The organism is Thiohalophilus thiocyanatoxydans (assembly GCF_004366735.1).
Lineage (GTDB): Bacteria > Pseudomonadota > Gammaproteobacteria > UBA6429 > Thiohalophilaceae > Thiohalophilus > Thiohalophilus thiocyanatoxydans.
This window is the reverse complement of sequence record NZ_SOQX01000001.1, coordinates 1-115,343: the sequence shown is the minus strand read 5'-3', so window position 1 is coordinate 115,343 and position 115,343 is coordinate 1. Positions and strand designations below refer to the sequence as shown.

Below are 115,343 nucleotides of genomic sequence, written 5' to 3'. Positions count from 1 at the left end.
ATAGTGAACCGTGCCCTGGTTGTCGGGCATGATTTGTTGCTCTCTCATCAACCAGCGATCGTCCCCGGTCTCTTGATTCGGCAGATGCAGGGGCGTGGTCAGGTTGAACAGGGCGCCCAGGGGTTCGGGGAGTTCGTCGACCTGTTGGTTGAGCAGTTGGTTCTGGCGTGTCGGGCCCAGCATGTCGGCCAGGGTATCGTTGATCCAGCTGATTCGTCCGCTGTTATCTTGTAACAGGACACCGACGGGACAGGCACGGATAATGTCCTGCAAGTGGGGAATGTCGAGTTTGTCCAGCATGATCGGTAATCCCTTAGCCGTGCCGTGTTAACCGGAAACATACGCTACCGCCACCGCGGTCGATGTGCAAGTCGCGGCCGGTCAATAATGTGCGGTCCAGGCCACATTTGTTAACACGGTGCCGGGCGGCTGATATTTCGATGGATCATGAGCCTGGATACTGTTGCCGGGATTAGCCACGAACCAGCGTCAACAGCCGGGCACTTCGGCTGACGGCATTGTCCGGGACCGGGGGCTGGTACACGCCGGAGCGGCCGGCGCAACGGACGTGCGGCTATTCGTTGTCGTTGCGCATGTCGGCAAGCATGGCCTGCAGATCGGCGGTCCAGTTCTCCAGCACACTGTTGAGTTCGGGCTCATCCGTCTCCATCAGTTGCAGGGGGCTGAAAGAGACCATCAGCGTGTCTTCCTCTTCGGCGAAGATCGCAATCTTCAACGGCAGATACGGTATCAGCTGTGGATACTCGCTGCTCATGCGCCGGATCTCTTCCGCCTTGCCAAAGAAAACCACCCGGTACTTGTCAGTTTCATAACCGAACTGGGTCAGACCGATATCGACCCGTTGAACCCGGCTGACGGTATAGCCGTGTTTTTTGATGGTCTCCTGCAGCTTTAACATGGCCTCGGGAAAGGCCTGTTCGGTACGCGCCATCAACAGGCGGTCGACGCTGTAGGCCGGTGTCAGCAGCATTAACAGGCTGAATAGTAGAGTGAGTCGTTTCATCATCAGAATGTCGCTTCGTCGATAATTGCATTGTAGGTTTGAGCCATTTCCTCGCAAAGACGGTTCAACTCGGCATTGTTAAACAGATAGGCCAGGCGTTTGGGATTGATGGCCGTGACTTCGACCTTGCCTTCGTGCTTCGCGACCGTGACCCGGCAGGGTAAAAACAGTCCAACCCGCGGATCGATGGCCAGAGCCCGGTTGAGGAAATCGAAATTACAGAAATGGACGATCACCTGATCGGGGTTTTGCTCTGCCTCCGGGAAAAAGCCGTCCTCGAGTGTCTGGGTCCGGATAATACGAAAGTTTCTGCCCACGGCGGCCCGCTTGACGGCTGCAACGGTCTCCTCGACGGAGTGGGGCGATTCGCGGCTGATGGTCAGCGGCTCATCGTCGGCGCTGCCCACGGCAGTGGGGTCCGGCTGTTGTTCGAAGCTGCGGACATAACTGACGATATCGTCGATCTGTTGTTCACTGAGTCCCTGTTTGCGGAACGACGGCATCGGGGTGCCTTCGCGGCCGTTCATCAGCGCGGCCTTGATCAATTTGTCCGAGGCGGCAGCCAGAAAGCCGCTGTTGTTGAGCGCCGGGGCGATAATAGGCAGATCGCGGGGCCGGGAGAATGTCACGCCGGTGCCTTCGCCGCCCTCGCCCTGCGCGCCGTGGCAACTGACACAATGTTTATCATAGAGCGCTTTGCCCCGGCGGGGATCGCCCTCGATGGTTTCATCGGTCGGGGTAAGCGGTTGGCCCGGCGCCCAGGTGCGCAGATGTCTGACCAGGGCGTCGACTTCGGCGTCACTGAGTGTGGGGAACGCCGGCATGACCCGCCCCGGGCGGCCATGACGAATCGTCTCTTTTAAAAACCGATCACTGACCCCATATTGAAAATCGGGCAGATTCAGGGGGACGCCTACCCCGCCGTCACCCTCGTCACCATGACAGGCGGCACAGTGCTGCGTGTACAGCCTGGCGCCGTCGGGTCGCGCCGCCGCCTTGTCAGCCGACGCAGGACCTTCCTGGCAACCGGCCAGAACGGCTGCCAGCAGGCCAAATAACAACACGATGCGCATGCCAACTCCCATATCGCTTGATGATCCGGTAATTAATATAATACTAATATAAATAGCCAGTATTGATACATATCAAATATTGATGCATATCCAACGCACCGCAAGTGCCCAACCAAAATGAGTCCTGTCTGATGAAACCTTTTGCCGAAGCCTGTGAGGAGAACAAGTGGCCGATCCTGGCGGTATTGCAACAACAGTTTGCCGACTGCCGAACGATTCTGGAAATCGGCAGCGGCACCGGCCAGCATGCGGTGTTTTTTGCCGAGCAGCTGCCGCACCTGCACTGGCAGCCCAGCGACGTGGCGGAAAACCTGCCGGGCATCCGCCTCTGGCAGGGGGAATCGCAACGCGACGACCTGGCGGCACCTTTTGTGCTGGATCTGCGTAAACCCGCCTGGCCCCGGGACACCTACGACGGCATCTTCAGCGCCAACACGGTGCATATCATGGGCTGGCCCGCCGTGGAGATCCTGTTCGAGGGGGTGGCGCGCGTGCTGGCGCCCGGCGGTCGCTTCTGTCTTTACGGGCCGTTCAAGTATGACGGGGTCCACACCAGTGAAAACAATGCGCGCTTTGATACGGGGTTGCGCCAACGGGATCCCGTCAGTGGGGTGCGCGACGTGACCGACCTGCAACGGCTCGCCGGGGCGGCGGGTCTCTCTCTGGTGGAAGATATCGAAATGCCGGTCAACAACCGCACGCTGGTGTGGCAGAAAAACCCCGGGGCTTAATTGTCGGAAATGGTTTGTCGATGACCGAACGGTTTCCAGGCCGGGGAGATGACGTTCGGCATGTCGGCGCGGTTCAGTAATCGTGCCGGGGCCAGGGTGAATTCCCCGTAGCGCTGGTTGACGGCGTCCATTACCTGATTACTGGCCCGTTGCTGGACGGGTTCGGCCTCGAACAGCTGCAGTTGCCGTTCGCCATTGCGGGGATCCAGCGCGGTAATCTGGACCTGATGGATGCCTTCACCCTGCCAGTGATCACGCAACACCTGGCGGGACAACTGGTAGATCGCCCCGCCGTCGTCGGTTGGCAGGCGGGTCGGGGCGCGGGTGCCGAGCCAGCCCCGGGCGCAACGCAGACCGATGAAAAAATGCTGCGCCTGCAGATGATGCCGACGCAGCCGCTCCCCCACTTTTTCGCTCATGTGCAACAGGAAGGTCAGCAGCGTGCCCCGATCACGGGTATCCGGCGGAACCACCTTGCCGTGGCCGATGGTTTTGGGCGGGGCCACATTGACGTGGACCGGATCGGGATCGGCCCCCCGGGCCATGTACCAGATGCGCCGCCCGGGATTGCCGAAGCGTTGCGCCAGCGCGCCGATGGGCAGGCCGGCCATGTCGGCGCAGCGATGTACGCCGCGGGCGGCCAGAAATTCGCCGATGCCGCGGTTGATGCCGCACAGTTCGGTGACCGGCACATCGGCCAGCGTCTGTCTGGCCTCCTCCGGCGGGATCACCGTCAGGCCGTCGGGTTTGTTGAGCTTGGCGGCATACTTGGCGGTGGTCTTGTCGCCGCTGAGCCCCACCGAACAGCGCAACCCCGAAACCTCGAAGACGATCTGTTTGGCGCGTTGCGCGATATCAGCGGGATGGCCGAGCAGCTTCTGACAACGGGTGATGTCGAGAAACGCCTCGTCGACGGAGAATATCTCCATATCGGGACTGATCGTCTCCTGCAGCGCGGCCATGATCGTCGTGGAGACGGCGGCGTAACGTTGCGGCCGGGCCGGGATCCGAATCAGATCGGGACATAACTGCCCGGCCTCTTTGAGGCGCATGCCGGTGTGCACACCATGATGGCGCGCCTCGTAGGAGCAGGTGATGATGCAGGTGCCCTGTTCGCCGTTGGTAATGGCCACCGGCCGATCGCGCAGCTCGGGCCGCTCAAGCTGCTCCACCGAGGCGAAGAAGGCGTTCATGTCCACCAGCAGGATGGCCCGCGACCAGAGTTTGGAGACAGGCGCGGCGGCAGACGGAGAGGGGGATCGATCCGGCATGATCCACCGGGGCGCTTATTGGTAAGTACGCAGCTGGCCGACCAGGATCCCCTGGATGCGGACCCGGCGCGGATCGAAGACCATGGGCTGCAGATCCGGGTTCTCCGGACTCAGTTCCACGCGGCCGTCGGCATAGCGTTTGTAGCGTTTGAGCGTGGCTTCCTGTTCGTCGATCAGCGCGACCACGATATCGCCGTACTCGGCGCGATCCCGGGGTTCGATGATCACCAGATCGCCATCGAGAATGCCGACCCCGATCATGGAGTCGCCCTTGATCTGCAGGGCGTAGCGATCGCGCCCCACAAACATGTCGCTGAGATTCAGTTCTTCCTGGCCGGGAATGGCCTCGATAGGGTGGCCTGCGGCAATCCGACCCACCAGCGGGAGGGTTGTGGATCGAGTGGGAGTGGGACTGGCAAGTCGAATGCCGCGCCATCCACGTTGAACATGTTCCAGCTCGCCCTTCTCGATCAGCGACTGCACATACCGATGCACCGTGCCCTTGGAGCTGATCTCCAGGGATTGGCCGATCTCGCTCAGGGTCGGTGCGTGCTCATGGTCACCGATATAGTCCCGAATGAAATCGAGTATGCGCTGTTCGAGTTGCGTGAGCATATGTTCTCCTAACGTTCTCTAACTGTAGAGAACTTTCGGAGAACGATCAAGCCCGCCGGAGAAAAAATTTTCCGGCCAGTTAAGTTGATGAAAAATGGCTAAAATGATGCCCGCCCGACCCGGGCCGCCGAGGTGCCACCACAAAGAGAACCGCGATGAATCCGGTTTACAGCAAGCTCTCCGAGAAAATCAGCGATTGATTCTGGCGGTGATCGCTCAGGGCCTGCTGGTGGCCTCCGTCGAGTATGTTCAGTTTCTAACCGATTATCCGGGGACGGTGTCTAACCCGGAGTTCTGAAAACACCTGGCACTGACCCTGCTGGTGATCATCTTCACCGCCTACAAGTTCATCGCCTGTTCGGCCTGTTTCTGCACGGCGGGTAACGACTCCGCGCTGGCCAGTCTGGGACCGTGGCGCATTATCCTGATGTTTCTGTGCGACCTGACCCAGGTGACCCTGGTGGTCTGGCTGTATGCGATTTTGTTGATCGGCCATCTGACCTCGGCCGGGGACAGCAGCACCAACGATGTCACTCTGGGGACGAACGTGATGTTCTCTGTTCGCCTTCATGGCGTTGTGGCCTTTGGCGGTATGGATCTGGTATGTGCTGGCGCGGGGGCAGGGGCGAAACAAAACGATTCATGGCGGTTTCGTGCTGGTTTATGCCCTGGCCGTGGCGATGCGGTGATGATTATGTATCGACTGGATGATCAGGCGGCGCAATCGGCGTCGCGTTCGGCGCGGTTTTATCCGGTGGGAGAGGACGGGTTTTTCGCGGTGCGCAAGGGTCCGGATCGCGGGCCGCTCCCCCCGACAAGGAGGCGGCCCGGGCCGAATTTACATCTGCGATTGCAGGTAGTTCTGCAGGCTGACCTTGTCGATCAATTCCAGCTGGGTCTCCAGCCAGTCGATATGCTCTTCCTCGCTTTCGAGGATCGATTCGAACAGTTCACGGCTGACGTAATCCTGCTTGGATTCACAATAGGCAATGGCCTCGCGCAGCAGCGGCACGGCCTCCTGCTCGATGGTGAGGTCGCCCTTGAGCATTTCGGTGACGTTCTCGCCGATGTGCAGCTTGCCGATGTCCTGCAGGTTGGGCAGCCCCTCTAAAAACAGGATCCGCTCGATGAGCTGATCGGCATGCTTCATCTCATCGATGGATTCTTCATATTCCTTCTCGTTGAGCTTTTCCAGGCCCCAGTTTTTGTACATGCGGGCGTGCAGAAAATACTGGTTAATGGCGGTCAGCTCGTTTTTCAGGGCTTTGTTGAGATACTCGATGACTTTGTTGTCGCCTTGCATAAGAGTCCGGCCTCTTGTCGGGTTATTGTATGGCGCCGCCTGGGGCGTGAAAGTAAAAAAAAGATAGTGGCGGGGGTCGCGGCTTGCAACCCGGCAAAGTGTGGGGCAATCAGGCCACCTGGCAGGCGTCGTCGAGGCAGGCTATCTCTTGCTTTGTTTGCTTGATGACCTGGCGGGCGCACTTGGCGCAACAGCCGCAGTTGCTGGCCACGCCGAGATCCCGGCGCACGTCGGCAAGGGAGTCGGCGCCGTCGATGACCGCGTCGCGGATCTGGGTGTCGGTAACGCCTTTGCAGAGACAAACGTACATCGTGCGATTCCTGTGTGGGTGGTGAGTCTTGTGTATTACTATATCTAAATGAGAATCATTGTCAATACTATTTTTTGTCTGGGGTTGGCCAGGTGCGCTGCAGCGAATGTTGGCGCATTTCCCGCCAGCGGCGTACAATGGCGCCCCTTGTTAATAAGGCCCCAAGCACATGTTTTATCAGGATAAATTCGAAGTGATTGTGGTCGGTGGCGGGCACGCCGGCACCGAGGCGGCCCTGGCGGCGGCCCGGCCCGGCGTGCGCACCCTGCTGCTGACCCACAACATCGAGACCCTGGGCCAGATGAGCTGTAACCCGGCCATCGGCGGCATCGGCAAGGGCCATCTGGTCAAGGAAGTGGACGCGCTGGGCGGGTTGATGGCCCGCGCCACGGATCGGGCCGGGATCCAGTTTCGTATTCTCAACGCCAGCAAGGGGCCGGCGGTGCGCGCCACCCGCGCCCAGGCCGACCGTGCGCTGTACAAGCAGGCGGTCCGCCTGGAACTGGAGAACACCCCCAACCTGACGTTGTTCCAGCAGGCGGTGGAGGATCTGATCGTCGAGGGCGATCGGGTGGTCGGGGTCGAGACCCAGATGGGCTTGAAATTCGCCGCCCGGGCGGTGGTACTGACCGTGGGCACCTTCCTGGGCGGGCGCATTCATATCGGCGAGTCCAATTACGAAGGCGGCCGCGCCGGTGATCCACCGGCCAACGCCCTGTCCCGGCGCCTGCGTGAGCGGCCGTTCACCGTCGATCGGCTCAAGACCGGCACCCCGCCGCGGCTCGACGGCAAGAGCATCGATTTTTCCCAACTGGAAGCCCAGCATGGCGACGATCCGCTGCCGGTCTTCTCGTATATGGGGAATGCCGCAGAGCATCCGGCGCAGGTGCCCTGCCATATCACCTACACCAGTGAACGGACTCACGCGATCATTCGCGGCGGGCTGGATCGCTCGCCCATGTACAGCGGCGAGATCGAAGGGGTCGGGCCGCGCTACTGTCCGTCGATCGAGGACAAGGTGGTACGCTTCGCCGACAAAAACGCCCACCAGATCTTTGTCGAGCCCGAAGGGCTGAGTACCCACGAGGTGTATCCCAACGGTATCTCCACAAGCCTGCCCTTCGATGTGCAGCTGGCGCTGGTGCGTTCGATTAAAGGTTTTGAACACGCCCACATTACCCGTCCCGGTTACGCCATCGAATACGACTATTTCGATCCGCGCGATCTCAAGGCCTCGTTGGAAACCAAATATATGCCGGGACTGTTCTTCGCCGGCCAGATCAACGGCACCACCGGTTACGAAGAGGCCGCCGCCCAGGGCTTGCTGGCGGGGGTCAACGCCGCCCTGCAGGTGCAGGACAAAGCGCCCTGGTGTCCGGCGCGCGACGAGGCCTATCTCGGGGTGCTGGTGGACGATCTGATCACCGCCGGCACCCAGGAGCCCTATCGCATGTTCACCAGCCGCGCCGAATACCGCCTGATGCTGCGCGAGGACAACGCCGATCTGCGCCTGACCGAAACAGGCCGCGAGCTGGGGCTGATCGATGACGCGCGCTGGGCCGCGTTCGAACAAAAACGCGAGGCGGTCGAACAGGAGCTGCAGCGACTGCGTTCGACCTGGGTCCATCCGGAGAAGATCCCGACGGCTAAACAGGAACAGTTACTGGGCAAGAAACTGTCGCGCGAGGCGACCCTGCACGATCTGCTGCGCCGGCCCGAGGTGGGGTATGCCGATCTGGGGTTATTGATGGACGTTGATGAGTGCGTTGCGGATCCGGTGGTGGCCGAGCAGGTCGAGATCCAGGCCAAGTACGCCGGCTATATTGAACGCCAGAAGGACGAGATCGCCCGGCAGCGTCGTCATGAAGAAACCGCTCTGCCCGAGGATATCGATTATCATGCGGTCAAGGGGCTGTCGGCCGAGGTGTGCGAAAAGCTCAACCGTATTCGTCCCGCGACCCTGGGCCAGGCCGCGCGCATCGCCGGGATGACGCCGGCGGGGGTCTCGCTGCTGCTGGTGTACCTGAAAAAGCGAAACACCAGCGCTGACATCAAGCAGAGCGCGGGTTAAACGAGGGCCTCAGTCCAGCGCTTCCAGCACCAGCGTCTTCAGCTCGTCCGGGTCGACCGGTTTGTTCAGAAATCCCGACGCGCCCTGGCGTATTGCCCAGATGTTGTCGGACACCTGCTCTTTGGTGGTGACGATCAAGATCGGAATATGCGCGGTTTTATCCGCCTGGACGATTTCCCGGGTGGCGCGAAATCCGTTCATTCCGGGCATCACCACATCCATCAGGATCAGATCCGGCACTAACTCTGCCGCCTTCTGGACCCCTTCGGCGCCATCGGTGGCAACGCTGATGTCAAACTCACCAATCTGATCGAGCAATGCGGTTAGTGCCTGCACATCGGTGGGCGAGTCATCCACAATAAGAATATGTTGATTGGCCATAATGTACCTCGCTTGGCGTTTGGCAGTGACGTTTTACCCGCCTCGCGCCCCTGACTGCTGTTACACACATCGTGCCTGAATCGGCCAGGGTGAAATGGGTTGTCTGTTGTCGGGGCGGTGCGTCACCGGGTTACAGGGGTATCGGCCGGTTCACGTAAACTTTAAGGGGGAATTAACACGACAAGCGTCAAAACAGCGCAGACGCGTCGCCGGGTGTCGCGGCGACCCGCGATGGGAATTGCCGGCCAGGATCATTACAATGAGTGGACAGACTAGGAGAGAGTCTGCGGCGAAGCCGGGAACCTTGCAGTGGCATTCCCGTCACATTCGCTTCGCCATAACAACAATCCATCTGGAGGAGGAAGCCCAATGAAACGTTTGTCGATCTTTATTCTGAGTCTTTGTTTGCTGCCGGCCGCCTGGGCCAGTGATGTGCCCGGACTGGTGGTCAAGCAGAGCCCGCACAGCACCAGTGAAACCCTGGATCGCCTGGAGAATGTCCTGAAGAAAAAAGGCATCAGCATCGTCACCCGCTGGAATCATGCCGAAAAGGCCGCCGGGGTCGATATTCCGTTGCGCGATACCGAGCTGTTGCTGTTTGGCAATCCCGCGCTGGGCAGCCATATGTTTACCAGTGAACAGACCTCGGGCATCGACCTGCCGATGAAGGCACTGGCCTGGGAGGACGCCGACGGCCAGGTCTGGCTCGGCTATAACGATCCGCAATATATTGCCGATCGGCACGGCATCGATGATCGCGGCGACGTGATCAAGAAGATGCAGGGCGCGCTCGACAAGCTGAGCGATGTGGCCGTAGGCCAAAAGTGAGCGGCATGACGTACAGTGAGTAGCGCGCTGGCGGATCAGCTGCGGCGGCGGACGGGGGAACTCCCCTTTGCCCTGCCGCCGCAGGCTGAACAAACGCTGCTGGATTTCATCGCCTTGCTGGAGAAGTGGAACCACGCCTACAACCTGACGGCGGTGCGTCAGCCGGCGCAGATGATCTCCCGCCACCTGATGGATTCACTGGTGGTCGCGCCCTATCTGCACGGCCAGCGTATCCTCGATGTGGGCAGCGGTGCCGGTCTGCCCGGTATTCCCCTGGCGCTGGCCTGCCCCGGGCGGCAATTTACCCTGCTCGACAGTAACGGCAAAAAGGTTCGTTTTATGCGCCAGGCCGCGGCGGAGCTGGGGCTGGAAAATGTTTCTGTGGTACATTCGCGGGTGGAGCAGTTCCAATCCTCACCGGGCTTCGATACTATCATTGCCCGCGCGTATGCGACCCTGGGGGAACTGATCCGGGGGGCGCGCCATGTGTGTCGGCCGGACGGGCGGTTTCTTGTTATGAAGGGCACTTATCCGGTAGCGGAGTTCGACGATCTGCCCGATACTTTCGAACTGGAAGCGAGCCATCGACTGGCGGTGCCCGGGCTGGAAGCGGAGCGCCATCTGTTAGTGGTCCGGCACATCGCCGACCGGCAATAACGCCGGATACAGGGGAATCAGATCATGGGCAGAACGATCGCCATTGCCAATCAGAAGGGCGGGGTCGGCAAGACCACCACCTGCATCAACCTGGCGGCGTCCCTGGCGGCCACCAAACGCCGGGTTTTGCTGGTGGACCTGGATCCCCAGGGCAATGCCACCATGGGCAGCGGTGTCGACAAAAACGATCTGCCGCTGACCACCTGTGATCTGTTGCTGGGTGAGGCGGATGTCGGACAGATTTTGCAGCGTCCCGAGGGCATTAACTACGAGGTGCTGCCGGCCAATAGCGATCTGACGGCCGCCGAGATCGCCTTGATGAACAGCAGCGAACGTGAGCATAAGTTGCGCGATTGTCTGCAAGACGTGCGCGATCAGTACGATTACATTCTGATCGACTGCCCCCCTTCACTGAACATGTTGACGCTCAATGCCCTGGTGGCGGCGCAGTCGGTGATGATTCCCATGCAGTGTGAATATTATGCCCTGGAGGGGCTCTCGGCCCTGCTCAATACGATCGAGCGGATCCGCGGCAGCGTTAATCCGGAGCTCAAGGTCGAAGGCCTGCTGCGCACCATGTTCGATCCGCGCAACAACCTGGCCAATGATGTCTCCGGGCAATTGATCGTGCACTTCCCGCAGCAGGTTTATCGCACGGTGATCCCGCGTAACGTGCGCCTGGCCGAGGCGCCAAGCCACGGTCTGCCGGTGATCACTTACGACAAGACCTCGCGCGGGGCACTGGCCTATCTGGCGCTGGCCGGGGAGATCCTGCGCAAGGATCACGGCGCCCAGGGGGCGAAAGAGGCTAATATACTGGGCGCTGGCGTCTGAGACAGGTGAGTACAATGGCAGGTAAAAAACGCGGACTGGGTCGGGGGCTGGATGCCTTGCTGGGGGCGGCCGCCTCGCCGCCGGTACAGACTACCACCTCGGAGACGGGCGAAGTGGCGCTGCCCGAGCCCGAACAACATCCCCAGGGCGATCATCTGCGCATGCTGCCGGTGGATGTGATCCATAAAAGCCGTTATCAGCCGCGCCACGATTTTCCCGAGGAGAGTCTGCAGGAGCTGGCCGACTCGATCAAAGCCCAGGGCGTGGTCCAGCCCATCGTGGTGCGCCCGCATACGCAGGCCGGTCACTTCGAGCTGATCGCCGGCGAGCGTCGCTGGCGCGCGGCGCAACTGGCCGGGCTGCACGAGATCCCGGCGGTGGTGCGCGATGTGCCGGATCAGGCCGCCATGGCCATGGGGCTGATCGAGAACATCCAGCGCGAGGAGCTCAACCCGGTTGAAGAGGCGATGGCCCTGCAGCGGCTGATCGAGGAGTTCGGCCTGACCCACCAGGAGGCCGCCGATGCGGTGGGCCGCTCGCGCGCCGCGGTCTCCAATCTGTTGCGTCTGCTGAGCCTGGAGCCGGCGGTCAAGGAGCTGCTGGAAGCGGAACAGATGGAGATGGGCCACGCCCGGGCGCTGCTGGCGCTGCAGGGCGGCGCGCAGATCGAGGCGGCCCGGCAGGTGGCCCGGCGCGGTCTGTCGGTTCGCGAAACCGAGAACCTGGTGCGCAAACTGGCCCAGCCGGCCAAACCGAAATCCAGCGCGCAGAACAAGGATCCCGATGTGCGTCGCTTCGAGGCGGATCTGTCGGAAAAGCTGGGCGCGAAAGTGCAGATCCAGACCGATAACCGGGGCAGGGGCAAGCTGGTGATCCAGTACAACAGCCTGGACGAGCTGGACGGCATTCTTGCCCATATTAAATAGTGATAATAGCCATACTGTTTTAGCTATACACCTTCGCAAACCCTGATGGTTGCAGGCTTTCGCTGAAATGCAGATAAATTTCAGTGATACGCCCATCATTGACCATGTCGGGTCGACCCCATATACTACGCGCCCTTGAACGCTGAGGTCCCCTCGGAGGGCAGGCAGTAGTGAACGATTTCGGCATGCCCAATGCGGCGAACATTGCCTTCCGACGCACACTCTTGAGGTTGATCCTGATTCAGGTCGGGCTGACCACAGCCGCCGCAATAGTGATTTTTCTGAATAAGGGGACGGATTTTGGCCTGGCGACGCTGTATGGCGGCGCCGTGGGTATCGCCGGCGCCCTGGCGGGTGCCTGGCGAATCAGTCTGGCGACAGAGAGCGCTGACGCCGCGACGGATAATAATGTATTGCGCATGGCCGAGTTCTACAAGGCCACGCTGTTCCGCCTGATTACCATCATCGCCTTGCTGGCGCTGGGCATGATGATTCTGAAGATTGAGGCCGCGGGGATATTGATCGGCTTTATCGCTGCCCAGCTCGGCTACTTTTTTGCCCGCCCGTTACGCGCCCGTTAGGCGCGGCGGCGGAGAACGGTTTCTCGTAATAAAAATTTGGGTTTGACACAACCATGGCAAGCGAAACGACAACTTCAAAAGAGTATATACAGCACCACTTGCAAAACTGGACCTATGGTCAGCATCCCGACGGAAGCTGGGGATTTGCCCATACTGCAATGGAAGCCAAAGAGATGGGCTTCTGGGCGATCCATGTGGATACCATGCTCTGGTCGATTGTACTGGGTGCGCTGTTTTTATGGCTGTTTCGCAAGGCGGCCAAAACCGCCAGCGCCGACACCCCGAGCGGCTGGCAGAACTTTGTCGAATGGATTGCCGAATTTATCGACACCAGCGTACGGGGCTCCTTTCACGGTAAGGATAAACTCGTCGCCCCGCTGGCACTGACTATCTTCATCTGGATCTTCCTGATGAACCTGATGGATCTGGTACCGGTCGACTGGCTGCCCTCGCTGGCCGGCTGGGTCGGTTCCACGGTATTCGGCGCCGATCCCCATCATGTCTATTTCAAGGTGGTCTCCACCACCGATCCGAACGCCACCTTCGGTATGGCTTTCGCGGTGTTCTATCTGATTTTGCATTACAGCATCAAGAACAAGGGTGTGGGCGGTTTCATGGGCGAGCTGACCATGATGCCGTTCCAGGCCAAGAATCCGGTGGTGCAGGCGTTGTTTATACCGGTCAACTTTATTCTGGAATTCGTATCACTGATTTCCAAGCCGATTTCACTGGCCCTGCGACTGTTCGGCAACATGTACGCGGGTGAGATGATCTTTATCCTGATCGCGCTGATGTACAGCGGCGGTCTGGCGATGGGCATTTTTGGCGGCTTCCTGCAACTGGGTTGGGCCATTTTCCATATCCTGATTATTACGCTGCAGGCGTTCATCTTCATGACCCTGACCATCGTATATCTGGATATGGCGCAGTCGGAACACTGACGTAAACAGTTTTTATTTTTTGTTATTTAACGTTTAAAGCTACAGGAGAAAACAATGGAACAAGCTCTGTTATATATCGCAGGTTCTCTGATGTTGGGTCTGGGTGCACTGGGTGCCGCGGTTGGTATCGGCGTCCTGGGCGGCCGTTTCCTTGAAGGCGCTGCACGTCAGCCGGAACTGATTCCGATGCTGCGTACCCAGTTCTTCATCGTAATGGGTCTGACCGACGCGGTTCCGATGATTGCCGTGGGTATCGCCCTGTATATTCTGTTCGCCGTTGCGGCCTAAGTTCAGGAATAGTCGAGTAAGCGAAACAGACATTCGAACTAATCAACCAAGGTTCTGGCGATGAATATCAACTTAACCCTCATAGGCCAAACGCTTACGTTCATCGTATTCGTGTGGTTCTGCATGAAATTCGTGTGGCCGCCGATTATGAACGCGCTGAACGAGCGCAAGAAGAAGATAGCTGATGGTCTTGCCGCAGCCGAGCGCGGCGCGCATGAGAAAGAGCTGGCTGAAAAGAAAGCAGCGGAAGTTCTGCATGAAGCCAAGCAGCAGGCTCAGGACATTATCAACCAGGCTCAGAAGCGTGCTTCGGAGATTGTTGAAGAGTCCAAGGAAACCGCGCGCTCTGAAGGCGAACGTATTATTGCAACGGCCAATGCCGAAATCGAACAGGAAGTGAACCGGGCGCGGGAAGAACTGCGCGGTCAGGTCGCCTCCCTGGCGGTTGCCGGCGCCGGCAAGATTCTCAAGCGCGAGATCGATGCCAAGGCCAACGAAGATCTGCTCAAGGATCTGGTGGCGCAAATTTAGGGGTCTGAACTATGGCAGAGAAAAGCACCATTGCACGTCCCTATGCGCAGGCCGCCTTTGATCTGGCGCAGCAGCAGGGCAAATTAAAAGAGTGGTCCGAAATGCTGCAGTGGCTGGCTGCTGTCGCGGCGGATGATGCCGCGATGGATCTGGTCGGTAATCCGGAGATCAGTCAGGAGGCCAAGATCAAACTGTTCACTGATGTTTGCGCCGACAAGCTCAACGAGCAGGGCAAGAGCATGCTCACGGTTCTGGCTGAGAACAGACGCCTGACGGTACTGCCCGAAATTGCCCAGCAGTTCGAAGAACAGCGCGCAGAAGCAGAAAAGACAGTCGAAGCAGAAGTGACGACGCCGTATCCCCTCTCCGATGAGCAACAGCAGGCCATGATCGCCGCGTTGAAAAATCGTCTGGGACGTGAAGTGACACTGGTCAACACGACCGATGAATCACTGATAGGTGGTGCGATCATCCGAGCCGGAGACCTGGTCATTGATGCTTCTGTCACAGGTCAGTTAGAGCGGCTGACTAATACACTGATGCATTAAGGTTTTAACAAGGATATCAATCATGCAACTGAATCCATCTGAAATCAGCGACCTGATCAAGAAGCGCATCGAAGGTTTCGAAGCCGCTTCCGAGGCTCGCAATGAAGGCACCATCGTCGCCCTGGCGGATGGCGTGGTCCGCATTCACGGTCTTGATGACGTCATGGCGGGCGAGATGATCGAATTTCCCGGCAACACCTTCGGTATGGCGCTCAACCTCGAACGCGATTCCGTCGGTGCGGTTATTCTGGGTGACTACGAACACCTCACCGAAGGCGACAAGGTCAAATGTACCGGCCGCATCCTCGAAGTGCCGACCGGTGAAGCCCTGCTGGGCCGCGTGGTCGACGCCCTGGGTAATCCCATTGACGGCAAGGGCCCGATTGAAAACGCCGTGCCCGCCCCGGTCGAAAAAGTGGCGCCGGGTGTGTACTGGCGTAAGTCAGTTGACCAGCCGGTACAGACCGGCCTGAAGGCCATCGACGCGATGGTGCCGGTCGGCCGCGGTCAGCGTGAGTTGATCATCGGCGACCGTCAGACCGGTAAAACCGCCGTCGCGGTCGATGCCATCATCAACCAGAAAGGCACCGGCGTGAAATGTATCTACGTCGCTGTCGGACAGAAGCAGTCTTCCGTGGCCGGTGTGGTCCGCAAGCTGGAAGAGCACGGTGCCATGGAACACACTATCGTGGTTGCCGCCGGCGCTTCCGAATCGGCGGCCATGCAGTTTCTGGCCCCGTATGCCGGTTGCTCCATGGGTGAATACTTCCGCGATCGCGGTGAAGACGCCCTGATCATCTACGACGATCTGACCAAGCAGGCCTGGGGTTATCGCCAGGTGTCCCTGCTGCTGCGTCGTCCGCCGGGTCGTGAAGCCTATCCCGGTGACGTCTTCTATCTGCACTCTCGTCTGCTGGAACGTGCCGCGCGGGTTAACGAGGAATATGTCGAGAAGGCCTCCAACGGCGAGGTGAAAGGCAAGACCGGTTCACTGACCGCGCTGCCGATCATCGAAACCCAGGCCGGTGACGTTTCCGCGTTCGTCCCGACCAACGTGATCTCCATCACCGACGGTCAGATCTTCCTCGAATCGGATCTGTTTAACGCGGGTATCCGCCCGGCCATCAACGCCGGTCTGTCGGTTTCCCGTGTCGGCGGTGCCGCCCAGACCAAGATCGTCAAGAAGCTCGGCGGCGGTGTGCGCCTGATGCTGGCCCAGTATCGCGAGCTGGCGGCCTTCGCCCAGTTTGCTTCGGATCTGGACGAGTCCACCCGCAAGCAGATCGAACGGGGTCAGCGCGTGACCGAGCTGATGAAGCAGAAGCAGTATGCGCCGATGAGTGTCGCCGAACAGGCGTTCTCCCTGTACGCCGCCAGCGAAGGCTTCCTGGATGACGTGGATGTCAAAAAAGTGGTCGACTTCGAACAGGCCATGCTGGCCTATCTGCGGTCGAACCAGTCGGATCTGCTCAAGCAAATCAACGACAGCGGCGACTACAACGACGAGATTGCAGCGACCATGAAAGCGGCAATCGAGAAATTCAAAGCCAGCAGTACCTGGTAAGCGGGGTTTATCGCGATGGCGAGCGGCAAAGAAATACGCACTCAGATCAACAGCGTTAAAAATACGCAGAAGATCACCAGCGCCATGGAGATGGTGGCGGCGAGCAAGATGCGCAAGGCGCAGGATCGGATGTCCAGCTCACGTCCCTACGCGGACAAGATGCGGGGCGTGATTGATCATCTGGCCTTTGCCCATCCCGAGTATCACCATGCGTATCTGCAGGAGCGCGAGGTCAAGCGGGTCGGCTACATCATCATCTCGTCCGACCGCGGTCTGTGCGGCGGCCTGAACAACAACATGTTCAAGGTCGTGCTCAACGACATGAAGCAATGGCAGGATCAGAATGTCGAGATGGACTTCTGCACCGTCGGCCAGAAGGCGCTGGGTTTTTTCAAGCGGCTGACCGGCAACATCAAGGCGCAGACGACCCATCTGGGTGACGCGCCGTCGCTGACTGATGTCATCGGTACCGTCAAGGTCATGCTGGATGCCTACGACAACGGCGAGATCGATCGCCTGTTCGTGGTCTATAACCGCTTCGTCAACACCATGACCCAGCAGCCGACGATCGAACAGTTGCTGCCGGTGGCCTCCGCCGAGAAAGATGAACAGCTCGAATACCACTGGGACTACATTTACGAACCGGATGCCAAGGAAGTACTCGACGGCCTGCTGGTGCGCTATATCGAGTCCCAGGTTTACCAGGGCGTGGTAGAGAACGTCGCCTGTGAAATGGCAGCCCGGATGGTGGCAATGAAGGCCGCTTCCGACAATGCCGGCAACCTGATTGATGACCTGCAGCTGGCCTACAACAAGGCCCGCCAGGCCGCCATCACCCAGGAGCTGTCCGAGATCGTATCGGGCGCCGCGGCGGTATAACAGATTTCAAGCAAAGTTACAGGGGAACTGACAATGAGTTCTGGAAAAATCGTACAAATCATCGGTGCGGTCATCGACGTGGAATTCCCGCGTGACCGGATGCCGAAAGTGTATGACGCACTGACAGTCGAGGAAACCGGCCTGACGCTGGAAGTTCAGCAGCAGCTGGGCGACGGCGTGGTACGGACTATCGCCATGGGCAGCTCGGAAGGGATCAAGCGTGAAACCGCGGTGACCAACACCGGCGCGCCGATCACCGTGCCGGTGGGTACCAAGACCCTCGGCCGGATCATGGACGTGCTGGGTAACCCGGTGGACGAACAGGGTCCCATCGGTGCCGACGACGCCATGCCGATTCACCGCAAGCCGCCGACCTATGCGGAGCAGGCCACCGGGATCGAGATTTTCGAAACCGGGATCAAGGTTATCGACCTGGTCATGCCCATCGCCAAGGGTGGCAAGATCGGGTTGTTCGGGGGTGCCGGTGTCGGCAAGACCGTAACCCTGATGGAGCTGATTCGTAACATCGCCATGGAGCACAGTGGTTACTCCGTGTTCGCGGGTGTGGGCGAACGAACTCGTGAAGGTAACGACTTCTATCACGAAATGACCGAATCGGGCGTACTCGATAAAGTGGCGCTGGTTTACGGCCAGATGAACGAACCGCCGGGTAACCGTCTGCGTGTCGCCCTGACCGGTCTGACCATGGCCGAGTACTTCCGTGACGAAGGCCGTGACGTTCTGATGTTTATCGATAACATCTACCGTTACACCCTGGCCGGGACCGAAGTGTCGGCCCTGCTGGGCCGTATGCCTTCCGCGGTGGGTTATCAGCCGACCCTGGCCGAGGAGATGGGTGTCCTGCAGGAACGCATCACCTCCACCAAGACCGGTTCCATCACCTCATTCCAGGCCGTTTACGTGCCCGCGGACGATTTGACCGACCCGTCGCCGGCGACCACCTTCTCGCATCTGGATGCGACCCTGGTACTCTCCCGTCAGATCGCCGAGCTGGGGATCTACCCGGCGGTGGATCCGCTGGATTCCACCTCCCGCCAGCTGGATCCGCTGGTCATCGGTGACGAGCACTACGACGTGGCCCGTGCGGTACAGGGGACCCTGCAGCGCTATAAAGAGCTGAAGGACATCATCGCCATCCTCGGGATGGATGAGCTCTCCGAAGAGGACAAGCTGGCCGTATCCCGCGCGCGCAAGATTCAGCGCTATCTCTCCCAGCCGTTCTTCGTGGCGGAAGTGTTTACCGGTGCGCAGGGGAAATATGTCTCCCTGAAAGACACCATTCGCGGCTTCAAGGGGATTGTCGAGGGTGAATACGACAACATCCCGGAACAGGCCTTCTACATGGTGGGTACCATCGAAGAAGCCCTGGAAAAAGCCAAGTCCCTTTGAGCGGGCGAGGAGTGAAACATGGCCATGACCATGCATCTTGATATCGTAAGCGCCGAAGCGGAGATCTTCTCCGGCACGGCGGAAGTCGTGGTGGCGCCGGCCAGCACGGGCGAGGTGGGGATCTATCCCCGCCACACCCAGCTGCTGTCGCCGCTCAAGCCCGGGGAAGTCCGCGTCACCCTGCCGGGTGGCGAGGAAGAGAGCTTCTATGTCTCCGGCGGGATTCTCGAAGTGCAGCCGCACCACGTGACCGTCCTGTCGGATACCGCGGTACGTGCCCACGATCTCGACGAGGCCGCCGCGCTGGAGGCCAAACAGGCCGCCGAGCAGGAACTCAAGGACCGGACCGGCGAAATGGAGCTGGCCGAAGCCCAGGCCCAACTGGCCGAGGCGGTGGCCCAGCTGCAGACGATCCAGAAGATGCGCAAGAAACGCTGATCGTCTCCCGGCAATTAATGGATGTGTCAGAGCAAAGGGGCAGTTGTTATACTGCCCCTTTGTCGTTTGGGGGAACCGCCAATCAAGTCATTCCGCGGATGCCGGAATCCGGTCATTGATTGGTGGACCCCGGTTTTGACGGGGCGAGACGCCGGTCAGGTTGCACGCAGCGCTACCTGACATTGCGCTGCTGGCGTCGCCGCAGTCGCCCATGCAATTATGATCAAGAGAAGATGTCATGGCTGAAGAACGGGTGGAAAAGAACAGGATCGTCACCTTTGTCTACACGATTACCGACGAAAGCGGCGAAGTCCTCGAGCAGTCGGATATCCCCCACGATTACGTGCACGATCAGGATGAGCGAATGTTTCCCAAGGTGATCCGGGCGCTGGAGGGCCACCAGGTGGGGGATGTGGTGAAAGTGACCCTGACCCCGGAAGAGGGGTTTGGTCAGTATGATCCGGGTCTGACTTTTTCCGATGCGCTGAAGAACGTCCCCCGCGAGTACCAGCGGCTCGGCGCCGAAGCCACGTTCCAGGACGCCGCCGGCGAGAGTGTGACCATGCGCGTGAGCCGAATCGAGGACGGGCGCATCGAGTTTGACGGGAACCCGCCGTTTGTCGGCAAGACGGTGGTCTTTATCATCAACATCATCGGCATTCGCGATGCCTCCGGGCAGGGGAGCGGCACGGGTCAACCGGTCGGCGATCCCGCACAAAAGCGCACGCTGAATTAATTCGTCTGACGCGCTACAATCGCCGCATGGGCAAACCGCAACTGAATATCGTCATCCTCGCCGCCGGCCAGGGCACCCGCATGCGTTCCACCCTGCCCAAGGTACTGCACCCGCTGGCCGGCAAGCCCATGTTGCAACACACCATCGACACTGCCCGCGAACTGCTGCCGACCAGGCTGAGCGTGGTCTACGGGCACGGCGGCGAGCAGGTGCCGCAACAGATTGCCGATCCCGCCATCAACTGGGTTCTGCAGGCGGAACAACTGGGCACGGGGCACGCCGTAATGCAGGCGGTGCCCGGGGTGGCGGATGAGGACATCGTCCTGGTGCTCTACGGCGATGTCCCGTTACTGTCGGCCGAGACCCTGGCCCTGCTGAGCGAATACGCCGATCGCGAACTCTGTTTGCTGACTGTCCATCTGGACGATCCGAGCGGTTACGGGCGCATCGTGCGTGATGAACACGGGCAGGTGACGGCCATTGTCGAACACAAGGATGCCGATGAGAATCAGCGGCGCATCAGCGAGGTGAATACCGGCATCCTGGCCGTCAATGGCGGCAAATTGAAGACCTGGCTCGGACGCCTGGAGAATAACAACGCCCAGGGCGAATACTACCTGACCGACATTATCGCCATGGCGGTGAATGACGGGGTTGGCGTACGGGTGAGCCATCCCGCCGATCCCTTTGAAGTGCTGGGCGTCAACAGCCGCCAGCAACTGGCGCAGCTGGAGCGCATCTATCAGCAGCAGCAGGCCGAACGCCTGATGCAGCAGGGCGTCACGCTGGCCGATCCGCAGCGCCTCGATATTCGCGGCAAGCTCACCAGCGGCCAGGATGTCACCCTGGATATCAACGTCATCATCGAGGGACACGTCACACTGGCTGATAACGTGTCAGTGGGTGCCAACTGTGTGCTGAAGGATTGCGAACTGGCCGAGGGCGTGCAGGTGCTGCCTATGAGCGTGATCGAAAATACCCGCATCGGCGCGGGCAGCCGCATCGGCCCCTTTGCCCGGATTCGCCCCGGCACCGAACTGGCAGCGCAGACCCACATCGGCAATTTTGTCGAGCTGAAAAACAGCCAGGTCGGCGCCGGCAGCAAGATCAATCACCTGAGTTATGTCGGCGATACCACGATTGGCGAGCGCAGCAACATCGGCGCCGGCGTGATCACCTGCAATTACGACGGCGCCAACAAGCATCGCACCGAAATCGGTGATGACACCTTCATCGGTTCCGACTGCCAGCTGGTGGCCCCGGTGAAGATCGGCGATGGCGCCACCATCGGCGCCGGCACCACGCTGACCAGTGACGCCCCTGAAAACGCCCTGACCCTGAGCCGAACCAAACAGAAAACCGTCACGGGCTGGAAGCGACCGACGAAAGAAAAGGGACGAGGGACGAGGGACGAGTGACGAGGAAAAGAGAAAGTATGTTTTTGAATATTTCGCGGCAAGGTAATGTTTGTGATGGAGGAGTTATGGTCGCCAATAGTACAGTATTAAATAGAAAGTCCTCGTCCCTCGGCCCTCGTCCCTCGGCCCTGTAATTATGTGTGGAATCGTTGGTGGCATTGCAAACCGGGACATCACCCCGGTACTGGTCGACGGACTGAAGCGGCTGGAGTATCGCGGTTATGATTCGGCCGGCGTGGCGGTGCTGGATGAGCAGGCCTGTCTGACCCGGGTGCGCACGGTCGGCAAGATCGCCAATCTGCAACAGGAGCTGACAAAGTTACCGATCAACGGCAAGATCGGTATCGGCCATACCCGCTGGGCCACCCACGGCGAGCCGGCCACCCGTAACGCCCATCCCCATGTGTGCAAGCAATCCGTCGCACTGGTGCATAACGGGATTATCGAGAATTTCGAGGGCCTCAAGCATACCCAGCAGGCCGAAGAATACCTGTTTACCTCCGATACCGACTCCGAGGTCATCGTCCATCAGCTGCACAAGCATCTCAATCAGGGCAAGGAGCTGCTGCTGGCCGTGCAGGATACGGTCGATGATCTGGAAGGCGCCTATGCGCTGGGGGTCGTCTATAACGCCGAGCCGGACAAGCTGGTGGCGGCGCGACGCGGTTCGCCACTGGTGATTGGCATTGGCGAGGAGGAAAACTTCATCGCCTCCGACATGGCCGCGCTGTTACCGGTGACTAACCGGTTTTACATCCTCGAAGAAGGGGATGTGGCGGTACTGGCGCGTGACGGGGTCAAAATTTACGATCTGAACCGGCAACCGGTGACACGCCCCGTCCACGAGAGCAAACTCAGCAGTGATGCGGTCGAGCGCGGTGAATACGCACACTACATGCTCAAGGAAATTTACGAGCAGCCGCAGGCGATCGCCGAAACCCTGGAAGGGCGTCTGACCGAAGACACCGTGCTGGAAGCCAGTTTCGGACCCAAAGCGGCGAGCATATTCAAACAGGTCCGCAATATTCAGATCGTCGCCTGCGGCACCAGTTACCACGCCGGGATGATCGCCAAATACGGTTTCGAGTCAGTCACCCGTCTGCCCTGCAATGTCGAGGTGGCCAGCGAGTTTCGTTATCGGCGGCAAGTCGTGCAGCCGAATACGCTGTTTGTCACCATTTCCCAGTCCGGTGAGACCGCCGATACCCTCGCCGCCCTGCGCCTGGCCAAGGAAGTCGGCTATGCGCATACCCTGGCGATCTGTAACGTGCCGGAAAGCTCACTGGTCCGCGAGTCGGAACTGTCACTGATGACCCGTGCCGGCCCGGAGATCGGCGTCGCCTCGACCAAGGCCTTCACCACCCAGCTGGTGGCGATATTGCTGTTGCTGATTGTTCTGGCGCGGCGTAACGGTCTGCCCAGGGACATGGAAGCCAAGGTCGTCGAGCAATTACGTCAGTTGCCCGGCATGATCGAGGACGTGCTCAAGCTGGACAGCAAGATTGAAAAACTGGCCGAAAATTTTGCCGACAAACATCACGCCCTGTTCCTGGGACGCGGCATGATGTACCCGGTGGCGCTGGAAGGCGCACTCAAGTTAAAAGAGATCTCCTACATCCATGCCGAAGGCTATCCCGCCGGTGAGCTCAAGCACGGCCCGCTGGCCCTGGTCGATGCCGACGTGCCGATCGTCGCCGTGGCCCCCAATGACAAATTGCTGGACAAGCTCAAGTCCAACCTGCAGGAAGTGCGCGCGCGCGGCGGCAAGCTGTATGTGTTTGCCGATCAGCACGCCGGAATGAGCGCCGGCGAAGGGGTGACAATCCTGGAAATCGCCCCGGTCGATATCGCCATCTCCCCCATCATCTACAGCGTGCCGCTGCAACTGCTGGCCTATCACGTCGCTTTGCTCAAGGGGACCGATGTGGATCAGCCGCGTAATCTTGCCAAATCGGTGACAGTGGAATAATCAGAACTAACAGTTCAGAGTAAGTAGCAGGTAGCTGTAGAACTCTTGCTAAAGATTGTATTTAGTATTGTGATGAGTCAGCCGGACGGCATTGTCAGAAGCTTCGTACACGGGAGTTTCCTATGGGGAACGATGATTGTGATTATTATCTGGAACCTGATTTTGCTATTAATTTCAAACCCGATGGGGTGATACGATAAGTCTGGCGAGACATCTCCAGTGGCAATCTTGTAGTCGTGCGCTTTTCGATCAATCCTAATGATAATAAACGTTGTATTATGGATCCGGAACAGGGGACAACAGAATCAGAGGCTTGAGCCGAAATTCTCCTTAAACAATCCATTTCATATTGATCGAGATCTGGCATAGTAACCTGCTATTAAAAGAAAGTGATTGCGACCTGGAATAACCTTTCCACATCCTGTACGTGCGATTTGTCCACTAAAAACAGTACTACATGGTCTTCCGGCTCGATTACTACATGCTTATCTGGAAACAGCAATTTGTCACCACGCGCTATAACGCCGATTGTTGTCCCTTCAGGGAGGGATAATTCGCCAATTTCTCTACCCACGACATGTGATGTTTCACGGTCACCATGGGCTATCACTTCTATAGCCTCTGCAGCACCTCTGCGCAAAGAATGGACCCTGACGATGTCGCCGCGACGGATATAGGCTAATAATGCGCCAATGGTGATTTGTGCGGGGGAGACGGCGATATCTACAGGTCCGCCCTGTGCCAGATCCACATAGCCTGGTCGGTTGATTATCGATAGAACCTTGCGTGCACCGAGGCGTTTAGCCAGCATGGCTGAGAGGATATTGACTTCATCATCATTGGTTACGGCGCAATACATATCAATATTCTCGATATCCTCCTCTCGTAACAGGTGTTCATCAGCCGCGTCACCGTTTAATACAACAGTCTTGCCGAGTGATTCGACAAGGTAACGACCTCTTGCTCGGTTATTCTCAATAATCTTGACATGATAGATTGACTCCAGCTGCTTGGCTAAGGCCATGCCAATATTTCCGCCACCCGCGATTATGATCTTTCTATTGGATTTATCCGTATGGCGAAATGCTGTAATTACCTTGCGTATATGTTGTTTGCCGGCAAGGAAAAAGACTTCATCATCGGACTCGATGACGGTTCGCGCGGTCGGAATAATCGCCCGTTTTCGACGATAAATGGCCACAATCCTGGCATCGATTTTTGGAAGTAACTCATTGATATGACGTAACTCTTTGCCAACCAGGCCACCGCCATAGTGGGCACGAACCGCCACCAGTTGTGCTCGACCCTCGGCAAAGTCCAGGATCTGAAGTGCGCCCGGAAATTCGATCAGATTTTCGATAAACCGGGTCACTAATTGTTCCGGACTAATAATGAAATCTATCGGTATCGCTTCAGGAGTGAAAAGCTCGGGATGGGTCAGGTATCCAGCTGAACGAACACGGGCCAGTCGCGTCGGTGTATGAAAAAGCGAATGGGCAATTTGGCAGGCAACCATGTTTGTTTCATCACTGTTGGTGACAGCAAGGACCAGATCCGCATCTTCAATTCGGGCTTTTTCAAGAACATCCGGGTGCGAGGCATGTCCTGTTACAGTACGTATATCATATCGGTCCTGAATATGCTTTAGCAGTTCCGGCTGTGTGTCAACGACAGTGACATCATTATCTTCGGTCGATAGCCTCTCCGCCATCGTGCGGCCAACCTGGCCTGCTCCCAGGATAATAATTCTCATCTTTATCCCCGTACGTTAACCATTTGAGTTTTTAATGCCGCCAGTAGGCTGGAAGGAACAGAATCAACAGGGTGAAGACTTCCAGCCGGCCTACCAGCATACCGAAAACGCCCAGCCATTTGATTACGGCATTGACTCCGGAAAAATTACTCGCAACATCACCCAGGCCGGGACCTAATAGATTGATTGTTGCAACAACAGCCCCAAATGCGGATTCAAGGTCCAGGCCGGCGGCCATCATGGCAACGGTTAACAGCAGTGCTGTGACAATATACAGCACATAAAAGCCCCATACCGAATAAAGAACTTCTTCAGATATTGCCTTTCCTCCCAGCTTGACGACGGAGATGGCTTGTGGGTGAGCAAGCTGAAATAATTGTCGTAATCCCAGTTTGGCTAACAGGATGATACGGATGATTTTTATTCCGCCTGCGGTTGATCCGGCACAGCTACCCGTGAAGGACAAGATCACCAGTACCAATGGAATATGCAAAGGCCAGAGTGAAAAATCCGCAGTAGTAAAGCCGGTGCTGGTAAGGATCGAGGTCACCTGAAAGGCGGCATAACGCAGGGAACTCGAGGCGCCGGTGTATTCCCCTGCCAGGTACAAACTCAGGGTAATAATCAATAGCCCGAGCATAAATATGTATCCGTAACTTCGGACTTCCGGATCATTTACATAAGGCCGCAATGTCATACGGCGCCAGGCGACAAAATGAATGGCGAAATTAACACCACCGGCCAGCATGAAGACAATGGCTATGATTTCAATGGCGATGCTGTTGAAGTGTGCAATGCTGGCATCATGGGTGGAAAAGCCACCGGTCGCGACGGTAGTGAAGGCGTGGCCGACCGCATCAAACAGATTCATGCCGGCTATCCAGTATGCAATGGCACAGGCCAGTGTCAGTACCAGGTAAATAATCCAGAGCGCACGGGCAGTCTCGGCGATTCTTGGAGTGATTTTTTCCTGTTTTGCGACGCCTGAAGCTTCGGCGCGGTACAACTGCATTCCGCCAACACCGAGCAGAGGCAGTATCGCGACGGCCAGAACAATGACACCCATGCCACCAAGCCATTGAATCTGTTGACGATGGTATAAAATAGAGGGCGGTAGCTGATCCAGTCCTGCAATGACAGTGGCCCCGGTGGTGGTAAACCCGGATATAGACTCGAATACCGCATCCGTTATACTGAGATGGAGACCCAGGATAAAGGGCAGCGCCCCCACCATACCGAGTATTGCCCAGAATAGTGTTACAACCAGAAAGCCGTCACGTACGGATAGTTCAGCGCGCTGACGGATGTTTGGAAACCAGAGAAACAAACCGCCGACGAAGGTAATCAAGAGCGACAAGCCGAAAATAATAGCCTGGCCATCGTCATACAGAATGGCAATGCCAACTGAAGGCAGGAAACTCAGGCTATACAGCATCATCAAAATGCCGAATAACCGGGTTATTGCACGCCAATGCATATACTCGAATCACCTACAAACGAGCCAGGAAATCGCAGTTCTGAGCTACTTTGTCCCACAAGATTAATAATGCAGTGATAAAGTTGTGCAAAACAGTCAAGTATTTGCGAGAGAAAGGCGACTTGCGAATTACTTATCTGAAATAGAGCTTATTTGCGGCAGAGTATCGAATTCTCAGTGGATAAAGTCATATAAAAATAATATAAAAATTTTACGGTTTTTTTATATTTTTCAGGCATTCTGTCTGGGACATTAAATTTCTGATATCGTGATTGGAACTCAGGTTCGATGGGAAAAATGAAGCCTCTTTTCTCAACCAATACCGACAAGAAGAAGTATCTTTTTGCAGGAATGGTGGTTGTTGCCACTATAAGCCTAGCATTTCTTGTTAATCGGCTGATGCCTCACGCATCATTGTCGCTTTTATTCCTCACAGGTGTGCTGGTTGTCTCTGCCCGAACAGGACTGGGGCCGTCATTGCTCTCAAGCATCGTGAGCTTTTTGGCGTATAATTTTTTCTTTACTCCCCCCTACTATACCTTTGAGGTTGCTGATGACGGTGATGTGGCCACCTTGCTTTTTTTCCTCATTATTGCCGCAATCACAGGGAATCTGGCCGCCCGTATGCATCTGGAGATTGCGAAACGCCGGACATCTCTTCAGCGCATATCGAATCTGTATGAATTTAGTCGACGCATGTCCTCAGCGGCAAGCGAATCTACAGTTTTGGAATCCCTGGCGGACCATCTGGCCAAATCATTGGAAAGACCTGTCCAGGTATTTACAATGGCCACTGGCGAAGATGAAGAACCCGAACAGCGGGCTACAGCAAACAACCCGATACCAATTGCATCGGATAGGTTAAAACTTGTCTGGAATCAGGGGTTAGTGAATAGCGAAGCAGCGCCAGAGTTGCATGCGATCAGGCTGGCAACGCGCACTGGCGTAGTAGGTATGGTTGTGATAGATGGTATTCTGGATGATGAGCAACTTGAGCTGACCAAGAGTTTGTGTGATCAGGCGACTATTGCGCTGGATCGGACACAGTTGGTCGAGGATCTTGAGCAAGCCAAACTGGTTACAGAAACAGAGCAATTGCGTTCTGCATTACTTTCCTCAATTTCACACGATCTGAGGACGCCGCTTGCCTCTATTATCGGTTCCACAACAAGCCTTATGGAATACGGAGATTCATTCAGTACAACTGACAGAAAAGACTTATTATCTACCGTAACCACGGAAGCTCAGCGGCTTGATCGTCATATCCAGAATTTGCTGGATATGACCCGTCTTGGGCAAGGAAAGCTGAAGCTTCAGCGAGAATGGGTAGACCTGCACGATATAATATCCAGTGCAATTAATCGCGCGAGCGTATTTAAGGATAAAGTTACGATTAATACTTCTGTGACAAACGACGTGCCAGTGATCTGGGTTCATGGGGTGTTGATAGAACAAGCGGTCGTCAATCTTATGGATAATGCTATTCGCTTCACGCCTGAAGATGGTGTTGTTACGATCACGGCCATTGACTCTGGAGGGAATTTAAAAATCAATGTCTGTGATGAAGGGCCCGGTATACCAGAAAAAGAAAGAGAGAAGGTGTTTGATATGTTTTACACCATACGTCAAGGCGATCGTGGCCAATTACAGGGTACGGGTCTCGGGCTGGCAATTTGCCGAGGAATGATAGCGGCACATGGAGGTACCGTTACTGCAAAGGATGGGTTGCAAGGGACAGGAACCTGTATGCAAATAATTATTCCGATTGAAATACCAGAAAATTGAATATGTCGTCTGAATCAGCAATAAAAATACTCGTCGTTGAAGATGAGTCGCAAATCAGAAAATTTCTTAGAATTAGTCTGGAGGCACATAATTACATAGTGTATGAAGCTCGTCTTGGCGAGGAAGGACTAATGCTTGTAACTTCACTCAATCCGGATCTTGTTATACTTGATTTGGGGCTGCCGGATCTGGATGGCCAGAACTTTATAGAGCAACTTCGAGAATGGTCGCAAATACCTGTTCTGGTATTGTCAGTGCGTGCCTCCGAAACTGATAAAGTTCAGGCGTTGGATGCAGGTGCGAACGATTATGTAACAAAGCCGTTTGGTATTGGTGAATTGATGGCCAGAGTTCGAGCTATTTTACGTAGCTCTGATGACTCATCGAATTCAGCGACAGTTTTTGAGTCCCAGGGACTCCATGTTGACTTCACTACGCGCGAAGTCACTGTTGACGGCACGGCCGTTCATCTTTCAAAAAAGGAATATACACTGCTTCGTTTACTGGTTTCCTCACATGGGCAGGTATTAACGCATCAGCAAATTATCCGGGAAATATGGGATAGTACTCACCAGGACGATGTTCACTATTTACGCGTATTGGTTGGGCAATTACGACAAAAACTGGGAGACAATCCGGCGCAACCACGATTTATCATGACGGTTCAGGGTGTGGGGTACCGGTTTTCAATACTGTAGCTTTAATTAAGGTTGATGCACTCAGACCTCAGATCCTTTAACCAGAGAGCTCTTTTGAATATATACTTGTAATTATTATGTGAAATAATTGTGAGGTATGTTCCTGACATGTACGACAGTAACTTGTGTTTTTATCGGCATCAGCATCAGTAGTCTGTTCAGCCTGGAAGCTGGATTAAATTTAAACAGATTTTATTGCTCAGCCTGTTTTAGCAGGCGCTTGAGAAACACCCGCATCTCCTTGGCCGCCTGCATATCGCCTTTCTTTTCCGCGACCTCGATACCCTTTTCATAGGTGGCGATGGCCTGCTGCTGATCGCCGCTGTCGGCATGAGCCTGACCGAGCAGCTTCCAGGCGGCGGAGTATTCGCCGTCGAATTGCAGGGCGCGTTGCAGATGGGCGATGGCGTTGTCGTAATGCCCTTCCTTGTAATAGGCCTGTCCCAGGCCGAAGCGCAGCAGCAGGCTGTCCTGGCCGTCGGCGAGCATTTTTTCGAGGTTGTTGATCATGGACATGCCACAAGGATAAGGGCTGCGAGGCTGAAAAACAATAAAAGCCATTAGCACAGAGGTCGCAAAGAAATATTGTTTATGAGTCTTCAACGAGCCACTTCTGTGTAAGCTGAAGTGGCTTAATTGCCTCGTACCCAGTACCTCGTCCCTCGTCACTGCCCGAAGGGCGGGCGTCTCTGCGGTAAGTAGATTTTGATAGAAAAGCTAGCGGCGCCAGAAGGCCGGGGTCAACAGCACCAGCAGGGTGAAGATCTCGAGGCGGCCGAGCAGCATGGAGAAGCAGAGGATCCATTTGGCGGTATTGGTCAGGGAGGCGTAGTTGTCACCGACCTCACCGAGCCCCGGGCCCAGGTTGTTGATGGTGGCGGCCACCGCGGAGAAGGCGGTGATCTGATCCAGTCCGGTCATCATCAGGATCAGCAGCATGATGGCAAAGACCGCGACATAGGCGGAGAAAAAGCCCCAGATAGCATCGATAATTCGCGGCGAGACCGGTTTCCCGCCGAGTTTGATCGGAATTACCGCATGGGGATGAACAATGCGGGTGATCTCGCGTATTCCCTGCTTGAGCAACAATAAAAATCGAATGACTTTCATCCCGCCGCCGGTAGACCAGGCGCAGGCGCCGATGAAACTGACAAACAGCAGCAGGACCGGTAAAAAGCCGGGCCACAGGTGGTACTGGTGAGTGGTGAAGCCGGTTGTGGTGCCGATCGACACCGTTTGAAATACACCGTGCAGTAGCGCCCGATCGAATCCGGGGAAGACATTCTCGTTATGCAGGTAAAATACGGTTATCAGGGCAACGAGTATAAGAATAATCACATAAGCCCGGAATTCGGAATCGAGCAGGTAATACGCCAGCGAACGATGCCGCCAGGCGGTGAAGTGCAGCGCAAAGTTAATGCCCGAGAGAAACATGAAAATAATCGCCACGACCTCGATCATGGGCTTGTCAATAAAGTACCCCATGCTGGCATCATGGGTCGAAAAACCGCCGATCGCCACGGTCGAAAAGCTGTGCCCGATGGCGTCAAACAGGCTCATGCCGCCCAGCCAGTAACCCAGAGCACAGAGTACGGTCAGGCTCAGGTAGATATACCATAATGCCTTGGCCGTCTCGGTGATGCGAGGGGTGATCTTGGTGTCCTTGACCGGGCCTGGGGTTTCGGCGCGATACAGCTGCATGCCGCCGATGCCGAGCATGGGTATGATGGCCACCGCCAGTACGATAATCCCCATGCCGCCCAGCCACTGCAGTTGCTGGCGATAGAACTGGATCGATTCGGGGAGGTCATCGATGCCGGTGAGGACCGTGGAACCGGTCGTGGTCAGCCCGGAGAAGGACTCGAAAATCGCATCGGTGATAGAAACCGCCGGATCGGGCGAGAGAATGAAAGGGATGGCGCCGAACAGACTCAAAATGGTCCAGAACAGCGCGACGACCAGAAATCCGTCCCGGATCCGAAGTTCCTGCTTCTGCTTCTTGACCGGCAACCACAGGATAATGCCGCTGATCAGAATGATCGCGAAACTGTAAAAGAATGCGTCAAATGTAATATTAAGATAAAGGAAGGAGACAAACAGCGGCGGCAGCATCGCCAGGCTGAAGATCATCAGCAGAATGCCCAGGATGCGTTGAATAACCAGCAAATGCATGATTAAGAACAGGGCCGAGTGACGAGTGACGAGGGACGAGGACAAGATTGCAGGTGGATCCGCTGCGCTTGATCCACCCTACACGAGGGGCTCAGGTATTTGGTGCTCTGGTTTAGACTGATGAAATGCACAGAAGCCATACTCCTCGTCACTCGTCCCTCGTTACTCATACCTTGTTATTTATATGAAAGTGATGCTGACCTGGAATAGCCGCTCGACATCGGGGATGCGCGCCTTGTCGACCAGGAACATAATGACGTGGTCGTCTGATTCGATCAGGGTGTCATGGTGAGCGATGATGACCTCGTTATCGCGGACGATCGCGCCGATGGTGGTGCCCGGCGGCAGTTTGAGATCCTCGACTTTGCGGCCAACGACCCGGGAGGTGTTGATATCGCCGTGGGCGATGGCCTCGATGGCTTCGGCCGCGCCGCGGCGCAGGGAATGGACCTTGACCACGTCGCCGCGGCGCACATGGGCGAGCAGACTGCCGATGGTGGATTGTTGCGGGGAGAGGGCGATGTCGATCTCCCCGCTCTGGATCAGATCCACATAGGCGGCGCGGTTGATCAGGGTAATCGCCTTGCGGGCGCCGAGTCGCTTGGCCAGCATCGAGGAGAGGATGTTGGCTTCATCGTCATTGGTCAGGGCGCAGAAGACATCGATCTTGTCGATATTCTCTTCCAGCAGCAGCTCTTCGTCAGCGGCGTCGCCACACAGCACCATGGTCCTGGAGAGTTCATTGGATATAGCGCGGGTCCGCTCGAGGTTATGGTCAATGAGCTTGACCTGGTACTTGCGTTCCAGTGACTGGGCAACCCGCTTGCCGATATTGCCGCCGCCGACAATCATGATGCGCTTGTAGGGTTTGTCCAGGCGCCGCAGTTCGCTCATGACCTTGCGGATATTCTTGCTGGCGGCGATGAAGAAGACTTCGTCGTCGGCTTCTATCACGGTGTGGCCTTCGGGGATGATGGGCCGGCCGCGTCGGTAGATGGCCGCCACCCGCGCCTCGATGCCGGGCATGTGCTTGCGCAGGGTACGCAGCTCGTGGCCGACCAGCGGCCCGCCGTAATAGGCGCGTACACCGACCAGTTGCACCAGTCCGTCGGCAAAGTCGAGTACCTGCAGGGCGCCGGGATGATTGATCAGGCTTTGTACATAATTGGTGATCAACTGTTCGGGGCTGATCAGTACATCGATGGGCAGGGCCGTCGGACTGAACAGATTGTTATGTTTGAGGTATTCGAGCGAGCGGACCCGGGCGATTTTGGTCGGGGTATGAAAGACCGTATAGGCGACCTGGCAGGCGACCATGTTGGTCTCGTCACTGTCGGTCACGGCAATCAGCATGTCGGCGTCGTCCGCGCCGGCACGCTGCAGGACTTCGGGATAGGAGGCATGGCCGATCACGGTGCGCAGGTCCAGGCGATCCTGCAGGCCCTGCAGCACCTCTTCGCGCTGGTCAATCAGGGTGATGTCGTTGGCTTCACTGGCGAGATTCTCCGCCAGTGAGCTGCCGACCTGACCGGCCCCGAGAATGATGATTTTCATAAAAATCCAGTGTTGTACTTTTTATAAAGTAAATTATAAAACGTTTGTCTTCGGATTACCCGTCGTGGCTGATGTTCTTCGGATCAATCCCCAGGGCGCGCAGCTTGCGATACAGATGGGTCCGCTCCAGGCCGACCGCCTGGGCCACTTTGCCGACGCTGCCCCGTGCCTTGCGCAGCTGGTATTCAAGATAGTCACGTTCGAACTGTTCGCGCGCCTCGCGCAAGGGGAGATCGTAATTGACCTGGACCTCGCGCTTGCTGCTCGTCGTGTCGCTTTCGCCCAGCGCAGCGTCAATTTCGTCTATATCGATCTCGTGCCCCGAGCCGACGATGAGAAGTCGCTGTATGAGGTTGGTCAGCTCGCGAAGGTTACCGGGCCAGTCATAGTTACGCAATCGGTTCTGTGCCGCCATGGTGAACTTTCTATAGGGCAGCTTCTCCAGGTCGACCAGTTGATTGGTGAAAAAATTGAGCAGCTCCGGGACATCCTCGCGATGTTCGCGCAGGGCCGGGACCCGTACCGGTACCACATTCAACAGATAGAACAGGTCCTTGCGGAACAGGCCGTCGGCCACCCGCTGCTCCAGATCGTGATGGCTGGCGGCGATAATGCGTGCCCGCAATTCGACGGGCTGGGTACCGCCGGTCCGGTAAAAACTCTGCGCATCGAGGGCGGAATAGAGCCTGGCCTGGGTCGCCGTATCCATATCGGCAATGTCATACAACAACAGGGTCCCGCCACTGGCCTGTTCCAGCAAGCCGTAATAAATCGGGCCGGTTTTTTCGGAACCGAACAGTTCATGCGCGGCATTGTCGGAGTTCAGGCCGGAGACATTGACATCGATAAAGGGGCGGTCGCGCCGGGTGCTGGCATCATGCAGGTAGTGGGCGGCGATGTGAATACCGCAGCCCGGCTCGCCATGCATTAATACCCAGCTGTCATGTTCCGCGATGCGCCGTAGTTGATCCCGCAGGTTCTGCATGACAGCGCTTTTGCCGATCGGCTCGTGCACCTCCAGGCTGTGGCGGCGCAGCCCCTGGTTTTCGCGCTGCAGTTTGTCGGTTTCCAGGGCGTGTTCGATGGTCAGCAGCAGCTTGGCCAGGGAGATCGGCTTTTCGATAAAGTCATAAGCCCCCAGGCGGGTGGCCTCGACCGCGGTTTCGACGGTACCGTGGCCCGACATCATGATCACCGGCGTGCCGAGTTGTTCATCGTCCTTCCACTCCTTGAGCAGGGTGATACCGTCGATGTCCGGCATCCAGATATCCAGCAGAATCAGATCGGGCCGGCGCTGGCGGTGCAGCTGGCGTGCCGTCTCGCCATCTTCTGCCACGGCGATTTCGTAACCCTCGTCCTCGAGGATCTCCTGCAGCAGCTGGCGAATATCCGGCTCGTCATCGACCACCAGAATATAGGGCGTGGCGGCCGAGGTATCGGACTGTTGCGGAGGCGCGGGAGCGGCGGATTCAGGCGGCTGCATCATCATCGCGGTTAATCGTTTGTTCGGAGTCCGGCTCCATTGTATCGCTTATTTCACCGCCGGAGGAAACCACCGGCAGGCGGATAATCACCGTGGCGCCACCGGCGGCGCTGTTCTCCGCCCAGAGCATGCCGCCGTGTTCCTCGACGATCTTTTTCACAATGGCCAGACCCAGGCCGCTGCCGCGGGGCTTGGTGGTAACGTAGGGGTCGAACAACTGGTCAAACAGCTGCTCGGGAATGCCCGGGCCGCTGTCCTCGATTTTCAGCTCCACATAGCGGCAATTCTGCTGCCGGGCGCACCGGGTGGTGACCCGAAGCTTTGAGCCCCGGGCATAGTCCATCGCTTCCAGCGCGTTCTTGAACAGGTTGTGCAGCACCTGACGCAGGCGGCCGGCATCGGCCTCGATTTGCGGCATGCTGGGATCCAGCTTCAGGGTAAAGCGGATCTGGTTGTTACTGGTGCGATAGAGATCGAGGACCTCGTCGATGATCGTGTTCAGATCCAGCGTTTCCAGTTGCAACTCCGGCATACGGGCGTAGTCGGAGAACGCCTTGACCATCTCCTTGAGCGTCTCGACCTGCTGGACGATGGTGTGGGTGGAGCGGTCCAGCACGTTGGCATCGTCTTGCGGCATGGTTTTCAGGTATTTGTGACGCAGGCGCTCGGCGGCCAGCTGAATGGGGGTCAGCGGGTTTTTGATTTCGTGGGCCAGACGGCGGGCCACTTCGCCCCAGGCGGCGTTGCGCTGGGCCTGGATCAGCGCGGTAATGTCGTCGAAGACGATAATACTGCCGCTTTCGCGATCACTGCTGTGGGGCAGCGGGGTCCCGCGACACATCAACACCTTGCGGCCGTTGGGACCGAACAGGGTCACCTGCTCCTGCCACTCCTGTTCGCCGGCATCGAGATACTGGGTGATCGCGTTGACCAGTTGTCGGGTGGCGGGTTCGGCGTCGGCCAGCGTATCCAGTCGCGCACCCTGATAGCGGCTCAGATCGAGATTGAGGATCTGGCTGGCGGCCAGGTTGTGGGTATTCAGCGTGTGCCGGTTATCCAGGGTCAGCACGCCCGAGGAGAGATTGGCGAGCACCGCCTCCAGATAGGCGTGCTGGGTCTCCAGTTGTTGCTGACTCTGCTGGGCCTGTTGCTGGGCAATGGCGATCTTGTGGGTCATCTCGTTGAACGAGCGAACCAGAAAGCCAAGCTCATCCTTGCCCGGCAGGGGTAGCCGTTTGTCGTAGTTGCCGGCGGCCACCTCGCGGGTCCCCTCCACCAGATCGTAGATGGGCTGCACCATGCGTCGCGCCGCGTAAAACGCGGCCCAGATCGCCACCAGAATACTCAGCAACAACACCAGCGAGAGGGTGAGAATAAAGCTGTATTTCAGCGGCGTACGCAGATAAGCCACTTCCCGGTACTGGCTGAACGCCGACTGCACACTGTCGGCCAGGGTGTTGATGCGTTCGTTCACGGGAAACAGGGCCTGCAGGATACGCGGTTCGGTCACAGCATCCGGGCCGGGCAGGATTACCGCGGCGCGAAAGTGCAGGCCGCTGTCCCTGATCGGGACCAGACCGATATCGTCATTGCCCTGACGCAGCATATGCAGGCTGGTGTCATCCAGCCGGGCCGGCAGCAACTGGGTCGACTCCAGGTTACTGGAGGCGATGATACGGCCGTTGCGCGAGAACAGGGTCAGTTCGGAGGCGTCGGTCTCCTGATGGAGTTCGTTCAGTTTCAGGGCGCTGAGATTATCGGGGGTATTGGCCAGCTCGCGACTCAGGCTCTGGGTTTCGCGCAGCAACTCACGCATGCGCACGCCCAGTGATGCCTGACTCAGTTCCAGTGCATCGTTCAGGGCGTTTTCGACGCGCACATCGAACCAGCTGTCGATCCCGCGCTTGATAAAATCGAGTGAAAAGTAATAGACCACCGACACCGGCGTGACCGAGAGAATGACAAACATCACCACCAGGCGGGCGGTAAGCCGGGTCCCCGTGTCCTTCCGGCGGTATTGCTGTATCAGTTGCCACAGGCTTTTGCCGATCAGAACCAGCAACAGGAAGATTGCCAGAATATTGACCCCGAGCATCAGCGAGTAGAGCTCGCCGAACAGCGCCGAGTTGTGCGTGGCGCCACTCATCAGGTAGAGCGAGGTCAGCAGCAGGACGAACAGAATAATGATCGGCGCGCTGCCGGAGAAGAGTTTGCGAATCAGCGAGCCAATGACCATGAGTACCAGTCGCTTTGCAGTTGCCAGTCACTTGAAATATAGGCCAGGGGTCGCATGGGTGCCGGCAGGGATTCGATATCCAGTCGGGCACGCAGCTCAATGCCGTATTCGGCGCCCGGCTTCAGCAGGTTGGCGTCTATCAGGGGCAGGCCATCGATTCGGCCGAGCGACCAGAGAGCGGTATCCAGGTTGGCGTAATTTTCCTGAATACCGCTGTTGAGATTGTGAATCACGTATTTTTCGGTCAGCGCGTGATAGAGCAGCAGGTAGTTCTGGGTCAGGGTGGCCAGCTCCTTGTCCAGCCACCAGCGGCGCTTGCGATCCACCCGGATATCGATGGCGATAATCAGGGGCACCCCGTTTTTGACCGCATCGACGGCTTCCTGCGACAGGCGGTAGTTGATGCGCGCATCCAGGTGATAGACCGTCCCGTGCAGGCTCAGCTGGGCCGAGCGGATGACAAAGCCGTTATCGGCGAAGACGGTATTCGACGTGCCGAGGGCGCTCGCGAGCAGCAGATAGCGCAACCAGCGGACGGGCCCCGGGGTTGCGCTCTCAGCTTGTCTTGACCAGACGTGCGTAATAAAAGCCATCCATATCATCCTCGCCGGGCAGGATCTGTTGCCCTGCCGACTGGGCGTGCCCCCAGCCTGTCGGCAGGGCAACGTGCCGGGCATTGTCCACGGCGGCCAGAAAATGTTCCACCTGTTGCCGGTTCTCCTCCGGCAGGATCGAACAGGTGGCGTACAGCAGGGTACCGCCCGGTTTAAGCAGGTTCCACAGCGCCAACAGCATAGCATGTTGTGTGGCGCACAGCGCCGGGATATCGCGCTGGCGGCGATGCAGCTTGATATCGGGATGGCGGCGAATGACGCCGGTGGCGCTGCATGGCGCGTCGAGCAGGATGCGATCGAACAGTTGGCCGTCCCACCAGTCGTCCGGCCGGGCGGCGTCACCCACCAGCCGGGTTGCCTGCAGATTCAGCCGACTCAGATTTTGCGCGATGCGCTCCAGGCGCCGGGAATCGATATCCAGGGCGACCAGTTCCTGCACTGCCGGCTGCTGTTCGAGCAGATGGGCGGTCTTGCCGCCGGGGGCGGCACAGGCATCGAGGATCCGGTCGCCGGGTTGAGGATCCAGCAGCGGTGCCGCCAGCTGGGCGGCGACGTCCTGGACCGCGATCTGCCCCTCGGCAAAGCCGGGCAGCCGGTCCACCGGGCAGGGCTCGGCGAGAATCACGCCGCTGTCGCCGTGGGCGGCGGCGCGGGCCTCGAGTCCGGCCGCGGCCAGACGCTTTATATAGTCGTCGCGCGTGCCCAGGCGCCGGTTGACCCGCAGGCTCATCGGCGCCTGGGTGTTGTTGGCCTCGACGATCGCTTCCCACTGGTCGGGCCAGGCCTGCTGCAGGTGGGTCAGCAGCCAGGCGGGATGGGCCGTGCGGGCCGGGGCGTCCTGTTCCAGTTTGATATCGAGTTCGGCCTGTTGACGCTGATAGTTGCGCAATACCGCATTGACCATGCCGCGCGCCCACGCCTTGTTGAGGCTCTGGGTCACGGCGACGGTTTCGCCCACCGCCGCGTGGGCCGGGATCCGGCTGAAGCGTAACTGATACAGCCCCAGCAGCAGTAACAGACGCAGATCGGCGTCTTTTTTCTTCAGCGGCTTGTGCAGCAGTTGCCCGAGCAGAAAGTCGAGTTGCGGATACCAGCGTATCACTCCGTAGCACAGATGCTGCAACAGCGCCTGATCGCGGACCTGATCGAGCTGCGGCAGGATCCCGTCCAGGGCGTTATCCAGATTCTGGCCCTGCTGGACAATCTGCTGCAGCACCCGCAGGCAGGCGAGACGGACGTTCATCAGGACGCTTCGCCGCCATCGTCACCCAGCCGCATGCCCACCTGCAGCCGGCCGGGGCGGCCGTTGAGAAAGGCGGCGGCGCTCATGGCTTTGCTGCCGGCCGGCTGGATCTGTTGCAGTCGTAACAGGCCCTGCCCACAGGCCACGTCGATCCCGTCAGAGTCAGTGCTTACTACGGTGCCAGGTACCTGATCTGAATCATCCCCGGACATTTCCTGTGCCTCGGCCTGCCAGATTCGCAGCGGCTCACCCTCGAGCCGGGTGTGACTCACCGGCCAGGGGTTGAAGGCGTGCACTTCGCGGGCCAGCCGGGCGGCCGGTTTGTGCCAGTCGATCCGGGCCTCGGCCTTGTCCAGCTTGCGGGCGTAGGTCGCCTGAGCATCGTCCTGGGGCTCGGGCCGGAGCTGTTCGAGGTTAGCCAGCGCCTGCACAATGGCTTTGCCGCCCAGAACGGCCAGCTTGTCGTGCAGGCTGCCGCCGGTCTCATCCGGGGCAATCGGACAGGGCAATTTGAGCAGCATGTCACCGGTATCCAGCCCGGCGTCCATCTGCATGATGGTGACGCCGGTCTCGCGGTCACCGGCCAGGATGGCCCGCTGGATCGGTGCCGCGCCGCGCCAGCGCGGCAGCAGCGAGGCGTGGATGTTCAGGCAGCCGTGTGCCGGAATGTCGAGGACCTGTTGCGGCAGCAGCAGCCCGTAGGCGGCGACGATCATCCGATCCGCCTGCCAGGCGGCCAGTTCGGCCAGGGCGGCGTCGGACTTGAAATGTTCCGGCTGGCAGACCGGGATCCCGTGTTCCAGCGCCAGCTGCTTGACCGGCCCCGGCTGCAGCCTGCGCCCCCGCCCCGCCGGGCGATCCGGCTGGGTGTAGACGGCCACGATCGCGTGCCCCGCTTCGATCAGGGCCCGCAGGGCGGTGGCGGCGAACTCGGGGGTGCCGGCGAAGACTAGACGTTGTTGAGAGGGCATCGACTTCCTGGGTGCGTTGCGACTTGTTAGACGCCGCCAAGGTGCTAGGGGCTAGGTTCTAGGACCTAGAAACTAGCACCTAGCAACTGTCGGATTTATCCGGCCTGCCGTTGCTGTTTTTCCAGCTTTTTGCGGATGCGCTGGCGCTTGAGTTCGGAGAGGTAGTCGACGAACAGCTTGCCCTCCAGATGATCCATCTCGTGCTGGATACAGACCGCCAGCAGCCCTTCGGCTTCCATCTCCAGCGGATTGCCGTCGCGATCCTGCGTCTTGAGGCGAATATGTTCGGCCCGCTCCACCGGTTCATAGACGCCCGGTACGGAGAGGCAGCCTTCGTCGATCTGCTGGATGCCGTCCTTCTCGGTGATCTCGGGATTGATCAGTACCAGCGGCTGACTCCTGTCCTCGGAGACGTCGATGACGATCAGCCGCTGATGGAAATCCACCTGGGTGGCGGCCAGGCCGATGCCGGGCGCGGCGTACATGGTCTCGAACATGTCGTCGATCTGCCGGTGCAGGCGGGCGTCAAACTCGGTCACCGGCTTCGCCTTGATGCGCAGCCGATCATCGGGATAATTCAAAATATTCAACATTGCCATATGATTTCGTGACGTTTCTCTAGTACGGGTGTAGAAAAAGCTGCTAACATTATGATAGTACTGTGATACTACTCGCTATGGGCCTGTCTGACAGGGGTTTCTTGTTCCCGGTGCCAGGTCAATTAAACTCGAATAACAAGTGGCCTCTGACAGGGGATCCTTCATGGTAGATAATAAACCGACTGGCCCGATTTTGACACGTTTCCTGTCCATTGTTTTGCTCGGCATGGGCCTGGCGGCCTGTGGGTCGGCCCCGCCGGAGCGCGAACCGGCCTCGGCGCCTGAATCGACCTCGTACACAATCGACGAAGCGCCCGACGCCGAACCGCAAAAACCGGTGTTCAAGCCGGATTACCCGGAGCGTTATGTGGTCAAACGGGGGGATACCCTGTGGGATATCGCCGGACGCTTTCTCAAGGATCCCTGGTTATGGCCAAAGGTCTGGCATATCAACCCCGAGATTCGCAATCCGCACCTGATTTACCCTGGGGATGTGATTGTGCTCTATCATGGAGCTGACGGCGAGCCCTATCTGACCCTGGAAGGCAGCGGTGGCGTTACCGAACCGCGTGACAGGGAGGCCACCCGGTTGTCCCCGCGGGAACGCTACGAGCCGATCGATAAAGCCATTCCGACCATTCCCCGATCGGTGATTGCGCCCTTTTTGCAGCGCCCGCGGGTGATCGGCAAAGATGAGCTGGATGACGCCCCCTATATTGTCTCCAGCTATGAAGGCCATCTGATCAGCAGTAACGACAACACGATCTATGTCCGGGATATCGAGGATGAGGCGATCGGCCGCTATGAGGTGGTTCGGCCCGGCCGGGTCTACAAGGATCCGGAGACGGGCGAAACCCTCGGCTACGAAGTCCTCCGTCTGGCGGAAGCCCGGGTGACCCGCGGCAAGACCGGCGTGGACGACGTGACGACCCTGAATATCGAACGGGCCAGGCAGGAGGTGCTCAACGGCGATCATTTGCTGCCGGCAGAGGAAGAGACGCTCGAATTTAATTTCTTCCCGCGGCCGCCCGAGGAGGAAGTGAATGGCCATATTATCGCTGTGCATAATGGCCTCTCGCAGATTGGCCAGCATAATGTGGTCATTCTGAGCCGGGGCGCCCGCGATGGTCTGGAGTCCGGCCATGTGCTGGCAATCTATCAGGACGGCGGCACCGCCCGCGATCCCGTCAACCGGGGATCGGTGGAGCTTCCCGACGAGCGGGCCGGGCTCCTGATGGTGTTCCGGACCTACGAGAAGGTCAGCTATGCCCTGGTCATGGAGGCCAATCGCGCCCTGCACGTCAAAGACCGGGTCACCAGCCCCTGAGGCATGTGAACGGCGACGGCGGGGCTGTGCAAATCCCCGCCGGGTGATACAATCCGGCCGAGGCAACCGAAGCGGTGCTGAATGGCCGCTTGCGGGGACCAAACGGAACTTGGTCGGGACACTTCTTATATGGCTGACGAACAGGAATCATTACGCCCCTGGCTGGTGCTTCATCGGGCCCCGCATATCGGCCCCGCGACCTTTTACTCCCTGATAGAGCGTTTTGGCAGCCCCGGGAAGGTTCTCGGCGCCGGATCGGCGGCGTTGCGCGCGGCGGGCCTGCGGGAGGAGACGGTGGCGGCATTAAACGCTCCGGATGAGGCCGCGATCGAGGCCGATCTGGCCTGGGCGACGCAGCCCGGGGCCCATATTCTGACGCTGGCGGACACCCGTTATCCGGCCCGGTTGCGGACACTGGCCGATCCCCCGCCGCTGCTGTACGTCTATGGCGATCCCGATTGCCTGGAGCTGCCGCAACTGGCCATGGTCGGCAGCCGCAATCCGACCCCGGCCGGTCGCGAAACGGCGCAGGAGTTTGCCCGCCACCTGGGCGGCCGGGGCTTGACCATCACCAGCGGCCTGGCGCTGGGTATCGATGCCGCCAGCCACCAGGGCGCCCTGGCGGGCGGCGGCTACAGTGTGGCGGTGGTCGGCACCGGCCTGGATCGGGTCTACCCGGCCCGCCATCGTGAGCTGGCCCACGAGATCGCCCGGCACGGTGCGCTGGTCTCGGAATTCTCCCCCGGCACGCCGCCGCTGGCGGGGAATTTCCCGCGGCGCAACCGCATTATCAGCGGCCTGGCGGTAGGGGTGCTGGTGGTGGAAGCCGCGCGGCAAAGCGGGTCATTGATTACCGCCCGGCTGGCGCTGGAGCAGGGGCGCGAAGTCTTCGCCGTGCCCGGCTCGATCCATAATCCCCAGGCCCGGGGCTGCCACCAGCTGCTGCGCCAGGGAGCCAAGCTGGTCGAAACGGCGCAGGATGTGCTCGAAGAGCTGGGCGAACTGGTGGGGTATCAAGTCACAGCGGATGCCTCCTCTGGTGAACCGAGTACGGCGGATCCGAAGGCTGAACTCGACGCCGAGTATCAAAAAGTGCTGGAGTGTATCGGTCACGAGCCGACATCCGTAGATACGGTAGTAGAACGCAGTGGATTGACGGCCGATGCCGTTTGTTCCATGCTCTTGGTGCTGGAATTGCAAGGCTTTGTTGCCGCCACCAATGGCGGCCATTATTGCCAGACCTGTTAGAGGGGTAAAAAGATGAAAGAGAGTGTACTCGACGTATTGATGTATCTGTTTGAAAACTATATGAATGATGAAATAGAATTCGATACGGACGAGGAAACACTGCGCGTGGAACTGCAAGAAGCGGGTTTCCGCCAGGTGGAAATCACCCGCGCCTTTGAATGGCTGGAAGGCTTGGTGGCGATGCAGGATGACCCCTCGATCTACAGTGGCAAAACCACCGGATCGATTCGCATCTATACCGCCGAAGAGTGTGAAAAGCTGGATATTGAAGCCCGCGGCTTTTTGCTGTTTCTGGAGCAGACCGGCGTACTGGATCACTACACTCGTGAAATGGTTGTCGACCGGGTCATGGCCCTGGGTGAAGATGAAATCGACCTGGAACAGCTCAAATGGGTCGTCCTGATGGTACTGTTTAATCAACCGGGCAGGGAAGCGGCATTCGCCTGGATGGAAGATCTGGTGTTCGACGAAATGCCCGGTATTCTGCATTGAGTTGGCAAAACAAGCAGATTTAAACATAGTGCCCGCTAAACGCGGGCATTTGCTTTTATAAGAGTAATTTAAACTTATGGCAAAAAGTCTGGTCATCGTTGAGTCGCCCGCAAAGGCCAAAACGATCAAAAAATATCTCGGCAAGGACTATGAGGTCCTGGCTTCCTATGGTCATGTGCGTGATCTGTTGCCCAAGGAGGGGGCGGTCGATCCCGAACATGACTTTGCCATGAAGTACCAGCTGATCGAAAAAAACGAAAAGCATATCGATGCGATTATCAAATCCCTGAAAAAAGCCGACAACCTGTATCTTGCCACTGACCCGGATCGCGAGGGTGAAGCGATTGCCTGGCATCTGTATGAGATCCTCAAGGACCGGGACGTGCTCAACGACAAACATGTCGGTCGCGTGGCGTTCAACGAAATTACCAAGAGCGCGGTCAATGATGCGGTTTCGCACCCGCGTGAACTATCCGACGACCTGATCCACGCCCAGCTGGCGCGCCGCGCGCTGGACTATCTGGTGGGCTTCAATCTCTCGCCGTTGTTATGGAAAAAAATCCGTCGCGGTCTGTCCGCCGGCCGGGTACAGAGTCCGGCGCTGCGTTTGATCGTCGAGCGCGAGATCGAGATTGAAAATTTCAAGCCCAAAGAATACTGGAGCATGGATGCCGAAGTGGAACAGGACAAGCAGGCATTTACCGCCAAGCTGACCTATCTTCAGGGCAAGAAAGTCAGCCAGTTTACGATTAATAACGAGAAAAAGGCCAAAGAGGCCGAACAGACATTAAGCGGTGCCGCCAACGGCAAGCTCACGGTCCACAAGGTCGAAAAGAAACAGCGCAAGCGTAACCCGGCCGCGCCGTTTACCACCTCGACCGTGCAACAGGAAGCCTCGCGCAAACTCGGCTTTACCGCACGCAAGACCATGAGCGTCGCCCAGCAGTTGTATGAAGGGATCGATCTTGGCGGTGAAACCGTGGGTCTGATCACCTACATGCGTACCGACTCGGTCAATCTGGCCGACGAAGCCCTGACCGAGATCCGCCAGTTTATTCAGGACAAGTACGGCGCCGATAACCTGCCCAAGGAGCCGCGCCAGTTCAAGACCAAATCCAAGAACGCCCAGGAAGCGCACGAGGCGATTCGCCCGACCTCGGTATTGCACGAGCCGGCGCAGATTAAAAAGCACCTGAGCAAGGATCAGTTTCGTCTGTATGAGCTGATCTGGAAACGTACCGTCGCCTGTCAGATGATCCATGCCACCATGGATACCGTGGCCGTGGATCTGGCCGCCGGCAGTCCGGACAACCTGTTTCGCGCCAACGGCTCGACCGTGGTCAAGCCCGGTTTCATGGCGCTGTACCTGGAAAGCGAGGATGACAGCAAGAAGGACAAGGATGACAAAGACCGCATTCTGCCGCCGATGAAGGAAGGCGATGTGGTCGAGCTGCTCAAGATCCTCCCCGAGCAGCACTTCACCGAACCGCCGCCGCGCTATTCGGAAGCCAGCCTGGTCAAGGCGCTGGAAGAGTACGGCATCGGCCGACCTTCGACTTATGCCTCGATCATCTCCACCTTGCAACAGCGTGAATACGTGGAGATGGACAAGAAGCGCTTCATTCCCACCGACGTGGGACGTATCGTCAACAAGTTCCTCACCGAACATTTCCCCCAGTACGTGGACTACGAGTTCACCGCGCACATGGAAGACGATCTGGATGCCATCGCCCGCGGTGAGAAAGACTGGGTGCCGATGATGAAGGATTTCTGGAAACCTTTCCACGAACTGGTCGAAGAGAAGGACAAGAGTGTGGATCGCAAGGACGTGACCCACGAGCAGATCGATGAGAAGTGTCCCAAGTGCGGCGGCAGTCTGGCCATCCGACTGGGCCGGCGCGGTCGCTTTATCGGCTGTAACAACTATCCCGAGTGCGATTACACCCGCAACGTCAACGAGGACGCCAACGCCGAACCGGAAGTGATTGAAGGGCGCAAGTGTCCCGACTGCGAATCGGACCTGATTATCCGTCACGGGCGTTACGGCAAGTTCATCGGCTGCAGCGGTTATCCCGATTGTCGCTATATCGAACCGCTGGAGAAACCGGAGAACACCGGTGTCCAGTGTCCCGAGTGCAAACAGGGCAGCATGCTCAAGCGTAAGGCGCGTAGCGGCAAGATCTTCTTCTCCTGCGAACGCTATCCCGACTGCAAATACGCCGTCTGGAATCAGCCGCTCAACGAAGCCTGTCCCCAGTGCGGCTGGCCGATGCTGACCCTCAAGACCACCAAGCGCCGCGGCACCGAAAAGGTCTGCCCGCAAAAAGAGTGTAATTACAGCGAACAGGTGGAAACCGAAGAAGAGGCGGAGCAGGAATAAGGGCGCAGTTAGCAGACGGCAGTTGGCAGTTTGCAGTCGGAAGTCGTGAATCGTTAATCGTGGACGAATTGACTTGCTGAGCCTTGGCCCGGTGCAGGTGCGGCTGCGCCGCAGTACGATCTGGAATAATCCGCGAATGCACGCGAATAAACGCCAATAAAATTATTTATTAAGGCAATTCGTACTCACCGGGACAATATCGTTTAGTGCGTGAACCTGGCTGTTAGATTTTTCTGATGAATTTGCTTGTGAAGTATAAAGGCTTTTCATTAGCGTTAATTAGCGTGCATTTGCGGATTAACAATATTGCGATACAAGAGTGGGGTGCGCGTGTCTTCATCAATCCAGCGAGCAGTCCAGGTATTACATGATGGCGGGGTGATTGCCTATCCCACCGAGGCGGTCTATGGTCTCGGTTGTGACCCGGACGATCAGGCGGCCATCGAAAAGATTCTTGCGCTCAAGCAACGGGAACGGAGCAAGGGACTGATCCTGATCGCCAGCAGTGTCGATCAGGTGCAACCTTATCTGGAAGAATTGCCGCAGGAAGCGCGGCACCGGGTTCTGGCCAGCTGGCCGGGACCATTTACCTGGTTGTGGCCGGCCAAAGCGGACACGAGTGAGTGGTTGCGAGGCGACTTTGCCACGCTGGCGGTCCGCGTCACCGCCCATCCGCTGGCGCGGGAACTGTGCCAGGCCTTCGGCAAGCCGCTGGTTTCGACCAGCGCCAACCTCAGCGGCCGGCCACCGGCGCGTACGGCTGCGGAAGTGCGTGAACAGTTCGGTGAGCAGGTAGATTTCGTGCTAGAGGGTGAAGTCGGCCCGCACAGCAGCCCGACCGAAATCCGCGATGCACTCAGTGGTGAGCTGATCCGGGGATAAAAAAACTCACCGCAGAGACGCAAGCCCTTCGGGCAGGTACGAGGTGCCAGGAGCTAGTAACGTAGGTCACGCTGGCGATAGCCTGCGTGATAGCTGATGTTTATAAAACCTCACCACGAAGACGCGAAGATACGAAGGAAAATTAATCTACTTCGAGACTTCGTGTCTTCGTGGTAAAAAGTAGTCCGATATATGGAAGGTCAGGCAGCGCTGCCCACGACCTGACCTTGTGGCTCGGAATAATGGGGCCGTATGAAATTTTAGTCCGCAAATGAACGCTAATAAACGCAAATTTTTATTTTTATATTCGCGGTAATTTGTGTGTTATGCGGATCAGTGCATTAAGCAGAATGATTCAAAATAAAAAATCAGAGTTGAAATAGTCATGAGTGAAGTCAATCCCGAAGCGGTCAAAACCTATCTGCTGAATCTGCAGGATGAAATCTGTCATGCCCTGGCCGAGGAGGATGGCGGCGACGGGTTTGTCGAGGACAGCTGGGAACGTGAGGAAGGCGGTGGCGGCCGATCCCGCGTACTGGAAGAAGGCAAGGTGTTCGAAAAAGCGGGCATCAACTTCTCGCACGTATACGGCCCCGGTCTGCCGGCGTCGGCCACCGCGCACCGTCCCGAACTGGCCGGACGCAGTTTTCAGGCCATGGGGGTGTCGCTGGTCATTCATCCGCGCAATCCCTATGTGCCCACCTCGCACGCCAATGTGCGGTTCTTTGTTGCCGAAAAAGAGGGCGCCGATCCGGTCTGGTGGTTCGGCGGCGGGTTCGATCTGACGCCGTTCTATCCGTTTCGCGAGGATGTCATTCACTGGCATAGCGTAGCAAAACAGGCCTGTGATCCGTTCGGCGAGGAGGTCTATGCCCGCTATAAAAAATGGTGTGACGACTATTTCTATATCAAACACCGTGACGAGACCCGCGGCGTCGGGGGGCTGTTTTTCGATGATCTGAATGAATGGGGCTTCGACAAGAGCTTCGCGTTCATGCAGAGCGTCGGCGATCATTTTATTCCGGCCTATCGTCCGATTGTGACCCAACGCAAGGATCACGAGTACGGCGAGCGCGAACGGGACTTCCAGCTGTATCGCCGCGGGCGCTATGTGGAATTCAACCTGGTCTACGATCGCGGCACCCTGTTCGGCCTGCAGACCGGCGGACGCACCGAATCGATCCTTATGTCCCTGCCGCCGCTGACCCAATGGCGCTACAACTGGCAGCCCGAGCCGGGAACGCCCGAAGCCGAACTCTACAACCACTACCTGCAACCGCAGGATTGGCTGGCATAGACAAGAGCATTAACGCAGAGGCGCCGGCCCTTCGGGCAGGTACTAGGTGCTAGTGCGTAGGTCACGCTGGCGATAGCCTGCGTGACACCGCTCGAATGGGGTGTCAGGTAGCGCTATCGCGCAACCTGACCTACGACTTATGGACGACAGTACCGAAACGGCAAGACAGAAGAACATATTGTAGAGTCGTCTTGGAATTGACATCATGGTTATTATCAAGTGACAGGACGCGAGTTCGACACTCTTTCAACATAATCCGGAAATCGAATCGATGCCACAATCTGAATACGACCTGGTAATCATTGGCAGCGGCCTGGCCGGCTACACCCTGGCCCGGGAATTCCGCAAGCTGGATACGACGGCGCGGCTGTTGATCATCAGCCGGGATGACGGGGTGTTTTATTCCAAACCGATGCTCTCCAATGCGCTGGCGGGTAACAAGACACCCGATCAGCTGGTGATGAAACCGGTCGAGAAAATGCGCGAGGAGCTGGCGGCCGATATCTGGCTGGAGACTGATATTACGTCAATCGACTCGCAGGCACATCAGCTTGTAAGCAGCCAGGGTGAGGTGAAGTACGGCCAGCTGGTACTGGGGCTTGGTGCCGCGCCGCGACAGTTGCCTTTGCAGGGGGAGGCCGCCGATCAGGTGATCAGTGTCAACGATCTCACTGCCTATCGCACGTTCCGTCAGCAGCTGGAGGGCAAGCAGCAGATCACGGTGATCGGTCCGGGGCTGGTGGGGTGTGAATTCGCCAATGATCTGTTGCGCAGCGGCCACCAGGTACAGGTGGTCGGGCCGGATTCCTATCCGTTGAGTCTGTTGTTGCCCGAAGCGATCGGCCAGCGTATGCAAAAGGTACTGGCGGAGAAAGGTTTTGAGTGGTATCTGGCGCGCACGGTGGATCGAATCGATCGGCAGGATGGGGGACTGAAACTGACCCTCTCCGACGCCACCGAACTGCAGAGCGATTTTGTTCTGTCCGCCGCCGGGCTGGTGCCCAATATTGAACTGGCCCAGGCCGCGGGATTAAAGGTCAATCGTGGGATAGAAGTGGATCGCCGGCTGGCCACCAGCGCCCCGGATATCTATGCTCTGGGCGATTGTGCCGAGGTGGACGGTTTGTGGTTGCCGTATGTGATGCCGATCATGAACGCCGCGCGGGCGCTGGCCAAAACCCTGGCCAGCGAGCCGACCGATCTGGTGTATCCGCCCATGCCGGTGGTGGTTAAAACCCCGGACTTTCCGCTGGTCATCTCGCCACCGCCCAAAGCGGCGGGCGACGGTCAATGGCAAATCGAGAGTGATGACAGTGGCCTGCGAGCCCTGTTTGTCGGTACCGATGAGCGGTTGCTGGGATTTGTCTTGACCGAAGAGAAGGTCAAGGAGAAGCAAAGCCTTACCAAACAACTGCCCAACGTACTGGATAGCGCACCTAGTCCCTAGTCCCTGATTTCGTCGGCGGCCTGCTCGGCCTGTTCTGTCAGTTGCCGCAGGTGGTGGTCGATCTGTTGCGACAGCGTGGCATCCAGCGACTGCTCCTGCTCGATCACGGCCCGCAGCAGCTGTTCGATCGCCCGGCAATGTTCGGTCACCCGGGCAAAGCCGTAGCTGGTCCCGGTGCCGGCCAGCGTGTGGCATTGACGCATTAGCTGCTCCAGGCCGTCGGGCGTCATGTTCTCCCCCAGCGCCTGCCAGTCACGCTGGATCGCCGCGATCTTCGCCGGTAGCTGGCGGGCGTATTTCCGTTGCAGCTGCGCGAGACGGCCCTGAATGTTGTTCGGTTTGTTATGCATTGTTAGCCGGATTGTCGGGTCATGGGCCGGGATGAACGGGGTTATTGGCCAGTAACACTCCACCAAGTATGGTTGAAAAAGCGGGAAGAGGGAAACTTTGCCGGGACGGATACCCCGTAGCGGGAGCCAGTTTGGTAAACTGGGTCCATGGATATCTCCCAGATTCTCGATCCCCTTAATGATGCCCAGCGCCAGGCGGTGTGTGCCCCGGCCGGTAATGTCCGGGTGCTGGCCGGCGCCGGCAGCGGCAAGACCCGGGTACTGGTGCATCGCATCGCCTGGTTGCTGCAGGCCGAAAATGTCTCGCCTTACGGCATCCTCGCGGTCACCTTTACCAACAAGGCGGCCGGCGAGATGCGCAGCCGGATCGAGCAACTACTCGGGATCCCGGCGGCCGGGTTATGGGTCGGCACCTTTCACGGCATTGCCCATCGCCTGTTGCGCGCGCACTGGAAGGATGTCGATCTGCCGCAAACCTTCCAGATCATGGACAGCGAGGATCAGTTCCGCGCCGTGAAGCGGGTGGTGCGGGAGATGGGCCTGGACGAGGAGCACTGGTCGCCGCGCGAGGCGCAATGGTTTATCAACGCGCGCAAGGACGAAGGCCTGCGTCCGCAACATCTCGAACATCACGGCGATCCCCGCCAGCGCCACATGATCGCCATTTATGAAAATTACGAAGCCGCCTGCCGGCGCGCCGGGCTGGTCGATTTTGCCGAGCTGTTGCTGCGGGCCCACGAGCTGTGGCTCAAACATCCCGACATTCTGGGCCATTATCAGCAGCGTTTTCGCCACATTCTGGTGGACGAGTTTCAGGACACCAATACCATCCAGTATGCCTTCGTGCGATTGCTGGCCGGACAGAGCGGCCAGGTCTTCGCCGTCGGCGACGATGATCAGTCAATCTATGGCTGGCGCGGTGCCCGGGTGGAAAATATTCATCAGTTCGCCCAGGACTTTGCTCAGACCAGCACGTTTCGCCTGGAACAGAATTACCGTTCCACCTCGACCATTCTCAACGGTGCCAACGCCCTGATCGCCAATAACACGGATCGCCTGGGCAAGCATCTGTGGACCGCCGGCCAGGAAGGCGAACTGATCCGGCTGTACGGCGCGTTCAACGAACAGGAGGAGGCGCGTTATGTGATCGAGCAGATCCAGGAGTGGATCGAGCAGGGCGGCGCGCGCAGCGAGTGCGCGTTACTGTATCGCTCCAATGCCCAGTCGCGGGTGCTGGAAGAGGCGTTGTTCCAGGCGCGCATTCCCTACCGGGTTTACGGCGGGCTGCGCTTTTTCGAACGCCAGGAGATCAAGGATGCGCTGGCCTATCTGCGTCTGGCGGTCAACCACGGGGATGACGCCTCGCTGGAGCGCATTATCAACGTGCCGACCCGCGGTATCGGCAATCGTACCGTGGCCGCCGTGCGCGACGAGGCCCGTCACAGCGGCAGTTCCATGTGGCAGGCCATGCAGCATGTGATCGAACACAAGCAGCTGGCTGCCCGCGCCCTGGGGGCGTTGCAGAACTTTGCCCGGTTGATCGAGAAACTGGGCACGGATATCCGCGAGCTGGAGCTGCACGAGCAGATCGAACAGGTGATACAGGCCAGCGGTCTGATCGCCCATTACGAAAAAGAGAAGGGCGAGCGCGGCCAGGCGCGCATCGAAAACCTCGAGGAGCTGGTCAGTGCCGGACGCGCCTTCGAGCCGGAGCAGATCGAGGACGACGAACCCGAACCGGATCCCCTGTCGGCCTTTTTGTCCCATGCCGCGCTCGAGGCGGGCGAACGCCAGGCCGACGAGTGGGATGACTGCGTACAGTTGATGACCCTGCACTCGGCCAAGGGGCTGGAGTTCAAGCAGGTCTTCATGTGCGGGATGGAAGAGGGGCTGTTTCCTCATCGGCTCTCGGCGGAAGACCCGGTCCGGCTCGAAGAGGAGCGGCGCCTCTGTTATGTGGGGATGACCCGGGCCATGGAGCAGCTGACCCTGAGCTACGCCGAAAAGCGCCGACTCTACGGCGAGGAGCATTACGCCAGGCCGTCGCGCTTTCTCAAGGAGATCCCGCCCGAGCTGATCGAGGAGCAACGTCTCACCGGCGTGGTCACCCCGACTGCCGGCCTGGCATCGGGCGGGGGCGGACTTTCGCTCAACGAATCGGGCTTTGCACTCGGGCAACGGGTCTGTCACGACACCTTCGGTGAAGGGGTGGTGCTCAACTATGAAGGCGAGGGCCGTCACGCCCGGGTACAGATTAACTTCGAGTCCGAAGGCAGCAAGTGGCTGATGGTGGAGTACGCCAACCTGATGACCTGTTGAACGGGTTGTCTTTCAGGCGCTAAGGATTGCCTGCCGCGGAATGCTGGTACGCGGCTTGCCCAGATAATGGCCCTGGGCATAATCGACGCCGAACTCACTCAGTAAGGCCAGGGTCGTCTTGTCCTCGACAAATTCGGCAATAGTCTGTTTGCCCAGGGCATGGGCGATCTGGTTCATGGATCGGACCATCGCCTGATCGATCTCTGAACCGGCCAACCCCTTGACGAAGGAGCCGTCGATCTTGAGTTTGTCCACCGGCAGATGTTTCAGATAAGCAAACGAGGAAAAACCGGTGCCAAAATCATCCAGGGCGAATTGACAGCCGATATCCTTGAGCTGATAGATGAAGCGGGTCGCCTCGCCCAGGTTGGAGATGGCCGCTGACTCGGTAATTTCGAAGGTGAGCGCCCCGGGACGCAGTCCGGTTTCCCGCAGCAGGCTGTTGATCAACGGCAACAGCTCACGGTCTTCAAAGGCGCGCCCCGAAAGGTTGATGGCAAAATGAATACCGTTGTTTTTCTGGTGCAGTTTGGCCAGATATTCCATGGCGCAGCGCACGGTCCAGCGATCCACCTGATTGATCAGCCCGAAGCGTTCGGCGGCCGGCAAGAAACCGCCCGGCAGAATGACTTCACCATCCTCCAGTGACATGCGCAATAACACCTCATAGTCCTCACTCAAACCGCTTTGAATATCCACAATAGGCTGGAAAGCCAGTTTGAAGTGATTATTTTCAAACGCGTCACGTACCCGGCTGGCCCAGCCCATGTCTTCGGCCATGCCGTCACGCTGTTTGTCGCCGGGGTCATAGAGATGCAGACAATTGCGTCCGTGGGATTTGGCGATGTTGCAGGCCAGATCGGCATGCGAGAGCACCTCGTCACCCGAGAGTGAGTGATGCGTTAACATGGCAATCCCGATACTGCCGGTGATATTGAAGGTTTTACCGGCATCCATGAAGCGGTAGTTTTCGAATAACAACCGGATGTTTTCCGCCACGCCTGCAGCCGTTGGGGGATCCACGTCATCCAGTAGCAGGGTGAACTCGTCACCGCCAAAGCGGGCGAGCAGATCCGCTTCACGGGTATGTTCCTGCAGCATCTCGCTGCATTCGAGTAACAGTCGATCGCCGGCGGCATGTCCCAGGGTGTCGTTGATATATTTGAACTGGTCCAGATCCAGATAGAGCAGGGCGCAACTGGCACTACTGCGATAGATCCGGCCAAGTGTGCGTTCCAGTTCGCGCTGAAAGTAATTACGGTTATAGAGGCCGGTCAGCATGTCGTGCTGGGCCTGATAGGCGAGTTCCTGCTCAAAGGCTTTTTGCGCCGAGATGTCCCGGGCCGTCCCCATAATACTGACCACTTCGCCCTCTTCACTCCATTGGGGTTTGGCGTTGAAACTGATGTAACGGCGCTGGCCGTCCTTGTCCAGATGCACGGTTTCATGGTGGAGCAACTCCTGACCTTCCATAATACGTGCCAGGGCCATCTTGTCCCGTTGTTCTGATTCGGGTGCCTGGAATTCATGGTAGTGCCGAAATAACATCTCGCTGGCCTGGTAACCGTAAATACGGCTGACCGCATCATTAAGATAGGTCCAGCGTCCTTCCAGGTCCATGGTCCAGACCAGGTCGTGGGCAGTTTCGACCAGATTGCGATAGCGGGTTTCGGCATCCAGCCGCATCTGTTCGGCGGCTTTGCGTGCCGAGATATCGGCAAGCAGGCAGGTGTAATACAGCTGCCCATCGTTATGCATCAGGCTGATACGTATCGACATGGGAATCGCATGGCCGTGGCGATGCCGGCCTTCCACCTCCAGTTCTTCACAGGGCAGGGTGGCCTCGTCCCGGGGGAGAATAAAATCCGGCAACAGCCAGTCCAGGGGCTTGCCGCGGATCTCCTGTGAATTAAAACCAAAGAGTTTTTCCGCGGCCGGATTAAAGGTTTCGATTGTATGCTGATCATTGACCACGATAATGCCCTCGGCGGCGTGATCGACAATTGCGTGAACATGGCTCTCCTGGTCACCCAGGCGCCGGAACAGCCGGCCCAGCATCTGGATGATATAGCCGGTTTCGTCGGTGGAGCGGGGGCGCAGGCGTCGCGCCATATCATCGTAATTGGTCGCGCCGCTGCCGCTGATCAGATCCTGAACGGGCTGCAGGGATTGTTTGAGACTGCGAATCGAGAGAATGGTCAGGGCAAAGGCGAACAGCCCGAGCGCGGCCCAGATCAGAATCACCTCGCCGGTCAGATACTGGGTCCGCCACCAGTAATATTTCAGCAGGATGGTGCCGGTAAGCAGGGGGATGTATCCCCCCATCAACAACATTCTGGTCTGCAGGCGGACATGCACCTGCTGGAAACCACTGTGTTCCACCAGTCGCCCGATGAGCGCCAACGCGTAAAGATAGCCCGGCATCCCGACCAGGATGGCAATTACCAGCTGCAGCAGGATAAACTGACTGAGGCTGGCGAACGCGGATTGTTCCGCGGGATAGAGTCCCAGCCAGTGTTGCAGGGTCGGCGCCAGCAGGGCGTAAAGCAGGAAAAACAGCCAGTAATGATCGCTGAAGTTCTTCAGTTGCTGATCCAGCGATTCGGGCAGTATGGCGTGTTCGTGCTGGCGAAGCTGCCACTCCCGCAGCGGCCGAAAGTAGCGGTGGAAATAAAAACAGAGTGCTAGCGGCAGCACCAGCGTGGTCACGCTCAGCAGCAGCGTGGCCCGCGCGGAGATCAGCTGATCCGCCTGGACCATGGTAAAAAACCAGGCGGTCGAATAGCCGATAATTGGGGTGAGCGCAAAACTGGCGGTGATGACGACAAGCAGCCGTTGATGAATGCGCCTCAGAGCTTGTTCTTCCATGGCACCCGCATTATTGTTAGGAGTTTGCCGAAACGGGGTCTGAGCTATCTGTTCAATAATGACAGAATAAAATCCGGGATACCAGCCAAGATTGTCGCCGATTCGGTTAGCCCGCTTTGTTAACAATCTGCTGGAACGAAGTGAGTGAAGTTATGATTTCGCAACAGAAAACAGTCTTGAACCAAAACCAGATGGGGACGGAGTAATGAAACGACGCGACTTTCTCAAATCCACCGGGGCCGGCTCCCTGGCGGCCGGCAGCCTGCTGACGGGGATCGGAACGGCCTCTGCCAAAGAGAAGACCAAATTCAAATGGAAAATGGTGACCACCTGGCCGAAGAATTTTCCCGGTCTGGGTACCGGGGCCAACAACCTTGCCGAGCTGATCAATCAGATGAGCAACGGCCGTATCGAGGTCAAGGTTTACGGCGCGGGCGAACTGGTGCCGGCCCTGGAAGTCTTCGATGCCGTGTCGCGCGGTACCGCGCAGATGGGCCACGGCGCCGCCTATTACTGGAAAGGCAAGAGCGAGGCGGCGCAGTTTTTCTCCGCCGTGCCGTTCGGCCTGACCGGTCAGGAGATGAATGGCTGGCTCTATTACGGCGGCGGCATGGCACTATGGGAAGAAGTCTATGCCCAGTTCAACCTGGTTCCGGCCGCGGCCGGCAACACCGGCGTGCAGATGGGCGGCTGGTTCAACAAGGAGATCAACTCGCTGGATGATCTTGAAGGGCTGAAAATGCGCATCCCCGGTCTCGGCGGCGAGGTGTTGAAGCGCGCCGGCGGGACCCCGGTGAATCTGCCCGGCGGCGAGCTGTACACCTCGCTGCAGTCCGGCAACATCGACGCCACCGAGTGGGTCGGACCCTACAACGATCTGGCCTTCGGTCTGCACAAGATCGCCAAATACTATTACTACCCCGGCTGGCACGAACCGGGCACCACCCTGGAAGCGATGATCAACAAGGAAGCTTTCGAGGAGCTGCCCGCGGATCTGCAGAGTATCGTGCTTAGCGCCTGCAAGGCGGTCAATCTGGACATGCTGTCCGAATACACCGCACGCAACAACACGGCACTCAAGACCCTGGTGGAAAAACACAATGTCGATCTGCGCCGCTATCCGGACGATGTACTGAAAAAACTGCGCAACCTCTCCGACGAGGTCGTCGCCGAAGTGGCCGAAAAAGACAAGATGAGCAAGAAAGTCTACGAGTCGTTCAAAAAATTCCGGGACCAGGCGATGGAATGGCATCGCATCTCCGAGCAGACTTACATGGCCGCGCGAGAGATGTAGGAAAAGCTTTTAACGCAGAGAACGCAAAGACGCCAGCCCTTCGGGCAGGGACGAGGTACGAGGGACTAGGAACGAGGTGATTTTGTATGAACTGATTTGTATCACCCCTCCCTTACCCTCCCCTTCAAGGGGAGGGAATGATCTTGTTAGTCGCAAAGATTTTGTTCCCCCTCCCTTTGGGACGAGTCTATGGATGGACTCGGTAGAGCGAAGCAGGATGCCCGAGCCGAGGGGGTCAGGGGGAGGGGATAAATTAAAACTCGTCCCTCGTTACTCGTCACTCGGCACGGCCCGAAGGGCCACGGAGTTGATGCAGTAGCGCAGGCCGGTGGGGGGCGGGCCGTCGGGGAAGACGTGGCCGAGGTGGGCGTCGCAGCGACTGCAATGCACTTCGGTGCGGGTCATGCCGTGGCTGCTGTCTTCGGTGATTTCGATGGCCTCCCCGCTGATCGGTTGCCAGTAACTGGGCCAGCCGGTGCCCGAGTCGAATTTCTCTCTGGAATGAAACAGCGGCTGCCCGCAGCAGATGCAGACATAGGTCCCCGGTGCCTTGCTGTCGCAATACGCCCCGCTGAACGGCCGCTCGGTGCCGTGGCGGCGAGTGATCTGAAACTGCTCCTCGGTCAGCAGTTCCCGCCACTCTTCATCCGACTTTTTGATCTTATCTACCATGATTCCCTTTTACACACAGCGGCGTCATCGAGCAAGGGTTTAAGCTCTGTTTGGGGTAACGGATTAAAACGCGGAGGACGCGGAGGCGCGGAGTCGCAGAGGTGTTAAAAAGTATACTGCGATATAATTGTTGTTTTCTCCGCGCCTCTGCGTCACCGGTCCTCCGCGTTACTTCCCAGAGACCCTGTAAAAAGATGAGACCTGCTCGACTTAAAGTGATGTCACATAGGCTATCGCCAATGTGACCTACGCGGCTTCTTGATTTTTTCTGCCATCATTTACACACAGCAGCATCGAGCAAGAGATTAAGCCCTGTTTGGGGTAACGGATTAAAACGCGGAGGACGCAGAGCCTCGGAGTCGCAGAGGGGTTAATGAACGAATAAACGCATGATGAATATTGCCAGGATACGCGGCTGACCTTAGTCATTATATTCTCCGCGTCTTTGCGCCTCTGCGTCCTCCGCGTTATTTCCCAGAAGGCGGTAAAAGAGGATCAGGGGCCGTAGATGACACCGGGCAGCCAGGTGGCCAGGCCGGGCCAGAGGGCGAGCAGAGCGAGGGCGAACAGCTGGATGGCGATGAAGGGCATGACCCCGCGATAGAGCTGGCCGGTGCTCATGCCCTCGGGGGCGACGCCGCGCAGGTAGAACAGGGCAAAGCCGAAGGGCGGGGTTAAAAACGAGGTCTGCAGGTTGATGGCGATCATGACCCCGAGCCAGACCGGGTCGAGGCCCATCATTAGCAGGATGGGGGCGACGATCGGCACCACCACGAAAGTGATCTCGATAAAGTCGAGAATGAAGCCAAGCAGGAACATCACCAGCATGACCACCAGCATGGCGCCGAGCACCCCGCCGGGGAGGCTGGTGAGAATATCCCGCACTGCCTCGTCGCCGCCGAAGCCGCGAAACACCAGCGAGAAGAGCGAGGCGCCGATGAAGATCAGAAAGACCATGCTGGTGACCTGGGTGGTGGTCCGCATCACCTCGCGCAGTTTGCCCGGGTTAAACTGGCGCTGTAACAGCGCCAGGAGCATGGCACCGATGGCACCCACGGAGGCGGCTTCGGTGGGAGTGGCGGCACCGGCCATGATGGAGCCGAGTACCGCGATGATCAGCAACAGCGGCGGAATCAGGACCTTGATGACCCGGCCGGCCAGTTCCCGGTTACTGATCTGACGTTCAGCCCGGGGCATGGCCGGGACCTTCTCCGGTTGCAGCCAGGCGACACCCAGCAAATAGAGAATATACAGCCCGACCAGCAGCAGTCCGGGTATCAACGCGCCGGCGAACAGATCCCCGACCGAGACGGTCTCGGGGGCAAACAGCCCCATGTCGAGCTGTGCCTCCTGATAGGCCGAGGCGATCACATCGCCCAGCAGGACCAGAATGATCGAGGGCGGGATGATCTGCCCGAGCGTCCCCGAGGCGCAGATGGCGCCGCCGGCCAGGCCCGGGTCGTAGCCGCGGCGCAGCATGGTGGGCAGGGAGAGCAGCCCCATGGTGACCACCGTGGCACCGACGATCCCGGTGCTGGCCGCCAGCAGCATGCCGACCAGAATAACCGAGATCCCCAGCCCGCCGCGTAACGAACCAAACAGCAGGGACATGGTGTCCAGCAGCTGATCGGCCACCCTGGAACGTTCCAGCATCACGCCCATAAAGACAAACAGCGGTACCGCGATCAGGGTCCCGTTGGTCATAATGCCGTACAGCCGGTTGGGCACCGCGTTCAAAAAGGCATCGTCGAAGCTGCCGGTCAGATGGCCGAGCAGGGCAAAGGCCAGTGCCGTCCCGCCCAGCGAAAAGGCCACCGGATAGCCGCTGAGCAGGACCAGTCCGACGCACAGGAACATCAGTAGCGGCATCAGCTCGGCCATCTCAGAGCACCTCGGGGGGATCGTCCGCCGGCGTCGCCGGGCCGCGCCCGCGCAGGACCTGCAGGCTTTGCAGGAAGCGGGCCAGGCCCTGCAGGGATAACAGCAGGGGCATCAGCAACAGCAGGCTCTTGAGCAGGTAGACGAAAGGGAGCCCGCCGGGTTCATTGGAGGTTTCCAGCCGCTCCCAGCTGACCGCGACATACTCCCAGCTGACATAGGCGATGAACAGGCACATGGGCCACAGCAACAGCAGGGTACCCAGCAGATCCACAATGGCTTTACCGCGCGGGCCCAGGCGGTGGTAGAAAATATCCACCCGCACATGCCCCTCGTGACGCAGGGTGTAGCCGGCGCCCAGCATGAAGACCGCGGCATGCAGGTAAGTGATCGCTTCCTGCATGGCGATCCAGCCGGTGTCGAAGCCGTAGCGCAGGACGACCACGGCAAAGGTGATCAGCACCATCAGCAGCGTCAACCAGGCTACGGCGCGGCCGCTCCATTCGCTGAGACTCTCGAGAAAATGGCTGATTTTGTCCATGAAATTGGCGGTTATCCGCTCTGTTCGGGGCGGTGATCCTGCCTGCTGCAAGGGTATTGCGCAAGGGATTGGCTGACGCCCTCAGGGTTTCCCCTGAGGCGAGTTATACACAGTTGGCTAAGTGCATGACACATTTGTGAAAATATTCGAGCACCTGAGGAAAAACGTATAAAACTAATGTAAGCTATTGTTATTTATATAAAAACAGTTTCTGCTAATATATGGGGAGCCCGCCCATGCCGAAAAATGCAACGGACCGGAAAAATCCCGCCATTTCGTCCACAAAGTTATCCACAAGTAAAGAACAGGGCCGGGGGACGAGTTACGAGGGCCGAGGCAGGGGGTGTACCGAGGCTCAATAAGCCTCGTCCCTCGTCCCTCCGTCGTCCCTCCCGGCGGGGTGAGCGAGCGACAGCGAGTCCCGGGAGGCGATACGCCGCGCCAGAATACGCCGAAACACCCGGGGATCCTTGGTGTGGGTGATCTCCCCGGCGCGGGGGAAGTGCATGTCGTAGAGCCGCGAGAGCCAGAAGCGCAGCGCGGCGGCGCGCAGCATCACCGGCCAGGCTTCCTGTTCGGCGTCGGTAAACTCCCGCTCCTGACGATAAGCTTCGAGGAAGGCTTCAAGGCGAGGCGCATCGAAGTGGCCGTTTTCGTCGCAGCACCAGTCGTTCACGGTCACGGCCACGTCGTAGAGCAGCACATCGTTACAGGCGTAATAGAAGTCGATGATGCCGGTCAGCTTGTTACCGGTGAACAGGGCGTTGTCGCGGAACAGATCGGCGTGGATTACGCCGCGCGGCAGCCTGTCGTGGCGGTGTTGCTTTTGATAGGCGATCTCGTTGTCCAGCAGTTCGGCGTCCTCGCCATCGAGCCGGGGCAGCACCTGCTCGGCGGTTTCCACCCACCAGTGGGGGCCGCGCTGGTTTTCCCGGTAGCCGGTAAAGGACTGACCGACGACATGCAGATGACCGAGCGCCCGGCCCAGCGCGGCGCATTGCGCCTGGTTGGGATTATCCACACTCTTGCCTTCCAGACGGACGACCAGCGCGGCCGGTTTGCCGTTGAGGGTACGCAGATAGTGGCCCTGATCGTCCGCCTCGGGATGGGCACTGGGAACCCCGTGTTCGGCCAGGTAGGCCATCAGGTCGAGGAAATAGGGCAGCTCGTCTATCGACAGCGCCTCGAACAGGGTCAGGACATACCGGCCTTGTGTGGTGGTGACGAAATAATTGGTGTTTTCGATACCGGCACTGATCCCGCGATACTCCACCAGTTGTCCCAGTGAGTAATGGCGCAGGAATGTTTCAAGCTCGTCGTGCTCGACCTTTGTATAAACCGACATATCAGGATTCAGCCAGACTCGTTAGTGTAAAGGGTCGCCCTGTTACCAGCGTTTAAGGATCCATTGGTTAATGGTGGGGGGATCCAGTTCATGTTTCCGGGTTTCCAGATCGCCATCGCCATCGGTGTCGATAAAGTAGTAGGGCGGTCCCTGGTCCGGCGTCACCTTCACATAACGCAGCTGGCCGTGGATACGCACTTCTTCGATCACGCGATCTTCGCGGCGAATAATCGTCACTTCCGGTTGGGGAACATCCTCATAATCCTCCAGCTCCTCCGGCAGGGGGGGCGGCGGTGGCGGGGCGTCGGCGGCGGCGTGCAGGGACCCGGCGGCCAGCGACAGGCTCAGTATAAGGAATAAAACAGTGCGTGGGTTCATCGGTTAACCGCCTTACAGGTCGAGCATGATCTCGGCTTCTTCGGCCGAGGGCTCGAAGCCGCTGTATTCATAATGTTTAAAGATAGCATCCAGAATCGCCTCGGGCTCGTCCAGTATCTGGATCAGATCGAGATCCCTGGCATCGATGGTGCCTTCGTCCACCAGGGTGGTGCGAAACCAGTCTAGCAGGCCGGTCCAGAACGGGGCATGAACCAGGATAATCGGGATGCGGCGCGACTTTTTGGTCTGTACCAGGGTCAGGATCTCGGCCAGCTCGTCCAGGGTCCCGAAACCGCCGGGCAGGACCACATAGGCGGCGGCATATTTGACGAACATCACTTTGCGCGAGAAGAAGTGGCGAAAGGAGAGCGAGATATCCTGATAGGGATTGCCCCCCTGCTCGTGGGGCAGCTGGATGTTGAGCCCGATACTGGGCGACTTGCCCTCGTAGGCGCCCTTGTTGGCCGCCTCCATGATACCGGGCCCGCCGCCGCTGACCACCGAGAATCCGGCGTTGGACAGGGTCCGGGCGATCTCGACGGTTTTCTGGTAATAGGGGTGATCGGAGTGAGTCCGGGCCGAGCCGAAGATACTCACCGAGGGGCGGATCTGCGCCAGGCGTTCGAAACCTTCGACAAATTCCGCCATTATCTGGAAAATCTTCCAGGATTCGCGGGTCAACATGGTATCGTTGACCGGCAGCATCCCGGGGTGTTTGTGCTTATCGTCCATTATGATCGATCCGGTCCTGTCTTATTGTCGGCGGCGAGTGACCGCAATATCGCGGCCGGCCAAGTATAATGCATCCTGTGGAGCGAGTTCGACAGATTCGGCCACTATTCTCACGTAAGAGTTAACCACTACGCATGTCTGACAAGCAAAACAAACCTTTTATCCTGGTCGATGGTTCATCCTATCTGTTTCGCGCCTATCACGCGATGCCCAAGCTGACCAACTCCAGCGGCGAGGCGACCGGCGCCATCTACGGGGTGATCAACATGATCCGCCGCCTGCTCAAGGACTACCAGCCCGAGCATATCGCCGTGGTCTTCGACGCCAAGGGTAAGACCTTTCGCGACGATCTCTACGCCGAGTACAAGGCCAACCGCCCGCCCATGCCCGATGACCTAGCCGAGCAGATCGAACCCATCCACCAGATCATCCAGGCCATGGGATTGCCGCTGCTCTGCGTGCCCGGCGTGGAAGCCGATGATGTGATCGGCACCCTGGCCCGCCAGGCCGAGGCGCAGGGGATCGAGACCATCATCTCCACCGGCGACAAGGATATGGCCCAGCTGGTGGATGCGCATGTCACCCTGATCAATACCATGTCCGGTTCGCTCAGTGATGTGGAGGGGGTCAAACAGAAGTTCGGCGTCGGCCCGGAGCAGATCATCGACTACCTGGCGTTGATCGGCGACACGGTGGACAACGTCCCCGGCGTGCCCAAGGTCGGCCCCAAGACCGCGGTCAAATGGTTGCAGGAATACGGCTCGCTGGAGGCGATCATGGAAAACGCCGAGCAGTTCAAGGGCAAGGTGGGCGAGTACCTGCGCGACTCGCTGGATCAGTTGCCGCTCTCCCGCGAACTGGTCACCATCAAGTGCGATGTGGATCTCGATGTCACGCCCGAGACCCTCAATCGCGGCGAACCGGACAACGCGGCGTTGCGCGAGTTTTATCAGCGTTATGAATTCAAAAGCTGGCTCAGCGATCTGCTGGGCGAGCAGGCGGAGGCCGGCGACGACAACGGCCAGGCTGAGGGTGGCGACAAACCGGCCTACGAAACCATCCTGGATCAAAACGCTTTCGAGGGCTGGCTTAAACGGCTCAGGGCGGCCGAGCTGTTCGCCTTCGATCTGGAAACCACCAGTCTCAATTACATGGAGGCGGCGATCGTCGGCTGCTCGTTTGCTATAAAACCGGGCGAGGCCGCCTATCTGCCGGTGGCGCACAACTACTCCGGCGCGCCGCAACAGCTGGATCGCGACAACGTCCTCGAACAGTTAAAGCCGCTGCTCGAGGACCCCCGCTATCCCAAGCTCGGCCAGCACATCAAATACGACATGAACGTGCTGGGCCGCTATGCCATTGCGCTGGACGGCGTGGCCTTCGACAGCATGCTCGAATCCTATGTGCTGGAGAGCACCGCCAGCCGCCACGACATGGACACCCTGGCACTCAAGTACCTGGGGCACAAGACCATCCACTACGAGGATGTCGCCGGCAAGGGCGCCAAACAGGTGAGCTTCGATCAGGTGGATATTGAGTCGGCCAGCGAGTATGCCGCCGAGGATGCGGATGTCACCCTGCGCCTGCACCGGACCCTGTGGCCCAAACTCGAGGCCATTCCCGCGCTGGCCAAAGTCTTCAAAGAGATCGAGATGCCGCTGATGCCGGTGCTCTCGCGCATGGAACGCCGCGGCGTGAAGCTGGATGTGGCGATGCTCAACAAACAGAGCAAGCAATTGAGCAAACGGCTCAAGGAGCTGGAGCAGGCCGCGCACGAGTCGGCCGGCGAGCCGTTTAACCTCGGCTCACCCAAACAGCTGCAGGCGATCCTGTTCGAAAAGCAGGGCCTGCCGGTGGTGAGCAAGACCGCCAAGGGCCAGCCTTCCACCGCCGAGTCGGTGCTGCAGGAGCTGGCCGATCAGGGCTACGAGCTACCGCAGCGGGTGCTCGAATGGCGCGGCCTGAGCAAACTCAAATCCACCTACACCGACAAGCTGCCGGAGATGATCCATCCCGACAGCGGGCGGGTGCATACCTCCTATCAACAGGCGGTGGCCGCCACCGGCCGCCTCTCCTCGACCGAGCCCAACCTGCAGAACATCCCGGTGCGCAGCGAGGAAGGCCGGCGCATTCGCAAGGCGTTTGTGCCGGAGAAAGGCTATCGCATGCTGGCCGCCGACTACTCGCAGATCGAGCTGCGCATCATGGCACACCTGTCCGGCGATAAAGGTCTGCTCGACGCCTTCAAGAATGGTGAAGACATCCACCGCGCCACCGCCGCCGAGGTGTTCGGCGTCGAGCTGGACAAGGTGAACAGTGAACAGCGCCGCTCGGCCAAGGCGATCAACTTCGGATTGATCTACGGCATGTCGGCCTTCGGCCTGGGCCGTCAGCTCGGTATCGATCGTGGTCAGGCGCAGGAATACGTGAACCTCTACTTTGCGCGCTATCCCGGCGTTAAACAGTACATGGACGATATTCGCGAGAAGGCCCGCGAACAGGGCTACGTCGAAACCGTCTATGGCCGCCGGCTCTATCTGCCCGAGATCAACACCAGCAACCACACCCGCCGCCAGTACGCCGAGCGCACCGCCATCAACGCCCCCATGCAGGGCACCGCCGCCGACATCATCAAGCGCGCCATGATCACCCTGGATGCGGTGATCGAAAAAGAGCAACTGCCGATCTGGATGATCATGCAGGTCCACGACGAACTGGTCTTTGAGGTCAGGGAGGACGCCGTCGACGAAGCCACAAAAGTTATCCGCGACAACATGGTCAGGGGTGCCGAGCTGTCGGTGCCGCTGGAAGTGGATGTGGGTATCGGTGACAACTGGGACGAAGCGCACTAAGGTTTAAGCTGCAAGCGGCTCCGGTTTTTTATACGGAGTCAGCGAAACCATCGATCAGCCTGTCGATTCCTGACAGGTCGGAGAGCGTCAATGTTTATCAGCGTCCTGGATCTGTTCAAGATCGGCATCGGCCCTTCCAGCTCCCATACGATGGGTCCGATGGTGGCGGCAAAGGGTTTCCTGAGCAAGGTAAAGGATTATTCCGCGGGGACGGGTGATTCCAACGGCCTCTCTGTTCGCTGCATCCTGAAAGGATCGCTGGCCTATACCGGCAAGGGCCACGGTACGGATCGGGCGGTGACGCTGGGTCTGCACGGTTATGCGCCCAGAGAACTGGCTTCACAGGATGTGGACCGCCTGGTGAGTGAGCTCTGGCAACAGGCGTCGATCGAGTCGAAAGATTTGCCCGTGATCCGCTTTTCACCCGCGACGGATATTGTTTTCGATCAGGGCGAACCGCTGCCCGAACACCCTAACGGGATGATCTTCGAGTTGCGGGACCCGCAAGACAAGGTGCTGGTGTCCGAAACCTGTTTTTCCATCGGCGGCGGGTTTGTCAGTACGCTGGCCGAGATCAGCGACCTGGAAGCGCCGCTGAAAATGGCGTCGGCTTCCGACTGCCCCTACCCGTTTGATTCCGCGCGCTCGATGCTGGCCATGGCCGCGCAGAGCGGGCTGTCGATCGCGCAGATGAAACGGGCCAATGAACGGGTCTATCTGAGCGACGAAGCGCTTGATGCCGGGCTGGATGCGATCTGGCAGGCGATGCGCACCTGTGTCGAAACAGGGCTGGCAGCCGAGGGGCACTTGCCCGGTGGTTTGAATATCCGCCGGCGGGCCCGACATCTGTACCGACAACTTGAAGCCGAACCGCACAATGCGAGCCTGAACGACTGGCTGTCGGCCTACGCTATCGCGGTGAACGAGGAAAACGCCGCCGGGCACATGGTGGTCACCGCGCCGACCAACGGCGCGGCCGGGGTGATTCCCGCTGTGCTCTATGATCGAGTGGTGCACGACGGGGCAGACGCCCCGGCGATCCGGGACTATCTGCTGAGCGCCGGGGCGATCGGCGGGATTATCAAGCATCGCAGTTCCATATCCGGGGCCGAGGTCGGTTGTCAGGGCGAGGTCGGTTCGGCTGCCGCCATGGCGGCAGCCGGGTTGTGCGCGCTGCGCGGCGGCACGGCGCAACAGATCGAAAACGCGGCGGAGATCGCCCTGGAACATCACCTGGGCATGACCTGTGATCCGGTCAACGGGCTGGTGCAGGTGCCGTGCATCGAGCGCAATGCCTTCGGGGCGATCAAGGCTCACGCGGCGGCCTCGCTGGCGATTCGCGAAAGCGGCACACACTTTATGCCGCTGGACAACTGCATCGCGGCCATGAAACAGACCGGACTGGAGATGTCGCACAAATACAAGGAGACCGCCCTGGGCGGCCTGGCGGTCAGTCTGACCGAGTGTTAGGTCAGGCGGGCGGCTTCCAGGTAACTTTATATACCGAATGACAAATCCGGGGTCTGTGTCACACTGAATCAATCCGGTTTTTAATCAATGCCCGGTAAGTAATTGGGTTGGCGAAGCAGGGTGAAGGAGCGTGGATTATGTCCGATGCGATCAGGTTGATTGCCGAGTGGAGCGTGTTGCTGATCGAGGCGCTGGGGATCGCGATCATTACCCTGGTGGCGATCTACGCCCTGGTTCAGGCCCTGCGTCGCCTGTTTAAGGAAACGGAACGTGAACCGATCTTCCAGGAACTGCGCCAGCGGGTGGGTAGCGGCATTTTGCTCGGACTGGAGTTTCTGATCGCGGCGGATATTATCCATACCGTCGCGGTCGATCTGACATTCTATTCCGTGGGCGTGCTGGCCGTGGTGGTGCTGGTGCGAACCTTCCTGAGCTTTACCCTGGAACTCGAACTGACCGGCCGCTGGCCCTGGCAGGCGCAGCGATAACGCAACCTGTCCGGGCTGGCGGTATTGTCGTTACAGCGTATAGGTGTCTGCGATGGACGTGCCGGCCAGGCGATCGAAATACCGGGCGCGGTAATAGTGGCGCTTGTGGGCGGCATCGTCGGTGAACGCGGCGCGGTCATGCAGGACGTTATTGCTGATCAGCCCCATTCCCGATTCAAGTCGGCCCCGGAAGATATAGGGTGAGTCGCTGTGGAGGACCTCCTCGAGATAGGCCAGCGCGTCGCGGCTCAGCGGATCGTCGGCCCACATCACGTTGTTGACCCGGATGGTGTAGCGCATGTGCAGATCGCCCGAGGGCAGGATGCTGAAGACGGGCCCGGCGACCGCCGGACGGGCCACCGTGCCGCCTTCGTCGATCCGGGCGGGAATGGTCATGATCCGGGGGTTCATCAGCGCCCGGATATACTCCGGGTTTTTGTCGCGCAGCAGAATGTAGGCGAGCTCGTGATCCAGCAGGGCGTTGTGGCCGCCGGTGGCGGCCTGTTGTACCACGTGCAGATTCAGGGCGCGGATCTGCCGGTTGGGGGCGTTGTAGTAGCCGTCGGTGTGCCAGTTGATCGCCCGGTTGGTGTAGGGAATGTAATTCTGGCGGACCCCTTCGTCGCGGACGGTCAGGGAGGTCAGGCCACTCTCGTCGGCCAGCCAGTTGTGGTTCAGTTCGTGCAGGCCAAAGCGGCGACCCAGCGACAGGGGGATCTCCGGATCGGGATCGGTGCCGGTTTTGCTGAAATAGAGCGCCATATTGGCCTTGCGACAAAGCTGTAACAGGGCGGTGTGTTCGCTCTCGCTGAGGGTGCGGGGATCGTTGATTTCCACCAGCAGATCACCCAGCGTCTCGGGATAGTCCAGAAGTTTTTGCTCGCGCCAGCGCAGATAGCGATCCTCATTATCCAGACTGAAGGGGCTGGCCAGGGGATCCGGACGGTGTTGTGGACGGGACATGGGACGCCTCGCGGGTCGGGTTTGGGTGGCTGACAGGTCTTCTCCAAGCATAGCGAAGCGGATCGGGCGGGCATTGACGAAGATCAAACCGGCGTACATTTCGAGCCAAAAAACGGTGTGGTGTCACCCGGAACCGGCTCACGCTAATCCGGCATGTTTAGCAGGGTCGTAACGAAACGACGTTTACAGGTGTCCATTACGGTGGCCGACTGCATCGCTCACCGGCTCCGCCTTGCTGCTGCTTTTCGCCTTCGGGCATGCCGGTCGCGCGCAGGGCCGGCGCCGGATGCCACGGGCGGTACAGAACCGGCTGGTGCCGGCACGTTGATTCGCTATCTTTGTGCTGTGGCACGCTTTTGTTGTTGTGAGGACATGGTACAAGTTGAAATAATCCGCTTAACTTCTTCTGCGCATATTACACAAGGATCCTGGTGAAACTCCCCTGGCGTAAAAATAAAACAGACGAGGATGAACTGATCGGGCTGGATCAGGAACGCATCAGCCTGGAGCGGGTCGGTCACAGCCGTATCGACGAGGCGGTGTCGAGCGTGCGCAAGACGCCCTGGAGCCTGACCCTGTTGCAGTTGTTGTGGACGGCGGGACCGGTGACCTTTCTGGCCATGGAGGGCGGCTATTATCTGGGTTTCGGGCATGCCGCCCCGCTAGAGAACTTTGTCTTTTTTGCCGCCTATACGCTGATCCTGGGTGTGATCGGTTTGCTGGCCCGTTTTGTGGCGATAGTGTTGCGTGGCCGGCGCCAGGACGATGCCCGCGAGGTGTTGAGCAAGACACTCGATTTGCTGCCGGATCTGCTGTTTGAGAGTCGCGATGGTGTCCTGCAGGCGCTGACGCCGGAGGCCCGGCGACTGCGTGCGGCCGGGGCGCTGTTGCATGAGCTGGATCTGAGTCCCGAGAGCGTGGCACTGGCGGTGCGGGAGCTGACCGGGGATGCCAGCCTGGCCGAGATCACCGAGCAGATCGAGATCTACCGGCGCCTGGGCCTGCGCAGCCGGGTGCAGGATCTGATCCATGCCAGCGCCGAGGCCCGGGCGGCGGCGCTGGAAAAGATTCACGCCACGGCGCCGGACGAGGCCGATCTGCTGCGCGATCGTCTGACGGGCGTGGCCCCGTCTTTTGAACACGGCGTGCCGCGGCGGGACAACTTTCTGGGCGCCATTTTCTCCGCCGCCGACGAGCACAACCTGGATCTGATGGCACTGGAAGATGTTCAGGAGCTGCTGGTGCTGGTCTTCGAGTTGCTCAGCGGCCGCGAGATTACCCGGCTGGTGATCGATTACGAGGGCGGTTGGCAATTGGTGCGCAGTCTGGACGAGGTGGAGGCGGCGCGCAGTCGCTACAGTGTCAGTCAGGCGATGGCGCTGAGCCGTTTGCATGCCCTGGCCGCCCGGCTGATGGACTATCCGGAGCTGGGCCTTGATGAGTCGGTGAGCGGTCTGGCGCCGGAAGCATTATTGACGCAATTGACCGAAGGGCTGGAACGGCTGGTGTCGCGGGGACGGCCGGACGACCGGACCCAGCTGAAAACGATTCTGGAACAGGTGCGTCAGAGTCGCCGCGCCGTTGAGGAGCTGCATAAATGGCGGGAACGCTATGTGCGGGATCTGCGGCGCTGGGAAGAGTTACGTCGCCGCTCTTCCCCGGCAGAAAAACGCTTTGCATTGCCGCACCGCCGCGCCCGCGGCCTGCGCATTCGCGAGGATTCGATTGTCCTGGATGATGCGCAGAAGATCGAGATTGCCCGTCAGTTTTGCAACTATCTGCGGGATCTCGGTTATCAACATAGCGAGGCCGGCCTGCAGCGCGGGGGGCGGCCGTTGCAGGCGGAGGATCTCAAGCGTCTGGCGATTCGTCTGGCCCTGATTCTGCAGCCGTATGTGCAGCTTGCCGATGCCAGTGTCCAGCGGGCCATTTACAGCAGTCGCGCGGCGTATCTGGGTGGACTGGAGACCGGCTTCAGCGCCGATGCCAAGGCAGGGCTGGGGGCGGCCGCGGTCAGAGAGGTCCAGGAGGATCTGGGTAAGAGCGCCGAACATCTGGCGTTGCGCATTACCCGTGTGTACCGCTTGCCATTAAGCGAGTCGATGATCGATTTTCTGGTGGCGCAGTACCATGCCAGCCGCGAACGGCTGGAGGTCATTGCCGCGGCCCCGATGGACGAGACACCCTATTCCAGTCACTTCACCGCCGAGCTGCTCGGCCTGTCGATGGATTCGGGGCGCTGGCGGCGAATTACGCAGCGCCTTGAACAGCTGTTGCAGGACTACGCCTGAGGCAACCGAACGTCTGTAAGGCGTGAAAATTGAACCTCTGGCGTCCCTTTAGCCGGGTTGTTGTTCTGTTCGGGCGCGTTATACTCGCACGATGTCGCGCTGTGGCATGCGGTGTGGCCAGCTATTAGGAGGGAGATGTGAATAATAATAATCCGGGCGCCGGGGCCGGCGCCGAAAAAAAGAAATCACAAATCAACCCCCCGGTTTTTTATGGTTCCGCCGTCCTGATTCTGGCATTCGTGATCTTCGGCGCCACGGTGCCGGAGTTCGCCGGTGACGTTTTCAATAATGTCCAGCAATGGATTATCGACACCTTCGGCTGGTACTACCTGCTGGCGGTAGCGGTATTTCTGGTGTTCAGCATCGTGCTGGCCTTCAGCTCCTATGGCCAGATCAAACTCGGACCGGATCACTCCGATCCGGATTACAGTTATCTGTCGTGGTTCGCCATGTTGTTCAGCGCCGGCATGGGGATCGGGCTGCTGTTTTTCGGTGTGGCCGAACCGGTAATGCATTTCAGCAGTCCGCCGGTGGGCGAGGGGGGCGATGCCGCGGCGGCGCGTCAGGCGATGTCGATTACTTTCTTTCACTGGGGGCTGCATGCCTGGGCGATTTATGCCGTGGTCGGTTTGTCGCTGGCCTATTTCGGCTACCGGCACAATCTGCCGCTGACCATTCGCTCGTCGCTTTATCCGCTCATCGGCGAACGCATTTACGGGCCGATCGGCCACGTGGTCGATATCTTTGCGGTACTCGGTACCATGTTCGGCGTCGCCACCTCACTGGGGCTGGGTGTGCTGCAGGTCAACGCCGGCCTCAATTACCTGTTCGAGATCCCGCAGTCGGTACCGATGCAGATCGGGCTTATCGCGGTGATCACCGTCTTTGCCACTGCCTCGGTGGTGGCCGGGCTGGATGCCGGTATCAAACGCCTGTCGGAACTGAATCTGGTGCTGGCGATCCTGCTGCTGTTGTTTGTGCTGATCGTCGGGCCGACCCTGTTCCTGCTGCATACCCTGGTCCAGAACACCGGGAGTTATCTCAGTGACCTCGTGGACATGACGTTTAATCTGTACGCCTACGATCCTACCGGCTGGATTGGCGGCTGGACCCTCTTCTACTGGGGCTGGTGGATGGCCTGGTCGCCGTTTGTCGGCATGTTCATCGCGCGGGTCTCGCGCGGGCGCACCATTCGTGAATTTATTCTCGGGGTGTTGTTCGTGCCGGTCGGCTTCACCTTTATGTGGATGACCTTCTTTGGTGGCACGGCGATCAGCATGGAGCTGGGCGAGCTGGCCGGGGTGGTGTCGGATGCGGTCTCCGAGGATGCGTCCATTGCGGTTTTCGCCATGTTCGAACAGCTGCCCTGGTCGATGCTTGCCTCGGGTATCGCCACGCTGCTGGTGGTGACCTTCTTTGTTACCTCGTCCGATTCGGGCTCGCTGGTGATCGATATTATAACCTCCGGCGGGCATACCGATCCGCCGGTGCGCCAGCGGATATTCTGGGCGATCAGCGAAGGGGTGGTGGCCTCCGTATTGCTGCTGACCGGCGGCCTGGCCGCCCTGCAGACCGCCTCCATCGCCGGGGCGCTGCCGTTCAGTGTGGTTATGCTGTTTATCTGTTACGGGCTGTGGAAAGGGTTGCGCATGGAGGGGATGAAGCGTCTGGCCTTTGATACCGTGCCCCCGACGCCGATGGTCTCGTCGAACCGGGTCCAGTGGCAGCAGCGGCTGAAAAAGCTGATCAGTCATCCGAAAAAAGGCGAGGTGCTCAACTTTTTGCGCAGCACCGTCAAGCCGGCGCTGGAGAAGGTCGCCGAAGAGATTCGCAAGGTGGATACGGATGTCCAGGTGGAGCTGGATGAAGGGGAGAAGAGTGTCGAACTGCGGGTCAAACACGGCGAGGAGCCGGAGTTTACCTACGGGGTGTATGCCGCCGGCCATCTGTTGCCGACGTTTGCCTTTCCCGAGTTCGATGTCGCCGGACCGGATGCGAGCAAACGCTACTACCGGGCCGAGGTCTATCTGGCCGAAGGCAGCCAGCATTACGATATCTGGGGTTATGTCGAGGAGCAGGTGATCGGGGATGTATTGACCCAGTATGAGAAGCACATGCACTTCTTGCATCTGACCCGCTGAGGGAGGTTGTCGGGCGGGTTTGTCGATTTGTGATCCGTGCCGGAACTAATCCCGTTGCGGCGTGTCACAGTTAATGAGCGCAGTAATGCGCTTATTCCCGCAACCCTCCCTGTAGTGGGAATTAAAAAAGTCCGGTTTCCCCAAGCCGGACTATTTTGAAGGCCCCGGACGGCACTTTATCCCCACTTCGTCCGGGGCATTTTTTTGCCCGTTCAATTCCCGTCCTGACTAGAAGGCGGCGTCAAAGCCCAGCAGCAGATAATTCTCATTGCTCAGGTGGCCGGTCCAGTAAGTGCCGCGCTTGTCGACCTCGCTCTGCAGATCGGCGTTGAGCTCGATCACCCCCTTCACGTTGCGCATGAAGTAATAGGAGGCCGTGTAGGTCAACGTCTCCATGGCAATGCCTTCATAAATGGTATCGGTGTTCTCCAGATCCCCGGCATCGGCGTAGTTGTAGAGCAACGAATGGGCCCAGCGCGGGCTGTGGATGTAGTCGATGCCGACAAAGCCCCCGAACCAGTCGTAAGTCTGGTCGGCTTCGATAAAGCCGTCCCATTCGTTCCACAGGGCCTGCGCGAACCAGTAGGTCTTGTTACCGAGTTTGCCGTTGAAATCGAGGCCGACGATGTTTTTGTCGGTGTCGCGGTTGCCGCTGCCGGTGCCGGCATAAATTTCATTGTCGTGATCCGTGAGGGCATTTTTCTGCTGGCCGCTGAAACCGAACAGCCCCGCCGAGACCGGGCCGATGTCGCCGCCGATGCGCCCGAACACCGATTTGGACGTGTCGTTATCGAACATATGGTCGGAGCGTTGATAGCCGGGGCTGTTGATGGTGACGTTTTGCTTGATCCCGTTGCCGTTGACCAGGCCGACGGCCAGATCCAGCGGTCCGGCGCGGGTGTCGAAGATGGTGCCGCGGTCATAGGTGATCCCGGCCATGCGATAGGCCATGTAGTCCTGGAAGGTGAGCCGGGTCTCGCGCGGGAACATCAGATCCGAGACCTGGAACTGGCCCAGCATCATGCCCACCTCCGAGCCGAACACGGCGTCGTGGGAGAACCAGGCGTCCTCGACGATGGTCTCGCCGTTGCCGCCCTTCTCGGCAAAGATGGCGTAAAAGTAGTAGGTAATGTGCTCCGACAGTGGCGCGCTGGAGAGCAGCTTGATCAGATAGGGCGACTGGAAATCGGTATCGACTTCGGTGGTCTCGCCGCTCTCTACATCGATCGCCTCGGCATCACGCGCCTGGGCAAAGCCTTGGGCGCGGAACGCCACCGGCGGGGTCTTGGCCAGGGCCAGCATGTCGTCGCCGGTGACCACGCTGTTGTCCTTCCAGTTGGGCAGGCGGAAGTTGGAGTCGGCAAAACTTTCCCCGAACTCGTTCAGCCTGGGAAAGGCGCTGTGGCAGGTGGTGCAGGACATCTGGTAATCGCGGGCGAAGACCGGCATGGCATTCGCCTCGGGTAGTAACAGGATCAGCAGCAGCAAACTGCCGAGCACCGTGTGCAGCTGGAATCGTTTGAACATGACAAATCTCCCCGTTGAAGTGGCAGTGCGGCAGTCGCCTCCCGCGGCCCTCCGGGCAGGATTGGCTGACTGTACGCAAAGTCTAGCGGGGTTTTCTGAAATGAAACTGAAACGGGAGAGGGAATACAGATTTAACAAACGTTCACAATCGCCGCCTGTTGGCGGGGCGTCGAAGGCACTAGGCTGTAAACGTCTGACCCCGCTTTACCCAGAGCGGGATTCAAGACCCGGTCCCCAATGCCGGGCGAACTTGACCCCGGAATGATGCAATTCCCCACATCCCAACCCCTGTTCCGGGGTTTTTTTTATTTCCCTTGAGCGGGATCAAGGTCCAGCCAGCGGCCTATCACGTGTAATGCCTCCTCCAGCCCCTGTTTTTTGGTGGCCGAGAAAAGTTGCAGGGAGACCTGCGGGTAGTCGGCCAGCTGTTTGCGTACTGCCAGCAGGGTGTTCTGGGCCGGGCCGCGTTTGAGCTTGTCGGCCTTGGTCAGCAGGATATGCACCGGCAGGTCGGCATAGCGACTGAATTCGAGCATTTGCCAGTCATAGTCGGTCAGCGGGTGACGGATATCCATCAGCAGGATCAGGCCGGCCAGGGATTGGCGCTGCTGCAGATAGGTGGCCATGGTCTCGCCCCACTGGCGCTGGACGGCCTCGGGCACCCGGGCGAAGCCGTAGCCGGGCAGATCCACCAGCCGGCGCTGGTCGTCCAGGGCGAAAAAGACCAGATGCTGGGTGCGCCCGGGCGTCTTGCTGGTGCGGGCCAGGGCCTTGCGCCCGGTCAGGGTGTTGAGCGCGCTGGATTTGCCGGCATTGGACCGCCCGGCGAAGGCTACCTCAAACCCGCTGTCCGCCGGCGCCTGGTGCGGTTGCGGGACGCTGAGCAGGAAGCGGATTTCGGCGTAGGGGCGGCGTAAGTGGTTGAGTTGGTTGCTCACAGGGCTCAATAGTGGGTTTCGTGGTGACTGTAGGGTATAATGGACCGTCTTGACCAGGGTACGGCCGACTGATATATAGTCAGCCGCTTTAAATATACACGGGATTCTAGCATGGCGAACTTGGTGATGGCGTCATGGTCAAAGTTTTATCTATATCATCAACATAAGCTTCAAGTTCAGGAGTAGACAAATGAAAAAAGTAATTACGGGTACTGTCGTATCACTGGCCATGCTGGGTCTGGCTTCCGTTGCCCAGGCCGCCGGGGGTCAGAAGGTTTATCAGGACGCCTGTTTCGCCTGCCACGGCACCGGTGCCGCCGGCGCGCCCAAGCTGGAAAAGAGCGCCTGGGGCGATCGTCTGGAGAAAGGCAAGGACACCCTGTATGATCATGCCATCAACGGGTTCAAGGCGATGCCGGCCAAGGGCGGTCGTGCGGATCTGAGCGATGCGGATGTTAAGGCCGCGGTTGATTACATGCTCACTGAAGTCGAGTAAACACCGAACAAGTTTGTCAATAATCGCAAGGTTGGTTTAATCACAAATGAAGTATACAACGCTCGTTAGTATTCTCGCGGCTTCCCTGTTCGCCCCGTCGGCCGCTTTCGCGGCCGACGGGGACGCCGAGGCGGGAGAAGCCAAGGCCCAGTCCTGTGTGGCCTGTCACGGGGAGAAAGGTGACAGTAAAAATGCCGATTTCCCCAAGCTGGCGGGTCAGCACGCCGGCTACACTGCCAAGCAGCTGGCGGATTTTAAACAGGGCGAAACCCGCTCTGATCCGATTATGGCGGGTCAGGTAGCCGGGCTGAGTGAGCAGGATATGGCGGATCTGGGTGCCTACTATGCCGAGCAGTCCGTGAGCATGGGGCAGGCCGACGAGGAACTGGCGAAGCTGGGCGAGAAAATCTACCGCGGTGGCAATCCCGACAGAGGCGTCAGTGCCTGTATCGCCTGTCATGGTCCGACCGGTAACGGTAATCCGCCCGCGAATTTTCCACTGTTAAGTGGTCAGCACACCGATTATCTGGTGAAGGCCCTGGAAGATTTTCGTGACGGCAAGCGCACCAACGACCAGAACGGGATGATGCAGGATATTGCTTCGAATATGCGTGATCGGGAAATCGAGGCGGTTGCCTCCTACATTTCCGGCCTGCACTGATGTCTCCCCCTGAGGGTGCTCGACAAACGAAGTAATAAAAAGGGCGGATTTCCGCCCTTTTTTGCGTGAAGATACAGACTTTTTCCGATCCCGGGAACTTACACCGCCGGGCGGTGACTCATAAACTGGGTAACGGCCCGTCGGTGGCCGCAAACGACAATTCTAAATAATAACATTAACAGTCGCCGGGTCTTGTTCAACAGTATGCAGTATGGCTCCGGCACAGTGAAGCGGATGGCTCCCTTCTCCTGAATGATCCCGCGGTTAAATTTACCGGGATGTGTGATAGCGTGACCCCCAAATTGATAGTTAGATTGGCGAGAGATGGTAAATAAATCCAAACAACAAAAACCGGTCCGCCTGTGGCTGGAGTTCCTCGGTTCCATGAATCTTGCGATTACCATACTGGTGGTGGTCGCTGTCGCCTCGGTGATCGGGACCGTCCTGCAGCAAAACCAGCCCTATCAGGATTACATCATCAAGTTCGGCCCTTACTGGCACGAGATTTTCAAGGCGCTGGATCTGTACGATGTCTACAGCGCCCTCTGGTTTTTGCTGCTGCTCGGCTTTTTGTTGTTGAGCACCAGCGTTTGTATTTATCGCAATGGCCCGTCGATGCTGCGCGATATGCAGCACTACCGCCTGACGATGAAGGAAAAGTCCCTGCGGGTGATGCGCAATTTCCGCGAGTGGACGCTTGACGACGCGCCTGAGTCGGTAGAGAGGACCTTTGCCGGTTACCTGAAGAACAAAGGCTACCGGGTGCGCCGCAAGACGGCGGACGGGACCACCGTCATGGCGTTCATGAAAGGTCATATGAACCGCCTGGGCTACCTGTTCACCCATGTGGGTATCGTGGTGATTTGTGTGGGCGGGCTGATGGACGGCAACCTCAATTTGTCAGCGAAAGAATGGCTGGGCAACCTCAAACTGGAAACCCGGGACATCTCCGCCAGCGAGGTGCCTGATGTCAGCCGGCTCGGCCCGGGTGATAACTGGTCCTTTCGCGGCAGTATTACCCTCCCCGAAGACAGCGTCAGCAACCTGGTATTTTTGAATATTCGCGACGGCTATCTGGTGCAGGAGCTGCCGTTTGCCGTGGAGCTCAAGGAGTTTCGGGTCGAATATTATGATTCCGGTCAGCCCAAGTCGTTTGAAAGTGATCTGCTGATTCATGATGATCAACTGGATGAGCCGCTGGAGGAGACAATTGCGGTGAACCATCCGCTCATCTATCGCGGGCACGCGATTTATCAGGCCAGTTTTGCCGACGGCGGAACCAGTATGGAGCTCACGGCCTGGCCGTTGTTCGATTCGGCTTCCGAGCCGGTGGAGCTGGAGGGCAAGGTCAACGCCCAGCGCGAGATTGAGACGCCGGACGGTACCATGGCGATCGAGTTTCAGGATTTTCAGCAGTTTAATGTTTTCCCCGCCGAACAGGTGACCGAGGCCGGTGAAGTGGAACACGGCGGCGAGGCGGTTAGCGGCAGCGATATGGTCCGCGGCGGCGAAATGGGCCGCAGTGACAAGAAGTTTGTTAATTTCGGGCCCAGTTTTACCTTCAAGCTGCGTCGTCCCAGCGGTGAGGCGCGGGAATATGTGAATTACATGGCGCCGGTGGAGCAAGAAGGGCGTTATTTCTTTTTAAGCGGGATGCGTGAAAGCCAGGCGGAGCCTTTCCGGTATTTGCATATTCCGGCCGATGACAAAATGTCTATCGATCGGTTTTTGCGTTTTCATAGCTGGTTGAATGACGAAGCGCGGGTTCGCCATGTTGCGAAACAAAGTGCCAGTCAGGCCATGTCCTCGGCGGATATCCAGGATGAAGCCATGCTGCAGAACATTGTCACTTCCATGGTGCGTCTGACCAACGAGTTTGTCCGGGGTGGCTATCAGGCGATCGATCAACGTATTCGTGAAACCGTGCCTGAACAGCAACAGGCACAGGTGGCGGAAACCTATCTGAAGATCCTCAACTCGGTGCTGGAAAACATGTACTGGGAACTGCTGGAGGATGAGGGCGCGGTCTCCGAGGCGGGTATCACGCCCGAGCAGGATCGCTGGTTCGAGGACGCGATTAATGCCCTGGCATCCATGGGGCCTTATGGTTCGCCGTTCTATCTGCAGCTGAGTGATTTTGACCTGCGCGAGGCCTCCGGCCTGCAGATCACCCGTTCCCCCGGTAAAAATGTGGTTTATCTCGGTTGCGTGATGTTGATGGTCGGTATCTTCATGATGTTTTATATTACCCATCAGCGGCTGTGGGTGATGATTCGCCCGGAAGGCCAGGGCAGTCGTGTTATGCTGGCCGGTATGGGTAACCGGAATCAGCGTGATTTCAACAAGGTTTTCGATAGTCTTGGCGATGAACTGGATCAACATTATTCATCGCGCCAATAACGACAGACAGGTGACAGCATATGGCGGTAACCAAGGAACAACTGAACGAGAACTTCGGCAAGCAGTCATTTTTTAAACAGCTGAGTCCGTTCGACTGGATATGGGCGGCGGTCCTGCTGTTCGGTGCCGGTTTTGCCTGGAACAAATACTCGGCCCTGATGGATCATTACGAGGTCGGTATCCTGTTCGGTACCGCTCTGGCGTTGATCGCCCTGGGCTGGTACTGGAAGGCGACCCGCTATCTGATGATCGCCATCGCCGCTGTCAGTCTTTTCGCTGTCAGCCTGTATGGCAATGATCTGGGACAGGCCGAGCAGAACTTCTTCCTCATGTTCCTGTTTTCCAGCCAGTCAGCGACCATGTGGATGAGCGCCCTGTTTGTCATGGCCACGGTGGTCTACTTTGTCTATCTGGTCAGGCCCAATGAGTTTATCGGGCGCATCGCCACGGCCATGGTCTGGGTCGCCACCACGATGGGTTTTGTTGGCCTGATGGTGCGCTGGCGCGAGTCCTACCTGATTAGCCACGACATCGGCCATATCCCGGTCAGTAATCTGTACGAAGTCTTTATCCTGTTCGCGATCATTACCGCGTTGATCTACCTGTTTTATGAGGCCCGCACCCGGACCAAGGCGATGGGGGCATTTGTGCTGCTGGTCATTTCCGCCTCGATCGCATTTTTATTGTGGTATCACTTCGAAAAAGGCGCGCATGAAATCGAACCTCTGGTGCCGGCGTTACAGAGTTACTGGATGAAAATCCATGTCCCGGCCAACTTTGTCGGTTACGGCGCATTTGCCCTGGCTGCCATGCTGGGTGTGCTGTACCTGATCCGGGAAAATGCAGCCAGGGGAGGTGGGACCTCGAAAATCTGGATGGTGGTCATGAACCTGGTGGGGCTTGGTATTCTGGGTTATGCCCTGTTCTTCGTATCCAGTACCGTCAATACTCTGATCTTCGTGGTTTCGGCACTGTTCCTGCTGGCCATCTATTACCTGAGTATCCAGAAGCAACGGGTACTGAGCTATTTCCCTCCGGCGGAAACCATCGACGAAGTGATGCACAAGTCCATCGCCCTGGGGTTTGCCTTTTTCACCGTCGCCACCGTCCTCGGTGCCATGTGGGCCGCCGAAGCCTGGGGTGGTTACTGGTCCTGGGATCCGAAGGAGACCTGGGCGCTGATCGTCTGGCTCAACTACGCCGCCTGGCTGCACATGCGTCTGACCAAGGGCTGGCGCGGTGCGCCACTGGCCTGGTGGGCCATCATCGGCCTGTTCGTCACCACCTTCGCCTTCCTCGGGGTGAACATGTTCCTCTCCGGCCTGCACTCCTACGGGGAGCTGTAACATTTTTCCCGCCCTCTGCTAACCAAACGCAGAGGGCGCGGAGGCGCAGAGTCGCGGAGGAAAAATTATGTTGTCAGCGGTTTTTACGATGGAAGGGACCGCCGGGCCAGACTGACATGATGAAGCGTTATCATATAGTTATTGGTCGCAACTCCCCGAGTCCGATTCACAGAACTCCGCGTTGACTTTCCGGTGCTGAGCGAAGTGTTAGCGGAGTGGGCCGTTGCCGTACATGTACTGATTGAAGCTGGCAATGTCCACGCTCAGCCGGCGGAACAGGTGGTCCAGGCTGATAATGGCGTGTTCCAGCAGGTTGACGGCGATGAAGGGGTGCTCGACGCGCAGGCGGTTGTACATGGTGCGGGTCAGCTTGAGCAGTCGGGTGTCGCTTGCGCTGGCGCGGATTCGGGCGGAGCGGGCCTGGCGGTCAAAAAAGGACATCTCGCCCATGACCTCACCTTCCATGAGGCGCCCGATCTCCAGATCCTTGCCATGATCTTCAAAAAACAGGACCACTTCACCTTTTATAATAAAGAACAGAGCCTCGCCGACTTCACCGATATCCGCGATAATCGCATTTTTGTTGAAAAAGACCGGTTCGGTGAACTCCATCAGGGTTTTGACTTCATTTAAAGTGAGTGATTCACATAGGTGTTGCTGGTTCAGAAAGTCGGCAATGTCGATCTGTTTGGCAGGTTTTTTCGTTGGCATGGCAATCTCCTCATTGTGCAGGGCGTAGCTTAACGGATGCGTATTGTAAGGGGAATCGGCGGGCTGTTACTTGCTTCGCGCAGTGAGTTTGAATAGTCTGATAATCAGTGGTAATAGAGGAGTGATTAATGAAGGCGATTTTACGTATATGGGCACCGATTTTAGCCGCAGCGCTGCTGATCCCGGCCACGGCGATGGGGGAATATGCCGAGGGGATCGAGTACCGGACCATTTCTCCGGCGGCGAAAACATTGACCGACAAGCCCCGTGAGGTCGTGGAACTGTTCTGGTACGGTTGCCCGCACTGTTATAATTTCGAGCCGAAAATCAACAACTGGGTCAGGAACAAGCCGGAAAATGTTGGCTTCGAACGGGTGCCGGCCGTGTTTATGCATCCGCGGACCGGGAAACCCAACCCCAAATGGGCCTTCCATGCCAAGCTGTTCTACACCGCCAAGCTTCTGGATGTGCTTGACGATATCCACGGCCCACTGTTTGAGCGGATCCATGAGAAGGGTCAGCATATTCATACCAGCGATGAGGCGGAAGCTTTTTTTGCCGAGTTTGGCGTCGATGCCGAGAGCTTCAATAACACGTTCAACTCATTCGCGGTGGACAGCAAGGTACGCCGGGCGATTGAGCTGACCAGGCAATATGGCGCCGAAGGTGTCCCGACACTGATCATCGATGGCAAATACAGAACTGATGGTCCCATGTCGGGAGGCCACAATCAGATGCTGGGCGTGGTGAAGCAGTTACTTGATACCGACGCCGAGTAAGAGTGTCAGCATCGCATCGTATTCCGGCGGTCCCGGCTACGGCAGATGGCGGTGAAGAGGACGTAGCGATGGCCGGGGATGACCGGAAATCGGTGTAAACAGCAGGAGATAGAGTCAATGAAAGCCGCGGAACTGTTCGTACGCTGTCTCGAAAACGAGGAAGTCGAATACGTTTTCGGCATCCCCGGGGAAGAGAATCTGGATGTCATGGACGCACTGCTGGATTCGGACATTACCTTCGTTACCACTCGCCACGAACAGGGCGCGGCGTTCATGGCCGATGTTTACGGGCGGCTTACCGGCAAGGCCGGTGTTTGCCTCGGAACACTGGGACCGGGCGCGACCAACCTGTTTACCGGCGTGGCGGATGCGAACATGGACCATGCGCCACTTGTGGCAATAGCCGGCCAGGCCAGCACGCACCGTCTGCACAAGGAGTCTCATCAGGTCCTCGATCTGGAAGAGATATTCCGTGCGATTACCAAATACTCATCGCGCCTGCTTAGCCCCGATATCATTCCCGAGGTCGTACGCAAGGCTTTCAAGGTAGCGCAGACCGAAAAGAGCGGTGCCTGCTTTATCGAGTTTCCGGAAAATATTGCGGAAATGGAGATCGATGAACAGCCTCTGCCGGTCAGTTACCCGTATCCGCCCGAGCCCCCGGGCGAAAAAGTGGATCGGGCCGCGGATCTTATCTCGCGGGCCAAACACCCGATTATTCTGGCTGGCAACGGCGTAATCCGCAGCCGTGCCTGGCAGCAGCTGGCAGACTTTGCCGAGAGAATGCGGATTCCGGTGGCCAACACTTTTATGGCCAAAGGGGCGATTCCGTTCAAGCATTCCATGGCACTGGGTAGCGCCGGATTGCAGGCCAATGACTATGTCAGTTGCGGTTTCAGCAAGGCCGATGTAATTATCTGCGTCGGTTACGATCTGGTTGAGTACCATCCCTATCTGTGGCACCCGACCAGGGACCGGACTATTATTCACATCGACAATTCTCCGGCCGAAGTCGATGCATTCTATCCTGTTAGCGTTGGCGTGGTCGGCGATATCAAGCATTCCCTTTTGCGAATTATGGAGGTGGCCAGTCCGCACACCGGTACCGCGATGAAGAGTCTGCGCAGTGCATTGATCGAGGACATGAACCAGCACAAGGATGATGTTAATCTGCCGCTCAAGCCGCAGAAGATCATCTGGGATCTGCGTACAGCCATGGATATGGAGGATATCGCCCTGTGTGATGTGGGCGCGCACAAAATGTGGATGGCACGCATGTTCCGCTGCGAATTTCCCAATACCTGCCTGATTTCCAACGGGTTTGCCAGTATGGGTATTGCCTTGCCCGGTGCGATCGCCGCCAAGCTTGCCTTCCCGGATCGCAAGGTAGTCGCGGTAACCGGGGATGCGGGATTTTTGATGAATTCCCAGGAGATTGAGACCGCGATGCGCATGCAAACGCCGATAGTTATCCTGATCTGGAATGATAATGGCTACGGTCTGATTGAATGGAAACAGATGAGCAGCTTCGGCCGTAAGTCACATGTTGATTTCAATAATCCGGATTTCGTCAAATATGCCGAGTCCTTCGGCGCCAGGGGTTATCGAATTGAAAAAGGCGAGGACTTGCTGCCGACGTTGAAAACCGCCCTGGCCGATAACACGGTAAGTATTATCGACTGTCCGGTTGATTACAGTGAGAATCTCAAGCTCACCCAGAAGCTGGGTGAGATGATTTGCCCGATATAGATTAAGCAATCATGCCAAAACCCATTGAAACCGAACCCGGGGCACAAGTACTGAGAATACTCAGTTACAACGTTCAGGTCGGGATCAAAACCAGTCGGCCCCATCAATATCTGACGGGCAGCTGGCGGCATCTTTTACCTTGTGCCAAGCGTCTGGGTAACCTGGACCTCGCTGCGCAGATGATGAAGGACTTTGATATCGTTGGTGTACAGGAAGTCGATGCCGGCAGCCTGCGCAGCAATTTCATCAACCTGACCGAATATCTGGCGGAACAGGGCCGATTTCCCTATTGGCATCATCAGGTCAATCGGCGCTTCGGGCGCCTCGCCCAGCACAGTAACGGCCTGCTCAGCCACTTTCATCCCACCGAAGTCACGGACCTTCGACTGCCGGGACTGATTCCGGGAAGACAGGCCATTCTCGCCCGCTATGATTCGGGCGGTGACACCCTGGCGGTGATCGTGGTACATCTGGCGCTCAGCCGTCGCGCGCGATTTATACAGATGAGTTATCTGGCGGATATCGTCAACCGCTTCCCGCACGCGATTATTATGGGCGATATGAATTGTCGCCATGACAGCAAAGAGATGCAGTACCTGATTAGCAATACCCGGTTGCACGAACCAATTGAAGGATTGCATACCTTTCCGAGTTGGCGGCCGCAACACAATATTGATCATATCCTTGTTACCTCTGAGTTAACGGTGAGCGAAGTCAGAGAGCTTGAACATTTCGGCTCGGATCATCTGCCCATGATGATGGAAGTTTGCCTGCCGAAAGGGATGGAGTTTCACCGTTATCAGCGCCGCAAGCCGGTGATATTGAATGACTATCTGCGTGACCATGATGGTTGATTAAATCAGTAGGCTTTCCCCGCTCAAAGTACCGGCTCCGATCCGGGATAACTGCCTGTACCGTCTTGATCTTTAATAAACCATATAAACTTTGTCTTCCTGTATGCAAAACAGAATTGATCGCTTTATCCCGGAAAGAGAAATGTGTGTCAGCCCTGCGTAGACGAAACAGACAGGGCCTTCTATCTTTAGTGATGATCAAGCCAAGCAAAAGGATGCCCTGCCTCATGTCTGTACCCGCTACGCTGACTATCGATGGTAACCAGGCCGCGGCCACGATTGCGCACAAACTTAACGAAGTGATCGCCATCTATCCTATTACCCCGGCCTCGCCGATGGGGGAATGGGCCGATGAGTGGTCGTCGCGCGGACAGACCAATCTGTGGGGCACGGTGCCGCGGATTGTGGAGATGCAAAGTGAAGGTGGCGCCGCCGGCGCCGTGCATGGTGCCCTGCAGGGCGGTGCCCTGACCACCACCTTTACCGCCTCGCAGGGACTGCTGCTGATGCTCCCCAACATGTACAAGATCGCCGGCGAGCTGACCCCGGCGGTGTTTCATGTGGCCGCCCGCTCGCTGGCCTGTCAGGCGCTGTCGATCTTCGGGGACCACAGTGATGTGATGAGCGCGCGCATGACCGGCTTCGGCTTTCTGTGTGCCAACTCACCACAGGAGGTGATGGATTTTGCCCTGATCGCCCAGGCCGCGAGTCTGGAAGGGCAGGTGCCGCTGATCCATTTTTTCGACGGCTTCCGGACTTCCCACGAAGTGGCCAAGCTTCAGGGAATTGAGGACGAGACGCTGAAGGCGATGATCCCGCATGAATGGATCGAGCGCCATCGCGCCAACGGGCTTTCTCCCGAACACCCGGTCCTGCGTGGCAGTTCGCAAAATCCCGACATCTATTTCCAGGCGCGTGAGAGCGTGAACCCCTACTATGCGGCCATGCCGTCCATCGTGCAGGGCGCGATGGACCGCTTTGCCGGGTTGACCGGGCGCCAGTATCGGCTGTTCGAGTATCACGGCAGCGAGCAGGCCGAGCGGGTGATGGTGTTAATGGGCTCCGGCGCCGAAGCGGCTCAGGAGACGATCGATTATCTTCTGCAACAGGGTGAATCGGTCGGCCTGCTCAAGGTGCGTCTCTATCGGCCGTTCGATGCTGACGCTTTGATCGACAGCCTGCCGGACAGCGTCAGGCACATTGCCGTGCTGGATCGCACCAAGGAGCCGGGCGCCGATGGTGAGCCGTTGTATAAAGATGTTGTGACGGCGGTGGCGCAACATTACAGCGGTGAGGCGTGCAAGTTTGAGCAGATGCCGAAGATCATCGGCGGGCGTTACGGTCTCTCCTCCAAGGAATTCACGCCGGGCATGATCAAGGCGGTGTTCGATGAGCTGGGCAAGGCGCGGCCGAAAAACCAGTTCACCATCGGGATCCATGATGATGTGACCGGGACAAGCCTGGCGTGGGATCCGGCGTTTCGTACCGATGCCCATGAGCAGACCTTTCAGGCGGTATTCTACGGTCTGGGCAGTGATGGTACGGTCAGCGCCAACAAGAACAGCATCAAGATTATCGGCGAGTCCACCGAACTGCACGCGCAGGGCTATTTTGTCTATGACTCGAAAAAGGCCGGCGCCGTGACGGTCTCGCACCTGCGCTTCGGACCCAATCCGATCCATTCCACCTATTTAATTGGCGATAATGACGCCAACTTCGTCGCCTGCCATCAGCCGGTGTTTCTGGAGCGCTACAACATGCTCGACATGGCGGCCGATAACGCCGTCTTTCTGCTCAACTCGCCGGAACCGGCCGAGCGGGTGTGGCAGACCCTGCCGCGTACGATGCAGCAGCAGATCCTCGACAAACAGATTCGCCTGTACACTATCGATGCCTATGCGGTGGCCGAGCAGGCCGGAATGGGTCAGCGGATTAACACCATCATGCAGACCTGTTTTTTTGCCATCTCCGGAATCCTGCCCCAGGAGCAGGCCATCAAGTCGATCAAGGATGCGGTGGAGAAAACCTATGGCAAAAAGGGCCGGCGGATTGTCGAGATCAACTTCAAGGCGATTGATGAGACGCTGGCGCGCCTGCACGAGGTAAGTATTCCCGACCAGGCGGACAGCGAGTTCGAGATTGCCCCGCCGGTGCCCGCCGGGGCGCCCGAATTCGTCCGGGAGGTGACCGGCGAGATCATTGCCGGGCGCGGTGACCAGGTGCCGGTCAGTCGCCTGCCGGCCAACGGCAGTTTCCCGCTGGGGACGACCCGTTATGAAAAGCGCAACCTGGCGCTGGAGATCCCGGTCTGGGAGCCGGAACTGTGTACCCAGTGCGGCAAGTGTCCGCTGGTCTGCCCCCATGCGGCGATCCGCAGCAAGATTTTCGCCAGGGCGGAACTGGATGACGCGCCGGCGCAGTTCAAGGCGCATCCGATGCTGGGCAAGGATTTCCCCGAGCAGATGCTGATCAGTTATCAGGTGGCGCCGGAGGATTGCACCGGTTGCGGTCTGTGCGTGGACATTTGCCCGATCCACGACAAATCCAATGCCAGTCGCAAGGCGCTCAACATGGCGCCGCAACCGCCGCTGCGGGAACAGGAGCGGGAGAACTTTGACTTCTTTCTGGATCTGCCGGAGTACGATCGCCGTGAACTGAAAGTGACCACGCTCAAGGGCTCGATGGTGATGGAGCCCCTGTTCGAGTTCTCCGGCGCCTGTGTCGGCTGTGGCGAGACCCCCTATCTGAAACTGGCGACCCAGCTGTTTGGCGATCGCATGCTGGTGGCCAATGCCACAGGCTGCTCCTCCATCTACGGCGGCAATCTGCCCACCACCCCCTGGTCGACCAACCGGGAGGGTCGCGGTCCGGCCTGGAACAACTCGCTGTTCGAGGACAATGCCGAGTTCGGTCTGGGCATGCGGCTGGCTGCCGACAAGCAGCGTGAACAGGCCCGGGAGCTGCTCGAGGCGCTGCGTGAGCAGCTGGACGGGACCCTGATCGACGCCCTGTTAAATGCCGATGAGTCAGACGAGGCCGGTATCCACGATCAGCGCCAGCGCATCGAACAGCTGCGCCACCAGTTAACCGGACTCGAGGATCCGCGGGCGCCTGTGCTGAAACAGCTGGCCGAAAACCTGGCGCGCAAGAGCGTCTGGATCGTCGGTGGCGACGGCTGGGCCTACGACATCGGCTACGGCGGGCTGGATCATGTGCTGGCCAGCGGCGCCGATGTAAATATTCTGGTGCTGGATACCGAGGTCTATTCCAATACCGGCGGACAGACCTCCAAGGCGACACCGCGCGGCGCGGTGGCGAAGTTTTCCGCCGGCGGCAAGCCGACCGCCAAGAAGGACCTGGCCCTGCTGGCGATGGATTACGCGAATGTGTATGTCGCCCATGTGGCCTACGGGGCCAAAGATGTTCAGACGTTACGTGCCTTTCTGGAGGCCGAGGCCCATGCCGGCCCCTCATTGATCATCGCCTATTCCCCCTGTATTGCCCACGGGGTGGATCTCTCCAACAATCATCGCCAGCAGAACCTGGCGGTCGACAGCGGGCACTGGCCACTGTTCCGGTTTGATCCCGGGCGTATCGGGCAGGGCAAAAATCCCCTGCACCTGGACTCGGGCGAACCGTCGATCCCCTATCGGGAGTTTGCACAAAGCGAGACCCGGTTCAGTATGCTCTGGCACACCCACCCCGAAGCGGCCGAACAGTTTATGCAGGAGGCACAGCAGGAGGTGCAACATCGCTATCACTATTACAAACAGTTATCGGAACTGGATTGGGATAACAGCGTGAGTGCGGCCGCCGTCAAGGCCGGGATGAATCAGGACAAAAACAAGGCGGAGGATTGAAAATGGTGGATATGACGACCGACTATCTCGGCCTGCAGCTGGCCAACCCGCTGGTTCCCTCCTCCTCGCCATTGACCGGCGATCGGGATTCGGCGTTGCGACTGCGCGATGCCGGTGCCGCGGCAATCGTCATGCCCTCGCTGTTTGAGGAAAAGATCGACCAGGAAGAGCATCAGCTGGATCGTTTCTTTCATCAGCAATCGATCGGGTTTAACGAGATGGAAAGCTTTCATCCGGTACCGGATGAGTACAAGACCTGTCAGGATGAATACCTGGAGCAGCTGCAACGGCTCAAACGCGAACTGGATATCCCGGTGATCGCCAGTCTCAACGGCACGACCCCCGGCGGTTGGCTGGAATACGGCAAGCAACTGCAGCAGGCCGGTGCCGACGCGCTGGAACTGAACGTGTACTACATTGCGGCAGACAATGAAGAGAGCAGTGGCGAGGTCGAGCAGCGTTACCTGGATATTCTCTCAAGCCTGCAGGAACAGGTGACCATTCCCATCAATATCAAGCTGTCGTCCCAGTTCAGCTCGCCGCTGCATTTTGTGCGCAGTCTGGAGCAACATGGCGCGGCCGGCGTCAGTCTGTTCAACCGCTTCTATCTGCCGGATATCGATCCGGAGGAGCTGCGTATTGAGCCGACCCTGCACCTGTCGACCTCGTATGAGTCCTTGCTGCGTATCCACTGGCTGGCGTTATTGCACGGCAGGGTGAATCTGTCGCTGGCCGCCACGGGCGGGTTTCATACCGCCCGGGACGGGATCAAGGCCCTGTTGACGGGGGCGGATGTCGTGCATCTGTGCAGTGTGTTGCTACAACAGGGGCCGCAATACCTTGGAATTATACTGGATGAGATGCGCCAATGGCTGGAGGAGTATGAGTACGACTCGGTCCAGCAGATCAAAGGCAGTATGAGTTACCGTAACGCCCCCGATCCCGGTGCTTATCAGCGGGTCAACTACATCAGCGTACTGGACAGCTATACTTCACCCAGAGGCGTGATGCGGTGAGAGAAATAATCCAGTCCGCGAATGAACGCAAATCAACGCAAATAAGATAATTGCGAGTGAGGGTTGTTTAACGTTGAGTCTCTCCAGTCCACTGAAGGTGGATCCAGAATGGTCGTTGATACATTAAATAGGTGTTCCGAATACCCGATCACTTTTTTTAAAAGATTGCTTCGCTCGCAATGACTGTGAATAGAGAGGTCATTGCGAGGAACAACGTACGAAGCAATCTCTCTGGGCTGGTATTCGGAACACTTATTTAAACTCATTGGCGTTTATTCGCGTTCATTGGCGGACGCTTTTTTGATCCGGATCAATCGTTCTCCCTGCCTGCGGCGCTAATCTGACGGTCCCTACCTATCAGGATGACGAATATGAAAGCGCCACTCAAACCGATGTCGCTGGCCATGCGCGCGACGCCTCCTGCCGTACAGACGGCGCTGCTGGCGAGGGCGTTCAACCATCTGCTCAGGGGGCAGGCGATCGGTGAGCAACTCGACACGCTGAATGGCAAACGGCTGGCGATCGAGATCACCGACACGGGAACCTGCCTCAATTTCACCGTCAAGCGCGGGCGTCTGTATCGCACCGGCTACGTCGGCAAAGAGAACTGGGATGTCTGTATTCGCGGCAGTCTGGAACATTTCTGGCAACTGGCCAGCCGCGCCGAGGATCCAGATACCCTGTTCTTCAACCGGCAGCTGGAAATCGAGGGTGAGACCGCCACCGGGCTGTATATCAAGAACCTGCTCGACAGTCTCGACTACGACTGGGAAGCCCATTTTCAGTCGGTGCTGGGCAAGCGTCTTGCCAAACTGCCGTTGGCAGTCTGGCAGGGCCGAGGTCCAAGGGACGAGTGACGAGGACAGTATTTCAAAAGCCCCGCCACCGGGATACGAACAGGTCATTGATATAATCTTCGTGTCTTCGGCTAAATAATTTCCTCTTCCCTGAATATCTGTTCCTAAAAGGTGTGTAGAGGTGTAGGTCAGGTTGCGCTCAGCGCTACCTGACATTCTCCGTATTGGCAGGGTGTCACGCAGGCTAACGCCAGCGTGACCTACAGGATTAGCCAGAGTATAAAGTGAGTAGGCCGGACTGAGCACCCTTCGGGCATAAACTCCGCGGTGTCCGGCAATTCCGGGGTAATGCCCGATACCGCTGCGCTATATCGGGCCTACATGCTGCATGTTTTGGAAGGGACGAGGGGCGAGGAAAAGAACTATAGCTCGACACGATGGATTTATGTCTGCAGGATGCTATATCGGGCCGGCGTCGTGTAGGAGGCGAGCCCTCTGGCCGATGGGTTGAGGATGGTGCGATCGTCGAGGCTCGGCTCCCACAGAGCGCTGCTTGATACCGCTGCACTATGTCACAAGCAGTCAACATAACACTTCGTGTCTTCGCGCCTTCGTGGTGAATAACTTCCTCGTCCCTCGTTACTCGTACCTCGTCCCTAGCCCGAAGGGCTGTTGCTGTTCGATCCATTGCATGCCGGGACTGTCATGCCAGTAGCCATTACTGGCGGATCCGATGGTCAATGCATTGAGCTGAGATTCGGCGCTGGCGGGATCGATGTCCCCCGCCACGGTTTGACGAAACAGCGTCACAATCTCCTGCATATGAGAGGATTGGGGTGAAATCCGCAGGACATCCACCGCCAGTTCATCCAGGGTCGGAATGGCCCGGACCAGGTTACAGGTGGTCGCCGACTGGGTCTGAATGCCGTTGAGGGTGAGAAACGACTGCTGATCGCGGGTCTGCATATCCAGGCCGTCGGGGTAATCGCCACAGCGTAACTGACAGTTGTCCTTGGGTAACTGGCAGGCGCGGGCGGTAAAACAGCGGGCCGAGAAGGCCAGGGGCAGGCGGCCGAAGACAAAGACTTCGGTCTCCAGCTGCGGGGGCCTGGCCTGTTGCATCGCGGCGAGGGTCTGTTGCGACAGCTCCACCGGCATGACCCAGCGCCGGGCACCATTGTCGTAATGCAGCGCCAGTGACTCGGGGTTGTAGATGTTCAGATGGGGTCCGGCGACATACTCCCGGCCCTTGAGATGCTGCACCGCGGTCATGTCATTGGCTTCCACCATGAACTCGCCGTTTTGCGCGATGCGTCGCAGGGTGCTGATTTCCGAGCCGGCCTCGATCAGGGCCAGACTGGAGAGGACCACCTCCTTGCCGGCGGCACGCAGTTGCCGGGCGATCTGCAGCCAGTCATCCAGGCGCAGGGCGCGCCGCTTGGAACAGACCACCTCGCCGAGATAGACACAATCCACCGGCCACTCGGCAACCTGCCGATAGAAATCGATCACCTGCTCTTTGGGCCAGAAATAGAGAAGCGGGCCGAGCGCGAGTTTCATTGCCATTGGCGATCCAGTGCCCCCAGGGTGTGGGTGTTGCCTTCGGCGAGTTTATCGAGCTGCAGGATCCAGTCGTTGCGGGGCGTATAGTTGTCGGGATCGCGCTGCGCGGCATCCAGCGCCTGGCGCAGGACATGGGTGACCTGGGCGACATAGGCCGGACTGCGCTGGCGGCCTTCGACCTTGATCGCACTGACGCCGCTGCGTACCAGCTCCGGCAGGATGTCCAGCACCGAGAGGCTGGTCGGCTCCTCCAGGGCATAGCCGAGTTCCTGGTTTACCTCGAAGCGACCCTTGCACAGCACGGGATAGCCGGCGCTCTCCTGCGGTTTATAGACATCGATCAACACGTCATTCAGACGGACTTCGCGGCCTGCGTCGGTTTCATGCCATTGCACCGCATGGGCCGGCGAGCAGGCGCCGCAGGTGTTGGGCGACTCGCCGGTGACATAGGAGGAGAGATAGCAGCGTCCCTCGACCATGACGCAGAGGGAGCCGAAGGCAAAGGTTTCGATCTCGACATCGGTGTTGGCGATGATGCGTTTGACCTGGGTCAGCGACAGGACCCGCGGCAGCACCACTCGCTTGATATTGAACTGCTCGCGATAGAAGGCGATTGCCTCGTAACTGGTGGCCGAGCCCTGGACCGAGAGGTGCAGGCGCAGCTCGGGGTGTTCCCGACGGGCGTAACGCAACAGCCCGGTATCGGCGAGGATCAGGGCGTCCACGCCGAGCGCGGCGGCCCGGTCCACGGCAGCGGTCCAGATGGGCCAGCTCCCGGGTTGCGGATAGGTGTTCAGCGCCAGCAGCACCTTGCTGCCGCGTTGATGGGCATAGGCGATGGCCTCGCCGGCGGTGCCTTCATCGAAGTTAAGACCGGGAAAGTTGCGCGCATTGGTGGCGTCCCGAAAGCCGATATAGACCGCATCGGCACCGTTATCCACCGCCTTGCGCAGGGCGGGAAAGCTCCCGGCGGGCGCGACCAGTTCGACCTTGCCGCTCATGACATCGCCTCACGGCAGGGGACCATGCCCTGGCGGCTGCCGCGCCGGCTCAGGATCTGTTCGATCCCGTTGAGCACCTTCCATTTCCAGTTGCACCAGTGGGGCGCCAGCAGGAGTGTCTCTGCGGCGGTCCCGGTCAGGCGGTGATAAATGATCTCCGCGGGGGTCATCTCCACCAGGTCGGCCGCGGTCTCCATATACTGCGTCATGGACCAGGGCTCGTACTCGCCGCGGCGCCACTGATTGGCCAGCCGGGTCCCCTTGACCACATGCAGCGGATGCAGCTTGAGTCCCTCGACACCTTCGTTCAGGACCCGGGATAAGGACAGGCGGGTATGTTGCGGTGACTCGCCGGGCAGGCCGAGAATCAGGTGCGTGCAGACCGGCAGCTGGCGCCGGTGTGCCGCGTGGATCGCGCTTTGGTATTCGCCAAAGCCGTGGCCGCGATTGACCCGCTCGAGGCTCTCGTCAAAAGCCGATTGCAGCCCCAGCTCCAGCCAGATCTCATAACCCTGCTGGTGATAGTTCTGGAGCAGATCCAGCACCTTTTTTGGCACGCAATCGGGGCGGGTCCCGATGGCCAGGCCGATGACCCCGGGTTGGGAGAGGGCCAGATCGTAGCGGCGTTGCAGTTCCTGCACATCATCGTAGGTGTTGGTATAGGCCTGAAAATAGGCGAGAAACTTTTTCGCGCCGGTGCGTTTGACGAGAACCCGGCGGCCGTTATCCAGTTGCGTACAGATTGGATCGGGCTGACGGCCGTGGGGACTGAAGGAGACATTGTTGCAGAAGGTGCAGCCGCCCCGTCCCAGCGTGCCGTCCCGGTTGGGGCAGGTGAAGCCGGCATCGATGGCGAGTTTGTGAACCCGCTCGCCATAACGCGACAACATCGTCTGGCCGAAAGTATTGACGTAATCCGCGAGGGTCATTGGGAGAAACAGCAAGCCATGGTCGTTTTGTCAGGACAATGCAGGCTACTTCAGGAGGCGGGTGGCTCAATTGATCCAGGTCAACGAAGGATAATATAAGAGCCGGGTAAACTGTGCATCCAGCCCGGGACGAGAGGGGTACAAATGCCGTCTTCGACACAAGCCATGGAAAAACCGAAAGAAACCCTCGCCTACAGTCTGCATGGTAACTGTTATTTGAACATCACCTGGCACTGTACCCTGCGCTGCCGGTTTTGTCCCAAGTTCAACGGCAGCTGGGATGTACAGGGTTACAATTTGTGGTTACACGAGGAACCGGGCGTAGAACAGATTCTCGCGGCAATCGGTGATCCCGCGCAATACAGGGAAGTTGTGTTTTGTGGCTATGGGGAGCCGACATTACGCCTGGATGTATTGCTGGAAGTTGCCGGAGCGCTCAAGCAGCAAGGCGTCAGGATCCGGATCAATACGGATGGACTGGCCAATCTGGTACATGGATGTGATGTGACACCGCGGCTGGCGGAGGTGGTGGATGCCGTTTCAATCTCCCTCAACGCCCAGGATGAGCCACTGTACGAACATCATTGTCGCCCGAAACGTCACGGGGCCTTCATGGCCTTGCAAAACTTTGCCCGCCGGGCCAGCCAGCGCGGCATGGATGTGACCCTGACCGCAGTCAATGGGCTCGAAGGGGTCGATATCCATGCCTGCCAGGATATTGCCGAACACCTTGGCGTGAAATTCCGGCCCAGGAAACTCGACCAGGTCGGTTGAGCGTCCGACGCTTGATTCCCGTAGTCGGATAATTCAGCTATTCGCCTTTCAGGCGTTCAGGGAGGAGCGTAACAGGATGCTGCCACACCAGCGTGCTTTGAGAGCGCGTTGATGCGTGCCGGACTTGTTATCGGGCCCGCCCGGGTCCGGTTGTTTGATGAGCGGGCGGTTTGGGAAGACGCCGCGCGCCGGAGTCCGTGCTCACTGCCAATCTGGCGATAGTTACCGCAACTGTTAAAGGTGATTCACGTTGCCTGTCAACTCAGGCTGGATTCATTTGCTCCGATCCTGATGGGTTAACAGTCTTTCGGCATTCCTGTAGGCCAGGCGATCGGCAACATCCGAGGGCAGTTGTTTCAGCCATTGTCTGAGGAGTGCAGCCTCTGCATGATAATTTCCCCAGCGTTGGGTACTGTATGTGTCCACCCCCACCAGAAACCGTTCCGGATGTTGTATAAACAGGTTGTACCACTTGTCAGCAAGCTGGCCATTTGGGGCGATACGATCATTTCGCACCGACACATCCACATACAATTCCGGGTAGCGTTGCAGATAATCATCCAGTAAATCCGGGTACGGATAGGCGCCGGCATGAGCCCAGATCACCGTCACTCCGGGCTCGGTCTCATAAATAGTGTCGATCACCGCCGGATCGCTATGCATTAACAATGGTAGCTTGTGCTGCGCGGCCAGTTGTATCAGCCGGTGTAACACCGGGCTGTGGCGATCTTTTGCGAAGATATGCAGTTCGCCGATACCACGCCAGGGTCCGTCTTCAAGTTGTTTTTCAATATAGTCCGGAAGACTGGTGTCCTGATGCCAGTTCTGTTTGTCCTGCGGTTGTTTGTAGACGCCAAGGAAAGGAATGATTCGATCTGCATCGGTCTGATAGAGCGTGGCAGCGTTTTGCGCCGGCATAGCAGTAACAAACGCCTGACTAATGTTATTCTTTTCAAATATACTAATTATCTGTTCAGGGGAGTAGATATCTCTGTTGGAGTCATTGTAATGTACATGGGCATCAACGAGGGGCTGGCTGAAAAGATTGGAGGAAATAACCAGAAAGAGCGGTAGTAAAAGTAAATATTTATTCATGGGGATAAAATAGCATACAAAGGATCGATAAAACACGCTCTATACAGAATACGTTTTCTGTGCAAGCCGGTAGTTATTCAGGATAAAGAAATATTGCTCCCTGGAGTATGGATAGGTCATACTTTTGAAAATCGGTAATAGACAGGACAGGGACTCTTTATGGCATATGATTTTTATATTGTCGATGTTTTTGCCGAACAGCCCTACTCGGGGAACCCGTTGGCTATTGTACTCACCGAGCAGACACTGCCGGAAGAAACAATGCAGCGAATCGCCGCAGAAACAAACTTTTCCGAAACAACCTTTTTGACACCCGTTGCCGGGGGTGACGGCAGTTATGCGCTTCGCATATTCACCCCGTCAAGGGAGATCGACTTTGCGGGCCATCCGATTCTGGGCAGTGCGTGGATTCTCGCTCACTATGTGATATCGAATCGGCCCGGGCGAATAACAATCAATCTTAAAATCGGACAGATAGAGGTTGAGTTTGGCATCTCGGCTGATGGCAGGGAGACGGTTTGGTTTGCTTCTCCCGCGGTGTCATTCGGCAAAACCAGTGAACCTGAGCCTGTGGCAGCGGCATTGGGGATAGCCGTTGCGGATATGGAGCCGGGTTTACCGGTTCAGCTTCTGGCAGCCGGTACCTCGGCGATAATCGTTCCACTTAAAAATCTGGGTGCGTTGGAGCGTTGCCAGCTCGATCTGGAGCGTTATAATTTCCTTGAAAAACAAGGGTTTCCGCCGCTTGTTTATGTATTTTGTAATGAGACAGCGGACCCGGATAATGACTTGAGTGCCAGGTTTTTCTTCGAGGCGGGCGGGGTCCGTGAAGATCCGGCGACCGGGAATGGAGCGGCATTTCTCGGAGCCTACTTGCAGAAATATCAGTATCGCGTGAAAAAGGACTTTTCCTTGCGAATCGAACAGGGTAATAAAATCGGCCGTCCATCGTTGATATACCTGGAAAGTCGCTCAGACTCAAAAGGTTGTCAGGTCAAGGTCGGGGGACATATTGTTCCGATAGTGGAAGGTAAACTGTTGTAAGTGACTTCACTGGCAAGCCGAAAGTTCGTCGGGGGCTCACGAGCTGTACAGTATAAGAACAACTCATTAAATCTTCGCTAAAGTCCTGTTATCACACGTCCGGTATAGTTGCCGCGACACGGCTTCTGCTGTCGTCAAATCTGCATCAGAACGGCAGCGGGGCAAGCTTATTTATATTCCTTTCTGTCGGCAGAACCTGCGCGTTTATTCAACTCACAGGGCCGACCGTATGTGGCAGCAAGCTGCTTTTTGAATCAACATTCCCGCCATCTGTGTATCAGTATTCCGAACTATTGACCAAGCTCTGTCCACTAAAAAAAGCTGAAAACAGGCATTTTTAAACAGGCGTACTGTTGTGTCAGCAAATATAGGGTCTGACGTAAAACGGCAAGTCTATTATCAATACCTATAAGGCCAATCGAAATAAGGTCTTGGACATCAATTGAACTCTGAATCATAGTCAGTATAACTCTGTCTGATCGAGTTAAACGAACCGTGTACGGACGCCATCAGGAAACTGGTAGTTCGTTGTTCGTTAACTAAAAATGCCTTAATTGTTTTGTCTATATATCTGGATATAAGGCAGTTTCGATTTTTAGTCAGATCGAAATACGTGACTACCTTCAGGGGTATTGATATGAAAGTAGAACTATCCGAAAGATATCAGGATACGGTTCTGGGGAGAGAAGCTGAGAATCTGCTTTTGCCCTGTGTGCAATGCGGGCAATGTACATTTACTTGCCCGACATTTCGTCTGCTCGATGACGAGTGGGATGGTCCACGGGGTCGCATCTATTTAATCAAGCAATATCTTGAAGAAGTAGAGCCCAGTCAGGATTATCTTCCACCAGCATATACGTTGAAAACCCTTGAAGGAAAGACGATTGGAGAAAATCTGAAAATTCATCTCGACCGCTGTCTGACCTGTCGTTCCTGTGAAACAAGTTGTCCACAGGGCGTTGGATACGGACGTTTACTGGATATCGGCAGGGAGTTGGTTGAAAAGAATGTACCGCGTCCGCTCAAAGAAAAGATAACACGGAAAATGATTCGTTCGATACTTTTACACAGATTCCGATTTACCGTGTTGCTGCGTGCAGGACAGTTTTTTCGGACATTTCTCCCGGCGTCGATGAAAGAAACTATCCCGGTACGACGCAAGGCTGGTGAATGGCCTGATCGCCCTCACCAGCGCAGGATGGTTATTTGGCAAGGTTGCGTACAACCTGCGTTGGCACCGGATATCAATGCGGCGGCGTCGCGAGTATTGGATCGCTTTGGAATAAGAATAATTCCCGCTGGCGAGGGGTGTTGCGGCGCTGTTAGCCAGCATATGGGAGCAACGGAAGAGGCGAGAGAGTTGATGCGCCGAAATATTGATAATTTATGGTCTCACATCGAGTCAGGTGCAGAAGCAATCGTGCTGACTGCAAGTGGATGTGGAATGCAGTTTCGTGAGTACGGTGACATGTTACAGGATGATCCGGAATATTGTGACAAAGCTAAGCGTATAACGGATATGACAAAAGATATCGCGGAGGTCGTTGAGGAAGAATGGCCTGATTACATCAAACTGTCCGAACAGGGTGACGTTAAACGAATCGCATTTCAATCATCCTGCAGTCTGCAGCACGGAGAGAAGTTGAATGGTGTAGTTGAAAAGTTGCTCAAACGTGCAGGATTCAAGCTGGTACCTGTCGCCTATTCGTTTATGTGTTGTGGGTCGGCAGGAACATATTCGATCCTGCAAAGAGGTATAGCAAAGTCACTTCGATTTCAAAAGTTGAAGACTCTATTGGCAAGTCGCCCTGAATCAATCGCTACAGCAAATATTGGTTGTTTGACTCACCTTTCGGCTGTGTCACCTGTAGCGGTGAATCACTGGATCGAATTGCTGGATGAAAAGCTTCCTTCCAGGAAGGATTCAGTTATTTCAGAAGAATAGTTATAGATAACCAGAATATTGGGAAATAACTGCATAAAATAAGAAAAGTAAAGTAAGGAATTCCGTGAGTCATTTTGGCTGTTGCGTAATCATATTTTGAATTAGTGAGGTACAAGAAAAGCCTGAAATTCGGGTCGGGGGAAGGGGAAATGCACACTTTATGGACAAGAATTAAAATTACTTTATTTATCAGTGTTGTGTGTCCAATTGTCTGGGCTGATGAGCCGCAAATCCGTCACGGTGTGCTACTCGAAAGAGAGGGAGATATTCAGGTTCAGGGCGGGTTGACTGCCACATATCAGAATGCCAATGACAAACGCATCGAAGAAGAAGGTCTGGTTTCGGTCGATCTGGTCGCGGAGCTACCTGTGGGAAACGGGATAGTGACGACTTATGCTGAAGCAAACCTGAGCCCAAGGACTAATGGTATAAGTAACGAAATTCCGGAAGCAAATGGTGATGCGGGAACAGCTCTTGATCGAGATGGTAAAGGTCGACTTCAGATCTCTGAAGTGCATTATTCCCGGAGTTTTGGTGATAATTCTTTGACAATTGGTTTGCTGGATCCCGATTGTCGCCTGGACTCCAGCAGAGTGGCAAATGACGAGACGCGCCAGTTTCTCTCGACTCCTTTTGTCAATAATCCGACTATTGCCTTTCCGGATTACTCTCTGGGTGCGTGTATGCATATTGAGCGGACAAGCGGCCGACCTGGTATGAATTTGTTGCTTACCAGCTCTCATGGGCTCGCGGATAATCCGGATGTCTCCTATTCGGAGTTGTTTGATATAGGTGCAAGTGGCAAAGGCGTTTTTATCGGTACGGAACTGTATTGGCAGAAAGCGCGAAATATATGGCGAGTCGGACTATGGCAAAGTACGGCAGACACGTCATATATCGATGGTTCAGGGCAGGTAGATGATAATTATGGGATCTACATGAGTAGCGATCATAAACTCTATCAGTACCAGTTGAATATTCGACTTGGTATGGCAAACAGTGATGTTTCTGAGGTAAGTGATTTTATCGGGTTGGCGCTGGAGACTGATGTGACTGGTCATACACTTGGCGCTGCGTTGGCCAGAACAGGAGTGTCAAAAAAGATCCAGGCGAAAATGAACAACCGGTACCAATCCGAGCTCTATCTTCGTTATGCGTTTAGCGACGGAATACAGTTAACGCCCTCATTACAATGGATAAAACACAGCAAATTTGATACAGGTGATGAGGAGCGTGATGAGGATATGCTGGTTTTCAGTTTTCGCGTCAGCTATCTATTTCAGTAAGTTATTAAATACTATCTATAGTTTGTGCCTATAACCTTCATCGGAATTTAGTCTTGGTAAATCGTCAGCGTTTTGGACATAGTGCATCTGGCAAAAGGTATCGGCATGAAAAATTCTACGTGAGTAGATGTGGATGGTCTGATGTCGTGCGTTTGATGACTTGATAAGTTACCAAAAAACAGTACGTTAGTAGCTATCATTATGCTTTATGCGTGAGAGTCGAAGTATTTTCGACCTGAAAATAATGTTGTGTTGGTCGTATGGGGTTTGCTGTTAAACGTAGTGATAGGGAAATTGATTCTCCGAAATATGCTGATAGCAAAACACAAAACAGGAGATACGCATGAAAAAGATATCGTTGACGATATTGGCTGCAATGGCGAGTTATGACGTCGCTCTGGCGGCTGATAGTCTTACTGAGGCATTGACAAGCGGGAAGTCAAGTGTAGATATGCGTTTGAGGTATGAGGCAGTTGACCAGGATAATACGCTCAAAGATGCCTCGGCTTTAACCTTGCTTACACGATTAGGTTATAGCACTGCGGATTACAAGGGATTTTCAGCCACGTTGGGCATGGAAGATATCCGGATTGTGGGAGAGGATGACTATTCTGTTCCACTGACCGATTTTAATAGTGGGACTTACTCACCGATTCTCGATCCCGAGGTTACCGAGGTTGATCAGGGCTTTGTAAAATATGCTTCGGGTACAACAGCAGTCAAATACGGGCGGCAGGCCATTACTTTTGATAATGAACGTTTCATAGGCGCGGTTGGTTGGCGCCAGGACAGGCAAACGTACGACGCGCTGAGTTTGAGCTTTTCTCCGGTTGATGATCTGCTAGTTAACTATGCCTATGTAACAAAGCGGAATCGAATATTTGCAGAGGTCAAGGATATTGACGCCAAGGATAATCTTTTTAACGCCTCCTATAAAACTCCAATAGGAAACCTGAGCGGTTATGCGTATCTTCTCGAGCAGGATAATGATACGGATAATTCCCATGACACATATGGGCTGCGACTGGTAGGTTCTACAGGTGATGACAATAAATACCTTTACACTCTGGAATACGCTACACAGGAGTCCAAGGATAGTGGTAATGAAAACGACGCCGATTATGCACTTCTGGAAGGTGGTATGGTGTTCAGTGGAATGACTGCAAAAGTTGGTTATGAGCTTCTTGGATCGGATAGCAGTAATTATGGTTTCTCCACACCGTTGGCGACTGTTCATGCATTCAATGGCTGGTCAGATCAGTTTTTGTCAACTCCCGATCAGGGTTTAGCAGACCTTTATGTCTCACTGGGTGGGAAATTCGGCGGGGGTAAGTGGCTTGCTGTTTACCACGATTTCAGTGCGGATGATTCGACCTCAACGATTGATGATCTTGGCGACGAAATTAATCTGCTGTATGCGAAGAAATTTCATAAGATTTATACAGCAGGCATCAAGTATGCTTCTTATTCCGCCGGGGATGCTGCGGCTGGAAAAGTGGATACAGACAAGATGTGGATATGGGGAAGTATGAATTTCTGATGCCGTGTTAAACAGTTATCGGGTGTAAGTATCTAAAAGTGAAAGCTGTAGTGGGTCCTCCCATTTGAGTCGGAACAAATATTTGAAGGGGTATTTGTTCGCGACTCTTTTTTTTGCAAAGAGAAAAGCCAAAAAAAGATCCGCTCGAGGTGTATTGATACTTTCTCAGGCTTCCTCGTGCCATGCCTCATCGGTCTCCATCTTTGACTCATCAGTTGCGCAAGAGTCGGTCAAGGGGCAGGGTCGGATTCTGTGTCGTGGTTTGATTTGACACCTGGCCGCTGACCATTCGGCCGCCAGTTCTTCAAAGGCCTGGCATGCCGGACTTTTATTCATGTCTTTGCGGTTAATCAGGCTTATTGTGTGATGTGGAAGCTCTGGCAATATGGCAATTGACTCAAGCCCATGTTGATGGCAGGCGATAGTATCGGGAAGTATGGTGGCGATGTTGCCTAATCGAATCATTTCAATAATGACGCTAAGAGAAGTCGCTTCGACAGCAATGTGCGGTGTGATGCCATGTTCAAGACAGTATTGATCAATATGTGACCGAACAGCATAGTTGGTATTGAACAATACAAGGGGTTCCTGTTCCAGGGCGTGTTTGCTCAAGGGACCTTTTTTACCGGCGAGAGGATGGTGCTTGCCGAAGGTTATGCTGAGTGTTTCGTTAAACAGAGTCTGACTGTCAGTTATTCCGGGATAGCCCTCTGTTGTAAGCGTGCTGCTGAAGGCAATGCCGATATCAACATGGTCACCAACGAGAGCGTCTTTCATGTCGTTTTGAGGCATTTCTATTGTGTTGACGGTGATTCCGGGATAGCGGGCATGGAATTGAACCAGTAGCGGAATAGCCAGATAGTCTGTAATCGGTGTCATGGCTATACGCAGATGTCCGCGACTCAGATCCTTGAGTTCATGAATTGCTCGCTTTGCTTCATCAAGCTCTTTTAGAGCACGTCGGGCATGGTGCAAATAAACCTCACCAGCTGGAGTCAGCTTGACATGGCGGCCTGTACGGTCGAGTAACTGTATGTTGAGCAAATCCTCAAGCTGCTTGATTTGTTGTGAGAGTGAGGGCTGTGAGACATACAGCGCTTCAGCAGCACGCGTAAAACTCTGGTGTTCCGCGACGGCGAGCAGATAGTGAACAGAACGTGGAAAGATGCTGTTACGAGCCATAGCCAACTCCTATAGGGCCCATCGGAATTTAATCTTGGAAAACTATAATCGCATCGTACATAGTTTATTTCAACAAAAGCTGACTTCCTGCTGAATCATGCAGTATGCATTGTACTTAGTGTGAGTCTGGTCAGTTGCTGGAAGTTATGACTAGATAATTATATTAGAAGATATTTATACATAGGCCCTGGAAGAGTAATCAGGCCATGGCAGGTTACAGGCCAGGACAAGTTTTTAAATATCTATTTACGCGAATAGTCGAGTACGGCTACGTACCAGCCGGATAACAAAAGTAGTTAACAGTGAGGGTAATTGATATGAGTACCGTAAACACTTTTCAGAACAACTCCTTGCGCGGGAAACTCGCCGTAATTGGTGCATTTCTGCTAACCGTGTCATCACCGGCCTTCGCGCATCACCCGATGGGGGGAATGACGCCAGAGACATTTGGGCAAGGGCTCATGTCAGGTCTGGGCCACCCCATTATCGGTCTTGATCATTTCGCATTTCTCGTAATTGCCATACTTCTGGCCTGTGCACTGAAAGGGTCAGCCCGTTACCTGGTGCCGATTGCATTTATCGGGGCAACTATTGGCGGCACAGTGCTGCATCTGGGTGCGGCAAATATCCCCATGGCAGAAACCCTGATTGCTCTGACTGTCGTTATCGGAGGCGTGCTGGCAGTAACCCGCCATTATCTCGGGGCAATCGTGCTGAGCTCGGTTTTTGTCCTGAGCGGTGTATTGCATGGCTACGCCTATGGTGAAGCCATCGTCGGTGCAGAAACAACGCCTCTACTGGCTTATCTGGCAGGTTTCGCGGCAATTCAGTACGCACTGATAGCCGGCGGAGTATATGGGCTTGAAAAAATCGCAGCACATTCTGAAAAAGTACGTGGCATTGTGGCGCGGGTTGGCAGTGTTGCGGCATTTTTGACTGGTGGCCTGTTTTTTGTCCAGAGCCTGACATAACAAGTTCTGTCATTCATATAGATTAGACCAGGGAGAAAAGCTCTCCCTGGTTTGGTAATTAAAGGCTGGTGACAGAACAATATTGTGATTCAAGGGATCGAACAAGTAACAGGATACGTCATGAAGAAAGAAGAAATGAAAGAAGCAATATTGAAAGCTAAATATGACAAAGGACTCAAGTGGGATTCGCTTGCAGAAGCAGCAGGATTGTCGCCCGAGTTTACATGTTCCGCCTGCCTTGGTATGAACCATCTTGAAAAAAAGAGTGCTGACGCGGTAGCCACATTGCTTGATCTGGGTGAGGATGTCTCAATTGCACTGCAAAAATATCCACTTAAGACATGGAGTCAGGTTGTGCCTACAGATCCGGTAATTTATCGCTGGTACGAGATCGTCGGAGTGTATGGCGAGACTATCAAGGAAATAATCAGTGACAAGTTCGGTGACGGGATTATGAGCGCGATTGATTTTTCAATGAACATTGAAAAGCAGGAGGACCCAAATGGGGATCGTGTTGTAGTAACTCTGAACGGCAAATTCCTTCCCTATAAATCATGGTGAGGAATCCTGGCGTAAGTTGTTGTTATAAATAAGACAAATTATGGACTATTTGAAGACCACAAGAGGATTTACCATTGGCCGATCCACATCGCTTTGTTAATGAACTTGATGAGGAAGCCCATCAACGGCTTATAGGTCGACTTGAAAGTCGCGCACAAGTACCGATATTTTCAGAGCTGTTTGATAAATACGTAGATCAAATAGACATTAAATCTTCAGACAAAATCCTGGAAGTGGGTTGCGGAACAGGTGTTATTCTAAGAAGTCTTTCCAGGCGCCCGGAATTCACAGGCACTGCTTTCGGTGTCGATCAATGTCCTTCATTTATTTCTGCTGCGAATAAATTTGCCCAGGATGAAGGAACGGATGGCCGAACAAGCTTCCAGGTTGGGGACGTCCATAACCTCATTTTTGATTCCGGCGAATTTGATATCGTTATCGCGCATACCGTGATAAGCCATGTAACGGACCCGGTAGAAGTTCTCGCTGAAATGGCGCGAGTCGTCCGTCCGGGAGGTATGGTGGCAATATTTGATGGGGATTATGCATCACTGACTTATGCATGTCCGGATCACAGCCTTGGTCAGAAAATGGATAATGCGCTGGCATCAACCACCTTTAATAATCCGAAAATTATGCGTGATTTACCTCGTCTATTGCCAGAAATGGGGCTGGAGTTGACGAATGCCTGGGGTGATGCGGTTGTTGAAATTGGTGATGGAAGTTATTTCAGGACGTTTGCTGAAACTTATGCGCCTTATGTAAAACGCGCGGGACTGTTTTCAGAACAGGCAGTGGATATCTGGCTAGGCGAGCAATACAGGGCAATGGAGAACGGGACCTTTTTTGCTGCGTGTAATTATTATACCTATCTGTTACGCAGGACTGCAGTAGTGTACCAGACGCCAATGGCAGACAAATAACAGGTTATAAACATCATTTGTCATGATCAATGAAGTAATTGAATATTGGTAAAGTAACGGGTAGATGGTGACAAGCCAATACTCAGCACAGTGTTTCTGGACATACAAACGACTGTTTCAAGTATTTATCAGGAAGCATTTAATCTTTAGGCCGCGGGTACTTATAAAATCGCATTGTCAGGACCTATAGGCCTCATCAGGATTTAGTCTTGGAAATGGAATTCCCGATGGGCCATAGTAAAACTGTCATTAAGACAGAGTACTGCTCCAGATGAGCAGTAGGGCAGTACAAAAAATTATTGGAGACAATCAGACGGAGTATGGTGGTCTTCCAGGATAATAATGTTGCTATATAAGAATATATTTATATAGAGCCAACGCAAGTTGAATTGCTGAATAGCTACAGAGGAGTCAGAAACAATGTCATCGTCTACCAGAGAAGAAGTTCTCCGACACATCAGTACTGTCGGTCTTATGCAGCCAGCATTACACAAGCAAACGCATGCCCCGTCACCGGATGAAATCGACCATACGCTTTGGCGTGCATATATACGCACCCCGCATGATGTGGGTGGTGAGCCGGACGTGCCGATTGTGTGGGAAGAGAAAGAAGAAGAACAGTGGGAGCTGAATACATTCGCAACCTGTGAATGTCTTGCCTGGCGCGGCGTATGGACTGCCGAAGAGCGACGCCGCAAGCAGAATGTTGATGTTGGTCAGACGCAGTATCTGGGGTTGCCATATTACGGGCGGTGGTTGCTGACAGCAGCAAGAATTCTGATCGATAAGCAGTACTGTACGCTGCCCGAACTTGTAGACAAAATTGAAGAGGTGAAAAAGCGCAATGGCTAAACCTGTTTACGATAGAGAACATCACGCCAAAATGGCGACCGGTATCGGCGACCCGCAATGTTTTAAAGGCATGGCCGGAAAGCCGAAATTCAATGTAGGCGATCGCGTACGAATCAAGGATCTGCCGGACATTTTCTATACGCGTACTATGACGTATACGCGCGGGGCGGTAGGCACTGTCACCGAGCTGGTATATGAGAGTCCGGCTGCTGAGGATGAGGCATTTGGTAACGAGGACAATCCTGTCTGGTTTTACAGTGTCGCATTCAAGCAAAAAGAACTCTGGCCTGAGTACAGTGATACGTATGAAAACGACACGTTAGAGACCGAGTTTCCCGAACGCTACCTCGAGTCGGCTTAACGTTTCAAGCGGACATTATTGAATAAGAGGAATTAAAGATGTCAGATCACGATCATAAACACGACCATGGTCACAAAGCAGCACCGATGGTTGAAGAAGTTAGCGATTTTGAGATACTCGAAGCAGCGGTTCGTGAGCTCTCTATTGAGAAAGGACTGTTCTCTGCTGAAGACCACCGAGTCTGGACTGAATATGTCCACACTCTCGGACCGCTGCCTGCTGCGCGCCTGGTTGCCAAAGCCTGGCTTGATCCCGAGTATAAAAAGCTGTGTGAGGAAGATGGGGTTGAAGCAAGCAAGGCAGTAGGTGTTGACTGGGTAACCAGCCCGCCGACCCAGTTCGGTACGCCAAGTGACTATTGTAATCTTCGCGTCCTGGTGGACACGCCGACACTCAAGCATGTAGTCGTGTGTACCCTGTGTTCATGCTATCCGCGTCCGATTCTTGGCCAGTCACCCGAGTGGTATCGTACCCCGAACTACCGTCGTCGACTTGTCCGTTGGCCACGTCAAGTTCTCGCCGAATTTGGATTGCAATTGCCTCCGGAAGTCCAGGTCAGAGTTGCTGATTCCAATCAAAAAACCCGTTATATCGTCATGCCGGTTCGGCCTGAAGGTACAGAAGGCTGGACAGAAGATCAGCTCGCAGAGATTGTGACACGTGACTGTCTGATTGGTGTGGCAGTACCAAAACCGGGTATCACATCCAATGCAAAACGGCCGATTCGCAAAGCAATTAATCCCGTGCAGCATGACCATTAATGAAAGCTAGGAGTGAGCCATGAACGCATCGATGAAAGACGGTAACAGTAATCAAAAAGATTACGTTGTTGATACGACGCCTATTCCACTTCTGCAGGAAATTTTGTCCAGAGGGAAGGTGTGGGAAGATTTGTCGACGCAATATGGAGTAACTAATCCGGATCCGCCGTGGAAGATTACCCTCGAAACAACCTGTGATCTTCTCGCCGCCGATTCGTGTGTCAAGCCATATGAGGAAGTCGATACTGACACCTGTGCATTACCATCCCTCGAGCGTCGTACAGAGGAAGATGAGTTGTCGGAAACGATTTACGAAGATGTCCCTTTTCCTGAACGGCAATTGCTGGCTCTGGCTCACTCAATGATTAAGCGTGGATTGCTGGAGGAAAATGAGCTTGCTGGTCGCATGGCAGAGCTTGAAAAACGATTTAAAAGCGCATGATTAGACAAGTGTCAGTTGGAGTCTTCAGTAAAGTAATGCAATGAGGTTATGTGTGCTACCTGAGAACCCGCCCAGGATGGATGTGAATTGATTAACGCTATGTACCCTGGTGGTGATGGCAATAACGATTAGTCAGAGGTTAAGTAGATGTCGATACGTGGAACAGAGATCAAAATTGAGGGGCTTACGCATCGTTACAATGCCAAGAGTCCATTAACCTTTAACAAGATTGATCTGGTGTCTCCTCCCGGGGAAGTACTGGCAATCATAGGCCGCTCAGGCTGTGGAAAATCCACCCTTCTGCATATTCTGGCTGGTGTCCTTAAGCCAACAGAGGGAAAAGCACTATTGAATGGCGAGTCCGTGGAGTCACCTTCACCGAGGTGGGTAATGATGTTTCAGGCCCCACACCTGTTCCCCTGGATGACGGTCAGGGAAAATGTCGGAGTTGGCTTGACATTCGCGCGCTGGTCAAAAAATGAAATAAAGAAACGTGTTGATGAAGCAATCGAACTTGTAGAACTAAAGCCGCATGTTGACTCCAATGTACAGGACCTATCTGGTGGACAGCAGCAACGTGTCGCACTTGCCAGGTCGCTGGTTATGGAACCGGAGCTACTGTTGCTGGATGAACCGTTTTCAGCACTTGATGCGTTCACGCGAGCGTCTCTTCAGAAAGATGTCCGTGCTATTGCCAAAAGACTGGGGTTCAATATTGTATTTGTCACTCACGACATCGATGAGGCTATTATCATGGCGGATCGCGCGGTGATTATGGCTGGTTCTCCGGGAAATATTGTTCATAAACTTGATGTAGATCTTCCGGATCCAAGAGAGCGCCAGGACCCTTCAGTACAGGAATTGCGTTCACGTCTGATGACAACATTCGAACAGGCTGCTTACTCTAAAGAGGAGGCTCCTGCGGCTGCATCTGGCCAATAAATATATTTGAGTGATTTAACGGTAAAGCCAAGTTGAGAGAGGCGAGCTGTAGTACCTACAACACAAAATGCGTAAGCATTATTTAGGAGACAGACAATGGCTAAGAAACGACCAGAACACCGAAGTGGTAATAAAATTGTCGGAAAACCGCTCGATTATAAAAAGCATGGTGACGGCATCGACGATCCCAACCTTAAACTGGACTATGACCCGCGATTTAGTAACGGTATGGGTATGGGGATCAGTCGGCGTAACCTCGTGAAAGCAGGTGCGGCCGTGGCCGGTCTTGGTAGTATGGGTGCGATGTCGTCGCTGTTAGCGCAGGAGAAACTTGCGACAAAAGTCTTCGACCCCGTGGTACGAATCGGTTATATCCCGATTACAGATGCCGCTGCATTGCTCGCAGCCCATGAGCTGGGCTATTTCAAGGATGAAGGTCTTGACTCAGTCAGGCCGACACTAATTCGTGGCTGGTCACCCCTGGTCGAAGCGTTTGCGTCTCATCGGTTCAATCTGACGCATTTGCTTGCCCCCATCCCGATCTGGATGCGCTACAACAACAATTATCCAGTCAAAGTTACCGCCTGGGATCATACCAATGGCTCGGCCATGGTTGTTCATAAGAATAGCGGTATCAAATCTCCCAAAGATATGGGCGGAAAGCAATTCGCTATGCCGTACTGGTATTCGATGCACAACATTGTCTCGCAAATGCTGCTGAAAGAGCATGGCATCAAACCGGTAATACGCCCGCAGAATGCCGAGCTTGCTGAGGATGAATGTAACTTCCTGGTATTAAACCCGCCTGATATGCCGCCGGCTCTCGCGTCACGCCAAATCGATGGTTACTGTGTAGCTGAACCGTTCTGTGCCATGGGTGAGCTCAGGGCTCGGGGCGAAATACTGCGCTTCAACGGTGACATCTGGAAAAATCATCCCTGCTGTGTTGTGGCCATGCATGAAGAGGATGCGATGGACCCGGAGAGGGCGGAATGGTCGCAAAAAGTGCATAACGCCATCGTTCGCGCACAGCTGTATCTGGGCGATAATCGAAAAGAAATGGCGCAAATCTTTTCAAAAGATGGCAAGAAATATATGCCATTTCCGGCCGAAGTTATCGAGCGTGCAATGATGTTCTATGACCCGGCTTACTACAAGAACCCGCACGCAATCCAGAATCTGGATTGGGAACAAGATCGGATTAATTTCACAGGGTGGCCTTATCCGTCTGCCACACGTCGCATAGTCAGTGAGTTGAAACAGACTATTGTTACCGGCGAGACAGGTTTCTTAGAAGGTCTGACTGGAGAGCATGTTAGCAATGATCTGTTCCAGTATGACTACATTAAATCCGCACTGGAAAAGTATCCGCAGTGGAAAGATGGACTGGGCTATGCAGAAGGTGAAGATCCCTTCGTAAGGGAGGAGGTAATTAAGGTATGAATGTGCCTGCTAAGCCAGCAACCATAACCAGTGGGGGGGTTATCGGATTCTTCAGGAATCCGATGGTTGCCCGGCTTGGTTGGGCTATTTCGGGGCTCGGTATTCTGGCCGCTCTCTGGCTCGTGTTTGGCTACTATATTGAACAGAATCCTGATACCCGCACGTTTTCCAAGTTTGGATTGATACCAACCTTGAAGGCGTTCCCTGAACTGTTGGAAATCGGAAAGTTGCAAACTGCAGTAGCAGTAAGTATGCACCGATTGAGCGAAGGCTTGCTCATCGCAGTGATAGTGGGAATACCGCTTGGTATCCTTGTGGGAAGAAAAAAGCGCTTTCGTGAACTGACCAACTCTCCATTCCAGTTCATTCGTATGGTCAGCCCATTGTCATGGATGCCTATTGTTGTCTATGTGTTTTCTGAATGGCATGGATCGATCGTATTTCTCCTCGCAATAGCAGCGGTGTGGCCGGTCATGTTCTCGACTGCAGCAGGCCTGGCCAAGGTGGATCCGGCATGGTTTATGGTTGCTCGTAATTTGGGGGCCAGACCGATGCACATGCTAACCCGAATAATCATCCCGGCGATAACATTTGATATTCTGTCAGGTTTGCGTCTTGCGCTTGGTGTAGCCTGGATTGTTCTCATTCCTGCCGAATATCTTGGTGTAACGACGGGCCTCGGTTATTCAATACAGGATTCACGCGAAACCTTGTCATATGATCATCTGACAGCCATTGTCGTAACCATTGGCGTCATTGGGTACACGCTTGACACTCTGTTAGTCGTACTGATTAGACGCTTTAGCTGGCATCGCGGTTAAGTCAGGCTGTGACTGTTAAAGATAAACAGAGTCGGAACAGTACTGGATCGTGCAGGCTGAATGGGTTCCTGAACAAGTGTGCCACGGGGCACAGAATTAAAGCAGGACAAACAAATGAATAGTATGCATAAAATCAAACACGGAATTAACCTTATGGAGCTACCTCTGTGGGCTGTTAAAATGAAGGTGGGTGTTTAATGAATGCTGTCGTATCTGATGAAGTAAAGAAAAGAAGTGCCGGAAACTATGTGTTTGGGCCTCAAATGTACTACTTGCTCAAATGCACTATGTGTGGAGCAGGTAATTTCGTTGTCGGCCTGGGGGTGCTGTTTGCCATATGGTGGGCAACGGTCTATGTGATAACTCAGAATCCTGAGTATGCACATTATGCCAATTTTGGGCTTATCCCGGCATTTGAGGCAATGCCTGATTTGTGGGTTCGAGGAACAATCCCCGATGCGCTTATGAACAGCATGTATCGACTGGGGATGGGGCTTATGTATGCGATTGCCATTGGTGTACCTGTTGGTATCGTGATTGGCCGTATTGTATGGGCCAAGAAGCTGACCAATGTGCCGTTCCAGTTTATAAGAATGATAAGCCCTCTATCCTGGGAACCAATCGCGGTGGTTGCTTTTGCGACATGGAATGATGCGATTATCTTTCTGGTTACTATTGCAGCTGTGTGGCCTATTGTGTATGCAACGGCCGCCGGCCTTGAAAAAGTCGATCCTAATTGGTTCAAGGTTGCACGTAATCTTGGCGCGAATCCATGGCATATTCTCAAAACGATTATAATGCCTGCAATAGCTTTTGATGTTTTGACCGGTATACGACTTGCCCTGGGTGTTGCCTGGATTGTTATTGTTCCAGCTGAATTTCTTGGCGTTACCTCAGGTTTCGGTTACGCAATTCAGGATGCCCGTGAGGGGATGACTTACGATAACCTTATGGCAATGATTCTTGTTATCGGGGCTGTGGGTTATATTCTGGATAGTATCTGCGTGATGCTTATCAAGAAGTTCTCATGGGTCAAGGAATCCAAGGAGTAGAAGACAAATATTATGTCCAGCGTACATAAACTATTACCGTGTGAATGATGTGGATTTGGGTCTCAAGCGATTTGTGTCAGGTTTAGTCGCAGGCTTGGGATTGAATCAATTCTGAAATAAGGATGCGAGGTAAGGCTGTTATGCCACAAAAGATAAGTATCATATGTACGACAGGAACGCGTGAGAAGCTGCAAATGGCGGCTATGATCGCGTCTGTCGCTGCGTCTACCGGAGAGGATGTGTCCGTATTTTTGTCAATGAACGCTTTGACCTTTTTTGTTAAAGGCCGAAGCGAGGATGCATCTGTCGAAGGTGAGCTCGGCGAGCTGATGGACCAGAAAGGTGTTCCACCTTTCAAACAGCTGTTTCAACAAGCTGTCGAGTTGGGTGATGCAAGGTTATTGCCCTGTTCAATGGCTATGGACTTGATGAAAATTTCGCAGGATGATCTGGATTCAGAAGTCGGGCCTGCAACGGGACTAACTCGCTACCTTAGTGATGCCGAGGGCGGTCAGGTATTTACGTTCTGATCGAAAACGCAATGAAATACGAATGGAGAAGTATGTAATGAGTGATATCAAGACTATAGATGCGCGTGACACTTTTTGCCCTGGGCCACTCATGGAGCTTATAACATATATGAAACAGGCTGATGTCGGTGACGTTCTCGAGCTTTTGTCTACTGATGAAGGCTCTGGTGCTGATGTGCCGGAATGGGTAACCAAGGTCGGTCACGAGCTATTAAGTAATGAGCAAATAGACGGTGTCTGGCATATCAAGATCCGCAAAACAAAATAGAACATTTTTTTGGTTTGCGGTGCGATGGGTCGATCCTGTTGATGCCAATCAGGGTCTGAATTCGATAGGAGAATGAAATGAGAATATTAATAGTCGGTGGTGGCACCGGCGGGACTATACTGGCCAATAATCTGGCGCGACGCTTATCCGCCGAAATTCGTTCCCGAAAAGTTCATATTACGATGCTGTCCGACTCCGATAAGCATATGTACCAGCCCGGGCTTTTATATGTCGCATTTGGCCAAATGACACCCGATCAGCTTTATCGCGATCAGAAAAGTCTTTTGGAACAGTCTGTCGATTTCCATGTTGATCCCGCTGTTGAATTTCAGATAGATAAAGAGCGAGTCGTGACCAAAAGCGGAGAGACTTACGATTACGATATTCTCGTTATCGCCACAGGATCGAGAATTGTTCCGGAACAAATTCCAGGTATGACAGAAGGTGCGGAGACATTCTATACAGAAGAATCGGCGCTAAAGATGTTCAGGAAATTACGATCAATTGAGGAAGGAACAGTTGCCGTTGTGGTCGGCGTTCCTCACAAGTGCCCGATTGCTCCGGTCGAGTTGATTTTTTCACTTCATGACTACTTCAAGGCCAGAGGGGTTCGTGACAAGATAAATATAAAATACCATTATCCCATTGGAAGAATTCATACTATTGAAAATGTCGCAAAATGGGCAAAGCCCGAGTTCGATAGAATGGGTATTGAGTACGAGACATTGTTCAATGTCAAGGAAGTGGATAGTGAAAACAACATTGTCAGAAGCGAGGAAGGCACCGAAACAGCTTACGATATGCTTATCGCAATCCCCCCTCACAGTGGAATGGAAGTAATAGAAAAGAGCAATCTTGGTGCTGGCGGCTGGATTCCAACTGATCGGCATCAACTAACCATGAATGGTCACGACAACGTCTATGTGCTAGGGGATACAACGAATCTTCCTGTCAGCAAAACGGGTTCAGCTGCGCATTTTGAAGCCGAGGTTGTTGCTGAGAATATTGCATCAATCATCAAGATTGGTACTCCAGTCAGGGATTATGACGGCAAGGTGTACTGCTTTATTGAGACCGGTCATGACAGCGCAACCCATGCGATGTTCGATTACAAGAACCCGCCTGATCTTAAACCTTCATCAAGGCCCATGCATTGGTTCAAAATGGCGTATAACCAAATGTACTGGACCAGTGTGCGCGGACTACTTTAAGGATTCTTCGTTATGACAACAGAAGCTGAAAGCCGGATCAATGAAATAACTGACGACGAGCTCAAGGGGTTGGTCGAAATCGCAAACCTCGTTAGCGCTGCTAGAGATGCGATGTCTGATGAAATTGTGACCCGAATTGCCGGTACGATGAGTGAAGGTCTGAATTTACTTGATCGTCTGACTCGTAATGAAGGCTTGATGCGATTGCTTCAGGTCCTTGACAAACCTGATAGTCAGTACCTGCTGATTGCTTTGTCAGAGGCAATTCATTCCGCCAGTCAGGATGTTGCAGCAGCACCGCCGGCAAAAGGTGGCCTGGGCTGCATGTGGCGAGTAGCCCGTGATCCAGGAACTCAGGAAGGCGTTCGCCTGCTTGCCATGATTGGGAAATATATGAGCCAGAGCTTGCGCGATCAACATCGCCATGGTAATGAAATTCTGTAAGTACATGGGATACTCCAATCCGAGATTGAGGGTATTTTAAATCCTGATAATCTCGCCCAGTCCATATGACTGATTGGGTCGGGTAGATTTTGAATCGAAAATTTGACAAATCATCATGGATTTGATTATTTCATCGGTTAACAATAAATAAATGCAATGCATCTCCATGATTTGACTGCAAGGTAAATAAGGCAACCTTTCACAGTTTAACCCAGGACCACCTTGCATGTATGTGCTTTTTATTGGTGATATTGTCGGAAAACCGGGGCTTCGTGCGATAGCTTCGGTTTTGCCGTTCTTGCGGGATCAATACGATGTTGAGCTGATCATTGCTAATGCGGAGAATATCTCCGATGGGAAAGGTGTTACGCGTTCAGATGCCACGGCGTTATTCGATCTTGGTATTGACGTTCTGACTAACGGGAACCATGCCTGGGATAAGAAGGAGGTTTTCGACTATATTAAAACAGAGCCCAGGCTGTTGCGCCCGCATAACTACCCTGTCGCTTCACCCGGATCCGGCTGGTATATTTTTACAACCCGAAAGGGTCAAAAGATCGGTATTCTGAATCTTCTTGGTAATATTTTTATGCCTTCCGGACTTGATTGCCCCTTTGCCGTCGCCGATCGGGTCCTGGCCGAGAAAACCGACGATATTAGTGCTGTTATTGTGGATATGCATGCCGAGGCGGCCAGCGAGAAAATCGCAATGGGCTGGCATCTCGACGGCAAGGTTTCTGCGGTGGTCGGAACACATACACATGTGCCTACCGCGGACGAGTGCATTTTGCCGAACGGAACGGGCTATATCACGGATGTTGGTATGAGCGGGTGCTATGATTCGATTGTCGGGCTTGACACTGAGAAGATGCTCCGCTGTCTGATTGAAAAAAAATCGGAACAAATGGCGGTTGCGAGTGGCGAAGGTACGCTATGCGCAGCCATGCTGGACCTGGATGAAACGACAGGGCAATGCCGTGAAATTAAGCGTATTCGGTTTAATGAGTCTGACCGGGGTAATGGATTGAATGCGGTGCATTTGATATAACCCCTATTGCCTTGTTACTGACCATCCATTCTAACTCAGGTATTATAAGTACCGGTTCCCCCTGGCTCTAACTACTGAATCCGTACCTCTATAACGTGCTGTGAATACCACCCTGAAGGTTTCGACTGCACGTCAGTTCCGTGTCGGTATTCGGACACTTACTTAAGTTATATGAAGGAGAGGGGTGATTCTTTCATCCGGGCCGACACTGATGGGCCGAACCTGTTTCACAGGTTCTTATTCTGCGGTCGTAAAGCAAAAAGCCCATGCTAGCTAGCATGGGCTTTTAATTATTTGGCGCGCCGACAGGATTGACTCGGGCCATCCCTGGCCCTCGCCCTGCGGACAACGCTTCGCGTTGCCCAAATTTGTTCCAGACAAATTTGTCGAACCTTATTTGACCTGCGGTCACAGGTTCGAAATTCTGGTGTTGGGCCGAAAATGCAAAAGGGCCTTCACAAGGAAGACCCTTTTGCATTTTATGGCGCGCCCGACAGGATTCGAACCTGTGACCTTCGGTGTCGGAGACCGATACTCTATCCAGCTGAGCTACGGGCGCGTTATTCGGTATTGTAACGTAATGCAGGCGTGTTGTGTTCGACAGGATTTCGCCTGGCCACCTGGCGGTCTACTTCCGGATGCTGGAAACTCGGTGGTAGTGTCGATTTTTTGACCGTGACCTTCGGGCCGACCGCGGCCCTGTGCGAGTGCATGCGACGGGTATTCAGGCGACGGCCGTGTGAACAGTATACCCCAGTAAAATTATCGGTTTTGTGGGCCGGGACAGCGCGTAGCTTACCGCTCCTGCCCTGTTTCGTCCACACGGGAATGCGCCACCGTTCGGGCGGTGGTGGCGTCGGCGGATTCCTATTATAATAGGCGTTGTATTGACAGGGTCGGGCGTTTTCCGCCGCCGGGCCGAATTGGGCTAAACGTAGAGGGGAGCAGCGTGGATCAAAAAGACACGGACTTTATGAAGGTATTTGTGGCGATTCTTATCGGTTTGCTGGTGTTCATGGTGCTGGCGATCATCGGCGCCAACGCCATCAGTGGCAAGGATTCGGTCGATGCCCAGCAGGATCCCAGGGTTCAGGCAGCGGTCGAAGAGCGGATTGCGCCCATCGGCGAGGTGAACACGGCGGAAGTCAAGCAAGAAGAAGCAGCAGGAGGCAGCGGCGGGGGTGCTGACGGCCAGTCAGTCTATAACTCGGCCTGTATGGCTTGCCACGGTACGGGAGCGGCCGGCGCACCGGTACTGGGTGACAAAGGTGCCTGGGAAGATCGCATCGCCAAGGGTAACGATACCCTGTTCGACCACGCCATCAACGGCTTCAAGGGTATGCCGCCCAAAGGCGGTAACGCCGGCCTGAGCGACGAGGAAGTCAAGGCCGCCGTGGAATACATGGTCGGCGAAAGCCAATAGGCCTCCGGCCCCCCCTTTGGGGAGTGACGAGGGACGAGTCACGAGGGCCGAGGAAACAAAAGCAAAAGCCGGGCAAATGCCCGGCTTTTCTTTTGGCGGATATTTTCAGTTGTTATATTTTTGCTAGCACCTAGGTGTGATCTCTCAGTAGGTTGTTCATCCGGCACCTACCCGGACAATTGGCGGTGCAAACCCAAACCAACCGCCAGGAGGCCCGGATGAACACCCAT

The 115,343-nt window shown here is 56.3% G+C and carries 101 protein-coding genes, 1 tRNA gene and 1 pseudogene (1 of these 103 running past the window's edge); 66 read left to right on the top strand and 37 right to left on the bottom strand.

Annotated elements, in window-relative coordinates; translation table 11 throughout:
* The 3 genes from EDC23_RS00515 to EDC23_RS00505 form a co-directional block, all read right to left on the bottom strand.
* On the bottom strand, nucleotides 1-300 hold the start of the coding sequence (locus tag EDC23_RS00515; protein ID WP_134080321.1) for a sensor domain-containing diguanylate cyclase. It extends 555 nt beyond the left edge of the window; the window shows 300 of its 855 coding nt (coding positions 1-300); it begins with the start codon at nucleotides 298-300; its stop codon lies beyond the left edge, outside the window.
* Nucleotides 301-574: 274 nt separating this feature from the next.
* Nucleotides 575-1,027 (bottom strand): DUF302 domain-containing protein, encoded by a 453-nt coding sequence (locus EDC23_RS00510; protein WP_134080320.1) that lies wholly within the window; start codon nucleotides 1,025-1,027, stop codon nucleotides 575-577.
* A complete protein-coding gene (locus EDC23_RS00505; RefSeq protein ID WP_134081226.1) occupies nucleotides 1,027-2,097 on the bottom strand; it encodes a c-type cytochrome in 1,071 nt (356 codons plus the stop codon). The genes EDC23_RS00510 and EDC23_RS00505 overlap by 1 nt, the downstream gene beginning before the upstream one ends.
* 131 nt (nucleotides 2,098-2,228) lie before the next feature.
* On the opposite strand from EDC23_RS00505, the gene EDC23_RS00500 reads away from it, so the two are divergent.
* The gene (locus EDC23_RS00500; protein WP_134080319.1) at nucleotides 2,229-2,828 is read left to right on the top strand and encodes a DUF938 domain-containing protein; all 600 of its coding nucleotides are present in this window, start codon (nucleotides 2,229-2,231) and stop codon (nucleotides 2,826-2,828) included.
* On the opposite strand, the gene EDC23_RS00495 is transcribed toward EDC23_RS00500, so the two are convergent.
* On the bottom strand, nucleotides 2,825-4,099 hold the full coding sequence (locus tag EDC23_RS00495; protein WP_134080318.1) for a DNA polymerase Y family protein: 1,275 nt from the start codon (nucleotides 4,097-4,099) through the stop codon (nucleotides 2,825-2,827). The genes EDC23_RS00500 and EDC23_RS00495 overlap by 4 nt on opposite strands.
* Nucleotides 4,100-4,114: 15 nt before the next feature.
* Nucleotides 4,115-4,714, bottom strand: a complete 600-nt coding sequence (lexA, locus tag EDC23_RS00490) for a transcriptional repressor LexA (RefSeq protein ID WP_134080317.1) — start codon at nucleotides 4,712-4,714, stop codon at nucleotides 4,115-4,117.
* A 94-nt stretch (nucleotides 4,715-4,808) separates the two neighbouring features.
* Here lexA and EDC23_RS00485 point away from each other — a divergent pair, with 94 nt between their 5' ends.
* Nucleotides 4,809-5,012, top strand: a complete 204-nt coding sequence (locus tag EDC23_RS00485) for a hypothetical protein (RefSeq protein ID WP_134080316.1) — start codon at nucleotides 4,809-4,811, stop codon at nucleotides 5,010-5,012.
* A gap of 540 nt (nucleotides 5,013-5,552) precedes the next feature.
* Here EDC23_RS00485 and bfr read toward each other — a convergent pair.
* Nucleotides 5,553-6,017, bottom strand: coding sequence for a bacterioferritin (bfr, locus tag EDC23_RS00480; protein WP_134080315.1), 465 nt, complete (start codon nucleotides 6,015-6,017; stop codon nucleotides 5,553-5,555).
* A gap of 109 nt (nucleotides 6,018-6,126) precedes the next feature.
* Nucleotides 6,127-6,327 (bottom strand): (2Fe-2S)-binding protein, encoded by a 201-nt coding sequence (locus EDC23_RS00475; RefSeq protein WP_134080314.1) that lies wholly within the window; start codon nucleotides 6,325-6,327, stop codon nucleotides 6,127-6,129.
* A 169-nt stretch (nucleotides 6,328-6,496) separates the two neighbouring features.
* Between EDC23_RS00475 and mnmG the strand changes: the two genes are divergently transcribed.
* The gene (gene mnmG, locus EDC23_RS00470; protein WP_134080313.1) at nucleotides 6,497-8,398 is read left to right on the top strand and encodes a tRNA uridine-5-carboxymethylaminomethyl(34) synthesis enzyme MnmG; all 1,902 of its coding nucleotides are present in this window, start codon (nucleotides 6,497-6,499) and stop codon (nucleotides 8,396-8,398) included.
* 9 nt (nucleotides 8,399-8,407) lie between these two features.
* Here mnmG and EDC23_RS00465 read toward each other — a convergent pair whose 3' ends face one another.
* Nucleotides 8,408-8,779, bottom strand: coding sequence for a response regulator (locus tag EDC23_RS00465; RefSeq protein ID WP_134080312.1), 372 nt, complete (start codon nucleotides 8,777-8,779; stop codon nucleotides 8,408-8,410).
* A 369-nt stretch (nucleotides 8,780-9,148) separates the two neighbouring features.
* Here EDC23_RS00465 and EDC23_RS00460 point away from each other — a divergent pair, with 369 nt between their 5' ends.
* From EDC23_RS00460 to glmS, 16 genes are all read left to right on the top strand, one after another.
* Nucleotides 9,149-9,607 (top strand): DUF302 domain-containing protein, encoded by a 459-nt coding sequence (locus EDC23_RS00460; RefSeq protein WP_134080311.1) that lies wholly within the window; start codon nucleotides 9,149-9,151, stop codon nucleotides 9,605-9,607.
* Between the two features lie 15 nt (nucleotides 9,608-9,622).
* Nucleotides 9,623-10,264 carry a 16S rRNA (guanine(527)-N(7))-methyltransferase RsmG gene (gene rsmG, locus EDC23_RS00455; RefSeq protein WP_208321234.1) on the top strand — a complete coding sequence of 214 codons (642 nt, stop codon included), beginning with the start codon at nucleotides 9,623-9,625 and terminating at the stop codon, nucleotides 10,262-10,264.
* Between the two features lie 24 nt (nucleotides 10,265-10,288).
* A complete protein-coding gene (locus tag EDC23_RS00450) occupies nucleotides 10,289-11,098 on the top strand; it encodes a ParA family protein (RefSeq protein WP_134080310.1) in 810 nt (269 codons plus the stop codon).
* 14 nt (nucleotides 11,099-11,112) lie between these two features.
* Nucleotides 11,113-12,024: a ParB/RepB/Spo0J family partition protein gene (locus tag EDC23_RS00445; RefSeq protein ID WP_134080309.1), complete on the top strand. Its 912-nt coding sequence runs from the start codon at nucleotides 11,113-11,115 to the stop codon at nucleotides 12,022-12,024.
* A gap of 170 nt (nucleotides 12,025-12,194) precedes the next feature.
* Entirely contained in the window at nucleotides 12,195-12,605 is a 411-nt protein-coding gene (locus tag EDC23_RS00440) for an ATP synthase subunit I (RefSeq protein WP_134080308.1), read from the top strand.
* Nucleotides 12,606-12,658: 53 nt separating this feature from the next.
* Nucleotides 12,659-13,546, top strand: coding sequence for a F0F1 ATP synthase subunit A (gene atpB, locus EDC23_RS00435; RefSeq protein WP_134080307.1), 888 nt, complete (start codon nucleotides 12,659-12,661; stop codon nucleotides 13,544-13,546).
* Between the two features lie 54 nt (nucleotides 13,547-13,600).
* Nucleotides 13,601-13,834 (top strand): F0F1 ATP synthase subunit C, encoded by a 234-nt coding sequence (atpE, locus tag EDC23_RS00430; RefSeq protein ID WP_134080306.1) that lies wholly within the window; start codon nucleotides 13,601-13,603, stop codon nucleotides 13,832-13,834.
* A 60-nt stretch (nucleotides 13,835-13,894) separates the two neighbouring features.
* A complete protein-coding gene (locus tag EDC23_RS00425; protein WP_134080305.1) occupies nucleotides 13,895-14,365 on the top strand; it encodes a F0F1 ATP synthase subunit B in 471 nt (156 codons plus the stop codon).
* A gap of 11 nt (nucleotides 14,366-14,376) precedes the next feature.
* Nucleotides 14,377-14,913 (top strand): F0F1 ATP synthase subunit delta, encoded by a 537-nt coding sequence (locus EDC23_RS00420; RefSeq protein WP_134080304.1) that lies wholly within the window; start codon nucleotides 14,377-14,379, stop codon nucleotides 14,911-14,913.
* Nucleotides 14,914-14,935: 22 nt separating this feature from the next.
* A complete protein-coding gene (gene atpA / locus EDC23_RS00415) occupies nucleotides 14,936-16,477 on the top strand; it encodes a F0F1 ATP synthase subunit alpha (protein ID WP_134080303.1) in 1,542 nt (513 codons plus the stop codon).
* 15 nt (nucleotides 16,478-16,492) lie between these two features.
* Complete coding sequence (gene atpG / locus EDC23_RS00410; protein WP_134080302.1) at nucleotides 16,493-17,356, top strand: F0F1 ATP synthase subunit gamma; 864 nt, start codon at nucleotides 16,493-16,495, stop codon at nucleotides 17,354-17,356.
* Nucleotides 17,357-17,389: 33 nt separating this feature from the next.
* Nucleotides 17,390-18,766, top strand: coding sequence for a F0F1 ATP synthase subunit beta (gene atpD, locus EDC23_RS00405; RefSeq protein ID WP_134080301.1), 1,377 nt, complete (start codon nucleotides 17,390-17,392; stop codon nucleotides 18,764-18,766).
* An 18-nt stretch (nucleotides 18,767-18,784) separates the two neighbouring features.
* On the top strand, nucleotides 18,785-19,204 hold the full coding sequence (locus tag EDC23_RS00400) for a F0F1 ATP synthase subunit epsilon (protein ID WP_134080300.1): 420 nt from the start codon (nucleotides 18,785-18,787) through the stop codon (nucleotides 19,202-19,204).
* A 238-nt stretch (nucleotides 19,205-19,442) separates the two neighbouring features.
* Complete coding sequence (locus EDC23_RS00395; protein WP_134080299.1) at nucleotides 19,443-19,940, top strand: FKBP-type peptidyl-prolyl cis-trans isomerase; 498 nt, start codon at nucleotides 19,443-19,445, stop codon at nucleotides 19,938-19,940.
* A gap of 26 nt (nucleotides 19,941-19,966) precedes the next feature.
* A complete protein-coding gene (gene glmU / locus EDC23_RS00390; protein ID WP_134080298.1) occupies nucleotides 19,967-21,358 on the top strand; it encodes a bifunctional UDP-N-acetylglucosamine diphosphorylase/glucosamine-1-phosphate N-acetyltransferase GlmU in 1,392 nt (463 codons plus the stop codon).
* A 136-nt stretch (nucleotides 21,359-21,494) separates the two neighbouring features.
* Nucleotides 21,495-23,327: a glutamine--fructose-6-phosphate transaminase (isomerizing) gene (gene glmS, locus EDC23_RS00385; protein WP_134080297.1), complete on the top strand. Its 1,833-nt coding sequence runs from the start codon at nucleotides 21,495-21,497 to the stop codon at nucleotides 23,325-23,327.
* A 379-nt stretch (nucleotides 23,328-23,706) separates the two neighbouring features.
* Here glmS and trkA (EDC23_RS00380) read toward each other — a convergent pair whose 3' ends face one another.
* Nucleotides 23,707-25,080, bottom strand: coding sequence for a Trk system potassium transporter TrkA (gene trkA / locus EDC23_RS00380; protein WP_134080296.1), 1,374 nt, complete (start codon nucleotides 25,078-25,080; stop codon nucleotides 23,707-23,709).
* 31 nt (nucleotides 25,081-25,111) lie between these two features.
* Entirely contained in the window at nucleotides 25,112-26,557 is a 1,446-nt protein-coding gene (locus EDC23_RS00375; RefSeq protein ID WP_134080295.1) for a TrkH family potassium uptake protein, read from the bottom strand.
* Between the two features lie 288 nt (nucleotides 26,558-26,845).
* Here EDC23_RS00375 and EDC23_RS00370 point away from each other — a divergent pair, with 288 nt between their 5' ends.
* Complete coding sequence (locus EDC23_RS00370) at nucleotides 26,846-28,342, top strand: sensor histidine kinase (RefSeq protein ID WP_134080294.1); 1,497 nt, start codon at nucleotides 26,846-26,848, stop codon at nucleotides 28,340-28,342.
* Between the two features lie 2 nt (nucleotides 28,343-28,344).
* A complete protein-coding gene (locus EDC23_RS00365; RefSeq protein ID WP_134080293.1) occupies nucleotides 28,345-29,040 on the top strand; it encodes a response regulator in 696 nt (231 codons plus the stop codon).
* 192 nt (nucleotides 29,041-29,232) lie between these two features.
* On the opposite strand, the gene EDC23_RS00360 is transcribed toward EDC23_RS00365, so the two are convergent.
* The 9 genes from EDC23_RS00360 to def form a co-directional block, all read right to left on the bottom strand.
* Entirely contained in the window at nucleotides 29,233-29,550 is a 318-nt protein-coding gene (locus EDC23_RS00360) for a tetratricopeptide repeat protein (protein ID WP_134080292.1), read from the bottom strand.
* A 207-nt stretch (nucleotides 29,551-29,757) separates the two neighbouring features.
* Complete coding sequence (locus EDC23_RS00355; RefSeq protein WP_134080291.1) at nucleotides 29,758-31,212, bottom strand: TrkH family potassium uptake protein; 1,455 nt, start codon at nucleotides 31,210-31,212, stop codon at nucleotides 29,758-29,760.
* A gap of 180 nt (nucleotides 31,213-31,392) precedes the next feature.
* Nucleotides 31,393-32,766 (bottom strand): Trk system potassium transporter TrkA, encoded by a 1,374-nt coding sequence (gene trkA, locus EDC23_RS00350; protein WP_134080290.1) that lies wholly within the window; start codon nucleotides 32,764-32,766, stop codon nucleotides 31,393-31,395.
* 55 nt (nucleotides 32,767-32,821) lie between these two features.
* Entirely contained in the window at nucleotides 32,822-34,252 is a 1,431-nt protein-coding gene (locus tag EDC23_RS00345; RefSeq protein WP_243830698.1) for a sigma-54-dependent transcriptional regulator, read from the bottom strand.
* A complete protein-coding gene (locus EDC23_RS00340) occupies nucleotides 34,236-36,485 on the bottom strand; it encodes an ATP-binding protein (protein ID WP_208321232.1) in 2,250 nt (749 codons plus the stop codon). Before EDC23_RS00340 ends, EDC23_RS00345 begins: the two co-directional genes overlap by 17 nt.
* The gene (locus EDC23_RS00335) at nucleotides 36,467-37,078 is read right to left on the bottom strand and encodes a DUF4390 domain-containing protein (RefSeq protein ID WP_166668729.1); all 612 of its coding nucleotides are present in this window, start codon (nucleotides 37,076-37,078) and stop codon (nucleotides 36,467-36,469) included. Before EDC23_RS00335 ends, EDC23_RS00340 begins: the two co-directional genes overlap by 19 nt.
* Complete coding sequence (gene rsmB, locus EDC23_RS00330) at nucleotides 37,041-38,342, bottom strand: 16S rRNA (cytosine(967)-C(5))-methyltransferase RsmB (RefSeq protein ID WP_134080288.1); 1,302 nt, start codon at nucleotides 38,340-38,342, stop codon at nucleotides 37,041-37,043. Before rsmB ends, EDC23_RS00335 begins: the two co-directional genes overlap by 38 nt.
* Entirely contained in the window at nucleotides 38,342-39,313 is a 972-nt protein-coding gene (gene fmt / locus EDC23_RS00325; RefSeq protein ID WP_134080287.1) for a methionyl-tRNA formyltransferase, read from the bottom strand. The genes rsmB and fmt overlap by 1 nt, the downstream gene beginning before the upstream one ends.
* 95 nt (nucleotides 39,314-39,408) lie before the next feature.
* Nucleotides 39,409-39,912 (bottom strand): peptide deformylase, encoded by a 504-nt coding sequence (gene def / locus EDC23_RS00320; protein ID WP_134080286.1) that lies wholly within the window; start codon nucleotides 39,910-39,912, stop codon nucleotides 39,409-39,411.
* Between the two features lie 163 nt (nucleotides 39,913-40,075).
* On the opposite strand from def, the gene EDC23_RS00315 reads away from it, so the two are divergent.
* From EDC23_RS00315 to EDC23_RS00285, 7 genes are all read left to right on the top strand, one after another.
* On the top strand, nucleotides 40,076-41,239 hold the full coding sequence (locus EDC23_RS00315) for a LysM peptidoglycan-binding domain-containing protein (RefSeq protein ID WP_134080285.1): 1,164 nt from the start codon (nucleotides 40,076-40,078) through the stop codon (nucleotides 41,237-41,239).
* Between the two features lie 129 nt (nucleotides 41,240-41,368).
* Nucleotides 41,369-42,487, top strand: coding sequence for a DNA-processing protein DprA (gene dprA, locus EDC23_RS00310; RefSeq protein WP_134080284.1), 1,119 nt, complete (start codon nucleotides 41,369-41,371; stop codon nucleotides 42,485-42,487).
* Between the two features lie 12 nt (nucleotides 42,488-42,499).
* Nucleotides 42,500-42,979: a DUF494 family protein gene (locus EDC23_RS00305; RefSeq protein ID WP_134080283.1), complete on the top strand. Its 480-nt coding sequence runs from the start codon at nucleotides 42,500-42,502 to the stop codon at nucleotides 42,977-42,979.
* A 76-nt stretch (nucleotides 42,980-43,055) separates the two neighbouring features.
* The gene (gene topA, locus EDC23_RS00300; protein ID WP_134080282.1) at nucleotides 43,056-45,359 is read left to right on the top strand and encodes a type I DNA topoisomerase; all 2,304 of its coding nucleotides are present in this window, start codon (nucleotides 43,056-43,058) and stop codon (nucleotides 45,357-45,359) included.
* Between the two features lie 330 nt (nucleotides 45,360-45,689).
* The gene (locus EDC23_RS00295; protein WP_134080281.1) at nucleotides 45,690-46,241 is read left to right on the top strand and encodes an L-threonylcarbamoyladenylate synthase; all 552 of its coding nucleotides are present in this window, start codon (nucleotides 45,690-45,692) and stop codon (nucleotides 46,239-46,241) included.
* A gap of 385 nt (nucleotides 46,242-46,626) precedes the next feature.
* Complete coding sequence (gene hemF / locus EDC23_RS00290) at nucleotides 46,627-47,538, top strand: oxygen-dependent coproporphyrinogen oxidase (RefSeq protein ID WP_134080280.1); 912 nt, start codon at nucleotides 46,627-46,629, stop codon at nucleotides 47,536-47,538.
* Between the two features lie 271 nt (nucleotides 47,539-47,809).
* Nucleotides 47,810-48,985, top strand: coding sequence for an NAD(P)/FAD-dependent oxidoreductase (locus tag EDC23_RS00285; protein WP_134080279.1), 1,176 nt, complete (start codon nucleotides 47,810-47,812; stop codon nucleotides 48,983-48,985).
* On the opposite strand, the gene EDC23_RS00280 is transcribed toward EDC23_RS00285, so the two are convergent.
* Nucleotides 48,982-49,335 carry an Hpt domain-containing protein gene (locus EDC23_RS00280; protein ID WP_134080278.1) on the bottom strand — a complete coding sequence of 118 codons (354 nt, stop codon included), beginning with the start codon at nucleotides 49,333-49,335 and terminating at the stop codon, nucleotides 48,982-48,984. The two genes, EDC23_RS00285 and EDC23_RS00280, sit on opposite strands and share 4 nt — an antisense overlap.
* A 147-nt stretch (nucleotides 49,336-49,482) precedes the next feature.
* Between EDC23_RS00280 and uvrD the strand changes: the two genes are divergently transcribed.
* Nucleotides 49,483-51,654 (top strand): DNA helicase II, encoded by a 2,172-nt coding sequence (gene uvrD, locus EDC23_RS00275; RefSeq protein ID WP_134080277.1) that lies wholly within the window; start codon nucleotides 49,483-49,485, stop codon nucleotides 51,652-51,654.
* Nucleotides 51,655-51,666: 12 nt separating this feature from the next.
* Here uvrD and EDC23_RS00270 read toward each other — a convergent pair whose 3' ends face one another.
* The gene (locus tag EDC23_RS00270) at nucleotides 51,667-54,522 is read right to left on the bottom strand and encodes an EAL domain-containing protein (RefSeq protein ID WP_134080276.1); all 2,856 of its coding nucleotides are present in this window, start codon (nucleotides 54,520-54,522) and stop codon (nucleotides 51,667-51,669) included.
* A gap of 205 nt (nucleotides 54,523-54,727) precedes the next feature.
* On the opposite strand from EDC23_RS00270, the gene EDC23_RS00265 reads away from it, so the two are divergent.
* Nucleotides 54,728-55,816, top strand: coding sequence for a TRAP transporter substrate-binding protein (locus EDC23_RS00265; RefSeq protein WP_134080275.1), 1,089 nt, complete (start codon nucleotides 54,728-54,730; stop codon nucleotides 55,814-55,816).
* Nucleotides 55,817-56,086: 270 nt separating this feature from the next.
* Here the strand turns inward: EDC23_RS00265 and msrB are convergent, their stop codons facing one another.
* The 6 genes from msrB to EDC23_RS00235 all read right to left on the bottom strand — a co-directional run bounded on the left by msrB (nucleotide 56,087) and on the right by EDC23_RS00235 (nucleotide 61,362).
* Entirely contained in the window at nucleotides 56,087-56,488 is a 402-nt protein-coding gene (gene msrB, locus EDC23_RS00260) for a peptide-methionine (R)-S-oxide reductase MsrB (protein WP_134080274.1), read from the bottom strand.
* A 495-nt stretch (nucleotides 56,489-56,983) separates the two neighbouring features.
* Nucleotides 56,984-58,369, bottom strand: coding sequence for a TRAP transporter large permease (locus EDC23_RS00255; RefSeq protein WP_134080273.1), 1,386 nt, complete (start codon nucleotides 58,367-58,369; stop codon nucleotides 56,984-56,986).
* 1 nt (nucleotide 58,370) lies between these two features.
* Nucleotides 58,371-58,907 (bottom strand): TRAP transporter small permease subunit, encoded by a 537-nt coding sequence (locus tag EDC23_RS00250; protein WP_134080272.1) that lies wholly within the window; start codon nucleotides 58,905-58,907, stop codon nucleotides 58,371-58,373.
* Between the two features lie 355 nt (nucleotides 58,908-59,262).
* The gene (locus tag EDC23_RS00245; RefSeq protein ID WP_134080271.1) at nucleotides 59,263-60,252 is read right to left on the bottom strand and encodes a homoserine kinase; all 990 of its coding nucleotides are present in this window, start codon (nucleotides 60,250-60,252) and stop codon (nucleotides 59,263-59,265) included.
* Nucleotides 60,253-60,294: 42 nt separating this feature from the next.
* Nucleotides 60,295-60,630, bottom strand: coding sequence for a DUF2782 domain-containing protein (locus EDC23_RS00240; protein ID WP_134080270.1), 336 nt, complete (start codon nucleotides 60,628-60,630; stop codon nucleotides 60,295-60,297).
* Between the two features lie 12 nt (nucleotides 60,631-60,642).
* Complete coding sequence (locus EDC23_RS00235; protein ID WP_134080269.1) at nucleotides 60,643-61,362, bottom strand: LOG family protein; 720 nt, start codon at nucleotides 61,360-61,362, stop codon at nucleotides 60,643-60,645.
* 134 nt (nucleotides 61,363-61,496) lie between these two features.
* Between EDC23_RS00235 and polA the strand changes: the two genes are divergently transcribed.
* The 3 genes from polA (at nucleotide 61,497) to EDC23_RS00220 (ending at nucleotide 66,172) form a co-directional block, all read left to right on the top strand.
* Nucleotides 61,497-64,214 (top strand): DNA polymerase I, encoded by a 2,718-nt coding sequence (gene polA, locus EDC23_RS00230; protein ID WP_134080268.1) that lies wholly within the window; start codon nucleotides 61,497-61,499, stop codon nucleotides 64,212-64,214.
* A gap of 90 nt (nucleotides 64,215-64,304) precedes the next feature.
* On the top strand, nucleotides 64,305-65,684 hold the full coding sequence (locus tag EDC23_RS00225) for an L-serine ammonia-lyase (protein WP_134080267.1): 1,380 nt from the start codon (nucleotides 64,305-64,307) through the stop codon (nucleotides 65,682-65,684).
* 137 nt (nucleotides 65,685-65,821) lie between these two features.
* Nucleotides 65,822-66,172, top strand: coding sequence for a DUF1622 domain-containing protein (locus EDC23_RS00220; RefSeq protein ID WP_134080266.1), 351 nt, complete (start codon nucleotides 65,822-65,824; stop codon nucleotides 66,170-66,172).
* Between the two features lie 30 nt (nucleotides 66,173-66,202).
* On the opposite strand, the gene EDC23_RS00215 is transcribed toward EDC23_RS00220, so the two are convergent.
* Nucleotides 66,203-67,135 carry a TauD/TfdA family dioxygenase gene (locus EDC23_RS00215; protein WP_134080265.1) on the bottom strand — a complete coding sequence of 311 codons (933 nt, stop codon included), beginning with the start codon at nucleotides 67,133-67,135 and terminating at the stop codon, nucleotides 66,203-66,205.
* Between the two features lie 431 nt (nucleotides 67,136-67,566).
* Here EDC23_RS00215 and EDC23_RS00210 point away from each other — a divergent pair, with 431 nt between their 5' ends.
* A complete protein-coding gene (locus EDC23_RS00210; protein WP_134080264.1) occupies nucleotides 67,567-69,426 on the top strand; it encodes a hypothetical protein in 1,860 nt (619 codons plus the stop codon).
* 137 nt (nucleotides 69,427-69,563) lie between these two features.
* Nucleotides 69,564-71,567, top strand: a complete 2,004-nt coding sequence (locus EDC23_RS00205) for a BCCT family transporter (RefSeq protein ID WP_134080263.1) — start codon at nucleotides 69,564-69,566, stop codon at nucleotides 71,565-71,567.
* A 228-nt stretch (nucleotides 71,568-71,795) separates the two neighbouring features.
* Here the strand turns inward: EDC23_RS00205 and EDC23_RS00200 are convergent, their stop codons facing one another.
* Both EDC23_RS00200 and yihA read right to left on the bottom strand, forming a co-directional pair.
* Entirely contained in the window at nucleotides 71,796-73,094 is a 1,299-nt protein-coding gene (locus EDC23_RS00200) for a hypothetical protein (protein WP_134080262.1), read from the bottom strand.
* A 305-nt stretch (nucleotides 73,095-73,399) separates the two neighbouring features.
* The gene (gene yihA / locus EDC23_RS00195; protein ID WP_134080261.1) at nucleotides 73,400-74,032 is read right to left on the bottom strand and encodes a ribosome biogenesis GTP-binding protein YihA/YsxC; all 633 of its coding nucleotides are present in this window, start codon (nucleotides 74,030-74,032) and stop codon (nucleotides 73,400-73,402) included.
* A gap of 190 nt (nucleotides 74,033-74,222) precedes the next feature.
* On the opposite strand from yihA, the gene EDC23_RS00190 reads away from it, so the two are divergent.
* The 4 genes from EDC23_RS00190 to ccsB all read left to right on the top strand — a co-directional run bounded on the left by EDC23_RS00190 (nucleotide 74,223) and on the right by ccsB (nucleotide 78,935).
* Complete coding sequence (locus EDC23_RS00190) at nucleotides 74,223-74,528, top strand: c-type cytochrome (RefSeq protein WP_134080260.1); 306 nt, start codon at nucleotides 74,223-74,225, stop codon at nucleotides 74,526-74,528.
* 46 nt (nucleotides 74,529-74,574) lie between these two features.
* Nucleotides 74,575-75,189: a c-type cytochrome gene (locus EDC23_RS00185; RefSeq protein WP_134080259.1), complete on the top strand. Its 615-nt coding sequence runs from the start codon at nucleotides 74,575-74,577 to the stop codon at nucleotides 75,187-75,189.
* 324 nt (nucleotides 75,190-75,513) lie between these two features.
* A complete protein-coding gene (locus EDC23_RS00180) occupies nucleotides 75,514-77,589 on the top strand; it encodes a cytochrome c biogenesis protein ResB (RefSeq protein WP_134080258.1) in 2,076 nt (691 codons plus the stop codon).
* A 20-nt stretch (nucleotides 77,590-77,609) separates the two neighbouring features.
* Nucleotides 77,610-78,935 carry a c-type cytochrome biogenesis protein CcsB gene (gene ccsB, locus EDC23_RS14220; protein WP_134080257.1) on the top strand — a complete coding sequence of 442 codons (1,326 nt, stop codon included), beginning with the start codon at nucleotides 77,610-77,612 and terminating at the stop codon, nucleotides 78,933-78,935.
* Between the two features lie 207 nt (nucleotides 78,936-79,142).
* Here ccsB and EDC23_RS00170 read toward each other — a convergent pair whose 3' ends face one another.
* Nucleotides 79,143-79,646 carry a Crp/Fnr family transcriptional regulator gene (locus EDC23_RS00170; RefSeq protein WP_134080256.1) on the bottom strand — a complete coding sequence of 168 codons (504 nt, stop codon included), beginning with the start codon at nucleotides 79,644-79,646 and terminating at the stop codon, nucleotides 79,143-79,145.
* 128 nt (nucleotides 79,647-79,774) lie between these two features.
* On the opposite strand from EDC23_RS00170, the gene EDC23_RS00165 reads away from it, so the two are divergent.
* From EDC23_RS00165 to ubiT, 6 genes are all read left to right on the top strand, one after another.
* Nucleotides 79,775-80,425 (top strand): thiol:disulfide interchange protein DsbA/DsbL, encoded by a 651-nt coding sequence (locus tag EDC23_RS00165; protein WP_134080255.1) that lies wholly within the window; start codon nucleotides 79,775-79,777, stop codon nucleotides 80,423-80,425.
* A gap of 78 nt (nucleotides 80,426-80,503) precedes the next feature.
* Nucleotides 80,504-82,174, top strand: a complete 1,671-nt coding sequence (locus EDC23_RS00160) for an acetolactate synthase large subunit (protein ID WP_279585908.1) — start codon at nucleotides 80,504-80,506, stop codon at nucleotides 82,172-82,174.
* Nucleotides 82,175-82,185: 11 nt separating this feature from the next.
* The gene (locus EDC23_RS00155) at nucleotides 82,186-83,028 is read left to right on the top strand and encodes an endonuclease/exonuclease/phosphatase family protein (protein ID WP_134080253.1); all 843 of its coding nucleotides are present in this window, start codon (nucleotides 82,186-82,188) and stop codon (nucleotides 83,026-83,028) included.
* A gap of 227 nt (nucleotides 83,029-83,255) precedes the next feature.
* Nucleotides 83,256-86,888, top strand: coding sequence for a pyruvate:ferredoxin (flavodoxin) oxidoreductase (gene nifJ, locus EDC23_RS00150; protein ID WP_134080252.1), 3,633 nt, complete (start codon nucleotides 83,256-83,258; stop codon nucleotides 86,886-86,888).
* A gap of 2 nt (nucleotides 86,889-86,890) precedes the next feature.
* Complete coding sequence (locus EDC23_RS00145; protein ID WP_134080251.1) at nucleotides 86,891-87,904, top strand: dihydroorotate dehydrogenase-like protein; 1,014 nt, start codon at nucleotides 86,891-86,893, stop codon at nucleotides 87,902-87,904.
* 371 nt (nucleotides 87,905-88,275) lie between these two features.
* Nucleotides 88,276-88,761: a ubiquinone anaerobic biosynthesis accessory factor UbiT gene (gene ubiT / locus EDC23_RS00140; RefSeq protein ID WP_166668727.1), complete on the top strand. Its 486-nt coding sequence runs from the start codon at nucleotides 88,276-88,278 to the stop codon at nucleotides 88,759-88,761.
* Nucleotides 88,762-89,340: 579 nt separating this feature from the next.
* Here the strand turns inward: ubiT and ubiV are convergent.
* Genes ubiV through EDC23_RS00125 form a run of 3 tightly spaced genes read right to left on the bottom strand, consistent with a single transcriptional unit; the run spans nucleotide 89,341 to nucleotide 92,194 of the window.
* A complete protein-coding gene (ubiV, locus tag EDC23_RS00135) occupies nucleotides 89,341-90,267 on the bottom strand; it encodes a ubiquinone anaerobic biosynthesis protein UbiV (protein ID WP_243830670.1) in 927 nt (308 codons plus the stop codon).
* Complete coding sequence (gene ubiU, locus EDC23_RS00130) at nucleotides 90,258-91,265, bottom strand: ubiquinone anaerobic biosynthesis protein UbiU (protein WP_134080249.1); 1,008 nt, start codon at nucleotides 91,263-91,265, stop codon at nucleotides 90,258-90,260. The genes ubiV and ubiU overlap by 10 nt, the downstream gene beginning before the upstream one ends.
* Nucleotides 91,262-92,194, bottom strand: a complete 933-nt coding sequence (locus EDC23_RS00125; protein WP_134080248.1) for a TIGR01212 family radical SAM protein — start codon at nucleotides 92,192-92,194, stop codon at nucleotides 91,262-91,264. The genes ubiU and EDC23_RS00125 overlap by 4 nt, the downstream gene beginning before the upstream one ends.
* Before the next feature lie 144 nt (nucleotides 92,195-92,338).
* On the opposite strand from EDC23_RS00125, the gene EDC23_RS00120 reads away from it, so the two are divergent.
* Complete coding sequence (locus EDC23_RS00120; RefSeq protein WP_243830669.1) at nucleotides 92,339-92,968, top strand: TatD family nuclease-associated radical SAM protein; 630 nt, start codon at nucleotides 92,339-92,341, stop codon at nucleotides 92,966-92,968.
* Nucleotides 92,969-93,241: 273 nt separating this feature from the next.
* On the opposite strand, the gene EDC23_RS00115 is transcribed toward EDC23_RS00120, so the two are convergent.
* Entirely contained in the window at nucleotides 93,242-94,063 is an 822-nt protein-coding gene (locus tag EDC23_RS00115; protein WP_134080247.1) for an amidohydrolase family protein, read from the bottom strand.
* A gap of 159 nt (nucleotides 94,064-94,222) precedes the next feature.
* On the opposite strand from EDC23_RS00115, the gene EDC23_RS00110 reads away from it, so the two are divergent.
* The 4 genes from EDC23_RS00110 (at nucleotide 94,223) to EDC23_RS00095 (ending at nucleotide 99,878) form a co-directional block, all read left to right on the top strand.
* Entirely contained in the window at nucleotides 94,223-95,107 is an 885-nt protein-coding gene (locus EDC23_RS00110; protein ID WP_134080246.1) for a PhzF family phenazine biosynthesis protein, read from the top strand.
* A 637-nt stretch (nucleotides 95,108-95,744) separates the two neighbouring features.
* Entirely contained in the window at nucleotides 95,745-97,052 is a 1,308-nt protein-coding gene (glcF, locus tag EDC23_RS00105; protein ID WP_134080245.1) for a glycolate oxidase subunit GlcF, read from the top strand.
* A gap of 149 nt (nucleotides 97,053-97,201) precedes the next feature.
* Nucleotides 97,202-98,338 carry a carbohydrate porin gene (locus tag EDC23_RS00100; RefSeq protein ID WP_134080244.1) on the top strand — a complete coding sequence of 379 codons (1,137 nt, stop codon included), beginning with the start codon at nucleotides 97,202-97,204 and terminating at the stop codon, nucleotides 98,336-98,338.
* Between the two features lie 343 nt (nucleotides 98,339-98,681).
* Nucleotides 98,682-99,878: an alginate export family protein gene (locus EDC23_RS00095; RefSeq protein WP_134080243.1), complete on the top strand. Its 1,197-nt coding sequence runs from the start codon at nucleotides 98,682-98,684 to the stop codon at nucleotides 99,876-99,878.
* Nucleotides 99,879-100,043: 165 nt separating this feature from the next.
* Here EDC23_RS00095 and cynR read toward each other — a convergent pair whose 3' ends face one another.
* Nucleotides 100,044-101,060, bottom strand: coding sequence for a transcriptional regulator CynR (cynR, locus tag EDC23_RS00090; protein ID WP_208321231.1), 1,017 nt, complete (start codon nucleotides 101,058-101,060; stop codon nucleotides 100,044-100,046).
* Nucleotides 101,061-101,377: 317 nt separating this feature from the next.
* On the opposite strand from cynR, the gene EDC23_RS00085 reads away from it, so the two are divergent.
* From EDC23_RS00085 to EDC23_RS00015, 15 genes and pseudogenes are all read left to right on the top strand, one after another.
* Nucleotides 101,378-102,031, top strand: a complete 654-nt coding sequence (locus tag EDC23_RS00085; protein ID WP_134080242.1) for a HupE/UreJ family protein — start codon at nucleotides 101,378-101,380, stop codon at nucleotides 102,029-102,031.
* Nucleotides 102,032-102,151: 120 nt separating this feature from the next.
* Nucleotides 102,152-102,592, top strand: a complete 441-nt coding sequence (gene cynS / locus EDC23_RS00080) for a cyanase (protein ID WP_134080241.1) — start codon at nucleotides 102,152-102,154, stop codon at nucleotides 102,590-102,592.
* Nucleotides 102,593-102,666: 74 nt separating this feature from the next.
* Entirely contained in the window at nucleotides 102,667-103,515 is an 849-nt protein-coding gene (locus tag EDC23_RS00075) for a methyltransferase domain-containing protein (protein ID WP_134080240.1), read from the top strand.
* A 420-nt stretch (nucleotides 103,516-103,935) separates the two neighbouring features.
* A pseudogene (locus EDC23_RS14390) lies at nucleotides 103,936-104,728 on the top strand (SH3-like domain-containing protein).
* A 38-nt stretch (nucleotides 104,729-104,766) separates the two neighbouring features.
* Nucleotides 104,767-105,489 (top strand): thiocyanate hydrolase subunit gamma, encoded by a 723-nt coding sequence (gene scnC / locus EDC23_RS00065; RefSeq protein WP_134080239.1) that lies wholly within the window; start codon nucleotides 104,767-104,769, stop codon nucleotides 105,487-105,489.
* Nucleotides 105,490-105,508: 19 nt separating this feature from the next.
* Complete coding sequence (locus tag EDC23_RS00060; protein ID WP_208321228.1) at nucleotides 105,509-105,931, top strand: hypothetical protein; 423 nt, start codon at nucleotides 105,509-105,511, stop codon at nucleotides 105,929-105,931.
* Nucleotides 105,932-106,078: 147 nt separating this feature from the next.
* On the top strand, nucleotides 106,079-106,873 hold the full coding sequence (locus EDC23_RS00055; RefSeq protein ID WP_134080238.1) for an ABC transporter ATP-binding protein: 795 nt from the start codon (nucleotides 106,079-106,081) through the stop codon (nucleotides 106,871-106,873).
* 228 nt (nucleotides 106,874-107,101) lie between these two features.
* Nucleotides 107,102-108,316 (top strand): ABC transporter substrate-binding protein, encoded by a 1,215-nt coding sequence (locus EDC23_RS00050; RefSeq protein WP_134081210.1) that lies wholly within the window; start codon nucleotides 107,102-107,104, stop codon nucleotides 108,314-108,316.
* A complete protein-coding gene (locus EDC23_RS00045) occupies nucleotides 108,313-109,137 on the top strand; it encodes an ABC transporter permease (RefSeq protein ID WP_243830667.1) in 825 nt (274 codons plus the stop codon). The genes EDC23_RS00050 and EDC23_RS00045 overlap by 4 nt, the downstream gene beginning before the upstream one ends.
* A gap of 197 nt (nucleotides 109,138-109,334) precedes the next feature.
* On the top strand, nucleotides 109,335-110,189 hold the full coding sequence (locus EDC23_RS00040; RefSeq protein WP_243830666.1) for an ABC transporter permease: 855 nt from the start codon (nucleotides 109,335-109,337) through the stop codon (nucleotides 110,187-110,189).
* 140 nt (nucleotides 110,190-110,329) lie between these two features.
* Entirely contained in the window at nucleotides 110,330-110,719 is a 390-nt protein-coding gene (locus EDC23_RS00035) for a DsrE/DsrF/DrsH-like family protein (RefSeq protein WP_134080237.1), read from the top strand.
* 37 nt (nucleotides 110,720-110,756) lie between these two features.
* Nucleotides 110,757-110,987, top strand: a complete 231-nt coding sequence (locus tag EDC23_RS00030; RefSeq protein WP_134080236.1) for a sulfurtransferase TusA family protein — start codon at nucleotides 110,757-110,759, stop codon at nucleotides 110,985-110,987.
* Between the two features lie 77 nt (nucleotides 110,988-111,064).
* Entirely contained in the window at nucleotides 111,065-112,198 is a 1,134-nt protein-coding gene (locus EDC23_RS00025) for an NAD(P)/FAD-dependent oxidoreductase (protein ID WP_134080235.1), read from the top strand.
* A 12-nt stretch (nucleotides 112,199-112,210) separates the two neighbouring features.
* Complete coding sequence (locus tag EDC23_RS00020; RefSeq protein ID WP_208321227.1) at nucleotides 112,211-112,642, top strand: SPFH domain-containing protein; 432 nt, start codon at nucleotides 112,211-112,213, stop codon at nucleotides 112,640-112,642.
* Between the two features lie 226 nt (nucleotides 112,643-112,868).
* Nucleotides 112,869-113,690 carry a TIGR00282 family metallophosphoesterase gene (locus tag EDC23_RS00015; protein ID WP_134080234.1) on the top strand — a complete coding sequence of 274 codons (822 nt, stop codon included), beginning with the start codon at nucleotides 112,869-112,871 and terminating at the stop codon, nucleotides 113,688-113,690.
* A 482-nt stretch (nucleotides 113,691-114,172) separates the two neighbouring features.
* On the opposite strand, the gene EDC23_RS00010 is transcribed toward EDC23_RS00015, so the two are convergent.
* Nucleotides 114,173-114,249: transfer RNA gene (locus tag EDC23_RS00010), tRNA-Arg, on the bottom strand.
* A 390-nt stretch (nucleotides 114,250-114,639) separates the two neighbouring features.
* Between EDC23_RS00010 and EDC23_RS00005 the strand changes: the two genes are divergently transcribed.
* A complete protein-coding gene (locus EDC23_RS00005) occupies nucleotides 114,640-115,113 on the top strand; it encodes a c-type cytochrome (protein WP_208321226.1) in 474 nt (157 codons plus the stop codon).
* Nucleotides 115,114-115,343 lie beyond the last annotated feature (230 nt).

Coding starts and splice junctions, on each gene's coding strand:
- EDC23_RS00245 (WP_134080271.1), bottom strand. CDS start 60,252: ATGTCGGTTTATACAAAGGTCGAGCACGACGAGCTTGAAACATTCCTG.
- EDC23_RS00235 (WP_134080269.1), bottom strand. CDS start 61,362: ATGGACGATAAGCACAAACACCCCGGGATGCTGCCGGTCAACGATACC.
- hemF (WP_134080280.1), top strand. CDS start 46,627: ATGAGTGAAGTCAATCCCGAAGCGGTCAAAACCTATCTGCTGAATCTG.
- topA (WP_134080282.1), top strand. CDS start 43,056: ATGGCAAAAAGTCTGGTCATCGTTGAGTCGCCCGCAAAGGCCAAAACG.
- glmS (WP_134080297.1), top strand. CDS start 21,495: ATGTGTGGAATCGTTGGTGGCATTGCAAACCGGGACATCACCCCGGTA.
- EDC23_RS00265 (WP_134080275.1), top strand. CDS start 54,728: ATGAAACGACGCGACTTTCTCAAATCCACCGGGGCCGGCTCCCTGGCG.
- EDC23_RS00115 (WP_134080247.1), bottom strand. CDS start 94,063: ATGAATAAATATTTACTTTTACTACCGCTCTTTCTGGTTATTTCCTCC.
- dprA (WP_134080284.1), top strand. CDS start 41,369: ATGGCTGACGAACAGGAATCATTACGCCCCTGGCTGGTGCTTCATCGG.
- EDC23_RS00190 (WP_134080260.1), top strand. CDS start 74,223: ATGAAAAAAGTAATTACGGGTACTGTCGTATCACTGGCCATGCTGGGT.
- EDC23_RS00015 (WP_134080234.1), top strand. CDS start 112,869: ATGTATGTGCTTTTTATTGGTGATATTGTCGGAAAACCGGGGCTTCGT.
- EDC23_RS00045 (WP_243830667.1), top strand. CDS start 108,313: ATGAATGTGCCTGCTAAGCCAGCAACCATAACCAGTGGGGGGGTTATC.
- ccsB (WP_134080257.1), top strand. CDS start 77,610: ATGGCGGTAACCAAGGAACAACTGAACGAGAACTTCGGCAAGCAGTCA.
- EDC23_RS00180 (WP_134080258.1), top strand. CDS start 75,514: ATGGTAAATAAATCCAAACAACAAAAACCGGTCCGCCTGTGGCTGGAG.
- EDC23_RS00250 (WP_134080272.1), bottom strand. CDS start 58,907: ATGGACAAAATCAGCCATTTTCTCGAGAGTCTCAGCGAATGGAGCGGC.
- EDC23_RS00505 (WP_134081226.1), bottom strand. CDS start 2,097: ATGCGCATCGTGTTGTTATTTGGCCTGCTGGCAGCCGTTCTGGCCGGT.
- EDC23_RS00400 (WP_134080300.1), top strand. CDS start 18,785: ATGGCCATGACCATGCATCTTGATATCGTAAGCGCCGAAGCGGAGATC.
- atpD (WP_134080301.1), top strand. CDS start 17,390: ATGAGTTCTGGAAAAATCGTACAAATCATCGGTGCGGTCATCGACGTG.
- atpA (WP_134080303.1), top strand. CDS start 14,936: ATGCAACTGAATCCATCTGAAATCAGCGACCTGATCAAGAAGCGCATC.
- EDC23_RS00485 (WP_134080316.1), top strand. CDS start 4,809: ATGGCTAAAATGATGCCCGCCCGACCCGGGCCGCCGAGGTGCCACCAC.
- EDC23_RS00345 (WP_243830698.1), bottom strand. CDS start 34,252: ATGATGCAGCCGCCTGAATCCGCCGCTCCCGCGCCTCCGCAACAGTCC.
- EDC23_RS00120 (WP_243830669.1), top strand. CDS start 92,339: ATGCCGTCTTCGACACAAGCCATGGAAAAACCGAAAGAAACCCTCGCC.
- rsmB (WP_134080288.1), bottom strand. CDS start 38,342: ATGAACGTCCGTCTCGCCTGCCTGCGGGTGCTGCAGCAGATTGTCCAG.
- EDC23_RS00155 (WP_134080253.1), top strand. CDS start 82,186: ATGCCAAAACCCATTGAAACCGAACCCGGGGCACAAGTACTGAGAATA.
- EDC23_RS00060 (WP_208321228.1), top strand. CDS start 105,509: ATGAACGCATCGATGAAAGACGGTAACAGTAATCAAAAAGATTACGTT.
- msrB (WP_134080274.1), bottom strand. CDS start 56,488: ATGGTAGATAAGATCAAAAAGTCGGATGAAGAGTGGCGGGAACTGCTG.
- atpG (WP_134080302.1), top strand. CDS start 16,493: ATGGCGAGCGGCAAAGAAATACGCACTCAGATCAACAGCGTTAAAAAT.
- EDC23_RS00040 (WP_243830666.1), top strand. CDS start 109,335: ATGAATGCTGTCGTATCTGATGAAGTAAAGAAAAGAAGTGCCGGAAAC.
- EDC23_RS00360 (WP_134080292.1), bottom strand. CDS start 29,550: ATGATCAACAACCTCGAAAAAATGCTCGCCGACGGCCAGGACAGCCTG.
- EDC23_RS00240 (WP_134080270.1), bottom strand. CDS start 60,630: ATGAACCCACGCACTGTTTTATTCCTTATACTGAGCCTGTCGCTGGCC.
- EDC23_RS00495 (WP_134080318.1), bottom strand. CDS start 4,099: ATGCCGGATCGATCCCCCTCTCCGTCTGCCGCCGCGCCTGTCTCCAAA.
- EDC23_RS00025 (WP_134080235.1), top strand. CDS start 111,065: ATGAGAATATTAATAGTCGGTGGTGGCACCGGCGGGACTATACTGGCC.
- EDC23_RS00370 (WP_134080294.1), top strand. CDS start 26,846: ATGGGAAAAATGAAGCCTCTTTTCTCAACCAATACCGACAAGAAGAAG.
- EDC23_RS00170 (WP_134080256.1), bottom strand. CDS start 79,646: ATGCCAACGAAAAAACCTGCCAAACAGATCGACATTGCCGACTTTCTG.
- EDC23_RS00475 (WP_134080314.1), bottom strand. CDS start 6,327: ATGTACGTTTGTCTCTGCAAAGGCGTTACCGACACCCAGATCCGCGAC.
- cynR (WP_208321231.1), bottom strand. CDS start 101,060: ATGGCTCGTAACAGCATCTTTCCACGTTCTGTTCACTATCTGCTCGCC.
- cynS (WP_134080241.1), top strand. CDS start 102,152: ATGAAGAAAGAAGAAATGAAAGAAGCAATATTGAAAGCTAAATATGAC.
- EDC23_RS00110 (WP_134080246.1), top strand. CDS start 94,223: ATGGCATATGATTTTTATATTGTCGATGTTTTTGCCGAACAGCCCTAC.
- EDC23_RS00285 (WP_134080279.1), top strand. CDS start 47,810: ATGCCACAATCTGAATACGACCTGGTAATCATTGGCAGCGGCCTGGCC.
- EDC23_RS00145 (WP_134080251.1), top strand. CDS start 86,891: ATGGTGGATATGACGACCGACTATCTCGGCCTGCAGCTGGCCAACCCG.
- EDC23_RS00510 (WP_134080320.1), bottom strand. CDS start 1,027: ATGATGAAACGACTCACTCTACTATTCAGCCTGTTAATGCTGCTGACA.
- def (WP_134080286.1), bottom strand. CDS start 39,912: ATGGCAATGTTGAATATTTTGAATTATCCCGATGATCGGCTGCGCATC.
- EDC23_RS00165 (WP_134080255.1), top strand. CDS start 79,775: ATGAAGGCGATTTTACGTATATGGGCACCGATTTTAGCCGCAGCGCTG.
- EDC23_RS00500 (WP_134080319.1), top strand. CDS start 2,229: ATGAAACCTTTTGCCGAAGCCTGTGAGGAGAACAAGTGGCCGATCCTG.
- EDC23_RS00315 (WP_134080285.1), top strand. CDS start 40,076: ATGGTAGATAATAAACCGACTGGCCCGATTTTGACACGTTTCCTGTCC.
- EDC23_RS00200 (WP_134080262.1), bottom strand. CDS start 73,094: ATGTTCAAACGATTCCAGCTGCACACGGTGCTCGGCAGTTTGCTGCTG.
- EDC23_RS00160 (WP_279585908.1), top strand. CDS start 80,504: ATGACCGGAAATCGGTGTAAACAGCAGGAGATAGAGTCAATGAAAGCC.
- EDC23_RS00340 (WP_208321232.1), bottom strand. CDS start 36,485: ATGGTCATTGGCTCGCTGATTCGCAAACTCTTCTCCGGCAGCGCGCCG.
- lexA (WP_134080317.1), bottom strand. CDS start 4,714: ATGCTCACGCAACTCGAACAGCGCATACTCGATTTCATTCGGGACTAT.
- uvrD (WP_134080277.1), top strand. CDS start 49,483: ATGGATATCTCCCAGATTCTCGATCCCCTTAATGATGCCCAGCGCCAG.
- EDC23_RS00085 (WP_134080242.1), top strand. CDS start 101,378: ATGAGTACCGTAAACACTTTTCAGAACAACTCCTTGCGCGGGAAACTC.
- EDC23_RS00050 (WP_134081210.1), top strand. CDS start 107,102: ATGGGTATGGGGATCAGTCGGCGTAACCTCGTGAAAGCAGGTGCGGCC.
- EDC23_RS00355 (WP_134080291.1), bottom strand. CDS start 31,212: ATGCATTTGCTGGTTATTCAACGCATCCTGGGCATTCTGCTGATGATC.
- EDC23_RS00035 (WP_134080237.1), top strand. CDS start 110,330: ATGCCACAAAAGATAAGTATCATATGTACGACAGGAACGCGTGAGAAG.
- bfr (WP_134080315.1), bottom strand. CDS start 6,017: ATGCAAGGCGACAACAAAGTCATCGAGTATCTCAACAAAGCCCTGAAA.
- glmU (WP_134080298.1), top strand. CDS start 19,967: ATGGGCAAACCGCAACTGAATATCGTCATCCTCGCCGCCGGCCAGGGC.
- EDC23_RS00335 (WP_166668729.1), bottom strand. CDS start 37,078: ATGGCTTTTATTACGCACGTCTGGTCAAGACAAGCTGAGAGCGCAACC.
- EDC23_RS00425 (WP_134080305.1), top strand. CDS start 13,895: ATGAATATCAACTTAACCCTCATAGGCCAAACGCTTACGTTCATCGTA.
- scnC (WP_134080239.1), top strand. CDS start 104,767: ATGTCAGATCACGATCATAAACACGACCATGGTCACAAAGCAGCACCG.
- EDC23_RS00465 (WP_134080312.1), bottom strand. CDS start 8,779: ATGGCCAATCAACATATTCTTATTGTGGATGACTCGCCCACCGATGTG.
- EDC23_RS00215 (WP_134080265.1), bottom strand. CDS start 67,135: ATGTCCCGTCCACAACACCGTCCGGATCCCCTGGCCAGCCCCTTCAGT.
- EDC23_RS00450 (WP_134080310.1), top strand. CDS start 10,289: ATGGGCAGAACGATCGCCATTGCCAATCAGAAGGGCGGGGTCGGCAAG.
- mnmG (WP_134080313.1), top strand. CDS start 6,497: ATGTTTTATCAGGATAAATTCGAAGTGATTGTGGTCGGTGGCGGGCAC.
- EDC23_RS00030 (WP_134080236.1), top strand. CDS start 110,757: ATGAGTGATATCAAGACTATAGATGCGCGTGACACTTTTTGCCCTGGG.
- EDC23_RS00420 (WP_134080304.1), top strand. CDS start 14,377: ATGGCAGAGAAAAGCACCATTGCACGTCCCTATGCGCAGGCCGCCTTT.
- EDC23_RS00365 (WP_134080293.1), top strand. CDS start 28,345: ATGTCGTCTGAATCAGCAATAAAAATACTCGTCGTTGAAGATGAGTCG.
- EDC23_RS00375 (WP_134080295.1), bottom strand. CDS start 26,557: ATGCATTGGCGTGCAATAACCCGGTTATTCGGCATTTTGATGATGCTG.
- EDC23_RS00220 (WP_134080266.1), top strand. CDS start 65,822: ATGTCCGATGCGATCAGGTTGATTGCCGAGTGGAGCGTGTTGCTGATC.
- polA (WP_134080268.1), top strand. CDS start 61,497: ATGTCTGACAAGCAAAACAAACCTTTTATCCTGGTCGATGGTTCATCC.
- EDC23_RS00185 (WP_134080259.1), top strand. CDS start 74,575: ATGAAGTATACAACGCTCGTTAGTATTCTCGCGGCTTCCCTGTTCGCC.
- EDC23_RS00125 (WP_134080248.1), bottom strand. CDS start 92,194: ATGACCCTCGCGGATTACGTCAATACTTTCGGCCAGACGATGTTGTCG.
- EDC23_RS00270 (WP_134080276.1), bottom strand. CDS start 54,522: ATGGAAGAACAAGCTCTGAGGCGCATTCATCAACGGCTGCTTGTCGTC.
- nifJ (WP_134080252.1), top strand. CDS start 83,256: ATGTCTGTACCCGCTACGCTGACTATCGATGGTAACCAGGCCGCGGCC.
- EDC23_RS00395 (WP_134080299.1), top strand. CDS start 19,443: ATGGCTGAAGAACGGGTGGAAAAGAACAGGATCGTCACCTTTGTCTAC.
- atpE (WP_134080306.1), top strand. CDS start 13,601: ATGGAACAAGCTCTGTTATATATCGCAGGTTCTCTGATGTTGGGTCTG.
- EDC23_RS00225 (WP_134080267.1), top strand. CDS start 64,305: ATGTTTATCAGCGTCCTGGATCTGTTCAAGATCGGCATCGGCCCTTCC.
- EDC23_RS00305 (WP_134080283.1), top strand. CDS start 42,500: ATGAAAGAGAGTGTACTCGACGTATTGATGTATCTGTTTGAAAACTAT.
- trkA (WP_134080290.1), bottom strand. CDS start 32,766: ATGAAAATCATCATTCTCGGGGCCGGTCAGGTCGGCAGCTCACTGGCG.
- ubiU (WP_134080249.1), bottom strand. CDS start 91,265: ATGAGCGGCAAGGTCGAACTGGTCGCGCCCGCCGGGAGCTTTCCCGCC.
- EDC23_RS00055 (WP_134080238.1), top strand. CDS start 106,079: ATGTCGATACGTGGAACAGAGATCAAAATTGAGGGGCTTACGCATCGT.
- EDC23_RS00095 (WP_134080243.1), top strand. CDS start 98,682: ATGAAAAAGATATCGTTGACGATATTGGCTGCAATGGCGAGTTATGAC.
- fmt (WP_134080287.1), bottom strand. CDS start 39,313: ATGCCCTCTCAACAACGTCTAGTCTTCGCCGGCACCCCCGAGTTCGCC.
- atpB (WP_134080307.1), top strand. CDS start 12,659: ATGGCAAGCGAAACGACAACTTCAAAAGAGTATATACAGCACCACTTG.
- EDC23_RS00100 (WP_134080244.1), top strand. CDS start 97,202: ATGCACACTTTATGGACAAGAATTAAAATTACTTTATTTATCAGTGTT.
- ubiV (WP_243830670.1), bottom strand. CDS start 90,267: ATGGCAATGAAACTCGCGCTCGGCCCGCTTCTCTATTTCTGGCCCAAA.
- trkA (WP_134080296.1), bottom strand. CDS start 25,080: ATGAGAATTATTATCCTGGGAGCAGGCCAGGTTGGCCGCACGATGGCG.
- EDC23_RS00020 (WP_208321227.1), top strand. CDS start 112,211: ATGACAACAGAAGCTGAAAGCCGGATCAATGAAATAACTGACGACGAG.
- EDC23_RS00460 (WP_134080311.1), top strand. CDS start 9,149: ATGAAACGTTTGTCGATCTTTATTCTGAGTCTTTGTTTGCTGCCGGCC.
- ubiT (WP_166668727.1), top strand. CDS start 88,276: ATGAAAGCGCCACTCAAACCGATGTCGCTGGCCATGCGCGCGACGCCT.
- EDC23_RS00445 (WP_134080309.1), top strand. CDS start 11,113: ATGGCAGGTAAAAAACGCGGACTGGGTCGGGGGCTGGATGCCTTGCTG.
- EDC23_RS00280 (WP_134080278.1), bottom strand. CDS start 49,335: ATGCATAACAAACCGAACAACATTCAGGGCCGTCTCGCGCAGCTGCAA.
- glcF (WP_134080245.1), top strand. CDS start 95,745: ATGAAAGTAGAACTATCCGAAAGATATCAGGATACGGTTCTGGGGAGA.
- EDC23_RS00255 (WP_134080273.1), bottom strand. CDS start 58,369: ATGGCCGAGCTGATGCCGCTACTGATGTTCCTGTGCGTCGGACTGGTC.